This window comes from Corynebacterium macclintockiae, assembly GCF_027570165.1.
Taxonomy (GTDB): Bacteria; Actinomycetota; Actinomycetes; order Mycobacteriales; family Mycobacteriaceae; genus Corynebacterium; species Corynebacterium macclintockiae.
On record NZ_JAKMUV010000007.1, the window covers coordinates 1 to 113,911 of the forward strand.

Here is a 113,911-nt window from a genome sequence, read left to right on the forward strand (position 1 = left end):
AGGTGATCTGCCTACCCGAGTAGACCTCACCGATGAGTTTGGCCACTTTTTCGACTGTTCCGGAGCTAAATACCGGCACCTTTGAACCCATATCCACAGCTTAAAGCGTGTAGCCGGGTGCTGTAGACCCCCTCCACGAAAAGGTTGGTGGTGAACTTCGAGAACACATTAGTGCAGTTCATCGTGCAAATGGTCCGGAAACATGTTTCCAGGCAACTTGACCTCACTTTGTTTCACGGCCCCATGACCGATTCACTACCCGTGTCCGAAGTCAGGACATAGTTGACAACGTGTTCCAGGGAAAAGCGTTGTGACGGTTGTCAGATCAGCCGCGACATAGTTGACAGTTAGCCACCACAAAGCAAAAGCGGTGATGGTTGACACCTCAGCTGCGACATTGTTGACAGATGAATAGTCCCAACCGCAACCTCGCCATCGTCAAGGCAGTCCGCGAACAAGGCGAACCCGTCACCAAAGTCGCCAAACGCTTCAGAATCTCACGGCAACGTATCCACAAAATCCTGTCCCAGTTCGATGCCGGAGGCGCTGATGCCATCGCCCCGAAATCCCGCGCCCCGCATACCCACCCGCAAGCAGTACCAACATCTTTACGCAACCAGATCATCGACATGCGTAAGCAACTGGTCAGATCCGGTTTAGACGCAGGCCCTGAGACCATCGCATTCCACCTTCACCGCCAGGGGTTGCGAGTACCGTCAACGTCGACCATCCGACGGATCATCACCAACGCAGGCCTTGTCACGCCACATCCGCAGAAAAAGCCACGCAGTTCTTTCATCCGTTTCGAAGCCGCTATGCCCAACGAATGCTGGCAGGCAGATATCACCCACCTACACTTGCTCGACGGCACTCGACTCGAAGTCCTCGACTTCATCGACGATCACTCCCGTTACCTGCTATCGATCACCGCAGCAGCATCCTTCAGCGGACCGGCTGTTGCAGCTGAACTGCAACGCCTCATCGCCACCTACGGCCCGCCGGCATCCACCCTCACCGACAACGGACTCGTATTCACCGCCCGCCTAGCTGGAGCCAGAGGGGGACGCAACGCCTTCGAAAAAACCCTCAACAAATACCGCATCCAACAGAAAAATGGCCGGCCAGGACATCCCCAAACACAAGGGAAGATCGAACGGTTCCACCAAACCCTTAAAAAATGGATTGCTGCCCAATCCCCAGCGATCACCCTGGTCGAACTCCAACGGCAACTCGACACCTTTGCCGACTACTACAACACTGTCCGACCTCACCGAGCCCTCGGAAGACGGACACCACATGAGGTCTACACCACCGGCCCCAAAGCCGAACCCAACGACAAACCGGAAGAAGAATGGCGCGTCCGCAATGATGTCGTCACCCCAAACGGCAAGGTAACCGTCCGTTACGCAAGTAGGCTCTACCAACTTGGTATCGGGCGAAAATACACTGGCGAAACCATCCTTATGGTCATCACCGACAACCATGTCACCACTTCGTTAAAAGAAACTGGCGAGATCATCACCGAGCACTACATCGATACGTCCCGCAATTACCAAAAACCTTATTGGAAGAAAGGCCAACCACCCCTGACCTAAAAGCGAAACCGGCGCCTCGGAAAAAGAAAAACCGAGACGCCAGTTTGTCCATGATGTCGCGACTGAAGTGTCAACTATGTCGCGACTCATGACAATAGCGCCCCCGGCAGGACTCGAACCCGCGACACATGGGGTAGAAACCCACTGCTCTAATCCACTGAGCTACGGAGGCATACGAGTAGATGATAATGCACGCGCCCACGCGCTGAAATCACGGGGCAGCCATGCCGTCGGCGTGGCACAGCCGCGCAGGTAGGCGCCGGGGTAGCGCGCAACCACTGTGACACAACCAACATCACAAAACCGGGAAGTTCACCCTGTCCGGAGCGGAGGGTAAGGTTCCAAACATGTCCTCCCAGGCAGATCAGGAAGCTAAGCAAGCCACGCAAGCCAAGCCCGCCGGGGCGCAGCAGGCGCAAACCGCAACGAAGCCCGCGCAGGCGCAGCAGGCGGAAGCGCAAACCCCGTCCCAGCCAGCGAAGCTGGGCAACCCCGGCCTCGTGTACCTCATCGGCGCACTTGTCGCCGGGTGTTTCGGCGCGGCCATCGGCTACTCCTTCCTCGGCGAATCGCTCGCCCTTCTGGGCATTCCGGACCCCGGCCCGCTGACCACCGTCGGCCTGCCCTTCGTCCGCGGCACGGCGATCTTCATCGGCTGCCTCGGCCTCGGCGGGTTCCTGATGTCCGCCTTCGGCACACCCGCGGATAAGCAGGGCTACCTCACCCTCGACGGTTTCCGCGCCGCCCGCACCGGCACCTGGGGAATGATCGGCTTCGCACTCCTGTCGATCCTGCTGATCCCCATGTACATGTCGGACATCTCCGGCAGCCCCCTCCAAGAGGCGCTAAAGCCCAAGTACTGGGGGATTGCGCTGGATCAGGTGTCGGCGTCCAAATCCTGGCTCTGGGTAGCCATCTTCGCGGGCGTGGCCGGTGTGCTGTCGCTGCTTACACGCAAGTGGATCTGGCAGCCGATCTTCCTGGCGCTGTCGATCCTTTCGCTGATTCCGCTAGCGCTGGAGGGGCACTCCGCGGCGGGCGGTAACCACGACTACGGTGTGAACTCGCTGCTCTGGCACATCATCTGCGTATCGCTGTGGGTGGGTGGCCTGCTGGCCCTGCTGGCGCACGCAAAACGCCGCGGCCCGCACCTGGCCCTCATCGTGCAGCGCTACAGCTTCCTGGCTCTGTTCTGCATCATCGCCGTCGCACTGTCCGGCTTCATCAACGCACTGCTGCGCGTACACCTGGACGAGCTATTTACCACCCAATACGGCCTAGTCATCGTATCGAAGATGGTGATGACCCTGATCCTCGGCTGGTTCGGCTGGGTGCAGCGCTCCCACATCATCCCCAAACTCCAAGACGGCGAAGGCGAAGGCGGCAAGACCACCAGCGCCCAACGCGCACCCTTCATCCGCTTCGCCACCTTGGAAATCTTCATCATGGCCGCCACCATCGGCATCGCCGTGTCGCTGGGGCGCATTCCGCCGCCCATCGAGCAGGTAGTAAACCTCACCCAGCAGGACGTCCTGCTGGGCTACACCCTCACCGAACCGCCGACGATCTGGCGCTACTTCACCATGTTCCGCCTGGACTTGGTCTTCGGCGTGGGCGCAATCATCCTGCAGGCCGGCTACATGTGGGCTTGGCTAAGCATCAAGAAGCGCGGCATCGAATGGCCCATCCAGCGCCTCATTTGGTGGAGCGTCGGCAACCTCACCCTCTTGTTCGCCACCAGCTCTGGCCTGGGCATGTACTCCATGGCGATGTTCGGTCCGCACATGCTGCAGCATGTCATCCTCTCCATGGCCGTGCCCGTGTTCTGGGTCCTTGGCGGCCCCATGACTCTGCTGCTGCGCGCCCTGCCCGCCGCCGGCCGCAATGGCGTTGCCGGCCCGCGCGAATGGTTGGTCGTCTTCATCAACAACCCCGTCTCGCGCTTCCTGACGAACCCTATCGTCGCTGGTACGCAGTTCGTTGTCGGTTTCTATTACCTCTATTTGTCGCCGCTTTTTGACGCCATCGCGCCCGAGCACGCCGGGCACCTGTTTATGATGCTGCACTTCATCATCTCGGGATACATCTTCTATTGGGTGATTATCGGCGTGGATGCCGCACCGCGGAACCTCTCGCCGTTCATCAAGATGCTGACCCTGTTCGCGATGGTGACCTTCCACGCATGGTTCGGTATCGCGATGATGCAGATCTCCGAGCCGCTGAACGCGGAATTCTACAGCCAGCTGGACTTCCCCTTCCCAGTGGATCTGGACCACCAGCAATTCCTCGGCGGCGGCATCACGTGGGGCCTGGGCGAGATCCCGCTACTGATTGTCTCCATCGCCCACGGCTTCCAATGGCTACGCTCCGACCGGCGCGAGGCCAAGCGCTTCGACCGCAAGGAAGAGCGCACTGGCGACGAAGAGCTGGCTGCCTACAACGCCATGCTGGCTGGACTATCCAGCGGGCAGATCGATACTGGCAACCGTGCCTACTACGGCGATGACTACCACGACCAGGACGTTCAGAGCACGCTGCACTCTGCAAAGCACAAGGCTCAGCAAAAGGCCAAATACAGGCAAGAGCACAACAAGCCGGACTAACGCACACCCAGCCGCGAGCTGTCAACCCCCTTCTTTGCAGCCTGTGGATAAGTGCCTTTGATGGGCGGAGTTGTCCACAGGGCGGCGTCCCGAAGAAAAAGAAAAACCCCGAAACGCGCTAACAATAAAGCCACGCGCCGGGGAACAAGCTTCGGTGCGACAACTAGGAAGGGGACAAGTCGGATGAGCAACAATCTGGCGCAGGCATATCTGGTGGGGAACGCGGTTGATCACCCGCAGATTCGGATCAAGGGGCTAGACGGTGGGCCGACTCTCACCACGTTCCGCGTGGCGATGAACCACCGCTACCAAGGGGCGGATGGACAGTGGCAAGACGGCGACCCGTGCTACATGGAAGTGCAGTGCTGGGGCGCGCTCGGGGATAACGTCTGCGCGACGGTATGTAAGGGAATGTCCGTGATCGTCGTCGGGCGCATCGTGCAGAGCACCTGGGAGGCCAACGGAGAAGACGGCAAGTCCGTGACCCGCAGTGTGCTGCGCGTGCGGGCAACCCACGTGGGGCCGGACCTGGGAGCTCGCAATGTATTGGTGAATGTCCGCAAGGCGGTGGAACAAAACGCGGCCAAGAACGCCGAACAAGAGGTCACCAAGGAAGCCGCTAAGGAACTTATGGGAGTTGGTGCGGCCACCACCGGCATGGAGGAACGGGAAGGAGAGGAGAAAACTCCTTTCTAAGCGTTTGGCAGCGTAGCTGACCTGGGCTGCTCGGAGGAGTAGCCCAGGTCGGCCTCTGCACGCTGGCACCACGTACACTGGGTGGGCGAATACATTGGGACACTAACCACGAAAGGTCAGAAGAGTTCACCGTGGGCGAGTTCATTTACACCATGAAGAACGTGCGCAAGGCGCACGGCGAGAAGGTCATTCTGGATAACGTCACGATGGCGTTCTACCCCGGCGCCAAGATCGGCGTAGTGGGACCGAATGGTGCAGGTAAGTCCTCCATCCTGAAGATCATGGCAGGCATCGATCAGCCTTCCAACGGTGAGGCATTCCTGGACCCCGGCGCAACCGTGGGCATCCTCATGCAGGAGCCGCCGCTGAACGAGGAAAAGACCGTTCGCCAGAACGTCGAAGAGGGCATGGGTGAGATCTTCGAGATCCGCCAGCGCTATGAAGAGATCGCCGAAGAAATGGCCACCAACTACACCGATGAGTTGATGGAAGAGATGACGACTCTGCAGGAGCAGATCGACGCTGCAGATGCGTGGGAACTGGATTCCAAGATCGAGCAGGCGATGGACGCGCTGCGCTGCCCGCCGGCGGACGATCCCGTGACCAACCTGTCCGGTGGTGAGCGCCGCCGCGTGGCGCTGGCGAAGCTGCTGCTTTCCGAGCCGGACCTGCTGCTGCTGGACGAGCCTACTAACCACCTGGACGCCGAGTCTGTCCTGTGGCTGGAGCAGCACCTGAAGGACTACAAGGGTGCCGTCCTGGCCGTCACCCACGACCGCTACTTCCTGGACCACGTCGCAGGCTGGATCTGTGAGGTCGACCGCGGCAAGCTGTACCCCTACGAGGGCAACTACTCCACCTACCTGGAGACCAAGGCCAAGCGCCTGGAGGTCGCAGGCAAGAAGGACGCGAAGCTGCAGAAGCGACTGAAGGAAGAGCTGCAGTGGGTTCGCTCCGGCGCGAAGGCTCGCCAGGCGAAGAACAAGGCCCGCCTGCAGCGCTACGAGGAGATGGCTGCGGAGGCAGAGCAGTACAAGAAGCTCGACTTCGAAGAGATCCAGATCCCGACCCCGCCGCGCCTGGGTAACCAGGTTGTCGAGGTTACGAATCTGAACAAGGGATTCGACGGCCGGACCCTGATCAAGGACCTGTCGTTCACCCTGCCGCGCAACGGCATTGTGGGCGTCATCGGCCCGAACGGTGTGGGTAAGACCACCTTGTTCAAGACTATCGTCGGCCTGGAAGAGCCGGATTCGGGCGAAGTGAAGGTCGGCTCCACCGTGCAGCTGAGCTACGTGGACCAGAACCGCGAGAACATCGACCCGGAGCAGACCGTGTGGCAGGTCGTTTCCGACGGCCTGGACTACATCCACGTCGGCCAGAACGAAATGCCTTCCCGCGCGTACCTGTCCGCGTTCGGCTTCAAGGGGCCGGACCAGCAGAAGCCTTCCAAGGTGCTGTCCGGTGGTGAGCGAAACCGCCTGAACCTGGCGCTGACGCTGAAGCAGGGCGGCAACCTGATCCTGCTGGATGAGCCTACTAACGACCTGGACGTTGAGACCCTGTCCTCCCTGGAGAACGCTCTGCAGCAGTTCCCGGGCTGCGCGGTGGTCATTTCGCACGACCGCTGGTTCCTGGACCGCACCTGCACCCACATCCTGGCCTGGGAGGGCAACGTCGCCGAGGGCCAGTGGTACTGGTTCGAAGGCAACTTCGAGGACTACGAGAAGAACAAGGTCGATCGCCTTGGCCCGGAGGCTGCACGTCCGCACCGCGTGACGCACCGCAAGCTGACCCGCTAGTCGCTGAAGCGTGTTAGCGCAGCACGCGGCGCAGGCTAACTAACTGGCCTGCGCCGCGTTTCTCGCTTCAAACCGTGTACCTACGTGAACCTGTGTGAATGGTGTGGCAATATAGGTTCGTAAAACAAAAGTAACGCGCGGGGTTTAACTGCGCGGAGTTAAACGAGGTTCCACACGCAATGCCCTTCATCGAATACGAGGTCACCGGGACTCGCTGGCACACCTGCCATCGCGAGCTCCGCTGGTCCGACTTCGACCAATACCAACACGTCAACAACGCCAAGTACCTGGAGTTTGGCCAGGACGCACGGATGGTGTTCCTCAAAGACGTGCTGATGGAAATGGACATTGCTGTCCCCCCGATGTTCGCCCGCCACACCACCATCGACTACCCGTTCCCCCTGTCGCCGGGGGAATCGGAGGTAGCCGTGGCCTCCTACTTCATCGACGTGGGGCGCAAATCCTGCACCATGCGCCAGGTCATTCAAGATTCTGTTGGGCGCGTGACCTGCACCATTGATGCCGTCATGGTGGGCATCGACGTAATGACGGGGAAGTCCCGCGAGTGGAACGACCAGGACATCAACAACATCAACATGTTCCTGATCCCCGCGGACCACGATGTGGTCACCGACCGCGCCACCACGGCCGCGCGTTTCTAAGTCGCCCGGACTCTGACCTGCAAGCGCTTAGCCCGCGCGGGCTTAAACTTTGGGGAGGGCTAAGGTGGGGGAGCTATGGGCGTCACAATCGATTTACAGGGAATAGTTGATTCGCGATCCGCGGCTGCGGCAGTGAGCGCCATGCGGCGTGCGGGGGCAGTGATGAAGCGCGCGCTGGTGATGGATCCGGGTGCGCTCGTGCGCCTGAGCGCTGTGGGCGAGCGGTCGACGGATCTTTTCATATCGACGCCACTAGGCTGCGTGGCTTCCGTGCGAGTACCAGGGCAGGTAGGCGGCGCTGCGAATGGTAGCGCAAGTGCCGGTGCGGTGGCCTACGCCAGCGAAGCACTGGGAGCGATCGTCGGCTTCGAACCCGGCCAGCAGACCCTCGACCTGGGAGCGGACGTGGACCTGATGTGGGTCGGTTCGCTGCCGCCACAGCAAGGCTTCGAGCTGATCGACACAGTACCGGGCGACGTGCTGCGCGGCCTGCACGCGGACATGGCCACGGAGAACGAGGCGAACTCCGGTCCCATGGGCATCGCGCGCAGCCTGTTGGAGCAGCAGATGTTGACGGTGCAGCGCACGGAATCTAGTGACGCCACCGCCTCCGTCGCACTGGAGGGGCGAATCATCGCGGCACTCGGCGGCCTGCGGCTGGTTCCAGAGCCAGGGGAGAAGCTGCGGGATTATGATTATGTGCGCGTGAGTGCCAGCGGGTCGTGGATCCGGGTGGATGCGCTGGTCGGCAGCGTGTATGCACCGCGCCCCGGTGGGCTGGCGCGGGTGCCCGGGCCACGCTAGAGGCTTTTTGGGGGCGGGGGACGGGGCCTTCGCGCGCAGGGTGCTGTGAGTGGATTAGGCGCTGACGTACATGTCGTAGCCCAATTTGGTGCTCATGACGACAACAACGACGAGCAGCGCGATGCGGACAAAACCGGTTCCCTTGGAAAGTACCAGGCGTGCCCCTACCTGTGCTCCGGCCACATTGAAGACCGCTAGGCCGAGGCCCAGCGGCCAAAGAACGTGACCGCCGATGGCAAACACTGTCAGGGCGCCCAGGTTCGTGGCGATGTTGATGATCTTCGCCAGCGCGGCGGATTCCACGAAAGACCTGCTAAGAAGTGCCGTAAACACGATGATCAAGAAGGTGCCCGTGCCTGGCCCAAAGAAGCCGTCGTAGGTGGCGATGGCTCCCACCGCGAAGAGCGCGATGAGCCACCGGCGGCGACTCTGTGCCGGTGCGCGCTGGGGAGTGCCGAAGCTGGGTTTAAGGGCGACATAGGTGCCAACGGCTAGCAAGAGGAAGATCACCAGAGGGCGCAAAACCTCTGTGCTGAGCGCCGCTACTAGCAGCGCGCCCGAGGCTGCGCAGACGAATGCGAGCGGAACCCCATAGGCCACCAGCTTGCGGTCGATCTTTTGGCGAATATCAGAGGATCGGAGCATGCGCGCGGCAGCCGAAGAGGTTCCAAAAACCGCCGCGAGTTTGTTCGTCGCCATCGCCGAGGCTTCGGGGGTCGCGGGGGCGACGATCAAGATCAGGGGAATGAGGACCAGGCCACCGCCACCGACGATGGCATCAATCAAACCTGCGACGAAGGATCCCACTGCGAGGATCGAAAACGTCTCGGCGGAAAGCTCTGCTAACACGTTTAGTGCCGATCAGGAGCGTTGACCAGCATGTGCGCGACCCGTTCCATGTGATCCCACATGGCCGCGCGGTGCTCGTCGGGGAGTTGTTCACTATCGACAGTTGCCATGGCGTTGCCCATGAGCTCTAGCCAGCGGTCGCGGGCGGCCGTATCGATGCGGAAGGGGGCGTGGCGCATCCGCAGGCGCGGGTGGCCGCGCCGGGCGTTGAACTCCGCGGGGCCGCCCCAGTACTGCACCAGGAACCAGCGCAGGCGATCTTCGGCGCCTTCGAAGTCCTGTTCCGGGTACATCGGTGCGAGGATATCGTCGGTGCGCACCTGGCGATAAAACTCATGCACGATGGCGCGGAATGTGTCCTCGCCGACAGCATCGTAGAAGCTAGAAGTCATGCTTCAACCTTAACTGTTCCGCGATAGCGGGCGGGGCGGGATGGGCGCAGCCCCCGCCTGCCATTAGGGCGCAGCCCCGCGGCTACTTGCCCGCCGCGTCGACAGCTCGGGCGTCGAAAGCGCGGGCGGCCTTGGCTCGTGCCACGCGGTCGCGACCTTCGGAGAGCACGCGACGCAGACCGCTCGGGGTGTCCTTCGCCTTCACAAGTTCAGCGATGGCGGCATCCGTGGCGTCGCTGTGATCCCAGGTGGGGTAGATGCCCTCCAGGGTGCGCAGAGCCATCTCTGAGTTCAGGGACTTCCACCACTCCACGGCATGGGCAGCGTAATCGGCGCTGAACTGCTGCAACAGGTCGGCGTGGCCGACGTGCACCAGTCCGGCGTTGCGGTGGCGCAGGCTCAGGTTGCTCTGCTGCGGCGCCTCCACGGTCAGGGAGTGCCAGACCTGCTGCTTGGTCTGCTCATCCGGCACGGAGGAACGCGCCTGCAACGCCAGCGCCGCACCGCTGGAGGACTTGTCCTTAGCCTCCTCGGCAGCGATGCGCTCCTCGACCTGCTCGGAGGAATCTCCGGTGACGCGGGCCGCAGCCGTCAGCGCGATGATGATCGCCCAGCGCAGATCCTGGTCCACGTCGAGGCCCGGGATCGCCTCGGCGCCGTCGCCAGCCTCACCCAGCAGCGCGCGCAGCACCTCCGCCGACTCGGCAGAGTGCACGCACCCCACGAACGCGCGGACGAAAGCCAGCTGGGCCGGGCCGCTGGTCTTGCGCGCCGCAGCCAGGAAGGCCTCCCGCAGCTGCGCCCAGCCCTCGTCCGCCCACTCCGGGTCGGCGTAGTTCGCGGCCGCCGAGCGCGCCTGGGCCAGAATCTGCTCCAGCACAGCCAGCTCGGTTTCCTCGGCAGCGCCTCCGGCGACCAAGCCGATGAAGTCGCGGGCCCGCATCTGCGCGTTGCGCGTCATCTGCCAGGTCGCGGACCACACCAGGGCGCGCGCCATCGGGTCGGTGATGCGCGCGATGTTCGGCACGCCGGTTCCGGCCGTGTTGTCGTCGGCTCCTACGTCGGCTCCGTCGCTACCTGCGCCACCAATCGCCGTAGCCAGGGACCCCTCGTCCAGCGCCATTTTGCCGTAGGCCAGGTCGTCGTCGTTGACCAGCACCAGGTCGCCAGCGGGCACGCCCACCAGCTCGGGAACCTCGGTTCGCTCGCCGGAAACATCCAATTCCACGCGCTTGGTGCGCTGCAGCGCGCCGCCTTTGTCACCGGTGCCGTTACCACCGTCGAAGCTGTACACGCCCACGGCAATGCGGTGGGTGCGCGTTTCGCCCGCGCCGGGCTGCGCACCAGACTGCTCCACGGCGAAGGAACTATAGGCGCCGTCCGTCACCTCGAACACCGGGGTCAGCGTATTGATGCCCGTCGTGCGCAGCCACTGATCCGACCAGTCCGACAGGTCGCGACCCGAGGCTTTCTCCAGCGCCCCCAGCAGGTCCGCGAACGTAGCGTTGCCCCAGGCGTGTGCGGCGAAGTGTGCGCGGATGCCCGCGAAGAATTCCTCCAGCCCCACGTAGGCCGCCAGCTGCTTCAGCACGCTCGCGCCCTTGGCGTAGGTAATGCCGTCGAAGTTCGCCTCCACCGTTTCGATATCGCCCGCGTCAGAGAACACCGGGTGGGTCGAGGACAGCTGGTCCTGCGCATACGCCCATGCCTTCTCCTTGCTGTTGAACGTCACCCATGCCGTGTCGTACTTCGTCGCCCCCGCCTGGCTCATGGCTGCCGACCAGGTGGCGAAGGATTCGTTCAGCCACAGGTCGTCCCACCACTTCATCGTCACCAGGTCGCCGAACCACATGTGCGCCAGCTCGTGCAGGATCGTGTCCGCGCGGCGTTCGTACTGGTAGTGGCTGGCTGCGGAGCGGAAGATGTACTCGTCGCGAATCGTCACCGCACCCGCGTTCTCCATGGCACCCATGTTGTATTCGGGGCAGAAGATCTGGTCGTATTTGTAGAACGGGTAGCCGATGCCGAACTTATCCGCGTAGTAGTCGAAGCCCTGCTTGGTTACCTCGAACAGCTCGTCGGAATCCAGGTACTCCGCCAGCGACTGGCGGCAATACAGCGCCAGCGGCACGCGCATTTCGCCACTGGTCTGCAGGTTCTTGCCCAAAGGATTGTCGGCCAGCGCTTCCGCGGTCTCGGGGTGCTCGGTAATGGTGCCGCGCCATTCGTCGCGCACCACGTGCCACGGGCCTACGCAGAACGCAATGAGGTAGGTCGACAGCAGGTAGTCCACGGTCGCACTGTGCTTTTTCTTATTGACGCCCGCAGCCTCCGCCACGGAAACCTCATTGTTCGTCACCACGGTCCACTCGGTGGGCGTGGTGAGCTCAACGTCATAAGTCGCCTTGATGTCCGGCTGGTCGAAGCAGGCAAAGACCCGCTTGGCGTCCGCCGTCTCGAACTGGGTGTACATGTAGGCCTGGTCATCGCTGGGATCGAAGAAGCGGTGCAGACCCTGCCCCGTGGTGGAGTACGGAATCTCCGCCTCCACCAGCAGCTCGTGCTGGCCACTAGACAGGTCGTTCAGCGGAATGCCCGTAGTGGCGTCATAAGTAAAGTCCCCAAGTGCCGCGCCATCGAGCTCCACCCGCAACAGCGAGTCCGCGCGCAGATCCAAGAAAGTAGACCCGGCTCCGGACGTGAAGGTGATGCGGGTCAGCGAGCGGAAGAGCTTGTTGTCGGGCTGTTCGCCGCCGGAAAGATCCAGCTGGATGGAGTAGTGAACATCGCTAATGAGGTTGGCGCGATGCTCAGCCTCGGTACGGGTTAGGTTGATGGAAGTCATGCAGACCACCCTAGTAGGAGCGCCGGACAGGGGGAGCCGCGCGATGGTTAGAGTGGGGGACATGACTGAACCACAGAAGCAGACCGTAACCATGTTCTTCGACGCTATCTGCCCCTTCGCCTGGGTAACCAGCCGCTGGCTGATGGAGGTGCAGGAGGTGCGCGACGTAGAGGTGAAGTTCCAGCCGATGAGCCTTTCCGTGCTGAACGAGGGCCGCGACCTGGATCCCGCCTACCGCGAGAAGATGGACGCCGCGTGGGCGCCGGCGCGCGTAGCAACCGCAATCTGGCAGGAACACCCGGAGAAGCTCTCCGCCTGGTACACCGCGATGGGCACCAAGATCCACAACGAGCAGCGCGCGGATGCCACCGATCCGCACGGCTACGACGAGCTGATCGCTGAGTCCCTGGAAGAGGTCGAGCTGCCCGCCGACCTGGCGAAGGTTGGCCACCTGGCTGCAGACGACGAGGGCTCCTACGAGGCGCAGCTGCGCGAATCGCAGGACAAGGCGATCGAGCTGGTGGGTGACGAGGTCGGCACTCCGGTCGTGCAGCTGGGCGACGTAGCCTTCTTTGGGCCGGTCATTACCCGCATCCCGCGTGGGGAAGAGGCAGGCAAGATGTTCGATGCCTCCGTGACCCTGGCGGCGAACCCGCACTTCTTCGAGCTGAAGCGCTCCCGCACCGAAGCGCCGGTAGCGGAGTAAAAGGTGCCCGCGGGATAGCTCCCGCGAGCACCCGGCGACCGGCTAGACTGGCACCATGCGTATTTACCTAGGTGCAGATCATGCCGGTTTCGAGATGAAGAACGTGATCAAGGATCACTTGAGCTCCAAGGGCTTCGAGGTTGTGGACTGCGGTGCCCACACCTACGACGCGGACGATGACTACCCGGCTTTCTGCATTGCAGCAGCCAAGTCCGTCGTGGAGGACGAGGGTTCGCTGGGCATCGTGCTCGGCGGCTCCGGCAACGGCGAGCAGATCGCCGCTAACAAGGTTCCGGGCGCGCGCTGTGCGCTGGCGTGGTCCGTGGAGACCGCGAAGCTGGCCCGTGAACACAACAACGCCCAGCTGATTGGGCTGGGCGGTCGTATGCACTCCGAGGAGGAGGCGCTGGCTATTGTTGATGCTTTCGTTTCCCAGCCGTGGTCGGAGGCGGAACGCCACCAGCGCCGTATCGACATTCTGGCGGAGTACGAGCGTACGGGCGAGGCTCCGGCGCTGCCGGAAAACTAGGTTTTCTTGGTTCTTTAGTTCTTGATTCTTAGTTCGCGGTGGTGCTCGACGCGTTCGATGCGCCATCGCGCTTTTCTTGCCACTCCTTGACCACGTTGGAATCCCACAGAGTCAGCCCGTGATATTTGGTCACCGGGCGAGGTGCACGGCCGCGTCCCGCGTAGCTCGTGAAGGTGCCACGGGCGGTACCGGAGAACTCGGCGCATTGTGCTGCAGTCCAGAGTTCCGTGCCGGTTTTCTTGTCCACGATGATTGGTTCCATGACACTAGAATCTACCGCTAAAGATGGGCTCCCTCAATGCGATACGCAGATTCGCTACACCTGCATACCCCCGCAAGAACGCAGGTTAATAGTGGTTTGGTGGAAGGATTTTGCTGGACACTGGGGGTTATGGTGTAACATCACTGGACGTAGCAGAAGCTAGCTGCTTATGGGAATGTCGTATAGTGGCTAATACCTCAGCCTTCCAAGCTGAAGACGCGGGTTCGATTCCCGTCATTCCCTCCACTTTTTTCGAGGCAGCTCCTCTGGTCGCGATCGTTCGCGAAACCGGGGGAGCTGCCGTTTTGTATTTAGCGGTCTGCTGCCAGTAGAGTAACGTTCGCAGCTTCCGCGTACCTTGCGTTCGGCGCTTGGCGTTCGGCGTTTGGGTTAAATGTGCGGAGTATGCGGCTCGGGATATGGCGCAGTTTGGTAGCGCACTCGCTTTGGGAGCGAGGGGTCGCAGGTTCAAATCCTGTTATCCCGACATTTTTTATTTTGTCGCTTTTTTAGTGACGCCACCCTGCGGGGTCGCTTCCTTTGGGCGATGAAGTGGGGGTTTGCGGTCTGAACCGCCGGGGGAATACAAGGCCTGTTGGTGACGGTTGAGTTCCGAAACCTGACCCCCGCGTGATGTGCCCGGCGATGGTTCTATAAAATTGAGCACCGACCGTACAAGCGCTGCGTGACGAACGATGACCGCGGTGCATGAAGCTATCAATACACAGGAGTGTGCATTCGTGAAGAGCTCTGTAGAAAATCTGAGCACCACCCGCACCAAGCTCACGATTGAGGTCCCTTTCGAGGAGCTTAAGCCAGAGTTCGATAAGGCTTACAAGTCTCTTGCGCAGCAGGTAAACATGCCTGGCTTCCGTAAGGGCAAGGTTCCGGCGAAGATTCTGGAAGCCCGCCTGGGGCGCGGAGTTGTTCTGGATCAGGTTATTAACGAGATGCTGCCTTCTCGCTACAGCCAGGCTGTAGAGGAGAACGACATCAAGGCTCTCGGCCAGCCGGAGATCGAGATCGCGGAGCTGGAGGATGGCAAGCACATTACCTTCACCGCTGAGGTTGACGTCCGCCCGGAGATCGAGGTTCCGGACTTCTCTGACATCTCCGTTGAGGTTGCACCGCTGAAGGCTGACGATGAGGCCATCGACGCGGAGCTGAAGAACCTGCAGGCTCGCTTCGGCACCCTGAAGCCGGCTGACCGCGCAGTGAAGAAGGGCGACTTCGTCTCCATCGACCTGTCCGCCACCATCGACGACGAGGCTGTCGACGAGGCCACCACCGAGGGTCTGTCCCACGAAGTTGGCAACGATTCCCTGATCGAGGGTCTGGATGACGCTCTGATCGGCATGAAGGAAGGCGAGGAGTCCACCTTCACCTCCAAGCTGGTTGCCGGCGAGCACGCTGACGAGGAGGCTGAGGTTACCGTCAAGCTCGGTTCCGTCAAGGAGCGCGAGCTGCCTGAGCTGGACGATGACTTCGCTCAGCTGGCCAGCGAGTTTGACACCCTGGACGAGCTGAAGGAATCCCTGAAGGGCCAGGTCGAGCAGCAGCTGAAGAACACCCAGGCTGGCGAGATCCGCGACAAGGTTCTGGCCGCTGCGCTGGAGAAGACCGAGTTCGACCTCCCTGAGTCCGTTGTCAAGGAGCAGGTCGACGCTCAGATCCAGCAGATCATCCAGCAGTTCGGTGGCGACGAGAAGGTCTTCGAGTCCATGCTGGCTGCCCAGGATATGACTCGCGAGAAGTTCGAAGAGGATGCTCGCAGCTCCGCTGAGGATTCCGTACGCACCCAGCTGTTCCTGGATGCAGTTGCGGATGAGGAAAAGCCGGAGGTTTCCCAGGAAGAGCTGATGGATCACATCGCCTTCACTGCTAACCAGTACGGCATGGATCCGAACCAGTTCATCATGCAGCTGCAGCAGGCCGGTCAGCTGGGCAGCCTGTTCGCAGACGTTCGCCGCGGCAAGGCTCTGGCGCTGAACATCGCCAAGACCTCCGTGAAGGACACCGACGGTGCAGACGTGGATCCGAAGGAGTACTTCGGTGATCCGGAGGCTGATGCCGACAAGGCGGACTCCGCTAAGGAGGACAAGGCTGCAGAGAAGCCGAAGAAGGCTCCGGCTAAGAAGTCCACCAAGTCCACCGCCAAGAAGGCAGCGGCTAAGAAGTCGACCGCCAAGAAGAGCACCACTAAGAAGGCACCGGCGAAGAAGTCTGCGGCGAAGAAGTCCACCAAGTCCACGGCCAAGAAGTCGACCGCCAAGAAGAGCACCACTAAGAAGACTGCGGCTAAGAAGGCCACCAAGTCCTCCGCCAAGAAGGCTGCGGAGAAGAAGGAAGACTAGGAATTCCCTTTTAAGCTTCCACCCGCCGCCGGAACCTCTCGCTGAGGTTCCGGCGGTTTTCTTTTTGCCTGCCTTTGAGCACGGCTACCGTGCGCTGACAGCGAACAACCCCACCAGAAGGCACGCTTTGTCCGGAGCTGTGACTAGGCTGGGGCGCAGACAAAAGTGAACTTTCGTAATACTTACGGCAAGGAGCGAAGTTGAGTTCGGAAACCCCTAACCATAGAGACTCAGTGTATGAGCGCCTGCTGCGCGAACGCATCATCTTCCTGGGCAGCCAGGTGGATGATGAGATCGCCAACGAACTGTGCGCCCAGATCCTGCTGCTGTCCGCAGAGGATCCGACGCGCGACATCAGTCTCTACATCAACTCTCCCGGTGGCTCTGTCACCGCGGGCATGGCAATCTACGACACGATGAAGTACGCGCCGTGCGACATCGCTACCTACGGGATGGGACTGGCGGCGTCCATGGGGCAGTTCCTGCTTTCCGCAGGCACCAAGGGCAAGCGCTACGCTCTGCCACACGCCCGCATTATGATGCACCAGCCTTCCGCAGGCGTGGGCGGTACCGCTGCCGACATTGCCATCCAGGCAGAACAGTTCGCCTACACCAAGCGTGAGATGGCTGAGCTGATTGCGGATTTCACCGGCCAGACGGTGGAGCAGATCACCAAGGATTCCGACCGTGACCGCTGGTTCACTGCACAGCAGGCCAAGGAATACGGTTTCGTCGACCACGTCATCACCTCTGCGAAGGAGAGCTAAGACATGTCAGAGATGCAGATGCCAGAAATGCGATACATCCTGCCGTCGTTCGTGGAGCACTCCAGCTACGGCGCGAAGGAATCCAACCCGTACAACAAGCTGTTTGAAGAGCGCATCATCTTCCTGGGTACCCAGGTTGACGACGCTTCCGCCAACGACATCATGGCGCAGCTGCTGGTGCTGGAGGGGCTGGACCCGGACCGGGACATCACGATGTACATCAACTCTCCCGGTGGTTCCTTCACCAGCCTGATGGCCATCTACGACACGATGCAGTACGTCCGCCCCGACGTGCAGACCGTCTGCCTGGGCCAGGCTGCCAGTGCGGCCGCTGTCCTGCTGGCCGCCGGAACCCCCGGCAAGCGTGCCGCTCTGCCGAACGCCCGCGTGCTGATCCACCAGCCCGCCACCGGTGGTGTGCAGGGTCAGGTTTCCGACCTGGAGATCCAGGCCAAGGAAATTGAGCGCATGCGCAAGCTCATGGAAGAGACTCTGTCCCGCCACACTGGCAAGACTGCCGAGCAGGTCCGTATCGATACCGATCGTGACAAGATCCTGACGGCCCAGGAGGCCAAGGAGTACGGCATCGTCGACCAGGTCTTCGACTACCGCAAGCTGTCGGCCCAGAAGTAGAGGCCCACGACCCGCGGGGTCGTGGGCCTCCCGGGGAATCCGGCGTGGCGCGGTAGAGTTGTAAGCCTACGAGGGTGCTAGCCTAGCTGTCCCGTAACTTCCCCGATCCGAGAAAGCCTGATAACCCGCATGCCTGAAAGTGCAGAGCTCCTGAAGTGCTCTTTCTGTGGAAAGAGCCAGAAGCAGGTCCGCAAGCTGATTGCCGGCCCTGGTGTCTACATTTGCGACGAATGTATCGAGCTTTGTAACGAGATCATCGAAGAGGAACTGCTGGCCGTCGACCCTGCGGAGGGATCGGCCAAGCTGCCGAAGCCTGCCGCCATTGCCGAGTTCCTGGATAACTACGTCATCGGCCAGGACGAGGCCAAGCGCACCCTGGCCGTGGCGGTGTACAACCACTACAAGCGCATCCAGGTTGAGGAATCTAATGCCGCCGCCCGTCGCTCTGACGACGAGGTAGAGCTGGCGAAGTCCAACATTCTTATGCTCGGCCCGACGGGCTCGGGTAAGACGTATCTGGCGCAGTCGCTCGCCCGCATGCTGGACGTACCTTTCGCTATTGCGGACGCCACCAGCTTGACCGAAGCTGGCTACGTCGGTGAAGACGTAGAAAACATCTTGCTGAAGCTTTTGCAGGCAGCTGACTTCGATGTGGCGAAGGCGCAGCGCGGCATCATCTACGTCGACGAGGTGGACAAGATTTCCCGCAAGTCGGAGAACCCGTCCATCACCCGCGACGTCTCCGGCGAGGGCGTGCAGCAGGCGCTGCTGAAGATTCTGGAAGGCACCGTCGCCGCCGTCCCGCCGCAGGGTGGGCGCAAGCACCCGAACCAGGAGTTCATCCAATTCGACACGAAGAATGTGCTGTTCATCGTGGCCGGTGCGTTCGCAGGCCTGGAGAAGGTCATCTCCGAGCGCCGCGGTAAGAAGGGCCTGGGCTTCGGCGCGGAGATCAGCGCGAAGTCTGAGGAGGATCCGAACCCGTTCCAGTTCGTGGAGCCGGAGGACCTGGTGAAGTTCGGTCTGATCCCCGAGCTGATCGGCCGACTGCCGGTGCTGACCCATGTCGGCCACCTGGACGAGGACGCACTGGTGCGGGTTCTGACCGAGCCGAAGAACTCCCTGGTGCGCCAGTACCAGCGCCTATTTGAGATGGACGGCGTGCGGCTGACCTTCGAGGACGAGGCTCTGCGGGAGATTGCCCAAAAGGCCCTGGCGCGCGAAACTGGCGCCCGTGGCCTGCGCTCCATCATGGAGACCCTGCTGCTGCCGACCATGTTCGCCATCCCGGAGGACGAGGAAACTGGGGAAGTCATTATCACCGGCGCATGCGCCCGCGGTGAGGCGGAACCGACCCTGCTGACCCACGAAGAAGTAGCAAAGCGGGATAAGAAGAGCGCCTAGTCGTGATATAGATCGTCGGAGGCCGAGGGGGCGTCACTAACCTCGCTATCCCCATCCCGCGAATCGGCGTAGAGCGACGCGGCGACCGACGAACCGATCACCGACGAGTGTGAAGCGTGAGTGTATGAATTACCCTGCTTCGTTGGCATCGTCGTGGTGAGGAAAGCGATGACCGCGTCGCAGGTGAGGTTGCGCAGGCCGGCCTCGTTGGACGCCTCCCTAGAATCCATGCCATACAGCGCGTGGAACGTGGTGCCCTGGGTGACGGCGAAAGAGCACAGCGCGGTAATCAGGGCATAAGTGTCCTCCGCGGACACACCGTTGCGGAACGCGCCAATGTCGTGGCCACGCATCAGAACACGATCGATGTGCAGCACGACGGGCGAATCCTCCAGCACGCCTACGCGGTGCACCAGCTCCGGGTCGCCCAGAAGATTTTCGGCCACAATCAAGCGCACAGATTCCGGGTGCGTGGCGAAGCGGGTATAGGTAGCGCCGACGAGGTTGCGCATCTCGCGGACGGGGGAGCGGTCCATCTCCGGGTTGTCATAGCCGTTCAGCGGCACGGGCCAAATGGAAGAGTGCGCATAACGCAGAGCTTCCTCATAGAGCCGGCTGGGGGAGGCGAGCAGATCGCACGTTGCCGACACGCGGGCAACCCGGGCGATGGTGGCCAAGTGCTGGGAAGTAAAGGCAGCACCGACCCGCACGGCGATGGTCACGGCGGCGTTCATGGCCCGGATGTACTGCTGATCGCTCAGCGCATACCAGGCCGCAGAAGCGGGGAGGTGGGGCTTATTTTGCACCAAAGTAGTTTATCTACCCACCGGGTTAACCTGCAGCGATGTGCAGTAACTGAGGGTGCGATCGGGGGTGGTGGGAAAGGCGAGGAATGGCAAGCTACGCCCTAGGGTGCGGAGCCTGACCTGCCGTGCCATGCAGGTCAACGGGAGGGTCATTACAGTGGGAAGCGGTTTAAAAATAATCTGAGAAACCTGCTTTCAAAGGAGCCCAGCGTGACCACTAACAACCAGAACGCCGTCACCGTCACCGTTACGGGTGCGGGTGGCCAGATTGGCTACTCCCTGCTGTTCCGCATCGCCAAGGGTGAAGTCTTCGGCGACCGGGTGGTGAACCTCCGACTGCTGGAGACCGAGCACGGTGTGCAGGCTGCACGTGGCGTGGCACTGGAGCTGGCCGACTGCGCCTACCCACTGCTGGGCGAGGTCACCATCACCACCGACATCAACGAGGGCTTCAAGGACGCCAACGCGGTGTTCCTGGTCGGTGCGAAGCCGCGCCAGAAGGGCGAGGAGCGCGCCGACCTGCTGGCCGCCAACGGCAAGATCTTCGGCCCCCAGGGCAAAGCCATTGCCGAGCACGCTGCCGACGACGTGCGCGTTATCGTGGTCGGCAACCCGGCAAACACCAACGCCGCGATCGTCGCCGCCCACGCCGAGGGGTTGGATCCCCGCCGCATCACCGCCCTGACTCGCCTGGACCACAACCGCGGCCTGGCTCAGGTGGCGGAGAAGCTGGGCGTGGCTGTCCGCGACCTGAAGAACATGATCGTCTGGGGCAACCACTCCGCCACCCAGTTCCCGGACGTCACGGAGCTGACGCTGAATGGCGAGAAGATCGCCGACAAGCTGGACGCAGCATGGGTGAACGACGAGTTCATCCCGCGCGTAGCTAAGCGCGGCGCGGAGATCATTGAGGTGCGCGGCCGTTCCTCCGCAGCCTCCGCCGCCAACGGCGCGCTGGATCACATGCGCGACTGGGTGAACGGCACTGCCGAGGGCAACTGGGTTTCCGTCGCTCTGCCCTCCGATGGTTCCTATGGGATCCCGGAAGGCCTCGTGTTCTCCTTCCCCTGCCGCTCCGTCAACGGCGAGTGGGAGATCGTGCAGGGACTGGAGATCAGCCCGGCGCAGCAGGAGCGCATCGACGCAAACGTGAAGGAACTGCAGGAGGAAAAGGCAGCGGTCGTGGAAGCTGGCCTGCTGTAACTGAGCCGCTAATTAGCCTTAAACTAGCCGCTAGCAAACCTCTAGTTTTCAACTAGAAACTTTTTTGCCCATACCGCCACCCGGCCACCTGGTCGGGTGGTTTTATGTATGGCATGAACTCACCAACTGAAACCACAGCCCCGATCCACTCCCAGCACCGCCAGCACTCCCTGTTTAATCAGCTGTCCGCCCGCGCCGGGTGGGTATTGCCCAACATTCCCGAAATCCTGCTGCGGGTACTCGGCACTCGCACGAACTCTGACGGCGACCGGCTGGACGCCGACGTTCGCGCCTCCAGCCTGGTCACCGATTTGATGCACCCCGCGGACTATTCCCATCAGCCTGTCGCGAAAACCCGCGCAGTAGTGGAAGACGCTGCCTACATGGCCGGTGGGCGCGTCAGGCCGGTTGGTTCGGTGGTGGAGGAGCAGATCCGCGGCGTGCGGGTGCGCCACTACCGGCCAACCGGTGCTGTGACACCCGACCAGGACCTGCCGACCCTGGTGTACTTCCACGGTGGCGGCTGGGTGGTTGGCTCCCTCGACTCGCACGATTCGACCTGCCGCTGGCTGTGCGAAAGCGCCCGTGTGGCGGTGCTGGCCGTGGATTATCGCTTGGCCCCGGAGCATCCTTTCCCCGCCGCGCCGGATGACTGCTGTGCCGTTGTGGAGGCCGCGATGGCGGGTGAAGTGAGGGGCGTCGATAAGAAAAAGGTGGCCATCGGCGGCGACTCTGCGGGAGGCAACCTGGCCGCCGTGGTGTGCCTGCGCCGGAAGCGGCAAGGGCAGGAGCAGCCGCGGGCTCAGCTGCTATTTGTGCCGGTCACGAACCTCGCGCAGATGGATACGCCTAGCCACAAGGAGTTCGCCAAGGGCTACTTCCTGACCCATGCGCACATGCGGTGGTACCGCGACCAGTACCTCACCGACGAGGCGCAGCGCCAGGATCCGGACGTGTCCCCGCTGCTGGCTGATGATGTGAGTGGGGTCGCTCCGGCATATGTAGCCGTCGCCGGGTTCGATCCTCTGCGTGACGAGGGCGCGGCCTATGCGGACAAGCTGCGCCAGGCAGGGGTTCCTGTTTCTTTCCGACGCCACCCCGGCCTGATCCACCCCTTCGTGAATTCTTCGGGAGTGTGGCATGGTGCCGCGCGGGCGTTGGACGAAGCCGCCGGTGTGCTGCGGGCGGCGCTGGAGATGTAGGCGCGCGAGATGTAGGCGGGGTTGTACAGCCCGTCCGGGCCGTCTACTAGACTGGGCAAGCGTGAGTGACTCCAGTTCTAAGGCAAATGGCTCTAACCAGATTGGTGCTGACCGCTCGGCACAGCTTCCCGCGGCATGGGACCCCGCCGCGGTAGAGGAAAACCTGTACCAGGGGTGGGTGGATTCCGGCTACTTCAAGGCTGACCCGGCCAGCGATAAGCCACCTTTTAGCATTGTGCTGCCGCCGCCGAACGTGACCGGCCAGCTGCACATGGGCCACGCACTGGACCACACCCTGATGGATGCGATGGCTCGCCGCAAGCGCATGCAGGGCTTCGAGGTCCTGTGGCTGCCGGGCTCCGACCACGCGGGTATTGCCACCCAGACGAAGGTCGAGGCCAACCTGAAGGAAACCGAGGGCAAGGATCGCTTCGACTATGGCCGCGAGGCCTTCGTGGAAAAGGTCTGGGAGTGGAAGGACCAGTACGGTGGCGTGATCCAGCGCCAGATGCGCGCCATCGGTGACTCGGTGGATTGGTCGCGCGAGCGCTTCACTCTGGACGATGGCCTGTCCCGCGCGGTGCAGACCATGTTCAAGGAGCTTTTTGACGCCGGCCTGATCTACCGAGCGAATCGCATGGTGAACTGGTCTCCTGTGCTACAGACCGCAATCTCTGACATTGAGGTCGTGTATTCCGAGGATGAGGGTGAGCTGGTTAGCATCCGCTATGGCTCTCTGGACGATGCCGAACCACACGTGATTGTTGCGACGACGCGTGTGGAAACAATGCTGGGTGACGTGGCTGTAGCTGTGCACCCAGAGGATGAGCGCTATGCGGATCTGGTGGGCAAGACCTTGCCGCACCCGTTCCTGCCAGATCGCCAGATGGTTGTGGTGGCCGACGACTACGTCGACCCGGAGTTCGGTACTGGTGCCGTGAAGATCACCCCGGCGCACGACCCGAACGACTTCGCGTTGGGCCAGCGCCACGACCTGCCGATGCCGGTGATCATGGACGAGACCGGCCACATCGCGAACACCGGCACGGAGTTCGACGGGATGGAGCGCTACGAGGCGCGCGAGAAGATCCGCCTGGCGCTGGAGGAGCAGGGCCGCATCGTGGCCCGCAAGTTCCCCTACGTGCACAGCGTGGGCCACTCCGAGCGTTCCAAGGAAGCCGTGGAGCCACGTCTGTCCGAGCAGTGGTTCGTCAAGGTTGACGAGCTGGCGAAGATGTCCGGCGATGCCATCCGCTCCGGCGACTCGGTGATCCACCCGGCCTCCCAGGAACCGCGCTGGTTCGACTGGGTGGACGACATGCACGACTGGTGCATTTCCCGCCAGCTGTGGTGGGGCCACCGCATTCCGATCTGGTACGGCCCGAACGGCGAGATCGTGTGCTGCGGACCGGACGATGAAGCCCCGACGGGCGAGGGGTGGTACCAGGACGAGGACGTGCTGGATACTTGGTTCAGCTCCGCCCTGTGGCCGTTCTCTACGATGGGCTGGCCGGAGAAGACCCCGGAGCTGGAGAAGTTCTATCCCACCAGCGTGCTGGTGACCGGCTACGACATCCTGTTCTTCTGGGTTGCCCGCATGATGATGTTCGCCACCTTCGCCTCCAAGCGCACCACCGAGGTGCTGGGCACGGGCAAGGACGGACGCCCGCAGATCCCATTCAAGGACATTTTCCTGCACGGCCTGGTGCGCGACGAGCACGGCCGCAAGATGTCCAAGTCCCTAGGCAACGGCATCGACCCTATGGACTGGGTGCGCGACTATGGTGCGGATGCGCTGCGCTTCACCCTGGCGCGTGGCGCCAACCCGGGCTCCGACCTGCCGGTGGGTGAGGATGCCGCACAGTCTTCCCGCAACTTCGCCACCAAGCTGTACAACGCCACCAAGTTCGCCCTTATGAACGGTGCGCACGTCGGTGAGCTGCCGGCTCGCGATACGCTGACGGACGCCGACCGCTGGATCCTGGATCGCCTGGAGGAAGTCCGCCAGCTGGTGGATGACGCTCTGGACCGCTACGAGTTCTCCCTGGCCAACGAAAACCTGTACCGCTTCGCCTGGGGCGAGTTCTGCGACTGGTACCTGGAGATCGCGAAGGTGCAGATCCCGCGCGATTGGGACAGCGCCACTGAGGAGCAAGTCCAGCGGGGCATCAGCACCCAGATCGTGCTGGGTCGCGTGCTGGACGCAGTGCTGCGCCTGCTGCACCCCGCCATGCCTTTCGTCACCGAGACGCTCTGGAAGGCACTGACAGCTGGGGAAGAGGGTTACTCCGAATCCCTGGTCACTGCCGACTGGCCGACCGCCGACCTGACCAACGGTGGGGTGGAGACTGACGCCGACGCGGTGCGCCGCATGGCTGACGTGGACAAGCTGGTCACCGAGCTGCGTCGCTTCCGCAGCGACCAGGGCGTGAAGCCCTCCCAGAAGGTGCCCGCTGCCCTGGACTTCGCCGCCGCCGACCTGGCCGACTTCGAGGACGCCGTGCGTTCGCTGGTGCGCCTGGAAACCCCGGCCGAAGACTTCGCTGAGACCGCATCCATCGAGGTGCGCCTGTCCCAGGCCACCATCGCGGTGCAGCTGGATACCTCCGGCACCGTAGACGTGGCCGCGGAGCGCAAGCGCCTGGAGAAGGACCTCGCGGCAGCGCAGAAGGAGCTGGACAACGCAGCGAAGAAGCTGGGTAACGAGAACTTCCTAGCCAAGGCGCCGGAGAAGGTTGTCGAGGGAATCCGCGAGCGCCAGCGCGTTGCGCAGGAGGAATTCGATCGCATCACCGCCCGCCTGGAAGGTCTGCCGAAGGCATGACCGACGATAAAACCACCGACGACAAGCTCGGGGATAGCTACCCGGAAGAGGTAACCCTCGACGAGGCAGGCCTGGCTCTGCCTATCGACGGCGTGGGGTCGGATGAGGCTGAGGTGGCGTCACCAAAAGAAAGGCCCATAACCCCCGACGACCTGGCCGCCCTGGCCGAGGTTGACGCGGAACTGAACCTGCGGTGGCCAGAGACGAAGATCGACCCGACGCTCGAGCGGGTGGAGATGCTGATGGACCTGCTTGGTCACCCGGAGCGTGCATTCCCGGTGATTCACGTGGCGGGTACGAACGGCAAGACCTCCGTGGTGCGGATGATCGAATCGCTAATGCGCGCGTTCCACCGCCGCACCGGGCGGACTACCAGCCCGCACCTGCAGATCGTCACCGAACGCATCGCCATCGACGGTAAGCCGCTGCACCCGCGCGACTACGTGGACACCTGGCGCGACATTCAGCCGATGGTGGAGATGGTGGACGCGAAAAGCCAGGCCGAAGGCGGCCCGCAGATGAGCAAGTTCGAGGTGCTGGTGGCCATGGCCTATGCGGCCTTCGCCGATGCGCCGGTGGACGTCGCCGTGGTGGAGACCGGCATGGGCGGGCGCTGGGACGCGACGAATGTGGTGAACTCCGACGTTGCCGTGATCACCCCGATAGGGCTGGATCACACGGACTACCTGGGCGACACGTTGGAGCAGATCGCGGGCGAGAAGGCAGGCATCATCAAGGCTCGCTGGGACGCCGATGACCTGCTGACCCCGCCGGATAACGTGACTATCGTCGCCGAACAGGAGCCCGAAGCGATGCGCGTGATCCTGGAAGAAGCGGTCGCCAAGGATTCCGCGGTTGCCCGTGCGGGTAGCGAATTCGGTGTGGTGTCCAGCCAGATCGCAGTGGGTGGGCAGAGCCTGACCATCCGCGGCCTGGCCGGGGAATACGAGGACATCTTCCTGCCCCTATCCGGCGAGCACCAGGCGCGCAATGCGGCTGTGGCGCTGGCAGCCGTCGAAGCCTTCTTTGGCGCCGGGGCAGATCGGAAGCTGGACGTGGACATTGTGCGCCAGGGCTTTGCCTCCGTTGCCTCGCCCGGCCGACTAGAGCGCGTGCGTTCCACCCCGAGCGTGTTCATCGACGCTTCCCACAATCCGCACGGAGCCAAGGCTCTGGCTGCGGCCATCGACCGCGACTTCGAGTTCCGCAGGCTTGTCGGCGTGATCGGCGTGCTGGGGGACAAGGACGCCCGCGGTATCCTGGCCGCTCTGGAGCCCGTGATGGACGAGGTCGTGGTGACGGAAGTGAATTCCCCGCGCGCCCTGCCCGTCGATGTGTTGGCCGAGTACGCGCGCGATGCCTTCGGCGAGGAGCGCGTGCACGTGGCAGCTAACCTGCCCGGCGCCGTGGAGCTAGCCACTCAGCTGGCCGAAGATGACGAAGATGGTGTGCTGTCGGGCGCGGGCGTGCTGATTACCGGCTCCGTTGTGACGGCTGGGGAGGCCCGTACGCTGTTTGGCAAGGAACCGGCGTAGCGCACACGGGCACACTGGCACTGGCACAGGCGCCGAAAGAAGTATTCAATCCGGAAGAATTAGCAGAACTAGCAAGGAGCTGCACGATCGTGGCACAGAACCCGCACAACCGCACCGGGGCTGGCAAACGGGCCGACAAACAGGCTGGCAAGCAGGTGGGGCAGCAGGTCGAATACGGCCCGCTAGGTCCAGGCCAGGCCCCCGCGAACGATCCCCTGAAGGGACTGCGCGGAGTGATGGCAGGCACCCACATCATGGAGGCCATCGTTATCCTGCTGGTTCTCACCGTGATTACGCGAGTGGACGCCGGCGCCTCCGCCACCACCTTCAACATGGTTTACGTCATCGGACTGGGCGCTGCCATGATCGTGGCGGCTTTCCTGCAGAAGCTGAAATGGGCGGATTGGCTGAACATCGGTCTGCAGGTGCTGGCCGTTGCGGGTTTCATTGTGCACCCGGCGATGGGTGCGATGGGCGTGATCTTCGCCCTGTGCTGGTGGTACGTTTACCACCTTCGCTCGAACCTGCTGCGCCGGATGGAGCGCGGTCTGCTGCCCTCACAGCACCTCGATGAGGAAGGGAACGTGCGCCGTCCAGCTACCCCCGCTGAGTAATCTTTATGACGCCACATTCGCAACTGCTTTAACATCAGTAACAGTGACCAGGGGATACCCCGAAAGGGGGTGATGTGCCCGCTACCCCCGAATGTGTCTTAATATGCGCATCATGACGTTGACGCGCCGCGCATTCTTCCGCTCATCCACCGCCCTTGGAGCCGCCGTAGGTGGCACCCTCCTCTTCGCCAACCGCAACAATATGGGGGTCTTTTCCTCCGCTGACAACGCCGCCAGCCCAACCGACCCAGCCAACCCTGCCACCCCAGCCAACCCTGGTCAGTTAGCAGAATTTACGGCGACGGGAATCGGCGTCAACCAGAAGGGACAGCTTCCCGGAGGCACCGGGTACCTAACGATTACCTTTCCGCCCGCGGCGGCTGAGGAGACCACGGCGACGCTCCGCTTTGAGTTCGCGGGCGGGCGCACGGAAGATCGCGTGGTGCACGCCGAGGCGCACGACCGCGAGGGCGACGATTCCGCCCTGAAATCCGACCCCGTGAACCCTCCGGAAGGGGCTACCGAGGTCTGGCTGCCCGCCGACCTCAACGATCCGGCGACCCGGGTGTTCCTGCACGTCGTCGAGGCTCCAAAGGGGGAGGAAGAGAAGATCTTCGGCGCGGGCATCGCACCCTATTCCGCGCCTGGTCTTCCCACGGATCCGGCTGATCTGCAGAGCAGCCTGGAGACCGGTGCTGCGGGTGTGGTCGGCTCGCTGGCGCTGGCGGGAACCATTGCTGGAATCCTGGCGTCTAGTGGCTTGGCAATTCCGGGGCTGCCCGCCCCAGGCGGTGGCATCGGCGGTGGCGCGAACGTGATCGACGGCCTGCGCGTTGTTTCCCGTCGCGAATGGGGCGCCAACGAATCACTGATGGGGTGGACGCCCCGCTTCACCCGCGCGCAACTCATCACCGTGCACCACACCGCCATGGCCACCCCAGCCAACGGCGATTATGCCGCGAACGTCCGCAGTATCTATGCCTTCCACGCCTCCAGCGCGAATGGTGGGCGCGGCTGGGGCGATATCGGCTACCACCTGCTGATCGCCCCGGACGGCACCGTGTTCCAGGGCCGCACCACCGGCACGGATGGCCAGGCGGTGTTCCAGTCCGGCAGCCTGGGAGGTACGCCGATGTCCGTGACCGCAGGGCACGTGTACAACGCAAACGACGGCAACATTGGTGTGTGCTTGCTGGGTAACTTTATGACGCAAAGCCCGACCCCCGCTGCCATCGATTCCCTCGTGCGCGTCCTACGCCACCTGTGCCACGGTCTGGGCCTGGATCCGCGCGGCAGCGTGCGCTACGTCAACAACGCAGCTCGCCTGAACCTGACCCGCCGGACGATTACCGGCCACCGCGACTGGGGCGACGTATCCACGGCAACGGCGTGCCCGGGTGACCGCGCGTATGCCTTGATGGACCAGGTGCGCGGTCGCGTGTAGCAGTGGGGTGCTGCGGCGCTGTAGCGCCAGGGTGTTGTGGCGCTGTAGCGCCGTGACGCCACGTGTAGAATTGCTGGCATGACTGAACGCACTCTGATTCTGATCAAGCCCGATGGCGTGAAGAACGGCCACGTGGGCGAAATTATTTCTCGCATCGAAAAGAAGGGTCTGAAGCTCGTCGAGCTGGACCTGCGCACCGCTGACCGCGAGACCGCGGAGAAGCACTACGCTGAGCACGCCGACAAGCCTTTCTTCGGCGAGCTGGTGGACTTCATCACCTCCGCTCCGCTGGTTGCAGCCATCGTTGAGGGCGAGTCCGCTATCGCTGCTTGGCGTCAGCTGGCCGGCGGCACCCACCCGGTCGAGAAGGCCACCCCGGGCACCATCCGCGGCGACTTCGCACTGACCGTTGGTGAGAACGTTGTCCACGGCTCCGACTCCCCGGAGTCCGCTGAGCGCGAGATCGGCATCTGGTTCCCGAACCTGTAAAAAGCTAGACAAATAAACCGCGGGCGCATCGCGTCCGCGGTTTTTGCGTGTTGCGTGTTAAAGGGGGTGCGTGCTTGGTCGTAGCCGCGGTATTATCCGGCGCATTATCCGCCGTAGTGCTGCTGGAATTTCTGTGAACCTTCTTCCGTCAGTGTTACCCAGTTCAGCGCACCATCGGCGGAGCGCAGCTCGCGGATCTTCACCGCATTTCCCTGCTTGACCAGTTTGTTCAGAGCCTCGTCTGCCTCTTTCGCGGTCCAGCCGTAGTGCGCTAGATCCTCCTTCAGCCTGTCGCTGAGCATCTGCAGCCCGCCCGGCACGCAGCGGCGGCAGTAAAGAAATGCGTGCAGCCACTCCACGGGGGTTTCAATCTTGATGTCCCGATCAAGCTTTTCTGGGGTGGTGTAGCGGGCGGGGCGCCAGGCGTCAAAAGAAATAACCCAGTAGGCAACCCCCACGGTAATGAGTGCGGCAACACCTGCGTAGGCCCACCGACCGCTGCCAACAACCATCGACGCGACCTGGGATAGTCCGAAAACCAACCCCAGCAACAGCACGAGGCGACCTTCCTCCTTCCAGCTGAAGGGGGTGCGGGCGGCCTCGACGCCCGTCTTCATGGGGGAGTAGTCGTTCCCGCGCACGCCGCCCCGTCGCAGGTAGCGCCACCACACCACGCAAGCCACGACGGCGGTGACGAGGATCCCCAGTGCGGGCAGCGGACCGTTTAGCGGCGAACACAGGATCAGCATCATTGCTGCAAACACGATAGCCAATGCGAACTGCGCGCCTTTGTTCGGCTTCATACTGTTGGTTACGTCCGTCAGAACCGCACGATCGAAAGCTTTAGGGGGCTGCGTGGGGGTTGGCATAGCGACTAGCGTAACAGCCGGTTTCGGCGCGTTCGCTGCACTGTCGGGTGGATATGAGACAATGGGTGCAGATCGGATGCCCACAACGATGATGCGGCATTGCGATCGGGCAAACTTTGAAGACTTTAAAAGGAGATTTCGTGGCGACCATCAGCCCGGAAATTGCAGCTCAGGCTGCGAAAATTGATCGAGGAAGTGTGGGGGAGAAGGTTCGCGTCCACACCATTGCCAAGCAGTTGGGGATCCGCGCGACGGATTTCCTGGGCGTACTGGCGGACCATGGAATTGAGGGGAAGAAGACGGCTTCGTCGCTGACTCAGGCGCAGGTCTTTTCTGTTCTGGACGCCCTTAGTTCCACCGATAAACCAGCTCAGGCAGACAAGAAGGCTGCGAAGAAACAGGCAGAGAAGCCTGCGAAAAAGACTGCTAAGAAGGCAACAAAGAAGGCAGCCAAGAAGACCTCGAAGAGGCAGACAAAGAAGGCAGCAGAACAACCTGCCGAAGAGGTTTCTGACAAGGAAACTGCGAAAGCTGTCGAGCAGCCAGCAGAGCAGCTAGCGGAGCAACCAGCGGAGATGCCCGAGGACAAGGCGGGGGAGAAGCCCTCTAAGCGGACTTCCAAGCGCACCGCGAAGCGGACGACGAAGCGCGCGGTGAAGAAGACCGCCAAGAACGCGGAGCCTAAGCAGGCCAAGCAGGCTGAGCAGGAAGTGAAGCCGGAGCAGAAGCCCGAGCAGGCGGAAGCACCGGTCGCTAGGGCTGAGGCAAAAAAGGCCCAGCCAGAAAAGGCTGAGGCTGAAAGCTCCGAGAAGAAACCAGTTCGTCGGCGCAGGGTTCGCCGAGTCGTGCGCCGTGTGGGAAGCGTGCGCCAGGCGGAGGAGAGGGCGTCAGAAGAAAAGGGCGAAGAGCAAGACAGTAAACAGGAACACCAGAAGGCAATCGCGCCCGAGGACCTGCACCCTGCTGAGCGCTCCACCGACGACATGGTGGATGAGCCGGTAAAGATGAAGGGCTCCACTCGCCTTGAATCGCAGCGCCGCTGGCGTGCAAAGAACCGTGACAGGAACTACAAGGCCATCACCCGTGCCGAGTTCCTGGCACGCCGTGAGTCCGTCGAGCGCACCATGATCGTCCGCGACTCGCAGCGCACCGACGACAAGGGAATGTTGACGCAGGTCGGCGTGGTGGAGGACGGTCAGCTGGTCGAACACTTCGTCGCGGATGCAACGCACCAGTCGCTGATCGGCAACGTGTACCTCGGCCGTGTGCAGAACGTGCTGGGCAGCATGGAAGCAGCCTTTGTGGACATTGGCACTGGCCGCAACGCAGTGCTGTACGCAGGTGAGATGGATTGGCGTTCGCCGCACCTGCATTCCAAGAGCCGCAAGATCGACCAGGCACTGCGCCCCGGCGACCAGATCCTGGTGCAGGTGTTGAAGGACCCGATCGGGCACAAGGGTGCCCGCCTGACCAACCGCATCAGCTTCGCAGGCCGCTACCTGGTGTTCTTCCCGGCAGGTACGACCGCGGGCATTTCCCGCAAGCTGCCCGTCGGTGAGCGCAAGCGCCTGAAGGACATCCTCGGCGAAGTGATCACCGGTGACGGCGGCGCGATCATCCGCACCGCTGCGGAGAACGCCACGGAAGAGCAGATCACCGATGACGTCCAGCGCCTGCAGAAGCGCTGGGAGGAGATCCAGAAGCTGGAGAACAAGGAGCGCAACTCTAAGGGATCCAAGCCGGTGACGCTCTACGAAGAGCCGAACATGCTGATCCAGGTCGTGCGCGACGTCTTCAACGCGGACTTCTCCGAGTTGATCATCGACGGTGATAAGTCCTGGCAGGTCGTCCGCGACTACCTGGGACGGACCTCTCCGGAGCTGATGGATCGGGTGCACAAGTGGAACCGCGGCAAGCACGACGGTCAGGATGCCTTCGCGCCGCTGGACCTGGACCAGCAGCTGGAAAAGGCAATGGCCCGCAAGGTGTGGCTGCCCTCGGGTGGCTACCTGATCATCGACCACACCGAGGCCATGACGGTCATCGATGTGAACACCGGCTCCTTCGTCGGCAGCGGTGGCAACCTGGAAGCCACGGTTACCGAGAACAACCTGGAAGCGGCCGAGGAGATCGTGCGCCAGCTCCGTCTGCGCGACATCGGCGGCATGATCGTGGTGGACTTCATCGACATGCTGCTGCAGCAAAACCAGGACCTGGTGCTGCGCCGCCTATCGGAATTCCTGGGGCGCGACCGTACCCGCCACAAGCTGGGCGAGGTGACCTCGCTGGGCTTGGTGCAGCTGACCCGCAAGCGTTTGGGCACCGGTCTGCTGGAGACCTTCTCCACCCCGTGTGAGGCCTGCGACGGCCGCGGCTTCATCATGCACCCGGACCCTGTCGAGCAGCAGGATCCGGAGCCGCGCCGCGATCACGGCCGACGCAAGGAGCGCCAGCAGGCGAAGAACCAGGGTAAGCGCCGCGACGATAGGCGTCAGGAAGAAAGGCGCCGCGAGGATAGGCACCAAGAAGACAAGCGCCGCGAGGAAAAGCAGGACAACCGGCGTGACCAGGGCAACCAGCGGGCGCCGCAGCACGAGCAGGGAGCCAGCGAGCAGAGCACTAACGAGCAGGGCACCGGCCGTCGTCGCGTGCGGCGCCGTGTCGTGCGCCGCGGCAACCCGCACGCCAGCCAGGCCACCGAGGACATCAACAGCATCGTTGCCAGCGCCCGGAAGCGCTCCGCGCAGGAGGATCCGGACGAGCCCTCGGCAGCCGATCACGCCGAGAAGCCGGAACGCGCAGAGAAGTCCGAACGCGCTGAGACTCCGGCGAAGCGTCGCCGCCGTCGCCGTGTAGTTCGCTCGGCGTCGACTGGCGCGGATGCGGGTCGATCTTCTCGTTCTTCAGTTAAGGACGCCCACGTTTCCGACGACCAGCCTTCCAGCTACGAGGAAGCAAAACGTCAGTTCGACGAGTCTCCTCGCCGCAAGCGCCGCACGCGCGGTAACTCAAAGTCCGACTTCGCTCCGCGACGCGAGGACTTCGAGGGCAGTGGCAACGATGGCGGCAGTGATAGTGGCCGCGATGCCGGTGCGGAATCGGGCGCTCAGAAGCCTCGCTCGCGGGCTCGTCGCCGCCGCGTAGTTCGTAAGAAGAACTAGTTCGTGGCGAAAGAAAAGGGATTTGGTTTTTAGCCCCCTGACCGGGTAGTCTTAACCAGTCGCTGTTCGTTCCGCCGGTGACCAGCTTTAACGCGCGCGTCGCCGGGGACTGCGTGAATACATCTTCAACAGCAAGATGCGTTCGCGCGGGAAGCCCTGAGTTTCGGGGGAACGGACGCAGCTAAGCAAAAGTAACAGTCAGGATGCTTCCTTCCCGCAGGGGGCTGCCTGAGCCGATTAGAGAAATTAAAGGGGTAGCCCTACATGTACGCGATCGTCAAGACCGGCGGAAAGCAGTACAAGGTTGCCGAAGGTGACCTCGTCAAGGTCGAGAAGATCGAGGGTGAGCCGGGTTCGTCCGTGGCTCTCACCCCGGTTCTCGTCGTCGATGGCGCAAACGTCACCACCGGTGACAAGCTGGCATCTGTCAACGTCAACGCTGAGATCGTAGAGCACGTCCGCGGACCGAAGATCCGTGGTATGCACTACCGCAACAAGACCGGTTACAAGCGCCGCTTCGGCCACCGTCAGAGCCTCACGGTTCTGAAGGTCACCGGTATCAAGTAAACTACCGAGACACTTCAATAATCTTCCTTAAGGAGGGAGAGACAAATGGCACACAAGAAGGGTGCATCTAGCTCCAACAACGGCCGTGACTCCGAGTCCAAGCGTCTCGGTGTGAAGCGCTTCGGCGGCCAGCAGGTCAAGGCCGGCGAGATCCTGATCCGCCAGCGTGGTACCTCTTTCCACCCGGGTGAGAACGTCGGTCGCGGTGGCGACGACACTCTGTTCGCCCTGAAGGCCGGCGCCGTACAGTTCGCTACCAAGCGCCGTCGCCGCGTGGTGAACATCGTCGAGAACGAGGCTGTCGAGGCCTAAGCCTTCACCAGCATTCGGCATAGCTTTCGGCGGAGACCCGCACAGAGCTTAAAGATCCAGTGGACGCAGTCAATGCGTGCACTGGATTTTTTCGTGCCTCGATACAGCCATGAAAGCCATGATTCTGGCCATAAAAATAGCCCCGGCAGGACCGGGGCTTGTCTTGAAGTAGCAATGCTACAAGTGGCTCGGCGCTGACTCCTCGACAGGGCAGATCACTGGCGTGCCAGCATCGTCAAGCACCTTCGCCCGCAGTCCGTAGACCTCTTCCAACAGACCCGGGGTCAGCACCTCGGAAGGCTGCCCCTGCGCCATCAGGCGCCCACGGTGCAGCACAATAAGCTGATCACAGTAGCGCGCCGCCAGGTTCAGGTCGTGAATCGCAATCAGCGCGATCGAATCATTGTGGGATACCTCTCGGCGGATGAGCTGCAGAAGCTCCACCTGGTGCCGCAGATCCAGGGCAGACGTCGGCTCGTCCAGAAGTAGCACCTCGGGCTCGCGCACCAGCATTTGTCCCACGGCGACCAGCTGCCGCTGCCCGCCCGACAGTTCGTGAACATAGCGCGAAGCCAGGTGCGTAATCCCCAGCCTCTCTAGCACTGCGGCCGCTTGTTCCTGTGCGGTCGCGGTGGCTGCCCGGCGCGTCGATCGTTTCGTCGCCACGAGGATCGATTCGAAGGCCGTCAGGGAAGCGCTAGAGAGCAGGTCTTGGGGCACATAACCAATCGCATCGCGCCGGTTACTGCCGGATAGTTCCTCGCCGTTGCTGGTGATGCGGCAGGTGCCTGATGACGCCCTCTGTATCCCAGCGATCGTCTTCACCAGGGTGGACTTTCCCGCGGCATTAGGCCCCAACAGGCCGGTGATGGACCCCGGCTGAAAGCCGGAAGCCGATACTCCCTGCAGAACCGGATTCTTGCCGTAGCGGACGTGGATATCTTCGATAGTCAGCATGGGCTAGGACCCCCAGACCGTGCGTCGGCGGACGAACACCAGAATGAGGAAGAAGGGAACTCCCACCAGGGATGTGATGATGCCGATCGGCACCGCAACGCCCGGAACCACAGTGATCGATACCGCGTGTGCAGCGGCCAGCAACAGAGCTCCGGCCGCCATGGATGCAGGGGCGAAGTAGCGCTGGTCCTCGCCGACGAGCATGCGGGCGACGTGGGGGCCGACCAGGCCGATGAAGCCGATCACGCCCGCGAACGCTACCGCGCTGGCCGCCAGTAAGGAGGAGACTACGAGGGTGCTAACGCGCAAGCGCTGGACATTGATCCCCAGCGCCGCCGCGCGATCATCGCCCAGTCGTAGGGCTGTGAGTTTCCACGAGTTCAGGACGGTGAAAGGTATCGCTATTGCCAGCGCACCAACGATGATGGCGTTGGACGTCCAGTTCGCGCGCTGTAGCGAGCCCATCGTCCAGAACACGATTTGCTGCAGTGCTTCGGTCGTCGCGCGGTATTGCATCAGGGAGAGCATTGCCTGGAACAGGAACACCAGCGCAATTCCGAGCAGAATCATCGATTCTGCGCTGGCTCCACGCCACAATGAAGCGCCGGCCACGATAAACACCGCCACCAGCGAGGCCACCCAGGCCACGGCTGCGAGGTTGAACTGCGGGTTAGCCAACACCGTCCAGCCCAACACAATGGATGCGGCTCCGCCGAACGCCGCTGCTGCGGAGATACCAAGGGTGAACGGCTCTGCCAGCGGGTTATCCAGAATGGTTTGCATGTGCGCCCCGGATAGGGAAAGCGAGGCGCCGATGAGGACGGCCATCACAGACGCAGGCAGGCGTAGGTTCCACAGGACGGTGTGGGTTGTTTCATCCACCCCCTTGGGGTCGATGAGGGCCTTCCATAGTTCCATCAAACTCAGGTCAATGGGGCCGACGATCGTGGCGATGCCGAAGGCTGCGAAAGCAGCGATGGACAGCGCGAGGATGGCGAGGATCTTCCGCCTGGCCTGGCGGCGATACTGTTTGACAACCGCGCTGGCTTCGGCCGGAAGTGCAGTAGCGCGCCCGTCGGCTATCTCGCCTTCTTCCGTCGATGACTTTTCTGGGATTACAAGATGGGACATGGGGGTTACTTCTTGGGGTTAGCTCTTGGTGGAGGTGAAGAACGTTCCGGAGTACTCGAACGGCAGCCACTTCTTGTGGAAGTCCGCGAAGTCCTTCTCTACGTCGAGGTCCTGGAACAGTTCGGGGTGCAACCATTGTGCGAACTGCTCAAGGGCGAAAACGTTCAACGGGGAATCGTAGAACTGGTGGTAAACCGCGTGCAGCTTGCCCTCCTTAGGAGCCTTCAAGGCGTTAAAGCCAGGCGTGGCAAGCAGTCCCTTGAGGGTTTTCTCAGATACGTCGGGCTTGGCGGTGTAGCCGAGCTCCACGTGCGGCAGCACCTCGGGCTTTTCGGGATCCTTGGCCCATGCTCCGCCGGTGGCAATGATCTGCTCTGGCTGTTCGGCAAGGACCTTCTCTGCGGTGAGGTCCCCGGATTCCGTGTCCAGCAGTTCGTCGCCAATGTTCTTTCCACCTGCAGCGTTCACCAGATCGCCGAGGTTGGAATTCTTCACAGTTCCGCAGCAGTCCTTCATGCCCGCCGCGCGCCAGACCAGGGTCTTCGGCTTGTCTTTTGCCTTGTTTGCACGGTCGGTGACGTTCTTAACCTTGCCGTCGTAGAAGTCGTTGAACTCCTTAGCCTTGTCTTCCTTGCCTAGAAGTTGACCGTAGAGGCTCATCGTCTTGGTGGTGTTCTCCAGCGGTTTCTGGCGGAAGTCACTGAATACGTACTTCAGTCCAGCCTGGTCCATCTTGTCCAGCAGGCCGGATTCTTCGGCGGCCTTCTTGTGATCCAGGGAAAGCACGGTGACGTCCGGCTTGTGGGCAAGCAGGTTCTCGACGGTCACATCGCCCTTGGAGATGTTTCCAACGGTCGGGAGATCGCTGTACTTCTCATCCACTTTGGAGAGCTTCTCTTCGAAGGTGGGGGCGGCGGAGTGCATGTCGGAGCCGATGGCCACGACGTGCTCCGTTGGGTTCTCCTTGTTCAGGATGGAGGTGGCGAACAGCCCGCGACCCTCTGCGAGGAGGATCTTCTCTGGGCGAGAGTCGAAGGTGACCTGTCGGCCGGTCACGTCGGTGACGGTGATGGAGGAGCCGGACTTCTTCGCATCGGAAGAGTCGCCGTCGCCGGGGTTAGATGCGCCGCAGGCTGCGAGGCCGAGGGCAGCGGTTGCTGCCACGACGCCGACGCAGACTTTGCGAAGCGGAGAAAAACGCATTGTTATTCCTTATGTGAGGGGTGCGAGAGCAAGGATTTAACCCACTCTCATACTTAGCTTAGCCTTACCAGCGGCAAGGGTAGGCTAACTATAGTTCATGTATCCCTGTGGAGGAAACACCGGGTTTAGATTCGCCACCCTTTTAGGCCACCACTCCAAACACAGATAGACTCGGAGCTCGAAGAATTAATTGGGGCGAAAAGAAAGCAAGGGAAAGCTATGCCACAATTCGTTGATCGCGTCGTTCTGCATCTGCAGGCCGGTGACGGTGGCCACGGCTGTGCTTCCGTGCACCGCGAAAAGTTCGTTCCCCTCGGCGGCCCCGATGGCGGTAACGGTGGCCACGGCGGAGACATCATTCTGGAAGTCTCCCCGCAGGTTCACACCCTGCTGGACTTCCACTTTCACCCGCACATCAAAGCCCCGCGCGGCAACAACGGCGCCGGCGATCATCGCCACGGCGCTCGCGGGGAGGACCTCGTACTCCAGGTGCCAGAGGGCACCGTGGTTCTTGACTCAAAGGGCGAAGCGCTTGCCGATCTGACAGGCAAGGGCACGCGGATGATCGTTGCCGCGGGCGGACACGGCGGGTTGGGAAACGCAGCGTTGGCGTCCAAAAGCAGGAAGGCACCGGGCTTCGCGCTACTGGGTGAACCAGGCGAGGTAAAAGACATCACCCTCGAGCTCAAGTCCATGGCCGACGTCGGGTTGGTCGGCTTCCCCTCGGCGGGCAAGAGCTCGCTGATTTCCGTGGTCTCGGCCGCGAAGCCGAAGATCGCGGACTACCCGTTTACGACCCTCGCGCCGAATCTGGGCGTGGTCAATGTCGGCCACGAAGTTTTCACCATCGCCGATGTGCCGGGTCTGATTCCGGGTGCTAGCGAAGGCAAGGGGTTGGGGTTGGACTTCCTGCGCCACATCGAGCGCACCGCGGTTCTGGCCCATGTTGTGGACGCCGCCTCGCTGGAAGCCGATCGCGATCCGGTCGCCGATATCAAGGCGCTGGAAAAAGAGCTAGCGAACTACCAGGAAGAGCTGGCGAGTGACTCCGGGCTGGGCGACCTGCGTGAACGCCCGCGCGTGATCATTCTGAACAAGATGGACGTGCCGGATGCCTCCGACATGGCGGACCTGCAGGAAGAGGAGCTCAAGGAGTTTGGCTGGCCGATCTTCCGCATTTCCACCATCGCGCACCAGGGCTTGGATGAGCTGAAGTACGCGCTGATGGACATCGTGAAGGAGCACCGCAAGGCGCACCCGGTGGAGGAGAAGCCCGCGCAGGTCATTACCCCGAAGGGGCTGCGGAAGCGCTCCGGTGGGCGCTTTGCCGAGTTCGAAGTGGAAGCCGACCCATCTGCCGAGGATGCCTTCATCGTCCGCGGCGAAAAGATCGAGCGCTGGATCCGCCAGACCGACTTTGAGAACGACGAGGCCGTGGGTTACCTGGCCGACCGCCTGGCCAAAGCCGGTGTGGAGGAAGCGCTGTACAAGGCTGGCGCCGACGCGGGCAGCGAGGTGACCATCGGGGAGATCACCTTCGAGTGGGACCCGCAGACCGCCGCGGGCGTGGACGTCATGCGCAGCGGACGCGGCACCGATATGCGCCTGGAGCAGAACACCCGCGCCACCCCGGAAGAGCGCAAGCGTGCGTCCCAGGCTCGCCGTGGCCTGATCGACGAGAACGACTTCGGCGACGGGGAGATCGCAGAGCGCGAGCGCTGGCAAGGCTAGCGCTGCCGTTGCCCCCAAACCGCACCGGGGGCGAGCGGCGGCTGGCATACTGGAACGTATGTCATCCTCCGAATCCGACGTTGCAGCCGATAAAGAGTTCAGTTCAGCCCAGTCCGCGTTTAGCTACGCGGGGCCGGGGGAGATGACTCCCGAACCAGTGAAGCCAGTGCCTACCTACGGGCAAAGGCCAGTGCATGAGCCGGGTCCGGTGGTGCCCGCGACATCCATTGAGTTCCCCGAACCGGAAGCGGATGAAGACGATCCGGCGATGGGGCACGATTCCTCTGTTCGTAGCGATATCGCCCATGCCCGCCGCCTGGTGGTGAAGATCGGCTCGTCCTCCCTGACCGATGACGATGGTCGCGTGGATCCGAACCAGATCGACATGATCGCCGATGCGCTGGAGGCACGCATGGCGCGCGACACCGACCTCATCGTCGTTTCCTCCGGTGCTGTGGCCTGCGGAATGGGCCCGCTAGAGCTTGCCCAGCGCCCCACCGATCTGGCCACTAAGCAGGCCGCCGCGTCTGTTGGCCAGGTGCTGCTGGCCCAGGAGTGGGCGCGTAGCTTCGCCCGTTACGGTCGTACGATCGGCCAGGTTCTTCTTACTGCTTCGGACGCCGCAGAACGCGACCGGGCACGCAATGCTCAGCGAACGATCGACCGTCTGCGCCAGCTGAAGGCCGTGCCGATTGTCAATGAAAACGATACGGTCGCTACCTCTGAGATGCGCTTCGGCGACAACGACCGCTTGGCCGCGTTGGTGAGCCACCTGGCGTTCGCGGATGCGTGCGTGCTGCTGTCCGATGTGGACGGCCTGTACGACCGTAACCCGGCCGAGCCGGGGGCACAGTTCATTGCCGAGGTGAAGTCTTCCAAGGACTTGAAGGGCGTGGTCGCTGGAGACGGTGGGCGACTGGGTACAGGTGGCATGGCAGCCAAGGTATCCGCCGCCCGCTTGGCTTCCCGTGCGGGTGTGCCGGTGCTATTGACCTCTACGGATAACATCGGCGCAGCCCTGGATACCGCGGAGGTAGGAACCTGCTTCTGGCCGGATCAGGATCGCCTGAGCGCGTGGAAGTTCTGGGTGCTCTACGCCGCGGATTCGCATGGCCAGCTGCACCTGGATGCCGGTGCGGTACGCGCAGTGACGGAGGGGCACAAGTCCCTGTTGTCGGTGGGTATCACCAAGGTCGAGGGCGACTTTTCGCAGCGCGACGTGGTGGATCTGGTGGGGCCGGATGGAAAGATGATTGGCCGCGGCGAGGTGGCCTACGATTCCGCAATGCTCCACGACTTGATCGGCCAATCGACCTCCGACCTGCCGGAGTTCGCCCGCAGGCCGGTTGTGCACGCCGACTACATGTCCCATTACGCTAACCGAGCGCAGCTAAAGGGCTAGTAGGTAGTAGGGCTGTGGGGCCTCGGCCCGGGGGCTAAGCTGCGCTTAGCTACTTGGAGGCCACATTGAGGGAGAGGACGCCTGCGCTAAGGGCCGTCATTCCCAGGCAGTTGATCCAGAATTCTGATCCGAGGAAGTTCGCCTTAATGTGAGCGATGATTGCGGATAGGAAATAGCCCAGTACACCTACTGAGACGGTTGTCGCGACTGAAGCGTTGCCGGTAGCCGCACCGTAAACCAGGCCTGTGGCTGCGAGAGACTTGATCGCGATCAGCGTCCACCACCAATCTTCGGGGAACTTAACGCCCTCCAGGCAACGGCGTATGAACTTAGGCGGCTTGACGGAAATCAATGCGTCACCGGCGAGAACGGCGGCCAAAAGGTAGCTGCCACCTGTTGCTAGGGAACTCATTCGGATTCCTTTCTGTGAAGATCGAGGACAGAGTGATACATGAAAGTACGCCTTGTCTTCGGAGAAGTGGACTTTAAGCCACACTACTCTCAGAAAGCCAATGCTGTTTCCGGTTTCCATGCAACACGGCGCAGCTTAGGGGCTGGTTCGCTAGCATGGGTTGGTATGACAAACTCCAACGACGCTAAAGAGAACGCTCTTTCCCCGGAACGCCAGGCAGAACGCGACGAGGTTCTAGCCAAGGCTAAAAAGGCCAAGGAGGTCAGTTCCCAGCTGCTGCTGAACACCCAGCAGAAGAACGATCTGCTGGCAGACGCGGCAGATGCGCTGGAGGCTAACGCGGCGGATATTATCGTGGCGAATGAGAAGGATATTGCTGCTGGCAAGGAGCGCGGCTTCGCCGACTCCCTGCTAGACCGTCTGGCGCTGGATGAAGAGCGCATTGCCGGTATCGCTGGCGGTCTGCGTCAGGTAATCGGCCTGGCTGATCCCGTGGGCGAAATCGTGCGTGGACACACCCGCCCCAACGGCCTGCGCATGAAGCAGGTGCGCGTGCCGCTGGGTGTGATGGGCATGGTCTACGAAGCTCGCCCCAACGTCACGGTCGATGCTTTCGGCCTGGCCATCAAGTCCGGCAACGTGCCGCTGCTGCGCGGATCGAAGTCCGCCCGCCACACCAACGAGAAGCTGGTGCAGATCCTGCAGGACGTGGCTGAAAGCCACAACCTGCCGCGTGAGCTAGTCCAGCTGCTGCCGTGCGATACCCATGACTCGGTGCAGGACCTGATCACCGCCCGTGGTCTGGTGGATCTGGTTATCCCGCGCGGTGGCGCGGGGCTGATCAACGCCGTTGTGCTGGGCGCTACCGTGCCCACCATCGAGACCGGTACGGGTAACTGCCACTTCTACATCGACTCCTCTGCGGACATCGAGGAAGCCACCAAGCTGGTTATCAACGGCAAGACCCGCCGCTGCTCCGTGTGCAACGCCACCGAGGTTCTACTGCTGGATTCCGCCTTGCCGGACCCGGACAAAATCTACGTCCTGGAGGAGCTGCAGAAGGCCGGCGTGACCCTACACGGAGAGAAGGATCAGTTGGATCCACTGATCAACGACGTCGTCCCGGCGGAGGAAACCGACTGGACCGACGAGTACCTGAGCTTCGATATCGCCGTGGCCATCGTCGATGGCGTGGAGGAGGCCGTGACCCACATCAATCGTTACGGAACCAGCCACACCGAGGGTATTGCCGCCCGCGACTACAAGACCACCAGCTACTTCGAGCAGTACGTCGATGCAGCCGCTGTCTCCGTCAACACCTCCACCGCCTGGACAGACGGAGAGATGTTCGGCTTCGGCGCGGAGATTGGCATCTCCACCCAGAAGCTGCACGCCCGCGGACCTATGGGCTTGCCGGAGCTGACGAGCACCAAGTGGATCATCAACGGCGAAGGTCAGGTCCGTCCCTAAGTGTGGCGATGGCGCTCACCTTGCCGGTTGAGAAGTGGGCGTCATAAAGAAAGAACAGCTACACCACGAGGGTCAGGCTTGCGCCAAGAGCCAGAACCAGACAGAGGGGGATTTCCCACATACCGACCTTCTGGGGAGTCCACTCGCGCGGGTTAGCCTTGGCGATCGGTGGGATCAGTTTGGCGCGAAGGTCGGCCGCGGCCATCACCGCGATCATCAGCAGACCGCTGGCCGTATAGCCACCGTCGAAAGCAGCCGCGACAGAGGTGATCAGCGTAAGCAACAAAGCGATCCGGTGATAGCGCAGGGACACATTCTCGAAAGGAGCGTTGTCGCGCTCGCGGATGATCGTCTTTACATAAAAGATCGTGCCGGTGAAATACAGGCCGATGATCAGGGTCGTCACCCAGATGGCCACCGGAGCCTCGCTGAAAAACCACGGCAGAACGGAAAAGCCACTGGCCGAAACAGCGACTATGTACATTAAAGCGCTGGCCACCGTCGTGGAAATGCCGGAGATGAGGCTGCGGGGGCGGCGTCGAAAAATTTCCATCACAGCGACCGCGATCAGCGGGATAAACGCGACTGCCCACCACAGCAGACGGGGCTGCAGGAACAACACCACAGCGCAACACGCGATCGTCAGCGCAGTGTACGTGAGCAGCGGCCAAAGGTAAGCGCGGCGACGGGACGGGGCACGGGTCTTAAACCACAGGCCGAACGCGAAGAAGGCCGCGTAGCCGAAAATCCAAGCTAAAGGCATGAACGTCAGCGCCAGCCACTGCACCGGGTTGCCATAGGAAGGGGCAATGACAGCGGCGGTGATCAGGCCGGTGACTATGGGCAAAAGAAGCATTGCCCATGCGCCATGCTGGTTTGGAACCCACGGGTTGGTACTCATATCTAGCGCGGAAACTCCCTGATCTTTGACCTATAATTCTGGGCAACAAAGCACGTGAATGGCACTGGGTGCTCGGCATTGGGTGCCCTGTACTAAGTGCCCAGTACTGAGTGCCCAGTTCCCATATTCCTCCAGACTAGAATCTTCCCGACCCGATGGGAAAGCCCCGGGTGGCCGTGGAAGCCGAGAAAGCAGAAAAGTACTGTGCAAAAAACTACGACACAGCCCACCAGAGTCGGCATCATGGGCGGGACCTTCGACCCGATCCACAACGGCCACCTGGTTGCAGGCAGCGAGGTCGCGGATCTGTTCGACCTGGATGTCGTTATCTTCGTGCCCACGGGGCAACCCTGGCAGAAGAAGCACAAGCGGGTGTCCGCCGCGGAGGATCGCTACCTGATGACGGTCATCGCGACGGCCTCGAACCCCCGCTTCCTGGTCTCCCGGGTGGATATCGACCGAGGTGGCGATACCTACACGGTCGACACCTTGGCGGATATCCGCGCCCAGTACCCAGAGGCAGAGTTGTTCTTTATTACGGGCTCCGATGCGTTGCAGAAGATCGTGACATGGCGGGACTGGGAAAAAACTTTCGACCTGGCGCACTTTGTGGGTGTGACTCGCCCCGGCTACGAGCTGCCGGCGGGCGATGGCAGCGGCGACGATCCCCTGTCTAGGGAAGTCGCGGCGGGGCGCCTATCGCTGGTGGAGATTCCCGCCATGGCCATTAGCTCCACCGATGTGCGGGAGCGGGCGACGGAAGGCCGACCGGTGTGGTACCTGGTGCCCGATGGCGTGGTGCAGTACATCGCCAAGCACGGCATGTACGTTTCCAGCGAATAGCTGGTGGGTTGCTAGACTGAGTGTGTTTTTGATCAAGCAAGAAGGGCTGAATTTTTTGACTGCCACCGCAGAATCTATCGCGCTCGCCGGAGTAGCGGCGCGTGCAGCAGCCGAGAAGCTGGGGGAGGACATCCTGGTTCTCGACGTCTCTGACCGCCTGGCTATCACCGACGTGTTCGTCATCGTCAGCGGCGATAACGAGCGCATGGTCAACTCCATCGTCGACGAGGTGGAGTACGAAGTAGGCCAGGACGGCCCGAAGCCAACCCGTCGTGAAGGCCGTGGCGAGGGGCACTGGGTGCTGCTGGACTACGGCAATGTCGTCGTGCACGTCCAGCGCAAGCAGGAACGCGAGTTCTACGCGCTGGACCGCCTGTGGCGCGATGCTCCGCAGATCGAGGTCGAGGGCGTAGAACAGCTGGATCGCGGCGGAAACTGGGATGCCGATGCAGAGGTAGACATCCTGGAGGCCAGGAGCATCGACGACCTGCCGCTGGCCGGCCCCACGCCGGACGCAGACGAGCTTTAAACCCCGGTAGTTTCTGATCATGGGCGAGCGCAGGGTCTATTTGGTCCGTCACGGACAGACGGAATACAACGCCAAAGGGCGGATGCAAGGCCAGCTGGATACGGATCTGTCCCCGGTAGGAGTGCAGCAGGCCAAAGTCACGGCGCAGATGCTGGAGGATAAGCGCATCGCCCGAGTGATCTCCAGCGATTTGAAGCGCGCTTACGATACGGCACTGATCCTGGCGGAGCCCTTCGGCTGCGAGGTGACGACCGACCCGCGCTTGCGCGAGACTGATCTGGGGCAGTGGCAGGGAGCCTCACGCGAAGAGGTGGACCGTGATTTCCCTGGTCAGCGCGCATATTGGCGCCATGATCCCCTGTGGGCGCCGCCGGGTGGCGAAACGCGCCTGGAGGTAGCCGAGCGCGCCCACGCCGTGATTGAAGAGATCATGGCCACCGATGTTTTCGACGAAGGCGATGTGATGATCGTCGCCCACGGCGGAACGATCGGCGCTTTGACTGCCCGTTTATTGGATCTGCCGAGCCGTTATTACCCGGTGTTCACCGGCCTGGGCAATGCATGCTGGTCGCAGCTGCTGGCCCGCCCCCGCTTTACTGGCGAGGCAACGGGAACCACGCCGGTAGCCATTGACGGTTCGACGGTGCCGTTGGTGCCCTCTAGCCGTCCCGATTGGTGGAAGCTGCCGCAGTGGCACCTGGAGGGATGGAACCTGGGCGTGGCCACCGACGCAAGCCCGGATGAAGGTGCCCTTCCAGGTAGTAGCCCTGTTTCTTCTACTCATGACGCCACCGCCTCCGCCCCGCACGATCCCAGCCAGGGGAGGGGCTAGTGGCTGTCCAGATTGTCACTGATTCTTCCTGCTGCTTGCCAGAGGACCTTGCGAAGAAGGCAGGCATCACGGTGCTGGATCTGCACGTGGAAGGCGAGGGCGAAGAGCAGACCACCGCCAGCCTCAGCAGTTTGGAGCTGGCCGCGAGCTATGCGCGCCTGATGGAGCGCGGCGGCGATGCGGGCGTGGTGGCGCTGCACCTGTCCAAGCAACTGTCCGCGACTTTCGCCAACGCTTCCGTGGCCGCGGGAGTTTTCGAGGGCAAGGTACGGGTGCTGGATTCGAAGAACATCGGGATGGTTTTGGGCTTCGCCGCGCTGCGTGCCGCCGAGGCCGCCCGGGAGGGCGCGGATCTGGATGCGGTGGTGGCCGTGGCGGAGGAATCGCTGAAGAACTCCTCGCTGTGGCTGTATGTCCATGAGCTGGATGTGTTGCGCAAGGGTGGGCGGCTGTCGGTGGGGCAGGCGCTGTTGACCTCCACGCTGGCGATCAAGCCGATCCTGCAGTTAGCGGAGGGCAGGCTGACGTTGGCGGCCAAGACCCGTACCCAGGTGAAAGCCATGGATAGGGTGGTGAAGTTGGTGCGTCAGCTGGTCATCGACGAGGCCGTGGCGGCCAAGGGAAACCCCCGCGATGTGAAGATCGCCGTGCACCACAGCGACGCGGAAGATCAGGCGGTGGATCTTTCTGCCCGGATCGGGGAAATGGTTGAGGAACTGAACCAACTGGAGGCGCCAACCGAGCCTCCGGAGCCGCGGGCCCATGGTTTGCGCCGACAGGTACGAGTGGAAACCTGGCAGTCTTTGCCGCAGGTGGAGGTCAGCATTGTGACCATCCCGGAGGTTCTGCAGTTGCACGTCGGCCAGGGGGCATTGGGCGTGGCAGCGACGATGTGGGAGAACTCGACGTCGGACTCGCACTCGGACTGAGTTTCCACAGGCAAGGAGTTATCCACAGCCTTCTGGGGCTTTGATCTCTAGACGGCAAGGGCACGGCGCTGACCGTCCCGCCGGTGTGCTGTGATCGGGCGCATGTCCACACGACGAATGCGGTTGAGTTCCGTAGACAAGGTGCGCGCCCGGGCGGAAGCGCTGGCGCAGCCAATGCCCGAACACGAGCTAGCCAACGTCGATCTAGATACGCACGCGGACATGGGCGGCAGGGCTTCGCGGGCGCTGGTGGTGGCGGTTGTGGTGGCTGCCATCATTGGCTTTGCGTTGTTCGCCTGCCAACGGTCGGATTCGGAGGGCGGAGAGGCAGCACCAGCCAGTGGCCCGGAGTTGCTGGCTGGCACGAACGCGCCGGGTAACAATGGCGTGGCGACAAACAGCGCGGGCGGGACGACTGACAGTGCTGGCGGCGCGGGTGACGCAGGTGCTGCCGGTGGCGCCACAGAGAACTCGGAAGAAGGCGATGGCGACCAGGAGTGCGTCGTCAGCGTGCAGGGCATGGTGCGCCATCCCGGTCTGCTGCGCGTACAGGCGAATACCCGGGTGGGGGAGGCAATAGAGGCAGCGGGAGGAACTCTGCCCAAGGCCGTCGTGCTGGGCATCAATCTGGCCGAGCAGGTCAGTGATGGCATGCAGATTGTGGTGGATGATAAGGGCTCTAGCGTGGTCTACGCCGGGGCGGGGCAGACCTCTGCCGGAGGTGCGGCCGCGCCGGGTGATCCGAACAAGGCGGGCGGCTACCCTGGCGGCAACCCTGGCGCCAAATCAGGTGCCAATCCCGGCTCTAAACCGGGGGCCTCGGCGGAGGGCAAGATCAACCTCAACACCGCCGATTCTGCGCAGCTGGAAACCATCAGCGGTATTGGCCCCGCCACTGCGGAGGCCATCATCGCCTGGCGCGACTCCAACGGGCCATTCACCAGCGTGGAGCAGCTCCTGGAGGTGCGCGGCATCGGCCCGGCGAAGTTTGAATCGATGCGCGATGCGGTCACCATCTAGCGCCCTTTCCACTGATTCCACTGTTTCCGGCAGCGTCATCGAGCCCTATTCCCCGGAGGCTGTCGCGAAGGCGCGGGGTATAGATCTGCGCCTCGTCCCAGTGGCCGTGACTAGCTGGCTGATGGCCGCTGCGATCATCTTGACCCGCAGTTATTGGCCACTTCTTGTCGGGCTGGCCGCCGCGCTAGGTGGGGCCGTGTGGTGGCTTCGCCTCCGCCGTGCTTATGGTTTTCGCGTTTCCCGGGTGCTCGCGCGCAGCGTCGCTACCGTCGGGGCTATCGCCAGCACAGTCGGGGCCGACACGTGGTTGCGGATTCTTTTTATTGACGCCCACCCGCTACTGCGCAAACTCTCCACCAATGTGGCCGTGGTGCAGGAACGGGTGACGGTGGCGGGCCTGCCGAAGCAGCTCACGGAGGGGAGGGTGGTGGTTCCCGTAGAAGTCCCCGGCTTGGGGGACGTGCCACTATTCCTGCGCCCCGAGCTGGCTCGCGGAGCTGGAGCGAATGCCATTGATTTCACGTCACTTCAGCCAGGCATGAGCTTCGATATTACCGCCACTGCGCGCCCAGCCCAAGGGGCAGAGCTCATCCCGGTGACGTTGTCGGCCACCCGGGCGCCGGAGAATTTAGGCGAGCCGGAGGGGCTATGGCGCATCACCAGCTGGCTACGCGAAAGTTTCCACGCGCTGTGCGCCGACCTGCCGTGGGATGCGGGTAAGATCCTGCCCGGCATGGTGATGGGGGACGTCAGCATGCAGGATTCCACCCTTCGCAATCAGTTCACCGTCACGGGGCTCAGCCACCTGAGCGCAGTCTCTGGCTCCAACGTCGCGGTGATCACCGGAACCGCATTGCTCATAGCCACAGCGTGCCGAGCAGGCTACCGAAGCCGGCTCGTTGTAGCAGCGCTATTCTTAGCGGCATTCGTACTGCTGGTCGGCCCGGAACCCAGCGTGCTGCGCGCGGCGATCATGGGCAGCGTTGGCCTGGTGGCCGTGGCATCGGCGCGCTGGACGGACGTGTTGGCCTCCCTGAGCGCCGCCGTTTTGCTACTGATGGTGATCGCCCCGGGCATGGCCATCAGCTACGCCTTCGTATTATCCGTGGCAGCGACCGCGGGCATCCTGGTGGTACTTCCGTGGTGGTCGAAAGCCATTTTGTTGAGGCTGCAGCAAGTCCCCTGGTTGGTCAAAGACGACCGCCCCACCCAGCTGCAAGCGATGGCAGTGCGCATGGTGGTGATCGCCGTCGCTGCGGACTTGGTGACCATCCCGATCATTGTCCACATGACGGGCAAGGTCTCTCTGGTCGCGGTGGTGTGCAACCTCGCCGTGACGGCGGTCGTACCAATCATCACGGTGTTGGGGCTGCTCAGCGCGTTGCTAGCCGCGGTGTATCCACCGCTGACGTTTCTGCTGGCCCAGACAATAGTAGCCCCGGCCGTGCCGTGCGCGGCATGGGTGATGTGGGTAGCGCGCACAGGCTCCACCGCGCCGATGCTAGCTACCCCTGGTGGGTGGTTATGGGCAGCGTTGGCCACCTCACTACTGGCAGGGCTTCTTCTTAGTGTGCGTTACGCCCGGCACTGGCGACAGCTTCGGTGGTGTTGGGCCACGCTCTTGTGCGGCCTGGTGATGCTTGGGTTAGGGGAACGTGGGGGCGTCATAAAGCTAGAAAAGCCAGATAGACATACAACAGTGACAATGCAGGCCGGGGTGATAGACCTCAACGGCACAACGGTGATTCGGGTGAGCGACGACGAGGCAGCGATACGGCAACAGCAACAGATCGCAGACGCCGTGGCAGCCGCGGGCGGGGCAGGGAAGGTGGCCGTGGTGGTGACCGAGTGCGGGAAACCCCACGATAGGCCCAGCTACATGCCCAGTGGGGTGCCGGTGTACTACCCGTGCAAAGACAAGCTGAAGTTCCGTTAGAAGTCCCCGGCGTGGATCTGGCAAGATCGAACCCATGAACGCCACCGAGCACCCCGCACCCATCAACCTCATCGTCGGTGGCGATGATTTCCTCGCTGAACGGCGCCGACAGGGAATCGTGCAGCAGGCACGGGCCGCCAGCGGGGACCCGAACTTGCCGGTGGAGATGCGAAAAGCGTCGGAGCTCAGCGCCCCCGAACTGGCGGAACTACTCAGCCCCAGCTTGTTCGCCGAAGACCGCATCGTCGTGGTCACCGGGGTAGAGGATACGGGTAAGGACATCATCAGCCTGCTGGAACAAGCCATCAAAGACCCGGCGGACGGCGTGGTTCTGATCATCGTGCACACCGGCAAGGGGCGTAACAAAAAGCTGGTGGATAGCTGGCCGAAGCTCGGCGCCGTGGTGTTCCAAGCCGGGGCGCTGAAAGGGCGGGAACAGCTCGCCTTCATCGACCAAGAATTCCGCGCCCACGGCGCGCGCGTGACCCGCGAGGTCTGCGAGCTACTGCTGGACGTTGTCGGCAGCGACCTACGGCAGCTGGCCAGCGCCATCAGCCAGCTGATCGCGGATACCGACGGGAACGTAGACGCCGCCGCGGTGAAGCGCTACTACCAGGGCAAAGCGGAAGTCAGCGGTTTCGAAGTGGCGGACTATGCGATCGCCGGAAATGTCTCTGCCGCCGTGGCTCTGGCGCGCCGGGCTCTGCAGCTAGGCGTGCCACCTGTGTTGCTGGCCAGCGCTCTGAGCTCCGCGGTGGCGGACATTGCAAAGGTCGCCGGGGCGGGCAGCATTAATTCCCGCCGTGATGCCCCCAAGTTCGGCATGGCGCCATGGAAGCTGGATAAGACGATCCGTACGGCCCGGCGCTGGACCACCCCCATGATCGCCCAGGCGGTACAGATCACCGGCGCACTCGATGCCGGGGTGAAGGGCCACAGCGCGGACCCCGACTACGCAGTGGAAGATGCGGTGCGCCGGATCGCGCAGGTGGCGCTGCGGCGCTAACACCCGCTATACCGCGGGGCGGAAGCCCTTCCACACGCCGCAGTGGATCGCGTCGTTGTAGCGGGATTCAAACTGGTAGTCCCGCGTTTCCTCCCACTGGTCCACGCCACCTTCCAGGTGGGAACCCAGCAGTGCACCCGTCAACGACGCACGGGTGTTGCGGTTGCCCGGCCAATTCACCGCGACGTGCAGGAAATCGTGCGGGGCGTATTGATCACTGTGATCCAGGTACAGCTGCGCCAGCAGCAGGGCAGAAGCCGTGCACGAACCAGCATCCCAGCCCCGGCCGAAGATCTGCACGAACTTGCGGCGGCAGCGGTAAAGCTCCTCGAAGTCGCCCTGGGCGAGGAAAGGATCTAGGTGCTCGCGCACAGCGGCAACGCGGGAGATCAACTCGCTCAGCGGCGCGTCGGGCCCGGTGAGGTCTGTGATCAGTGCCGAATCCAGATCTTGGAGGATGTCGGACTTCTCCTCGTTGGTCAGCAGATTATCGTTGTCGAAGTTCTCGTCGCCGGCTAGACCCTCAGCGACATTCACCAGGTCGGTGCCCTTGCGGGCGGACACCAGGCATGCCATCACGGCGCACGCCGCACGGGCCACGCCCGAGTCGTGGGTCACCATGCCTTGCAGCACGGACCAGCCCACGCCCTGATCCGACGGAGCCAGCAGCGCACTGGCGGCTACGCGCATGACCGCGCCCGAACCCCCGGAGTGGGTAGACACATCGTCCCAGTGCTCCGCGCCGAGCTGGCTCAGGCGGTCCAGCGATTCCGTTGTGGAAGGGCCGGGCAGGCGGTCGTAGTCTGGGTCGGAGTGGTAGTTGATGAAGTGCTGGCCGATGGCCTGCATGCCCTCTTCGCGGTCGAGGTTTCCTCGGTCGATATCCTTCATCGCGGCGCAGAGCGCCAACGTCATCTGTGTAGCGTCACTGATAACGAGCGGTTCGGGAAGCGGGGTGCGCTCGGGCTGCGGAGGCATCTGGTACGGGTAGCCCCACGCATCGCCCAATGCGGTGCCGAGCAGGGCTGATCGGAAACGATCCTTCATCCCTTCTTCGAACTCCTTCGGAAAGTCATTGCGTTTGAAACCTAGCTAATCACTTTAGGGCAAAGTGAAGGCCCGCACCCGGGGAGGTTGTTGTTGTCGTTGCTTTGTGACGCAACGTCTCAACCTCTTTTAAAGGGTGCGGGCCTCTTTTACACAAGAAGCTAGCGAAAGCTTAAGCCATCTTGTTGAAGCGAGCGGCCATACCGGACTTCTTGTTCGCCGCGTTGTTGCGGTGAATGGTGCCCTTGGTGACGGCCTTGTCGTAGAAGCGGGAAGCGACGCGCAGCTGAGCCTCTGCGGCTTCCTTGTCGCCAGCCTCAACCGCAGCGTTGAACTTGCGGGTCTCGGTGCGCAGACGGGAGCGGATAGCCTGGTTGCGCTTGCGGGCGATCTCGTTGGTCAGAACGCGCTTCTTCTGCTGCTTGATGTTTGCCATGGTGGCGTGCCTCTTTTCCTAAAAGTCTTCGAAAAAAAATTTTGACGTTCATTGGAAGCACAAAGCTTCGCTGTGTCCACGTGATCTCTTACACCCCACCCAAGGTCCTGTGGAACGCGACGTGGCCTGCAGTGCTTACGTATTGCGGGGCGTACTTTTTACGAGCGCAACACGGGCACTGTGAACTCGAGAAATGTTAGCAGCACAGGTCGGGAAACGACAAAACGCGGGGAGCTTAGCTCCAGCCGTAGACCTGGCGGAGTTCGTTGGCCACCCGTTCAAAGCGACGGGCTGGCAGCGGGATGCCGCGGCGCTGAATGTGGGACTCCGGAACCTGCAGCACCTTATCCATACGCACCCAGCTATCCAGATCCGCGCCGGTACTCCACGGGCCAGTGCCGACGGGGATCCAGTTGATCTTATCGGCGTATTCTTCCCGGGAGGAGATCAGTAGCGTTAGCAGCCGGTGGTGGTTGCGACCCACCACGAGGACCGCGCGTTGCTCGGGAACCATGCCCTTCTTGGGGCGAATGTTCGCCCACACGACCTCTCCAGCATCTGCCTGCCCGTCCATATCCGGGATGTAAGTGACGGCACGGGCAAGATCCCGGCTGGGGGTCTTAATAGTTTCCTCCCGCGACTCCGTCGCAGCAGCGTGCTTCGCCCCCATGCCCAGATGTGCGTTGAGTTCCGCGATGCCGCGCTTCAGCGCTTGTTTGCGCGTGAAATGACGCAGGTAAAAATGCTGGAAGAATCCCCGAATAGCCCCAAAGAGATTGGTGGATTTGCCACGTGGGGGCGTCACTTCCACATCACTAACTTCGGAACCAGCCATAGCTGACAGATTACCTGAACGAGGCACACACAGGAATGCAGTTTCGCAGCCAAACCCCGTCTGCTACTTCCGGGCCGATACATAGTAGGGTTACGCGTAAGCGAAAGAGGAGGGCACATGGCAGCCAAGCAGAAGAATTACGCCACAGAGACGTTCACGGACCCGGAGAGGATCCGTAACTTCTGCATCATTGCCCACATTGACCACGGCAAATCCACCCTGGCGGACCGCATCCTGCAGATGTCCGGCGTAGTCGAAGACCGCGACATGCGCGACCAATACCTGGACAACATGGATATTGAGCGCGAGCGTGGCATCACCATTAAGGCGCAGAACGTGCGCCTTCCATGGGTGCCGAAGACGGGCCCACACGCGGGTGAAGAACTCGTGATGCACCTGATCGATACGCCGGGCCACGTCGACTTTACCTATGAGGTCTCCCGCGCCCTGGAGGCATGTGAGGGCTGCATCCTGCTGGTCGACGCAGCGCAGGGCATCGAGGCCCAGACGCTGGCGAACCTCTACCTGGCGATGGAAAACGACCTGGAAATCATCCCGGTGCTGAACAAGATCGACCTGCCGGCAGCAGACCCGGAGAAGTACTCGCTGGAGCTCGCCCACATTATTGGTTGCGAGCCAGAGGACGTGCTGCGCGTATCCGGCAAGACGGGCGAGGGTGTGCCCGAGCTGCTGGATAAGGTCTGCGAACTTGTGCCCGCTCCCGTGGGGGACGCTGATGCCCCGGCTCGCGCCATGATCTTCGACAGCGTCTATGACATCTACCGCGGCGTGGTGACCTACGTGCGCATGATGGACGGCAAGCTGGAATCCCGCCAGAAGATCCAGATGATGAGTACCGGCGCGACCCACGAAACCCTGGAAATCGGCGTGGTCTCCCCAGAACCGACGAAGACCAAGGGCCTGGGTGTGGGCGAGGTTGGCTACATCATCACCGGTGTGAAGGACGTTCGCCAGTCCAAGGTGGGCGATACGATCACCTGGGCGACCAACGGAGCCGAGGTGCCTTTGAAGGGCTACCAGGAGCCGACCCCGATGGTGTACTCCGGCCTGTTCCCAATCAGCGCCGACCAGTACCCCGACCTGCGCGAAGCAATCGAGAAGCTGCAGCTTAACGATGCTTCCCTGACTTTCGAACCGGAGACTTCGGTGGCCCTGGGCTTCGGCTTCCGCTGTGGGTTCCTGGGGCTGCTGCACATGGAGATCACCCGCACCCGCCTGGAGCGCGAGTTCGGCCTGGACCTGATCTCCACCGCGCCTTCCGTGGTCTACCGTGTGGTCAAGGAGGACGGCAAGGAAGTCTACGTCCGCAACCCCTCGGACTGGCCGGGCGGCAAGATGCGTGAGGTCTACGAGCCGATCGTGAAGATGACCGTGATCGTGCCGGCGGAGTTCCTGGGTTCGACTATGGAGCTGTGCCAGTCCAAGCGTGGCCAGATGGGCGGCATGGACTACCTGTCCGAGGACCGCGTGGAGCTGCGCTACACCATGCCGCTGGGCGAGATCATCTTCGACTTCTTCGACCAGTTAAAGTCTCGCACCAAGGGCTATGCTTCGCTGAACTACGAGGAAGCTGGTGAGCAGCTGGCCGACCTGGTGAAGGTCGACATCCTGCTGCAGGGCGACCCGGTGGATGCGTTCAGCGCGATCGTGCACCGCGAAAACGCCCACTGGTACGGCAACAAGATGACGGTGAAGCTCAAGGAGCTTATCCCGCGCCAGCAGTTCGAGGTGCCGGTGCAGGCGGCGATCGGTTCCAAGATCATTGCCCGCGAGAACATCCGCGCCCTGCGCAAGGACGTTCTTTCCAAGTGCTACGGCGGCGACGTCTCGCGTAAGCGCAAGCTGCTCGAAAAGCAGAAGGAAGGCAAGAAGCGCATGAAGGCCATCGGTTCGGTTTCTGTTCCGCAGGAAGCCTTTGTCGCTGCCCTGTCTACTGACGCCGACTAGGTTTATTGACGCCGACTAGTTTCCACCGAGCGCCCGTACCGACGCGGCCAGGCGGTTGATTTCGCTTAAGGAGAGCTCCTCGTCCGCGTGGGCGTTGCAGTAATCCAGCAGGGTATACCCGGTGAGCTGCAGCTGGTTGTGCTTGGCCCACACGCGGCGCGCGTACGAAGAGTTGTTGTTGATCATCTTCATCATGTGCTTGCGCTCGCTGAGCAGCTCAAACTGCAGGTCGCGGCGCGCGTAGAGGGCATCGTCGGGGTGGGTAGTCAGCAATGCGCCCAGCAGGGAGCCCATGGCGGCTTTACAGTGGCCGACCAGGCGGCGGTGATAGTGGGCGTCCGACGTAGTGCGCCAGAACCACAAGAAAATAAACGCGCAGATCATCGCAATACACACCTCGGACAGGCGATCGATGGTGACATCGCTGAGCGGGCGAGCGAGCGAGTTACCCATCATCAGCGCCATGGGGGTGGTGAAGATGACGGTGAACGCATAGTTCTTGACGATGAAGAACTCGGCGGCGAATTGGCAGGCAGCAAGTAAGAACAGCAGGGGGAGGCCGCTGATCTGGAAAGCATGGGCGATGGCGAACAAGCCGATGCCCAGCACGGAGCCCAAGAGTCGGTGGACGCCGCGGATGGTGCCGGGCATTTTCTCTGGCCCCCACTGCAGGATCAACAGAGCGGTAATCACACCCCAGTCGGGACGATCCAGACCCAGCCAGATGGTGAGGGCGCAGGAGGTCAGGCTGGCGAGCACTACTTTTTCCATGCTGAGTTCCGCATGGCTGTGGATGTTCAGAGAGCGGCCGAAACGGTACTTGACCGACGGCTTGTGGTGTGGGATGGCAGTACGGGTGGGGTCGACCATGCCGTTGGAGTCGGAGAAATCCTCGTCCGTGTCGACGTAACCGGCCTCGGCGCTGAGCGCCATGAGCCGCTTGCGGGCCTGCTGCACCTGCGCAACCAGGTCGCGCTGAGCTTCGCGGACAACCTTGCCACCAGAGACGATCCCTGCTCCCATGAGAGCGGACCAGGCCTCAAACAAAGAGGTGCGGGCGAGGTAGTAGTGGCCGGGCGAAGGATCGGCCTCGAAGTCCGCAACCGCGTTGTTGAGGGTGCGGATCGCCTGCTGCTCTGGGCCCCGCGGGTTGAGCAGGGCGGGGAACATGCCGACGATGACGGCGACGAACGCGCCGAACAGAGCCCAGCCACCGATGGCTAGCGGGTTGAGGCCGTTGCGGGCGATCATCGTGGCGCCGCCGGAGACCATGACGATGAAGAAGCCGCCCGGTGGCGGCAGACGCAGAGCGTTCTGGGCATAGGTGAATACGCCCGACAGGAAGGTGCAATAGGCACCGGCGATCAGCAGCCACCAGTGCGAACCCCCGGAATCCATGTGCGCCCACATCATCTTTCCCAGCCATGCTGCGATGGTGGGGCAGATGGCCAGAAGTGCGGCGGAGAAGACCATGACCTTCAGACGGGTTCGGTATGGAAGGTTGCCGCCGTAAATAACAGCGAACGCGCCTCCGGCGACTAGCAGCATTGCATCGGTGTGGCCTAAAGACCACGCGATTGTGCCCGGGATCAGCAAAGACAGTGCGGCCCGCACGCCAGCTGCCCAGCCTTTGGCCTTGGAGTTGAAGGTAGTGAAGAGTTCCCAGGCGCTAGGGCGCTGGGGGATGGGGAACTCGGCGGGGCGCTTTACGGGACTGGGCTGGCTCACTGCGGCTGTAGGCCTCCTCGAAGGATCGCTCAATGGAACTAAAAGGATCGGGTTGGACAGTCATAGTCTAACCGCAGAGAATCGAACGTCCCGCTGTGGGTTGTCCGGGCCCTACCTACACTAAGAGTCATGAACTACAAAGAGCCGCAGGGTTATGGCGAGCAGGGCAAGAAGGATTACTTGGCTGGCTGGATGCCGGACGAGGATCCCACCGACGGGCACGTCGTGCGTTCCACAGATGAGCAAGAAGTGGAAACCCGCCGCATCCGGTTGGCCAGGTACCGCCCGAATACCGCTAAAAAGCTCGCGGCGTGGCTTGCACTGATCTTGGGTGGCATGATGCTTGTCGGGATTCCTTCGGGGGCTGTGGAAGGTACCTCGGGAGGTCTAAAAATCCTCCTCGCAGTCCTGTATTTCCTCGTCTTCGCAGGCCCAGCGTTGTATTGGATATATGCGAACAAACGCGATACGAAGTCGGTTCGGCAATGGGCCGCCACGGAAGCTGATTACCGGGAGGTGTGGGAATCCTTCGACCCGGCAACAAAGTCCGTGTTCGCTCGACCTGCTCCGTCCGAAGAGCTGCCGTTGCTGCCGAAGCGCCCCTGGCTGTGGATCTGGATCGCGGAGTTTGCGTTGATCGCTACCGCCGGCGCGCTGACCCCGGCCTAGCGTTCGCCTGAAACGTGCATCGCCGGTGTCTGGGTGAGGGCCGACTAGCCGTTGTATAGAGCCAGTACCTGCGGCATCGCGCGCTGGAGATAACCGGCGTTGGGGAATCCGACGCTTACACCTACAGAGCGGTCGCTTTGATCGATGCAGTCCATGTCGGTGTTAGCGGAGCCGATGGTGCACTTCAGGTCGTAAGATTCGTTGTTTGCCGGACTGGTGACGCTAATAGAGGCGCGAGGTATTGGCGTTGCATCCGGACTCAAGGCAAAAGGTTCGAACTTAGCCTTCAATGCAGTCTGGTAGATCGCTTGTGCGAACTCGCACGATGTGGCTTCGTATGCCCTGAGCTTGGCGCCTTCAGCAGTGTTTCCGCAAGGACCTCCGACTTTGCTGGGGGTTTTCCCTGCGCTCCTGCGGGGCTCGGAACTCGAGTCATCGCCCGGTGAGGGCTCGGCGGCCTGGTCGCTCGCTCCCGGGACTGTGGGGTTGGGGCCGGACTTCTTCGAGTCGTCCTTCTTAGAGCCTTCACCCTTGGCTGCGGAATCTTGCCGCGCAGAGCTGTTGGCGGAGCTTTCGGAGTCGGCGGCATCGTTGGAATCTTCAGAACCGCAGGCACTTAAGCCCAGCGCGGCGATGGTGAGCAGGGCAAGGGCAGACGTGCGCTTCATGAAAACGTCCTTAAGTAAAGAAAAGAGTTGTATAAAGAAGAAGCCTAGCGCTTCCGCTAATCGTTCACAGTGAGAACGACCTTTCCCAGTGCGTGCCCCGACTCCACCTCATCGTAGCCTTCGGCGGCTGCGCTGAAGGATAGCTCCCTGCCGATGACCGGGCGCATCGCGCCCTCCTCGACCAGCCGGGCGAGTTCTGCGAAGCGCTCCTGGGTGCGGACTCGAGTAATGCCGCTGCCGCCCAGGCGGGTGGCCAGCTGTTTGTCTGCGGCGCTGCGGATGGCGCCCTCTGGTGCAAGATGCGCCAGCCCCTCCAAGACCTCGCCGCCGACCAGATCCAGAATGCCGTCTACCGGTGGGACGGTGACATGGGAACCGGTCTTGCCCAGTTCCGCGGTATCCATAAAGCGCGCCCCCAGGCGCTCCACGAGCATCTTCTTGCGGGCGCTGGCGATGCCGATGACCTCAATGTTGTAATGCCGCGCCAACTGCAGAGCATGCGTGCCCACTCCGCCGCCCGCGCCGATCACCAGCAGGCGGGCGCCCTCATCCGGCCAGGTTTCCAGGTCGTGCAGTTCCGCCAAAGCGTCGTAGGCGGTCCCGGCGGCCGCGGGCAGGCAGGCCGCATCCGTGGCCTCCACACCGCTGGGGATAGTTGCGGTCGAGGTGGCGTCCAAAAGCACGAAAGAATCGCTGGCAGCACCAGTGCCAGAGAAAGCCGACCCGAAGACATGATCGCCTGGCGAAAACCCGGTGGAAGGATCGGCTTCGACGACGATCCCGGCGGCCTCGCGACCCATGGCCATGGGGAACTCGACGGGGAAAGCGCCCTGGCGCTGGCCGTTGCGCACCTTGATGTCGCCGGGGTTCAGGCTGATCGCGGTGGGGCGGATCAGCACGCTGCCGGGCTGCCACTGGAGGTCGGGGACATCAAGGAAGCGGGTGACCTCGGGACCGCCAAAAGATTCAAAGCCGAAGATACGCATGAGCCCCATGGTAGGGGCTCGGGGCGCTAGTTTTTGGCGAAGCGGCGCGCGAGGAAGGCGAACAGTGCGCCGGAGATGTTGTGCCAGACGGCGGCGACCGCGCCGGGGATGGCGGCCTCCGGGGCCCAGTACTTGCCCGACATTCCAGATGCCAGGCCGGCGGACTGCGTGGCGACCTCGATGGCGGTGGTGCGGCACACTGCAGGGGACTCGCCGGTCGCACGGGCGGCGAAGTAACCCAGGACGTAGCCGATGGTGTTGTGGATGATCACAGCAATCAGCACCGTGACGCCGATGTTCATCAGAGTCTCCGACGACTTAGCCACGGCGGGGAAGACCACGCCACCGATGGCGACGATCGACAGCCACGGCAGGATCGGAAGCAGGGCCTGGACGATGCGGTCGAAGATCACGCGGATGACCAAGCCGCCGATGACGGGCAGCAGCACGGTCTGCACCAGGATCCACGCCATGGACTTGCCATCCACGGGGGTTTCCTCGCCCGCCAGCAACAGCATGATCACCGGGGTGACCTGCGGGGAGAGGATGGTGGACACGGAGGTCATGGTCACAGACAGGGCAACAACGCCGCGGGCTAGGTAAGAAACCACGTTGGAGGTCGTGCCACCCGGCACCGAACCGAGCATCAGCAGGCCGATAGCCAGCATGGGGTTCAGCCCCAGCAGCTTGGCCACGGCCACAGCACCCAGCGGCATGATGACGAACTGCGCCAGCACGCCGATGAAGATCGGCAGGGGGCGCTTGATGACCAGTGCGAAGTCGGGCAGCGTCAGCCCCATGCACAGCATGATGATCGCAATCATCGTGGAGATGTGTGCCGCCAACGGTGTGAACGTTTCGGTAGTGACTAGCGCCAGGCCGGCGCCGATCAGGATAAATGCGGGGGAGGGGAAGCGTTAGAGTAGGGCTGGTACCCGCACACAAGGAGTGAAAATGAGCCATCCCCGCACCTGGTTCACCAGCGACCTTCATCTAGGCCACCCCTTCGTTGCTGAGCTGCGCGGATACGATCGCGGGGATACCGATGTCGAACGCCACGATGCGGCCATCCTTGGCAACCTCACCGCGGCTCTCAGCCCCGGCGATACCTTGTGGGTGCTGGGGGATATTTCTTCCGGTTGGGGTCCGCAGGAGGAAAGGGCGCTATCACTGCTGCACGATACGTTGTTGGATCTAGACGTGACGGCGCATTTGATTGCCGGAAATCACGACACCTGTCATCCGCTGCACGCCAATAGCGCGACTCGCCAGCGCAGGTTCCTGGAGGTCTTCGATTCCGTTCAGCCGTACCAGTGCATTGTCCCGTGGGATCCGGACGGCGATGGGGTGGCGGACAATGAGGATCTAGCGAAGAAGGCCGATAGTGAAGTTACCTGGCTGTGCCACTTTCCGCGCCCCGGGCAAGACCATGAGGGCATGGAGTCGCGCTATGACAACCTGCGCTTGGACGTGCCCTTTGTGATTCACGGCCACCTGCACTCCGCGGAACCCGTCACGGGTCCCGGCCAGGTTGATGTGGGCGTGGATGCCTGGGGTATGCACCCGGCGCCCTACGAAGAGGTCATGGAGTTGCTCTACCGCTAGGCCGCGCTACGCGCGTTGGGCGAGAACACACGTTGCTATTTATGTATATTTATTCTGTGTTTTCTTAACTAGATCTTTTTCTAGTTGACGCCCACTTGTCAGCTCACGACAGAGTCAACCAACGGGACTAGAGGTTATGACGTTCAACTTTTCCCAGTACACCTACCGGCCGCGGCATGCGGCCAGGGATTCTCGCCACTCCATAGCCAAGGGTTTCGCTACGGCCGCAATGACTGCTGCAGTGGGCGTTGCCGGCCTGGCTGTTCCGGCCAACGCAGCCCCGGCTGCTCCAGGCCCCGCCGGATCGGTGCCTCCGCTGCCGCAGGTTCAGCTTCCGCAGCTCCCGCCGCCACCGAAGTTGCCGCCCGTGCCGCAGGCCGTGGAGGATGCTCTGAACAAACTGGGCATGTCCGCCAACCAGATCCCAGGATCCTCTGCGCCGAACCGCCCTGTGCCGAATCGACCGGCACCGAATCGCCCCGCACCGAACCCTGGCTACAAGGTGCGCACGATCCACAACGTGCCCGCCCGCACTTCCCTGGCCGTGGTGACCAACAACGGCATCGCCAAGACCCCGAACGCGGATGAGGCGCGCCCAGGGTTGTCCATTGTGAAGCTGTACATGGCCGATTACGTGCTGCGCTACGGCGACCGAAGCAACTCTGACCGCTACCTGGCCGAGCGCATGATTCGCTTCTCGGACGATGGCGCTGCTTCGAAGATCAACCGGAAGTACCCGCGGGCAATCAGCACTATTGCCCGCGAATACGGACTGCGAAATACTCGTGCGGCTGCCCACTGGGGCAACTCCTGCACCTCGGCCACGGATACTGCGCGCTTCCTGCACCAGCTGCGCATCCGGCACCCGCGCTCTGCAGTTCTGCACTGGATGCGCACTGCAGCTCCCGTGGCAGCCGATGGAACCCGCCAGGACTGGGGTACCGTCCACCTTCCGGGTGTCAACGGCACCAAGTGGGGCTGGTCGGACTCCGGTCCGCAGACTTTAGCCTCGGCTTCTTTCGGTAACGGCTACACAGTCGCATCGTTTTCTTGGGGCGGTCGCGGGGTTCAGAACGCAGATACTCGCGCAGCAGCAGGTTACCTGCGTTAGCATGTTCCTCGGAGTCTAGAGGTGCGTGCAGGTTGGCCTGGGCGTGTTACCCTCAGGCCAACCGATATTGGCTCTTGTTATGGAAAGTTTTAGATAGATGGCACCACAGGACAACAATCCCTTTGGCGGAGGAGGAAACGGCAGCTCTGACCCGTTCTCCTCCTCGAATGGTGGCAGCAACGGCACCGGCGCTGGATCTGCGGACAATACCCCGGAGCCGCCACAGTACCGTCGTCAGGACGACCAAAGTACCCAAGTATTCGGTTCCTCTGGAACCAATAATGCAGCAGGCGCTCAGAGTGCTGGCCAATATGGTTCGCCCTATGGAGCCCCGCAAGGTGCCGCTAACGCTGCGCCGGGTGGCGCACCTTACCCCGGTAACCAGGGGTTTAACCCCTCCCAGGGTGGATATGGCCAGCAGGGGTACGGCCAGCAGGGGTACGGCCAGCAGGGGTACGGTCAACCCGGCCAGCCCGGCCAGCCGTTTGGTCAGCCTTATGGCCAGGGCGGCCCCAACGCTCAGGACGGAAATGGCAATGTAGCCAAGATCGTCATTGGTTTGCTGGTTCTGGTTGCCCTCATTGTTGGCGGGGTACTGATCTACAACTCCATGTCCGATGACGATGAGGGTGGAGACAAGAAGCCCAGCTCCTCCGAAAGCCAGCCGACGAACACGACGGGCCAGGGAGGTAGCGACAGTTTGGGTGGATCCGGCGGTTCTGGTGACTCTGGCGGATCCGGCGGAGGTAACACGTCTCCTAGCCTGCCGTTCCCAACCGACAACTTCCCGACGATGGGAACTGACCTGTCGGACATGGAGGACTTGCTCGACGATAGCCTGAGTGACCTCAACGACCTCATGAGCAGCTTGTCTAATAGTCCCAGGGAGCCGCAGGGCACCCCGAGCTAAAGCTCAACGTCACCGGCCAATGCCACATACAAGTAGCCCCCAGGCGGACTTAAAACCTGGGGGCTTCTTGCTGACGTTTCAAGAGGAGAAATGACCGTTCGTATGTGATTCCTTTCTGTTGACCACTGGTGCCCAATGTAAATAGTCTTTCTGGGAACAAGCTGTGTACGATCTGCAAGGTCTCTACACATTGTTTGCTGGTTTGCCGGACAGCCGAAAGACCTTCTGGGGCACTGGTTGAGGAGGCTGCGTCGGAACTTGTCTGGCCGAGGCACTAGGGTAGGGCGGTAAGTCGGATCTCCCGGCTACACACGAACTAGCAAGAATTTAGGGTGTGATCCCGCCATGGAAGGCGAATCATCTACTGCCAAGGCCACGGCCAAGGCGTCAAAAGACAAAACCACCGCGGATAGCGCCGCGGACACCACCTCGGGCAAGGCTACTGCGGAAAAGGTGAAAGTTGACCCGCTCATTTTCTGGGTCTCCTTCGGCTTTATCGTTGCTTTCGTCTCTGCTGCGATCATCTTGAAGGACAAGGCCGCAAGTAGCCTGTCCACAGGTGCTAACTGGCTGCTGGAGAACTTCAACTGGCTCTACATCGGCAGCATCTCTCTGGCCTTCCTGTTCCTGATGGTGCTGTTCGTCTCGCGCTTTGGCCGGATGCGTCTGGGCGTAGAGGGCGAGGAGCCAGCTTTTAGAACCACGTCCTGGTTCGCCATGCTCTTCGCCGGTGGTTTGGGTTCAGTGCTGATGTTCTACGGTGTGGCCGAGCCGATCAACCACGTCGTCAACGTTCCGATGCAGGACGCAGAGCCGATGAGTACCGAGGCCATTGGGGAAGCCATGGGCTTCACCCTGTACCACTTCGGCCTGCACATGTGGGTCATTTTCGCACTGCCTGGCCTGGCCTTGGGTTACTTCATCTACAAGCGCCACTTGCCGCCGCGTGTGTCCAGCATCTTTGCGCCGATCCTTGGGGCGAGCATTTACTCGTGGCCCGGGAAGCTTATTGACGCCCTCGCTATCATCGGCACCGTTTTCGGCATCGCGGTGTCTGTCGGACTCGGTACGCTGCAGATCAACTCTGGCCTGGCCACGGTGTTCGGTGCACAGAACGTTGCGTGGGTGCAGATCATTATCCTGGTTGTGATCGTCACCGCGTCGTCCATTTCGGTCGCCACGGGGCTATCCAAGGGTATTAAGTGGCTATCCAACATCAACATCCTGGCGGCCACCGCCCTGATGGTTTTCATTCTTCTGACCGGCCCGACGCTGCTGCTCCTGCGCGGCACGATGGATGCAACAAGCCTGTACGCGGAATACCTGCCGAAGATCATGTTCTGGTCCGACTCCCAGCAGGTCAACCCCGGCTGGCAGGGCAAGTGGACGGTGTTTTACTGGGCATGGACAATCTGTTGGTCGCCCTTCGTTGGCATGTTCGTCGCCCGCATTTCCCGTGGCCGCACTGTCCGTGAGTTCATTGGTGGCGTTCTGCTGCTGCCGACGGCATTCACGATCCTCTGGTTCTCCGTTTTCGGTTACGCCGGACTGGACATCGAGAAGAAGGAACCGGGTGTGCTGACCAAGCCGATCGTTGAGCAGGGCGACCCGGCTACCGCGCTGTTTGCGTTCCTGGAGCACTTCCCATGGACGCTGGCTATCAGCATCCTGGCGCTGTTCGTTATTGCCATCTTCTTCGTCACCTCGATCGACTCTGCCGCATTGATCAACGACATGTTCGCCGCCGGTGTAGAGGGCAAGACCCCGCTGATGTACCGCCTGTTGTGGTGCATCATGATCGGCGCTGTCGCGGGCGCGATTCTCATCATGGCTCCGGATTCCGGAATTGATGCGCTGCAGCAAACGGTGATCATCATCGGTTTCCCATTCGTGCTGTTTAACTTCGTGATGATGTACTCGCTTATTAAGGGCATGAATGACGACTCGGCGGCTCGCCCCGAGCCGCCGAGCCGCCAGTGGGGCAAGACCGACTCCGCTGAGAAGCTGGCCGAGCACGAATCCCGCCCGGCGCCGGGCTATGACAATGAGGGCAACGAGCACGCACGCTTCGAATACGACGCGGAAGGAAACCTCGTTATCCCCGGTAACGTGCGCATTGAGGGAGACCTGGGAATCGTTGGCGACGTGGATAATGACGCAGAAATCTCGCCCACACGCCCGATGTACGACCAGGAAGGCGAGCTGATTACGGACGACCCTGCTGAGGACGAAAAGGCGGCGGAAGAAGAGGGCGTCGATAAGAAATAGGTCGGGAATAGGCCAGGAATAGCGTTAGCCACATCAGGGTCGGCAACATCGGTAGTCTGGATCAAGTACGAATAAACCTATAAAAAAGGAGTGACCATGGTTCAGCGTGTAGGTGTCATCGGTGCAGGCCTGATGGGAGCCGGTATCGCAGAGGTCGCAGCCAAGGCCGGCAGCGACGTGCTGGTATGGGAGGCCAAGCAGGAGTTCGCCGATGCGGGTAAGGCTCGCATCGAGAAGTCGCTGGAGAAGGCCGTGAGCCGCGGCAAGCTGTCCGAGGAAGACCGCGACGCAGCGCTCGGCCGACTGACCTTCACCACCAAGCTGGAAGACTTCGCTGACCGCGAGCTGGTGATGGAAGCCATCATCGAGAACGAGGACATCAAGAAGGATGTCTTCGCCAAGCTGGACGAGATCGTTGAGGATAAGAAGGCGCCACTGTGCTCCAACACGTCCTCCCTGCCGATCCAGACCATCGCCAGCGCCACCAAGAACCCGGGCCGTGTGCTGGGCCTGCACTTCTTCAACCCCGTTCCGGTTCTGCCGCTGGTGGAGGTCATCCCGGCGCTGACCTCCGACGAGGACGTCGTTGAGGTTGCACAGACCTACGCCACCGAGACCCTGGGCAAGCAGGCCATCCGTGCGAAGGACCGTTCCGGCTTTATCGTGAACTTCCTGCTGGTGCCGTACATGCTTTCCGCCATTCGCATGGTGGAAAACGGCGTGGCAACCCCGGAGGACATCGATACGGGTATGAAGTTGGGCGCCAACCACCCGATGGGCCCGCTGACTCTGGCCGACATGGTTGGCCTGGATACCTGCGCTTTCATCGCGGACGTCATGTACAAGGAGTTCGGCGACCCGAGCTACGCATGCCCGCCGCTGCTGCGCCGCATGGTCACCGCAGGCCACACCGGACGCAAGTCCGGCAAGGGCTTTTACGAGTACAATTAAAGCCACCATGCCCGCTGGGTGATTCGAGGGTCGTGACCGCGGCCCGGCCCGGTGGGCAGACCCCAACGAAAGGAAAGGTCACTACATGTCCATCGACGATCTGAAGAACAAGGCAGAGGGTGTCGCAGGTCAGGCCAAGGAGGCCGCCGGCGAGGCTACCAACAACGACGATCTGGCCAACGAGGGTCGCGCAGACCAGACCAAGTCCGACATCAAGGAAAAGGCCAACGAGCTGAAGGACAAGGCCACCGACGCTGTGAACAAGGTTCTGGGCGACGCTCAGAAGTAAAACTTTAGACAGAAAAATCCCGGCTGGAAGATTCAGCCGGGATTTTTGCTATTGCTGGGCTTGTGCTGGGGCCGGCAGCGCCGTGGCTTGGAAAGCCTTACAGTGCCTGGTCAACGACCGAAGCAGCGCGGTCGACGATCTCCAGAGCCCAGTTCAGCTGCTCCTCGGTGGTGATCAGCGGCGGGGCGAAGTGCAGGCGGTTGCCGGAAACCATCGGCCAGATGCCGGCCTTCTTCAGCTCCGCGCCGAACGCGCCCATGGCCTCGCCGCCCATTGGGGTCTTGGCCTCCTGGTCGCTGACGAACTCGACAGCCCAGAAGAAGCCCTTGCCGCGGACGTTGCCAACGCTCGGGTGGTTCTCCGCGATTTTCTGCAGCGCCGGGGCAATCACGCGCTCGCCTAGGTCGGCTACCTTCTCGAAGATCTTCTCCTCGCGGTATACCTTCTGTGCAGCCAGACCCGGGGCCGCAGCCAGCGGGTGGCCAGAGTAGGTCAGGCCGCCCGGGTAGGGCTTGTCCGCGAAGCGCTGGTACACAGCCTCGTTCATCATCACGCCGCCCAGCGGCGCCATGCCGGAGTTCACGCCCTTAGCGAAGGTCACCAGGTCCGGCTGCAGGTCCGCGCCACCGTGCTCGTAGGCGAACATCTTGCCGGTGCGGCCGAAGCCGACCATGACCTCGTCGGCGATGTAGAGCGCGCCGTGGCGGTCACAGATGTCGCGTACGCCCTGGAGGAAGCCCTCTGGCGGGACAATAATGCCGCTGGATCCCACGACGGACTCGATCAGCACTGCTGCCACGTTGTCCTCGTACACCAGAGTTTCCTCCAGCGACTGCAGTGCGCGGGCGCACTCTTCCTCCGGGGTGGTGGAGTAGAAGGCGCTGCGGTACAGGAACGGCCCCCAGAAGTGTTTCACGTCGCCGTCGGTGGTGGGGTTGCCGTGGCGGCGTGCCTCGCCGGTGGCCATAATTGCGGAGCCAGTAGCGCCGTGGTAGCTGCGGTAAGCCGTCAGGATTTTGGACTTGCCGGTGGTCAGGCGAGCCATGCGGATGGCGTGCTCGATGGCGTCTGCGCCGCCGTTGGTAAAGAAGATGTGGGAGAAGTCGCCCTGCGCCTGCTCCACGATCTCCTTGGCCAGCTCGCTACGAACATCGTTGGAGAACGCGGGGTTCTGGTTGGTGATGCGTGCGGCCTGCTGCTGAATTGCCTCCACCAGCTTCGGGTGCGCGTGGCCCAGGTTGGCGCTCACCAGCTGGCTGCCCAGATCCAGGTAGCCGTTGCCCTGGTAGTCGTAGATCCACGGGCCTTCGGCGTAGCTCAGCGGCTGCGGGTTGATCTTTTCCTGCGCCGACCAGCTGTGGAATACGTAGTTGCTGTCGTTGTCGCGTACCTGCTGCTCTGCGGTCTTTGCTTCTTCGGTGCCGACGCCAACTTTTGCGCCGTCGAAGGTAGTGAACTCGGTGATGCTAGGGGGTAACTCAGTCATTCTTCCAGGCTACTCTTGCACGTTGGCGTTAGCAGCGGAGATGCTGCCTAGGACTGCTCCTGGGTGGGTTGCTCCGCAAAGCTCTCGTCGAAGTTGTCGTACTCGTCGTAGTCTTCGTCGTCCTCGGCGACCGGTTCGCTGAATCCGAAGCGCTTCAGCCGCGCCCGGTCGGCGGCGGAGGAAGAGCTGGTCAGTTGCAAAAGCTCGTTGTAGATACCGCCGCTGGTTGCCAACTCGGCCGGGGAGCCGACCTCGCAGACGTGCCCTTTGTCCAGGGTGACGATCTTGTCGACGTCGGCGATGGTGGACAGGCGGTGGGCGATGACGATGGTGGTGCGGCCCACCATCAGTTCGTTCAGACCGGCCTGAACCACGCGCTCAGCCTTGGTATCCAGTGCGGAGGTGGCCTCGTCCAAAATCAGCACCGGCGCGTCCTTCAGCATGGCGCGGGCCACTGCGATGCGCTGCTTCTGCCCACCGGATAGGCGCAGGCCGCGCTCGCCGATGAGGGTGTCGTAGCCATCCTTGAAGTGCATGATGAAGTCGTGGGCGAAGGCGCGCTTGGCCACCGCTTCGATCTCCTCATCCGTCGCGTCGGGCTTCGCGTAGGCGATGTTTTCCCGCACGGTGCCGGAGAACAACGCGGGTTCCTGGAACACCACGCCGACTGAGCTGCGCAGCTCCGCGGCCGTCATGTCCGCCACGTCCTTTCCGCACATCTTCAGCTGCCCCTCGGTGGGGCGGTACAGGCCTAGCAGCAGGTTCACCAGGGTGGATTTGCCGCCACCGGATTCACCGACCAGTGCTATCTGGTCGCCCTTGGCCGCCTGGAAGGTGACCTGGTGGATGACGGGTTCGCCCTTGGTGTATTCGAAGCTGACGTGATCGAAGTCGATCACCGGCCCGTTCTCCGGGGCGGAAAGCTGCGGCTGCACAGCCTGATCCACGTCCTCCTGGGAGACCAGCATCGGCCCGCCCGGGCGGGCAGCCTCCAGCAGGGGAGCGGTGGCCGATGGTTCCTCCAGCTCCTCCATAGTCTTGAAGTATTCGCGGGAGCCCGCGGCGGCACGCTGGGCGGTATCCACCATCCAGCTCATCATGCCGGCCGGTTGGCGAGCCATCACCACGTACTGCAGCAGCAGCACCATGTCGCCCAGCGTGAAGTCGCCGTGCAGGGTGCGCCAGAACAACATCAGGTAGATGCCGAAGAAGATCAGGTTCATCCCGCCCATGCGCAGGACGTCCATGAAGTGCCACCAGCGGGATTGTTCGCGCGTCAGTTGGATCGTGTCGGCGAAGTGCTTCTGGAACAGACGCAGCTCACGCAGCTCGGATACGAAGGACTTCACTACCTTCACCTGGCCGATGACCTCCGCGAAACGACCCTGGGCTACGTCGATGTGCTCGTTCTTTTCCTTCTCCCACACCATCCACTTCTTGGAGGTCAGCATGGTCAGGTACAGGTACATCGGGAAGATGATCGCCAGTAGCAGCGCCAGTGGCCAGTAGTAGATGGCCGTGATCACCAAGATCATGGTGACGGTGATCAGCATGGAGAAGAAGTTGTTGGCGAAGGACTTGATGAAGTCCGTCAGCCCCAGGATGGAGCGGTCTAGCCGGGAGATGATTGTGCCCGTGACCTGCTTGTCGTAGTATCCCTGCGGCAGCGACAAAAGCTTGGCGTAGTAGCGGTTGGACAGGATCTGGCGCATTCGCATGGCCATCACGTCGCCGAACCAGCCGCCGATGTTGTGGATGAGGGTGTTGGCCAGCTCCACGGCCAGCAGGCCGACGGCGAGCCAGATGACGGTCTTTGTGGCGCCCTCGATGGCGGCGTCAGAAGCACCCCCGCCCCCGACGGTCTCCACGATCGTGTCGGTGGCCAGCTTCACCAGGTAGGGAGTGGCTAGGGCTAGTCCCGCCGTGACGATGCTGGTGATCATCACGATGATGTAGAAGGGCCACAGTTCCTTAGTGGAGCGCAGAATTCGGCTGAAGGCTTTGATCACACTGTGCCAAGTTAACCGTTCAGGTTCGTCTTAGCGAATTCCGCGATGCGATCCAGGGTCGCGTTGAGGATCTCCCGCGACGTTCCGAAGTTGATACGCACATGTCCCGCACCCTGCGTGCCGAACATGGTTCCTTCGTTGAAGGCCACGCGTGCGCCTTCCAGCAGCTTCTTACCCGGGTTTTCTTCCAGCCCCGGTACCGCGCTGAGGTCGACCCACAGCAGGAAGCTGGCCTCGGGGCGGGTGAACTTCGCGCCGGGCAGCACCTCCGGTAGTCGGCGTTCCAGCAGATCCAGGTTGCCCTGCAGGTACTCCAGTTCGTTATCTAGCCATGCTTCGCCGTTTGTGTAGGCGGCCTCGGCGGCGACCTGCCCCAGGGTGGAGGAAGACCCCGTGCGCAGCGGACTGACCTTAGCCATCACTGCGCGATCGTCCGGGTTTGTGAAGATCATCTGCGCGCAGTGCAGGCCCGCGGTATTCCAGCCCTTCGAGGTCGCCAGCACCGTCACGGTCACCCGCGCGGCTGCCTCACTGAGCGTCGCCAGGGGAGCGTGCTTGTGCGGGGCGTAGACCACTGGCGCGTGGATCTCGTCGGAGATCAGGCGGACGTTGTACTTGTCGGCCAGTTCCACCAGCTTGGCCAACTCTTCCGGGCGCCACGCGCGCCCCAAAGGGTTGTAGGGGTTGCACACGATCATCGCGCCCACACCCGCCGGGTTTTCGCTGCTAGCGAAGGCCTTTTCTAGGGCCTCGTAGTCGAAGGCCCACTCCTCTGTGTCCTCGGCGCCCTGCGGGCTCTTGTTGCCCCTCTTGGTCATTTCCACCTCGACCTTCGGGCGGTTCACTGCACTCGGCACGTCGAAGAACGGGTGGTAGCTCGGCACTGGGACGATCACGTCGGAGCCCTGCGGCGTCAATTCATCAATAGCTGCAGCAACGCCCTTAACCACATCCGGGACCAGCCGCACCCACGTCGGGTCGATCTGCCAGTCGAAGCGGCGGGATAGGAAGCCTGCCAGGGCCTTCTCCACGGAACCGTTGCGGCGCTCGTAGCCGAAGTATTCGCGATCCACGCCCGACTGGATGGCCTGCTTGACGGCGGGGCAGGTGTCGAAGTCGGTCTCGGCGACCCACAGCGGCAGCACGCCCTCGTCGTAGACGGTCCACTTCATCGTCCCGCGGGCGCGCAGGGTGTCGAGGTCGGGGACGGTCACGGTATCGTTCGGGCGGCCGGCGTTCGGGTGGCTAGCGTTCGGGAAGCTGTTGTTCTGGGGTGTGGCGTTCATAGCTTCCCACCCTAGCATTCTAGACCGAGCTGTCTAGTATGGGTGCTGCATTGCCGCTTAGTAGCGTGGGTAGAGCTCCGGGTAATCCTCGCGAATCTGCTGATAAGCATCCTCGGCCACCTCGCGGGTCACCTCGCCGCGCGCCGCCCCATCCGTGTCGAAGCGCCGCACCAAACGTCGCGAACCATAGCGCGGCCACTCCGGATCCTCCCCGCGGGCGAAGCGCGCGACGATCCCGTGAAACTCCGTCGCCAGTGGCTGTAAGCGCTCGGCCGCGGACTCGCCGCAGAAATACTTCACTGTTTTGGGCGCGACCTTAAGGGCGTCAAAAACCAAAGGCAGATCCGCGCAGTGCCAAGCTGATTGGCTTCCGTGAAACTCGTAGGCCCAGGTTGTATCGCGTTTTTCCTCCATGATCGCCACGGCCCAGCGTTTAATGGCCGAATCACCGATGGCCATTCCCACCGGGTTTTCTGACGCCCACCGCACCCGCGCCTGCAGCGCCCGTTCCGCGTACCGTGCCAAGACCTTAGCCGGTTGCCGAACCAGCGGGTTCTTGGAGCTTAAGTGCTTGTCGAGGGCGCGAGCGAAGGGCATCTGCACTAACTCCTCGCGCAGAGTGCCGACCAGCAGAGGTACGTCCCGCATCTGATTCGGCCGGAAAGGATAGGGGCCCACCGCGCAGTCCGTGCGATAGATCCGGGCAAAGCGGCGGTAGGCACGTTGTAGCTGATCCGGCGTGAGGCGGGACAGGTGCTTGGTTGTCAGAGGACCGCCGAGGAGGGCACGGGCAACATGCTCGCGGCTCGGCCAGCCTTCGCGCGGGAAACCAGGGCTGAGGATCACGGCGCGGTGTACCAAGCCCTCGGTGCGGGGATTGCATAGAGTCCATGCCGTCAGAGCACCGCCGGCGGACTGGCCCATCAGTGTGACTTGTTCTGGATCACCGCCAAAAGCGGCGATGTTGTCGCGCACCCATTGCAGTGCCACGACGATATCTTCGGCGCCGCGGTAATACTCCGGCTCTGTGTTTGGGTCTATTGAAGGATCAATGTCGGCCGGGCGCTGCTCGTCGACGAGGGGAAGGAAGCCCTCAAAGCGATACCGGTAGTTCAGCGAAACGTATACGAAACCCTCCTCGGCGAAGCGGACACCCTGGTACCAGAGCTCGTCGGCGAAGCCTTCCTCGTAGCGACCACCGTGGATGAACACGATCACTGGTGCCCCGGGACTGGTGCCGTCGGTGGGGGTAGATCCAGTTCCAGCGTTGGCTCTGGGATGGAAGTCAGACTCGATGATGGAAGGGGGTGCGTCGACCGGGCAAGTGACGGATAGGGATTGGCGGTGGGTGGTGGTGGAGGGGTCGCCGAAGAAGAATTGAAAAGGGACAGCAGGGGAAGGAGGGGCGAAGCGTTCGCCCGAGGCGTAGGGGATGGACTCGAAGCGGAGGACGGAACCGCGGAGGAAGCCACGTGTGCGCCCCTGTTTGATGGCCACATCAACGTAGTCCTTGGGCTCAGGGATAGAGTGGGGGATCATGGATTACCTCCAAAACGCTTCCGAACTGCCTTATGAACTGCCAGACTTCGCGGCAATCGACCTAGCCGAGCTGGTGCCCGCCTTCCGCACTGCACTGGTGGATCACGCCGCGCAGATCGCGGCGATCGCGAACAACCCCGAGGCTCCCACCTGGGAAAACACCGCCGAGGCGTGGGAAGAATCGGGTCAGATGCTGCAGCGCGTGCTGGCCATTGTTTTTAATTATACGGGCGCACATGCCACTGATCAGGTGCGCGAGATCGAGGCGACGATCAGCCCGGAGTTGGCCCGGCACTTCAGCGAAATCTGGCTGAACCGCACGCTGTGGCAGCGCATCTGCGCCCTGCCCGAGCAGGCGGAGGGCAGCGAGGAAGAGGCACTACTGCGCGAACTGAAGAAGAGCTTCATCCGCGGTGGTGCAGAGCTAGACGACGACCAGCGGGAGCGCCTGCGCGACATCGACGCGCAGCTGGCCGAACTGACCACCGCCTTCGGCGCGCAGTTGCAGACCGCCACCGAAGATGCGGCGGTGCTGCTGACCGACGAAGCCGAGGTAGCGGGCCTCAGCGAATCTGACAAGGAATACTTCGCCAAGGCCGCCACCGAGCGCGGGGAGGAAGGCTGGCTGATCCGCCTGGGCCTGCCCAGCATCCAGCCAGTGCTGGAATCGTTGGATAACCCGGCGGCGCGTGCGAAGGTGCACCAGGCATCGTTGAACCGCGCGGCCGATAGCAACGCGGCCACGCTGCTGCAGATCGTCCACCTGCGCGCCCAGCGCGCCGAGCTATTGGGTTTTGCCAACCACGCCGAGTTCGTCGCTGCTGCCGAGACCGCGGGAAGCCTCGCGGCCGTCGAGGAGTTGCTTAATCAGGTGACGCCCGCCGCCGTGGCGAATGCGCAGGGCGAGTTCAAACGGGCTCTGGACAAGATGGCCGTCAGTGGAGCCGAAAGCGCAGCGGACACAGCCACCGCGGAAGACGGGGAGGGGGAAAGCGCCCTCACCGGCGCAGATTGGCCGTACTGGGATGCCAAACTGCGCGCCGAGGAGCTCGACGTCGACGAGGCAGAACTCAAGAAGTACTTCCCGCTGGAACAGGTGATGGTCGACGGGGCATTCTTCGCCGCCAAGCGCCTGTACGGCATCGACGTGCGCGAACGCACCGACCTGGCCGGTTACGCGCCAGGTGTGCGGGTGTGGGAGGTCACCGAGGGCGCTGACGCTTCCGAGGGCGCCGGCGCCCCCGTCGGCATCGGCCTGCTGCTCACCGACATGTACGCCCGCCCCACCAAGCGCGGTGGCGCGTGGATGAACTCCTTCGTCGAACAGTCCAACCTGCTGGGCCAAGCTCCCGTGGTGGTCAACGTGATGAACATCGCCGAGCCCGCCGAAGGCGAACAGGCCTTGCTGAGCCTCGACGAAGTGCAGACCGTCTTTCACGAGTTCGGCCACGCCCTGCACGGCCTGCTCTCCGACGTGCGCTACCCAACGCTGTCCGGCACCAACGTTCCCCGCGACTTTGTGGAATTCCCCAGCCAGATCAACGAAAACTGGGCGCTGGAACCCGCCGTGCTGCACAACTACGCCCGCCACGTGGAGACCGGGGAGGTCATCAGTGGCGAGTTCGTCGACGCGATCCGCGCCCAAGCCAAGTGGGGCCAGGGCATGGCCACCACCGAGTTCCTGGCGGCCTGCTGGTTGGACCTGGCCTGGCACAAGCTGTCTGCCGCGGAGGCGGAGAAGCTCCTCGAGGCTGCCACCGAGGACGCTGTCGCACAGGTCGAAGCCTTCGAAGCCGAAGCTCTGGAGCGCGCCGGGGTGGACGTCAACGGTGCCCTCGCCCCGCGCTACCGCTCCACCTACTTCAACCACATCTTCGCCGGTGGCTACTCCGCCGACTACTGGAGCTACCTTTGGGCCGAGGTCCTGGATGCCGACGGTTTCCAAGCCTTCGTCGATACCGGCGCTGCGGTGGGGGAGTCCGGTACGGAATCTAATGACGCCACCCCGGTTCTCGACGACGATGATGTCCGCTTCGCGGGCGAGCGTTTCCGCCGCATTATTCTTTCGCGCGGCGCTAGCATCGACTTCGAAGACGCATTCTGGATGTTCCGCGGCCAGCAGCGCAGCGTGCAGCCGCTACTTCACCGTCGCGGGTTGAGCCAGGGGTAGGCGTCAAGAAAGAAAGGGCAAGATCAAAACAATGATGGAATGGCTGATCAACGCGCCGGTGTGGATCCAAACGCCGCTGGTGTTCCTTGCCCTATTCGTTGTTTGCACCGTGCTGGCCTTAGTATGGCAGGTAATTGCGCTGCGGATTTTCCCCGCAAGTGCGGAGGAAAAGCGCGTGCACGGCGCGCTCACGCTGCGGGAGCTATGGGCTAGCCGGAGCACAAACCCAGCAAGCGACAAGCAGGAGGACTAACAGGCGATGAAACACCACTCTAAGGTGCGCCAGGCTTTGGCTTTACTGCTGGTTCTGCTGCTGGTGGCCTGGCTGGCCACCACATTCTTCTAACCCTCGATCTCTAGCCTTCGCCGCGGGTGGCGGACAGCACCTCGCGGGCCAGCTGGATGTTCGGCAGATCCTCCACTAGCACCGGGTTGCCCTGCCCATCGCACAGCGGCACCCGCCAGTTCGGATACAGATCCTGCGTAGTGCCCGGCTGGTTCTGTGCGCGCAGGTCACCCACTAGATCCACCAGGGCGGCACAGCGCAGCAGCGACGGGGTCTGCGCGATGTAGCGGTGCATGGCGCGCAGGATGTACGAGACGTCCGGGCGGCGCTCGCGCCCGTGCCGCGGGTCGTCCAGCTCCTGGCGCAGGTCGTTGAGGAAGTAGCTTTCGCAGTCCATGCCCTGGAAGGCACCGTGGCGGGCAATAGTCCCCAGCACGTCGACCTGCCAGTTGGCATCCTCGGCGAATTCCTCATCCGAGCTGCGGGTCAGCACTCCCAGCTCTTCGCGCAGGTCGATGTGCCCGCCGCGCAGGTAGCTGGCGGTCGGCGGCAGGTCGTGCGTGGTCACGGAGGTCAGGCAGGTGCGGCGGTATGCCTCCGGAGCCTTGGCCCCATTTGCGTCGCCCTCAAACCAGACGATTGAGGTGCCCATCACGCCACGGCTGGCCAAGTAGTCCTGCACCCACGGCTCGAAGGTGCCCAGATCCTCGCCGACCACGACAGCGCCGGCGCGGTGAGCTTCCAGCACCAGCGCGCCGACCAGAGCCTCGTGGTCGTAGGTAACGTACGTGCCGAGCGTCGGCGATTCCATCCGCGGGATCCACCACAGGCGGAAAAGCCCCAGCACGTGGTCGATGCGGATGCCACCGGCGGTGCGCAGGATCGTGCGCAGCATGTCGCGCCACGGACGGTAGCCCTCTTCGGCCAGCTTCCACGGGTGCCACGGGGGTTGGGACCAGTCCTGACCCTGTTGGTTGTAGCCGTCAGGTGGGGCGCCAACGCTGGCTCCGGGGGCTAACACGTCGGCCAGGGTCTGGGCGTCCGCGCCGCCGGGGTGTACGCCGACGGCCAGATCCGCCATGAGGCCGATGCTCATGTGCTCGGTCAGCGTTTGCTGTGCGTGTAGCTCCTGTTCCTGGCACAGCATCTGCATCCAGGCGAAGAAATCGTTGGTCAGTGATGGATCGTTAGCCGCGCGCTCGCACCATTCGGTGAAGCCCACCAAGCCTTCGCCCTCGCGCTCGCGGAAGTCGCGCAGCTGCGCGGTGCGCTCGTCGCCGATCCCTGCGGTGTACAGCAGGTGCAGTGCCTTAATTTTGGACGCCACCACCGGGTCCCGCTCCAACAATTCAGCGGTGTGGTTGCGCTTTTTCAGTGGCTCGGCCAGCTGCTGGATTTCCGCGTGGAGCTCGGGGTGTGCGGCGTACTCGGGCGTGTTTTCCACCCGGATGTAGATGGGGTTGGTGTAGCGGCGGGTGGTCGGCAGGTAGGGGGAATCCTCTACTGGGGGAGCTGCTTCCGCAGCGTGCATGGGGTTGACTAGCACGAAGTCCGCCCCGCCGAGCTTCTGCAGTGAGTTGCTCAAAACCTCCAGCGTTCCGTAGTCGCCAACTCCCCAGGCGTCCTTATCGCGCAGGGAATACAGCTGCGCCATCACTCCGGTGCGTGGGGCTTCCGGCAGTTCCAGCGACTGCGGGGAGACCAGCAGAGTGGAGGTCGCTTCGGTGGATTCCGCCTGCGCCTCGATCTGGTGCCAGCCGGCCGGCAGGGCGGGCAGTTGGAAGGTGGCGGTGCCGAAGGTGGTCGCGGTGGCTTCCGCGCCGACAGTGATGGGATCCACCCACTCGTTGAGCTGTTCCAGCTCGATCGTGTCGCCGTCCTCGGTGCGGACCCGCACCTGCAAAGATTCGCCATCGATGCAGTGGACGTGCAGGGTGCGCGGGCGGTCGGCGATGGCGGTGATGGTAGGGGCGATCATGCGGCTGTAGCGGGTGCGCAGCAGATCCTCGATGGCAGTCTGCACAACCTCTTCGGTCAGTGCAGATGGATCCTCCGGCAGATTCAGTCCCAACTCGCGGAGCGCGAAAAGTACGGTGCTGCTTTTCACATCCACCCGCTGGCCGTTTTGGCCGGTGTACCAGGTGGCCACACCGCATTCGGCAGCCAGTTCGTTGAGGATTGCGTTGACATCGGGGGCGATCTGTCCGCCGGGTTCCACAGAGCTAGTCACAACTGCCATTGTGCAGGTTGAGCAGAGCTTCTTCCACTCTTTTGACCAGAGTTCATGGGGGAGCGGAGGGTAGCGGGAGGAAGCCGGGGTTAGCGTGGGCGGGATCTCGCGGTACATTTTTAGTGAAGGTTCGGCGTGACCCACACCACTCATATATGGTTGTAGAAGTATTAATCACGTTGAAGCGACGGGCGATCAAACCCAAGATACGCCCGTTTTTCACGTAAAGGACCAGGTCAGGCAACTGTCAGGACATAAGCAAAGGGAGCAGCATGACGGAGTACACCTCTGAAGCCCTATATACGATCGACGAGCACGAGACCTGCCTATCGGCAGTTCGCGATCTTGGCGCCGAATCCCCGGATGGGGTGCTGTTTAAGCGCCCGAAGAACTTCGACTGGGTGGACGTCACCGTCGCCGAGTTCCTGGACGACGTGTACGCGGTAGCCAAGGGCCTGGTCGCCAACGGTATCGAGCCTGGCGATCGCGTGGTTATCATGTCCGACACCCGCTATGAGTGGACCGTTCTGGACTACGCCATCTGGGCCGCCGGTGCGATCACCGTGCCGATCTACCCGTCCTCTTCCACCTCCCAGTGCGAGTGGATTGTGGGCAACTCCGGCGCGAAGCTGGCTATCTCTGAGAAGTCTGGCCACACCACCCGCCTGTCTACCTTCGTCAAGGAAGGCGACCGCCCGGAGGTCGACGACTCCGCGCACCTCAACCGCGTGCTGGAGCTCAACAGTGGCGCGATCGACATCCTGATTAACGACGGCAAGGAAGCCGGTATTCAGCAGGAGGTTCTGGAGGAGCGTATCGCCAACACCCGGCACACCGACGTCGCTTCCATCGTTTACACCTCCGGCACCACGGGCCGCCCCAAGGGCTGCAAGCTGACCCACCACAACTGGCTGGCAGAGGCCCGCGCCATCCTGACCCACCCGGTCGGCCGCGCCGCGTCCTTCGGCTACCGCAAGCTGACCTTCCTGCCCCTGGCGCACGTGTTCTCCCGCGCAATGGCGCACGCCGCCACCGTCGGTGGCGCTACCCAGACCCACTGGAGCGACATGAGCACGCTGGTCGCCGAGTTCCAGCGCACCAAGCCGAACCTGATCTGCTCCGTGCCCCGCATCTTCGAAAAGGTCCACGCGGGCGTGAAGTCCAAGGCCACTGAGGGTGGCGGCGTCAAGGCAAAGATTTTTAACTTCGCAGAGCGCGCTGCTGTCGACTACTCGCACGCACTCGACACTGACGAAGGCCCCACCCTGAAGCAGAAGATCAACCGTGCGATCGGCGACAAGCTGGTCTACTCCAAGGTTCGTGAGGCCATGGGTGGCGAGCTGGACTACGCGATCTCCGGCGGCTCCGCACTGAACCCGGAGCTCATGCACTTCTTCCGCGGTGTGGGCGTGACCCTATACGAGGGCTACGGCCTGACCGAGTGCACCGCCGCAGCCTGCACTAACTTCGCTCCGGACAACATCATCGGCACGGTCGGCCGCCCGCTGGGTGGCATCACCGTCAAGATCGACGACGACGGTGAGATCCTGCTGAAGGGCGACATGGTCTTCGCGGGCTACTGGGAGAACGAGGAAGCCACCGCGGAATCCTTCACCGAGGACGGCTTCTACCGCACCGGCGACCTGGGCAAGCTGCTGCCCACCGGCCACCTGAAGATCACCGGCCGCAAGAAGGAAATCATCGTGACCGCCGGCGGCAAGAATGTCTCGCCTGGTCCGATGGAGGACATCCTGCGCTCCGCCCCGCTGATCTCCCAGGCCATGGTCGTGGGCGATGACCAGAAGTTCGTCGGCGCCTTGATCTCCCTGGACGAGGAAGCAGCCAAGAAGTGGAAGGAAAACAATGGCATCGCGGACAATGTTTCCATCCGCGAGCTGGCGAAGAACCCGGTTCTGCGCTCCGAGATCCAGGACGCGATCAACGAGGCCAACGCTACTGTCTCCCACGCCGAGGGCATCAAGAAGTTCCGCATCGTCCACCGCGACTTCACTGAGGAGAACGACGAGGTCACCCCGTCGCTGAAGCTGAAGCGCTTCGTTGTAGCGAAGAACTTCGCCGACGATATCGCCTGGATCTACAACTCAAAATAAGTTAAGAATTCCACCCCACCACACCGGCCAAGCCTCCGCGCAGGGTCGGTGTTCGTGTTTTAAAGTTAGTCGCGATATCAACCACCAGATGTTGGGCTACTGACGGGCTCGGGGAGAGGAGAACGCGTGCACTACGACGCTGCCCTGCGCGTTCGCGAGCTCACCCAAAACATCTACGACATTGGCGACGAGATCGCCGATTACATCAACCACGTCTCCCAGGCCATCGCCGATTGGGATGCCGACCTGGTGGAAGACTGCCTGCTTGAGTTGGAGGAGATCGTCGCGGAGGGGCGCGCGGAGGTCCGCCCCGGCCTGTCCGAGCTCAACGGCCTGCGCCAAGCCTTCGTTTCCGGCGTGCGCGCGGGCAGCATGTCGGGCGTGACCCCCTCCCGCACCCCACGCGCCCTCGGTGCCACCACCAGCGGCGATTACCCGCACCCCGGCCGCACCTTGAGCTTCATGCATAAAAAGCCCGGCGCCTCCCGCCAGGTGGGTGCGCGTCTTCGTGGTTCTTTTGGTGACGCCACCGCCTCCACCGCCACCAACCCCAGCAACGCTGACCGTTCCCCTGCCGGGGCGCAGAATTCCGCCCCAGCGACGATGGCCTCCACGGCCTCCTGGCGCATGTGGCTGCGCGAACAAGCCGAGCACATCCGCGCGGATCTGCGCGAGGTGGAGGATTGGGTAGTCAACCAGACCCAGTGCGCGCTGGAATCCCAGTCCGTTCTGCTGCCGCAGGTCTATGTGAAGGCCGAACAGCGCACGATGGAGCTGGTTGCCCAGTGGCGCGAGGTGATTGACCGCCAGCCGGAGCTGGCCGCGGGTATGCGCGGCGAGGCACCACCGGAGTTCCTGGTCGAGCGCGCCCGGGTGGAGGAGATCGTCGGCCGACTGCAGCGCCGGAAGCGCGGCACGGCAGTCTAGTAGTATGCACGGCCTTTATATCCACGTTCCCTTTTGCTCTACCCGCTGCGGCTATTGCGACTTCAACACGTACACTCCGCAGGAGCTCAGCGCGGCCGAAGGCAGCGCTATAGAAGGCAGGGCTGTGGATGGCAACACCATCCCCGGCTACCTGGATGCGCTGGAACGCGAGCTGGAGGTCGCCGCCGAGGTGTGGGATTACCCCGGCGAGGTGCAGACCGTCTTCTTCGGCGGCGGAACGCCCTCCATGCTGGGGTACGAGGGGCTGGCCCGGGCGCTGAACGCTGCGCGTCGCGCCGTGGGGCTCGCAGCCGATGCAGAGATCACCACCGAGGCGAACCCGGAATCCACCAGCCCGGAGTTCTTTGAGCACTTGCGCGAGGCCGGCTTCAACCGCATTTCCTTAGGCATGCAGTCCGCCATGGGGCATGTGCTGAAGGTTCTGGAGCGCCAGCACACCCCAGGCCGCCCCATCGAGGCGACCCGCGAGGCCAAGCGGGCGGGCTTCGAGCACATCAATCTGGACGTTATCTACGGCACCCCCACCGAGACGGACGAGGACCTGCAGCGCACCCTCGACGCGGTGCTGGAGGCGGACGTCGACCACGTCTCCGCCTACTCCCTGATCGTGGAGGACGGCACGGCCATGGCGCGGAAGGTGCGGCGCGGCGAGCTGCCCGCCCCGGACGAGGACACCCTCGCTGATCGTTATGACGCCATCGACGCCCGCCTGCGCCAGGCGGGATTTAACTGGTACGAGGTCTCTAACTGGGCCAAACCCGGCGGCGAATGCCAGCACAACCTGATTTATTGGCGCTCCGGGCAGTGGTGGGGCGCCGGCCCCGGCGCCCACGGATGCGTGTGGCTGCGCGGGGAGCGGCACAGCGAGTCTGGCCTGGTGAGGCTGGTGAATGCGAAGCGTCCAGCGACCTATTGGGATGGTCTGCTGGGCGAGGGCGAAGGGGCGTCCACAAGAAAGGACGGCCTACCCGTGCCAGGGTCGGTGGTGACGACCGAGCGCTTAAGCAACGACGACCTGCGCACCGAACAAGTGATGCTGCAGCTGCGACTGGCCGAAGGGCTGCAGCTAGCCGGTAGCGATGAGAATGCCGAGCTCCAGCAGGTGATTGAGCGATACACCGGCCTGGGGCTGCTGGACAATCGCGGCGAGCGCCTAAGATTGACGGATAAAGGGCGCTACCTAGCCGACGGAATAGTCACCGATATTGTGCTGGCGCTCGGGCTATAGCCGGACTCACGTAAGGGGTGAAGATACTGTCCAGCGGAACTGAACACAGACGGAACCAGGTGCTGCGGGCGATCGTCAGCGACTTCATCGCCCTGCACGAACCGGTGGGCTCGAAAATGCTGGTGGACAGGCACCAACTGGGTGTTTCCTCGGCGACGATTCGCAACGACATGGCGGTGCTGGAAGCCGAGGGGTACATCACGCAACAGCATGCGTCCTCCGGGCGCATTCCCACGGTGAAGGGCTACCGGCGCTTCGTCGACGGCATCCACGACATCAAGCCACTCAGCACGCCCGAGCGGCGCGCGATCCTGGACTTCTTGGAAAACGGCGTGGATCTGGAAGACGTGCTGCGCCGCAGCGTGCAGCTGCTGTCGCAGCTCACCCGCCAGGTGGCGGTGGTGCAGATGCCGGACTTGCGGCGTGGCCGGGTGAAGCACTGCGAACTGGTGAAGCTGGGAAGCCACCGCATTCTGCTGGTGCTGATCACCGATACTGGGCGCGTGGACCAGCGCAACGTGGATCTGGGCCAGCCGATCAGCGACGACGACCTGCCGCGGCTGCGCGACCTGGTGAACTCCGCGATGGTGGGGCGCACCCTCGACGACGCGTGCACGAACATCGCCGCGCTGGCCAACGAGGCCAAGGGCAACAGTATGCCGGAGGAACTGCGGGACGTTGCGCTTGTGGTGACGACTGTGCTGGTGGAGACCCTGCTGGAGCGGCCCAACGACCGGCTGATCCTGGCGGGCACCCCGAACCTGATGCGCACCTCGGAGCTGACACCCGTGGTGGAGGCGCTGGAGGAACAAGTGGTGGTGCTGAAACTGCTGAATAGCGTGCGCGACCTGCATGTACAGGTGAGCATCGGTGAGGAGAATGAGGACGAGGAGCTGCGCGGGGCTTCCGTCGTATCTACCGGCTATGGCAACGCCAACGCGGTGCTCGGCGGCATGGGTGTGGTGGGCCCGACGCACCTGGACTACTCCGGCACGATTTCCTCGGTGACGGCCGTGGCGCACTACGTCTCGCGGATTTTGAGCGAAGAGTAGGAATAGTAGACTAATGCAGTTGGTTTAGGAATAAGACCGCAGATAAGCAACTGCAAGTAACTGCAAGCAACCGCAAGCAACTCAAGATAGACGTGAAAAGGACCCGCTGAACGTGGCTCGAGACTATTACGGAATCCTCGGTGTGGATCGCGACGCTACGGACGCCGAAATCAAGAAGGCGTACCGCCGCCTGGCTCGCAAGTACCACCCCGACGTCAACCCTTCTGAAGAGGCCGCGGAGAAGTTCCGCGAAATCTCCCTTGCCCAGGAGGTGCTGACCGACCCGCAGAAGCGCCAGATCGTGGACGCCGGTGGGGATCCGGAAGAGCAGGGCTTCGGCCAGCCGGGAGCGGGCGGCTTCGGCGGCTTCGGTGGCGGTGGCCTGGGGGACATCTTCGATGCGTTCTTCGGCGGCGGTGGTGGTGGCCAGCGTGGGCCGCGCCAATCCCGCGTGCGCCGCGGCAACGATGCCCTGGTGAAGATCGAGGCTTCACTGGAGGAAATCTACGCCGGTGTGGATCGCGAGATCACCGTGGAAACCGCCGTGCTGTGCGACGTGTGCGACGGCACCGGTTCTGCCTCTAAGGCAGCCCCGGTGACCTGCCCTACCTGCCAGGGCGTGGGTGAGGTCATGGAGCTGCAGAACTCCATGCTGGGGCGCGTGCAGGTTCGCCGCGCCTGCCACCGCTGCGCGGGCACCGGCGAGGTCATCCAGGATCCGTGCGAAAACTGCGCGGGCGACGGGCGCGTGCGCGATCGTCAGACCCTCAAGGTCTCTATCCCCGCTGGTATCTCCGACGGCATGCGTCTGCGCATGAGCGGTAAGGGCGAGGTCGGTCCCGGCGGTGGCCCGGCCGGTGACCTGTACGTGGAAGTACACACCACCGAGCACCCCTACTTCATCCGCGAGTCCGATGATCTGCACGTGAACCTGCAGGTCCCGGCGGTAGAGGCGACCTTGGGCACCTCCGTAGAAGTGAAGCTGCTGGACGATTCCGTCGCCACCGTGGACATCGCCCCCGGTACTCAGCCGGATGCCACCATCCGCCTGTCGGATAAGGGCATGCCTCACCTGCGCCGCGAAGGCCACGGTTCGCTGATCGCCCACGTGGAGGTCATGATCCCCACCGACCTGAGCCACAAGCAGCGCGACCTGTTGGAGCAGCTGCGCGAGGCCAGCTCCCAGAACGCCGGTGTGGCCACCAAGGACGAGTCGCACGATGGCTTCTTCTCCCGCCTCCGCTCGAAGTTTGGCCGTTAGCCCATGACCGATCCGGTGTTCATCCACCCCATCCCCGAGCCCATCGCGGCCGGGGATCGCTTCCGGCTGACCGGCGCGGAGGCCAAGCACGCCACCGTCAAGCGTCTCGAGGTCGGGGAGGGGTTGGTTGTCACCGACGGCACCACTCGCGCGGTGCAGTGTTCTTTTCTTGGTGACGCCACCGTGGAGGTCGCCGACATTCTGCAGCTTCCCGTCCCGCACCCGCGGGTGACGGTGGTGCAGGCGATTCCAAAGTCTGACCGGGCGGAACTGGCTGTGGACCTGATGGTGCAGGCGGGCGTGGATCGGATTGTCCCGTGGGCGGCCCGCAGGGCGATCGCGAAGTGGGATGGCAAGGAGGCCAAGGCGCACGCGAAGTGGGAGAACGCTGCCCGCGCGGCGGCGAAGCAGTCCCGCCGCCTGCAGATCCCGGAGGTCACCCAGCTGGTGCGTAGTCCGCGGGAACTCGCCCGGGTGCTAGAGCTCGGAGAGGCCGGCGCAGTCGGCAACAGTGGCGCCGCCGATAACAGTGGCGCTGCCGGGAACACCGGCGCAGCCGACACCACCCGCGTGCTGGTACTGCACGAGGAAGCTACCGAGCCGCTTCCCGCGGCCGTGACCGCCGCGGTGTCCGCGGGTGCCACCGAGCTGGCCCTGGTCGTCGGACCAGAAGGAGGCATCGGCCGCGAGGAGCTGGAAGAGTTGGCACAGTTGGGCGCCACCCCGGTCCGGCTGGGGCCGGAGGTGCTGCGCACCGCCACCGCCGCGGCGGTGGCCCTGGGCGCCATCGGCGCTGTGACGGAGCGTTGGCGGTAGGATCTATTCACATGACGTCTTCCAACTCCGCCAGGTCACCGCGCCCCCGCGTAGCCAGCTCTACTGTGGAGTTCGACCCGGATTCCATCGTGGCTGTCGCCGGCCCGGCAGATGAAAACCTACGGGTGCTGGAGCTCGCCTTCGATACGGACATCCTGACCCGCGGCAATCGCGTGACGATCCGTGGCGAGGCCTCCGAGGTCTCCCAGGCACGCCGGGTGTTGCAGGAGATGATCAATCTGGTGGATCGCGGCCACGCGGTGGATCCCGCGGCCACGCGGCGAGCCATTTCCCTGGTGGAGAAGCAGGCCACGGAGTTGATTTCCAGTGGCGACCTCGCGCCCATCGTCTCCTATCGCGGCAAGACCGTGCGCGCCAAGACTCCTGGCCAGCGCGAGTATGTGGAGGCCATCGACGAGGATGCCATTGTGTTCGGCATCGGCCCTGCAGGAACCGGCAAGACCTATCTGGCGATGGCGAAGGCGGTTCAGGCCTTGCAGTCCAAGCAGGTCAACCGCATTATCCTGACCCGCCCAGCCGTGGAGGCGGGGGAGAAGCTGGGCTTCCTGCCCGGCACTCTCAGTGACAAGATTGACCCCTACCTGCGCCCGCTGCACGATGCGCTGCGGGAAATGGTGGATCCGGAGACGATCCCGCGGTTGATGGATACCGGCGTGATCGAGGTCGCGCCCCTGGCCTACATGCGCGGCCGCACCCTCAACGATTCCTTCGTGGTTTTGGACGAGGCGCAGAACACCACCCCGGCGCAGATGAAGATGTTCCTCACCCGCCTGGGCTTCGGCTCCAAGATGGTGGTCACCGGCGACCTGAGCCAGGTGGACCTGCCGGATCGGCAGGAATCGGGGCTGAAGGTCGCCCGCCAGGTCCTGCTGGGCGTGGATGGCGTTTCGATCATCAATCTGGATTCGGACGACGTGGTGCGCCACCGTTTGGTCTCCAAGATCGTGGAGGCCTACGGCACCTATGAGATGGAAAACGAAATCTAGCAGCGACCAGAATTGAAGCACTTACGAAGAGGCAACTAGCACCCATGAGCATCGAAGTTTTTAACGAATCCGGCCGCGGCGAGGTCAACGAGGAAGAGCTGATCGACGTCGCCCGCTACGCCCTGTGGACCCTCGACGTGCACCCGGCCGCCGAGCTTTCCATCCACATCGTGGACCTGGAGACCATGGAGGACCTGCATGTTCGCTGGATGGATCTGCCCGGTCCTACCGATGTGATGAGCTTTCCTATGGACGAATTGACGCCCGGTTGGGGCCGCAAGGACGCGGCGGAGCCCTCGCCGGCGATGCTGGGCGACATTATGCTGTGCCCCGACTTCGCCGAGGGGCAGGCGGCGCGCGCGGGCCATTCCCTGGCACACGAGTTGGATCTGCTGACCGTCCACGGCGTGCTGCACCTGCTGGGGTTCGACCACGTCACCCCGGAAGAAGAACAGAAGATGTTCGCCCTGCAGAACGAGATCCTGGCCAATTGGTACGACTCGCAGGAAGAGCGTGGGGTCAGCTTCGCCCCCAAGCCCACGGGCGCCGGGGCGTTCCCCAGCGCTGCAGACCGCGACGATACCCACGGCGACATCCCCGGCGATACTGAACCTAATTCATGACAATCGACATCCCCTTAGCCATTCCCTTTGCAGTCCTCGCCCTTGTTCTCGGCGGCGTGCTTTCGCTGGTGGAGGCCGCAGTGTCCTCCCTCTCCGCCGCTCGGGTGGAAAACCTGGTCAAGGAGGACCGCCCGGGCGCGGTCCGGTTGGAACGGGTGCTAGAGGGGCGCGCCGGGCACATCAACCTGTTGGTGCTGCTCCGCACCATCTGCGAGGTCTCCGGCGCGGTGTTGGCTTCCTCCGCCTGCGTGCAGCTGATGGGCTCGCGCGGCTGGGCCTATGCCACGGCCATCCTGATCGTCACGCTGCTGACATTCATCCTGATCGGCGTGCTGTCGCGCACGCTTGGTAGGCAAAATCCGTACACAATTAGCCTGGCCACCGCCCCGATCCTGCTGGGTCTATCCAAGCTCCTAAGTCCCATCGCCAAGCTGCTGGTGCGCGCCGGTAATGTGTTGACGCCCGGCCGGGGTTTCCGCAACGGCCCCTTCGCCTCCGAAATTGAGCTACGTGAGATGGTGGACATTGCCTCCGAACGTGGCGTGGTGGAGCACGACGAGCGGAAGATGATCCAATCCGTGTTTGACCTCGCTAGCACGTCGGCGCGCTCCGTGATGGTGCCACGGCCGGAAATGGTGTGGATCGAGGCCGATAAAACCGCAGGCCAGGCAACCAGTCTATGCGTACGCACCGGTCTTTCCCGCCTGCCTGTGGTGGGCGATGATGTGGACGACATTGTGGGCGTCATCTACCTCAAAGACCTCATCGCAGAGACCTATCACATGCGCGACGGCGGCAGCTCCACCTTGGTGCGGGACTGCATGCGTCCGCCGGTGTTCGTGCCCGATTCTCGGAAGCTGGATGACCTGTTGGAGGACATGCAGCGCGACCAGGTGCACATCGCGATGCTCATCGACGAATACGGTGCAGTGGCCGGGTTGATCTCCATTGAGGACATTCTGGAGGAAATCGTCGGCGAGATCGCGGACGAATACGATGCTTCCGAACAAGCGCCGATCGAGCCGCTGGACGACGGCAGCTACCGGGTGCAGGCGCGACTGTCCCTGGACGAGCTGGAGGAACTCTACGGCGACGTGGAGTTCAGCGAAGAACAGCACGAGGAAGTGGATACGGTTTACGGACTCGGTGCCTTCGAGTTGGGCAGGGTGCCGATTCCCGGGGCGAAGATTACGACCGCTGGCCTACACTTCCGCTACGAGGGTGGTCGCGATCGGCGTGGGCGCGTGAAGATTCGTTCCGCCGTGGTTAGCCGCGAACAGCAGGCTGATGGCACTGGCGATGCCGGCCACGATGGTGGGGCGGCAGGCGGTATGGCCGTGGCGGCGTCCACAAGAAACAGCGGCCAAGCTAACAGCGCTAGCGATAAAGAACAGCAATAAGGGATACTTGATGACCATGAACGATCCTTACATCCCCGAAGATCCCTTCGACCCGGGCGCGGGCATGCCCGACGGTGCGGACGGGGCGGCCGTTGCCCCCGAAGAGCTGCAGGTGCCGGAAGAATACCGCGCGCCCGAGGGCTTCCGCTCCGGGTTCGTCAGCTTCGTCGGCCGCCCCAACACAGGTAAATCCACCCTGACGAACGCGCTGGTGGGGGAGAAGATCGCCATCACCGCCGACCAACCGGAAACGACCCGCCACCCGATCCGCGGCATTGTGCACCGCGAGGACGCGCAGATCATCCTGGTGGACACACCCGGTCTGCACCGCCCACGCACGCTGCTGGGCGAGAGGCTGAATGAGGTGGTGAAGGAGACGTACTCGGATGTGGACGTCATCGCCATGTGCGTGCCCGCGGACGAGAAGATCGGCCCCGGTGATCGATGGATCGTGGAGGCCGTCCGCAACGTCGCGCCGAAAACCCCGCTGATCGGCGTGGTGACGAAGCTGGACAAGGTTTCCAAGGACCAGGTCGGCGCACAGCTGCTGGCGCTGCACGAGCTGCTGGACGGGGCGGACGTGGTACCGGTTTCCTCCACCAAGCAGGTGCAGCTGGATGTGCTGCTGGACGTGCTGCGTGAGCACCTGTCGGAGGGGCCGAAGTTCTACCCGGACGATCACGTGACCGATGATGATCGCGATACCCGCATGGCGGAGCTGATCCGCGAAGCGGCGCTGGACGGTCTGCATGACGAGCTGCCGCACTCCGTGGCCGTGCAGATCGAAGAGGTTCTGCCGAACCCGCAGCGCGAAGGCGTGCTGGATGTCCATGCGGTCATCTATGTGGAACGCGAAGGGCAGAAGGCGATTCTGCGGGGCAAGGACGGGCGGCGCTTGTCGCGCATCGTCCACCGCTCGAGGCTGGAAATCGTGAAGATGCTGGACCAGAACATCTACCTGGACGTGCACATCAAGGTGGCGAAGAACTGGCAGTCGGATCCGAAGCAGCTGGGGCGGATGGGGTTCTAGCTCGGGGGTAACGGTCCCGGCCTGGGGATATGCTGTTCGCCCGGTGCAACGTTGCGAAATGCGATACGTTGAATTGACCTATTAACCGATAGCGAACAAGCGAACGTATGCCACCCGTGGTGGCGCTAGGAAGGGCTTTAGTGACAACTCCACAGAACCCGTTTGGCTCTGATGATTCCCAGGGCGGTGCACAGGGTAACCCGCAGGATCAGACCCAGGACTTTACCCGCGACTTTACCCAGGGCTACCCGCAGGATTCTTTCCAGCAGGATCCACAGAACCTTTACGGCCAGCCGGGCCAGTACAACTCCGCTCCATATGGCGAGCCTGCAGGTGCTCCTTACGGCATGGCTGCCTACCCGAACGCCCAGCAGGCAAACATGACGACGGGCGCGGACAAGGACGGCTTCTTTGCCGCCCTGTTCGACTTCAGCTTCACCCGCTACGTCACGCCGTCCGTGGTGAAGGTGCTGTACACTCTGCTGATGGTCGTTATTGGCCTGTTCGTGCTGCTCGCGGTTATTGGACTGATCGTTGCAATGAGTCAGGATGGATCTTCCGCTGTCGCAGCCATCATCTTTCTGCCACTGGTGATCTTGGGCGCAATTGCCTGGTTGGCCTTTTATCGCGTTGGTCTGGAAGTTGCAGTCTCCATCATTCGCACTGCACAGTCGGTGCAGTCCATCGACGAGCGGCAGGCGCGTAACTCCAGCTTTGGGGGGTAGCCCATGGGAAACGAATCTTTCTTTTCTTCCCTCTTCAACCTGGATTTTTCGAAGTACGCAACCAGGCCTTTCCTGCGTGTGCTGTACATTATCGCCTTCGTCATCGTTGCCCTGAATCTGGTGTTTTTCTTGTTAGCAACGTGGACTGATGCGTTTCAATTCAACATCACGGTGAACAGTGATGGCTTCGATCAAAGCGCCGCTGAGAGCGCCGATGAGACGGAATCTGTTTCCTCTATTGGAGACAACACGGCTGCCAAGGTGGTCTTGACCCTGATCATTGTTCTGCAGTCGCTGATCAACCTGGTGATTGTCCGGGTCATCATGGAGATCGCTGTTGCGCTGGTAAGCACCGCAGCCGCCTGGGGTCGCATCAAGCAGCGGGGTCTGGCTGCCTAGCGCTATACTTGCTCCTCATGAGTAGAAGGTCTCGTCCCAGCTTCCGGGACGAGGCCTTTGTGCTTCGCACCCACAAGTTGGGCGAGGCCGACCTGATCCTCGTTCTACTAACGAAGGATCATGGTCTGATCCGCGCCGTCGCCAAGGGAATCCGCAAGACCCGGTCCCGCTTCGGCGCTCGTCTGGATCGCTTTTCCCGCGTCGATGTGCAGATTTACCCCGGCCGTTCGCTGGCAAATGTCACGGACGCCGCCACCGTCGCCACCTACGCTTCGCGTATCGTCGCGGATGTCGATCGCTTCTACGCGGCCGCGGCGATGTTGGAGATGGCCCAGGTTTTCGCCGCCGAACCTTCGTCGTCGAACTCGATCTTCTTTCTTCTGGACGCCGCACTCCAGCAACTCATCACCTCAGACCTACCGCCCGTGTGCGTGGCCGACGAGTTCGTGCTGCATGGCCTGGAGGTCGCCGGTTGGGCACCCAGCCTGGTCGACTGTGCGCAGTGCGGGAAACCCGGCCCTCACCGGGCCTTCCACCCGGCAGCCGGGGGTGCGGTGTGCGTGACGTGTAGACCTCCGGGCGCATTCACGCCTCCGTCCGCGGCGGTGCACGTGTTGTGGTTGCTGAAAAGGGGGCGTCATGACCAAGCAGCCCAAGAAATCCGCAACCATCAGGGGCAGGACATCGCGGCGACGGCGCACCGCCTTGTGCTGGCGCACGTACGGCAGCAGCTAGAGGTCGGGTGTCCGGCGTACGCGGCGCTATAGGGGCGGTCGCGGGCGTGTGGCAAGATAGTACGGGTGAGTAGCATCGAATATCCGCACGTGGATCGTTCCGAAATCCCGCAAGAGCTCCGACCGAAGCACATCGCTCTAGTGATGGACGGCAATGGTCGCTGGGCGGAGGAACGCGGCATGGTTCGCACCGAGGGGCACCGCCGGGGCGAGGCAGTGCTGATATCGCTGGTGGAAGAATGCATCGAGCTAGGGGTGGACTACCTGTCGGCCTACGCGTTTTCCACTGAGAACTGGCGCCGATCGGCCGACGAGGTGCGCTTTTTGATGGGCTTTAACCGCGACGTGCTGCGCCGCCAGCGCGACTACCTGAACAGCCTGGGAGTGCGGATCCGCTGGGTGGGGCGCCGCCCGCGCCTGTGGCGGACGGTGATCTCGGAGCTGGAAGCAGCCGAGGAACTGACGAAGAACAACACGACCATGACCTTGGGCATGTGCGTGAACTACGGCGGTCGCGCGGAAATTGCGGATGCTGCGCGCCTGATCGCCGAGGACGTGAAGGCTGGTCGGTTGAAGCCCCGGCAGGTGAACGAGAAGACGTTCGCCCGCTACCTGGACGAGCCCGACATGCCGGATGTGGATCTGTTCTTGCGCCCGTCGGGGGAGATGCGGACCTCGAACTTCCTGCCTTGGCAGTCCACGTATGCGGAGATGGTCTACCAGGATGTTCTGTTCCCGGACTACACGCCGAACCACTTGCGGGCGGCGGTGCTGGAGTTCGCGAAGCGCGACCGGCGCTTCGGGGGTGTGAAGTGAGCGACGCAGCAGAACAGCCGCAGCCGACCGGGCAGGCGGGGCAGGCGGAGCAGACGGAGCAGACGGCAGGGCAGACCGAACCGCAGCCGACGAAGCGACAGATCGCGCGCTGGCAGCAGTACCTCGCCAATGAGCGCGCCGAGGGAGCCGTGTACCGCGAACTGGCGCGCAAACGCACCGGTGAGGAGCGCGAGATTCTGCTGGGGCTGGCCGAGGCTGAAGCACGCCACGAGGCATATTGGAAGAACCGGCTGGGCGAATACGTCGGCCTGCCGCGGAAGGCCAGCCTGGATACCCGTATGAAGGCCTGGATGGCCCGGCGCTTCGGGTCGGTGTTCGTGCTGGCGCTGATGCAGTCGTCGGAGCAGCGCAACGAGTATGTGTCCGACAAGGATGCCTCGAACCGGTTGGCTGCCGACGAAGCTATTCACGCCGAGGTTGTACGTGGGCTGGCGGCTCGCGGGCGCGCCCGCATGTCTGGTGATTTCCGGGCAGCGATCTTCGGCGCCAATGACGGGCTGGTGTCCAACCTGGCGCTGGTGCTGGGCATGGTCGGTACAGGTGGGTCGGCCCACTTGGTGCTTGTGACGGGCATTGCCGGTTTGCTGGCCGGTGCGCTGTCGATGGCCGCGGGCGAATACGTTTCTGTGACCTCGCAGAAGGAGCTGCTGGGTGCAAACGCCCCGGATCCGAATGCCAGCCGTTCGCTGCCGAACCTGGACGTGAATCAGAACGAGCTGGCGCTGGTGTACCGCGCCCGCGGTATGAGCGCGGAGGAGGCAGCCCTGCGCGCCCGCCAGGTTTTCGACTCGATCATCGAGACCAACCCGCCAGTGGGGGAGCAGCCTTTCGATCCCGCCAAGGCCACAGCTGTTGGTGCAGACGATGGTGCTGAGGACGCCGGATCAGGCCTGTCCGCCGCTGTCTCCAGCTTCCTGTGCTTCGCAGTCGGAGCATTAATCCCGGTACTGCCATACATCTTCGGCATGTCCGGATCCGCCGCAGCGATCGTCGCCTGTGTGGTGGTGGGGCTGGCCCTGATGTTCACCGGCTCTGTGGTGGGACTGTTGTCTGGAGTCGAGCCGGGTCGACGCGCCTTGCGTCAATTACTTATCGGTTACGGCGCTGCCGGGGCGACGTACCTGCTGGGCTCGATCTTCAACGTGTAGCGCCGGCTACTTCTTCTGGCAGTCGCCGCACAAGCCGAAAATCTCAGCAGTGTGGCCGGACTTTTCGTAGCCGAACTTGTTGGCGGTCTGAGCAGCCCACTCTTCGACCGGGCCGCCATCGATCTCCACGGTACGGCGGCACGAGGTGCACACCAGGTGATGGTGATGATCATCGGTGGCGCAGGCGCGGTATAGCGTTTCGCCGGATTCGTCGTGCAACGTATCGATAGCGCCGACCTCTGCCATCTGCTGCAGGGTGCGGTAGACGGTGGTTAGGCCGACCTTGTGCTCCTTGGCAACCAGCTTTTGGTGGATGTCCTGTGCGCTGCAGAACGTGGTGAGGCCGTCGAGTACCTCCGCCACAGCGCGTCGCTGGCGGGTGCTGCGTTGGCCGATCTTCGGAAGTTTGCTGTTAACTGGCGTGCTCACGGTGAGTTCGCTCCTTGGGATATGTCCTCGGTGCCAGTCCTTGGGGGGAGAGTCCTTGGGGGTTGGCTCCGGTACAACTTCAACGCTTGAATGGGGGAGCGGTGGAGTTGTGGGGGTTGTCGTGGGGTTTGTAGCAGGCAGATCTATGTGGATGCGATCGTGCGCAACGCTACTTTGCGATACCTACCAACACTAGGTCTCTAGCCGACAGTTTTCAATAAGCTTTCGATAAGTCTTGTCGGCACTCCCCAGAGAGGGGTAGAAATGCCTGGTGAAACGCCCAGTTTAGGGTGCTTGGCGGGGCGTGCAAAGTAATGTTTCACCAATGTTCCGTAGACGCTTGACTTTGTAGAAAGCAACGGGCTAGATTTGAGGCAGTTCCCTTGGGAGCGTGCGTAATCCCCCCCCCTCGCAGCTCCCGCTTACAAGGGAACAGGCCCCATTCTCCTTGTGAGGACAGAGTGGCCGGAACCCGCGGTTTTACCCCCCCCTAACCGCGGGTTCTTTCTATTTTTCAAGCATTCTGCGGTTGATGCTCATTGCCTTGAGCGGAGCGTTTTCTACGTCCTGCGCGGAGCGTTTTATAGGCACTGCGCAGGGCGTGCTTCCCACACTGCGTAAACACTGTGGGGAACCCACCCCGACCGTCGGCTATTGCCTGGAACAGGCTAAGATGTGGGGCACGACAGCTTAAAACGGCTGAGCTGAAAGTTCTGAGCCGGAAAGCTGAGCCTGCACCGAAGCAAAATTCCGACCAAGGAGATACGCCCACCATGGCAAGCACCATTGATTCCGTCGTTAATCTAGCCAAGCGTAGGGGTTTGGTGTATCCCTGCGGTGAGATTTACGGCGGAACCCGCTCCGCCTGGGACTACGGCCCACTGGGTGTGGAACTGAAGGAGAACATCAAGCGCCAGTGGTGGCGCCACATGGTAACCTCCCGCCGCGACGTTGTCGGCCTGGATTCTTCCGTGATCCTGCCGAAGCGCGTGTGGGAAGTGTCCGGCCACGTAGAGGTCTTCACTGACCCGCTGGTCGAGTCTCTGCACACCCACAAGCGTTACCGCGCCGACCACCTGCTGGAAGCCTACGAGGAAAAGCACGGCCACCCGCCGGCAAACGGCCTGGCCGACATCAACGATCCGGAGACCGGCCAGCCCGGCGCCTGGACCGAGCCGAAGGCTTTCTCTGGATTGCTGAAGACCTTCCTGGGTCCCGTCGATGACAAGGAAGGCCTGCACTACCTGCGTCCGGAGACCGCTCAGGGTATCTTCACGAACTTCAAGAACGTGATGACCACCTCCCGCCAGAAGCCGCCGTTCGGCATCGCGCAGGTCGGTAAGTCCTTCCGTAACGAGATCACCCCGGGCAACTTCATCTTCCGCACCCGCGAGTTCGAACAGATGGAGATGGAATTCTTCGTCAAGCCGGGCGAGGACGAAGAGTGGCACCAGTACTGGATCGATGACCGCCACCAGTGGTACATCGACCTGGGCATTAAGCCCGAGAACCTGCGCCTCTACGAGCACCCGCAGGAGAAGCTGTCCCACTACTCCAAGCGCACCGTCGACGTGGAGTACGCCTTCCACTTCAACGGCTCCAAGTGGGGCGAGCTCGAGGGTGTGGCTAACCGCACTGATTACGACCTGCGCGTCCACTCCGAAGGTTCCGGCGAGGACCTGAGCTTCTACGACCAGACCACGGAGGAGCGTTGGATTCCGTACACCATCGAGCCCGCCGCCGGCCTTGGCCGTGCGATGATGGCCTTCCTTGTTGACGCCTACACGGAAGAAGAAGTACCGAATGCGAAGGGCGGAACCGACACCCGCACGGTGCTGAAGCTGGACCGTCGACTGGCTCCCGTTAAGGTCGCCGTTCTGCCTTTGTCTAAGAAGGAGACGCTGACGCCGACCGCGGAGAAGATCGCCGACCAGCTGCGTGGCTTCTGGAATGTGGACTACGACACCTCCGGCGCGATTGGCCGCCGCTACCGCCGACAGGATGAAATCGGAACCCCGTTCTGTGTCACGGTCGACTTCGACACGCTGGAAGACAACGCTGTGACGGTGCGCGAGCGCGACACGATGGAGCAGGAACGCATCAAGATCGAGGATCTGCACAGCTACTTCGCCGAGCGACTGGCGGGCTGCTAGGAATGTCCAGCGATATCCGCTGGGGGCTGCCCAGTGATGGGCACACGTTCCCCATCTATGAAGGTCCCAGCAACGATCTGGTGAAGGTGGCGGAGTTCGCCGACGAGCGCGGCGTCACGAACATCCGCTTCGGCGGCGACACGTGGCAGTTGCACGGCCCCGACGAAAGTAACGTCAGCGACAGCGCTGCGGCTGCCGACAGTGCTGCAGACGGTGAGTCCCGCGGCGGTGGCGTCACAAAGAATGGCTGCACTGCCTCGGCGACGACCCAGACGGGCACCTGGACGGTGACCGGCGACGGCAAGAGCTTCGGCAAATCGGAGCGCTACGAGGTTCAGGCCGACCGGCACCGCGTGACCATCATCGCGGAGACGAAGAAGAACTTCGTGCTGGACATTGACGGCGAGAAGGCCGGGCAGTTCACCAGCGAGAACCGCGGTCTGCGGAATCTCCACGTGGAGTTCGAAGGGCCGGGGGAGAAGCTGCCCATCGATGTACGTGTGTTCATTTCGTGGGCGGCGCGGCTGTGCATGGAGACGCGGATGATCAGCTCGTCGTGGGCGGTCACCATTGCGCTGCTGCTGTGCATCCCGATTGTGGTGCTCTACTGGATTGGGTTTGTATAAACCTCTGTGATGGCGCCGGGGTGGGGCGCCTGAGGGAGGGTTCATGACGGCGCCGGGGTGCTTTGCTTAGGTGCCGGAGTGAGGTAAGCGCTGATCAGGAAGGTGCTGAGATTTCACTAGAAATAATGCGAGATTTCCGCGCCCGTTAACTTGTAGTTAACCTTTTGCACTCATTTCTTTTACTTGCATGGGCCAAGGTATTCCTCGTCTGAAATCTTGACTTTTGGAGGAATCTTGTCGGCGACAACCGATACGGCCGCGCCTGCGTCGGCCCAGGGTATAACCCCCACCCCTGAGGACGGAAATAATACTTGGTGGCACCTGTTCTTCGGTGGACTTCTGGCCGTGACCCTGGTGACTTTTAGTCTCTGGGCACACGACTACGTTGGCGAAAACGCCAGCGTAGTCGTGCTGTTGACTACCATCATTTTTGCCGTGTTTATGGCGTTCAATATCGGTGGTAACGACGTTGCGAACTCCTTCGGTACCTCCGTTGGTGCCGGCACGCTGAGCATGAAGCAGGCCCTGGTGGTCGCCGCGATCTTCGAAGTCTCCGGTGCTGTCCTGGCTGGTGGCGAGGTTACGGACACTGTCCGTTCCGGCATTGTCGACCTGGATGCCATCGATGGCCTAGAGCCGATGAACTTCGCATACATCATGATGGCCTCCCTGCTGGGCGCAGCCGTCTGGCTGCTTGTCGCCACCCGCATGGGTTGGCCGGTGTCCACTACGCACTCCATCGTCGGCGGTATCGTCGGTGCGGCGCTGACCGTTGGTTTCGTTACCGGTACCGGCGGCTGGTCCATGGTTCAGTGGGGCGCGGTTGGCAAGATCGCGATCTCCTGGGTTCTGTCCCCGGCGCTGGGCGGTGTGGTTGCATACTTGCTATACGGCGCAATTAAGCGCGGAATTCTGGTCTATAACGAGCTGGCTGAAGAGCGCCTTGAGGCGATTAAGAAGGAAAAGAAGGAGCTGAATATTCAGCACAAGATCGCCTTCGGACAGCTCAGCGAGGAAGAGCAGCTGGCCATGACCGACTCGATGATCCGCGACTCGACCACGATGCGCGAGGACAGCTTCTCTGAGGAAGACCTGGAATCCGATTACTACAAGAAGCTGCACCGCATTAACAAGTCCGTTGAGGATGTTGAGGCTCACCACGCTCTGGATACCTGGGTGCCGCTGCTGGCTGCTGGTGGTTCCATCATTATCTCCGCGATGCTGCTGTTCAAGGGTCTGAAGAACATGAACCTGGAGCTGTCCAGCCTGGGCAACTTCTTGATCATGGGCATGGTTGCAGCTGTTGTCTGGATGGCTGTCTACATCTTCTCCCGCACTCTGAAGAAGCATGCCCTGAGTCGCTCCACCTTCCTGCTGTTCAGCTGGATGCAGGTGTTCACCGCATCTGCCTTTGCATTCAGCCACGGATCCAACGACATCGCTAACGCGCTTGGACCGTTCGTGGCAGTGCTGGACGTGCTGAAGACTAACAGCATTTCTGAGGAATCCAGCGTGGCGCTTCCCGTCATGGTCGCTATGGGTGTTGCCCTGATCTCCGGCCTGTGGTTCATTGGTCGCTTCGTGATCCGCACCGTGGGCTCCGGCCTGACGAAGATGCACCCGGCCTCTGGCTTTGCTGCCGAGCTGTCCGCAGCGGCTGTGGTTATGGGCGCATCCGTGCTGGGTCTGCCGGTTTCTTCTACTCACATTCTGATTGGTGCTGTGCTGGGAGTTGGCCTTATTAACAAGGACGCCAACTGGGGCCTGATGAAGCCCATCGCCCTGGCTTGGGTTATCACCCTGCCGGCCGCTGCAATTATCGCCGGCGGTACAGTCTCTGTCCTGCGCGTAGTTTTCTAAGGCTGGCTTACGCATGGTTTAGGTCGGTCAAAGCTGGTTGGCTGGCTACTGCTGAAGCGCCTACCCTTCGGGGCGGGCGCTTTTTACTGTTGGGGCTGCGTGATTTCCGTGATTGTGGGGCACTAAATGTCGGAAAAGTTGTAGTTGTCGTAAATTTTGCACAAGGCTTCATATTAGCTAACGCTTTGACCTGCGCGTTTATGTAGTTGGAAAGTATCGTCACTAACGTTTTGCAACTTTTCCGACATTTGCGGGTTTGGTGGGCACCTTGAAGTGTCCTGGGTTTAGTTCCGATCATTTTGGAGCCTTCAGTGGGGGCGTGGAGGGGGGCGCAGTTGGGGGCGTGGAGGGGGCATGGAGGGGACGGAAAGTGGTCGAATGTCGCTAGAACGGGAATCTGTAGGAGCGGAACTTGGCTCGGGAAAATTCGCAGACCGCTGACCTGCGGTTATGTGTAGATGAAAAATGCTTGCAATAACATATTCCCGTTCTAGCGACATTTAGCTGCCGCGGCTTGGCGGCGTGCATGATGGAATGTTGCTGAAGGGGCTGGTGGGGTGCAAATAGTCTTATAGGGAAGCTGGAAACTGGGGCAGGCAACCGGAGGCAGGGGGCGCAGCCAGCTAGAGGCAGCGGCCAGCGGCCAACTGGCAGTCGGAAGCAGGGTCGCAGCCAGCTAGAAGCTGGAAGAGCCGCTACCGCCGAAGTCGCCGCCACCAAAGCCACCGCCGCCGAAGCCGCCACCAAAACCGCCGCCCCCGAAGCCGCCGAAGCCGCCGAAGCCGCCGTTGCCGCTCAGCAGCGAGCCCAGCACCACGCCAGAGACAAAGCTGCCACTGCCGCCACCGCGGTAACCTCCGAAGTTGCTGCCGGTGAAGCCACCACCACGGTTGTTGAAGTCGTTAATGTCCTTGCGAGCCTCCGCCGTGGCTTGCTTCGCCAACTGGTTAGCGCGCTGTGCCGACCGCAGCGCCTGCTTCGGATCCTCCGCGCGCAGCTGTTCCGCCTCGTCCAGTGCAGAACGCGCCGCCTGCGCAGAAGTACGCGCATCCACACCGATGATCTTCCGGCGGTTCCGGATCAGCCCCTCCACGGCCTCCAACCGCTGGGTCGCATCCTCCATGATGCGGTCCACCATGTTCACCGTCCGGGCGTAATCGTTGGCGATGCCACGCGCCTCGTCCAGCTCCACATCCAGCGCGCCATCGGCCTCCAGCAGCTCGGAGTAACAGCCCAGCGGATCCGTTGAACCCTCAGCCCGCGCCCTGTCCAGTGCCTTCTGCGCCTGGTCCACAGCTGCCTGCAAGTCGTCTCGGTCCAGGTCCGCGCCGGTCTTTGACAGTTCCGCAGCCTCGGAGATCTCGCCTTCAACCTCAGCAATCAGCGCTGGCAGGTTGTTCTGCGCTGCACGCAGGTGTTCTTCCGCACGCTCCACGGCCAACAGCTGGGAATCTGCCTGCTGCAGCGCCAGCTTCGCGGCGCCCAGGGAATCGATAAGTCCGCCCTGCTGCCCGGCCGGCTTGTCCAGCAGCCCACGCGCGGTATCCAGTGCCTTCTCAGCCTCCGTCAGGGCATCCTCGGCCACGTCCGGATTGTCGCGCACGGAATCCAGCAGCGCAGGATCAACGCGGGTCTCCGCATCGCTCAGAATTTCCCGCGCGTTCGGAATTCGGTTGTGCAGGCTGATGCTGGTTTGCCGTAGCTTTTCCACCAGCTCGGGTGCGTTCATCAGTTTCTGGCGCAGCTCGGCAAACTTGGCGGCCTGCCCGTCCAGGTTGTCATCGGCTTGTCCGCAGGTAGACACGATCTCGATCAGCAGGTCGCGCTGCTCCGGTTCCGCCGTGACCAGTCCAGAGTTCAGCCGCTCGTGCATGCTGTACGCCTTGTTCAGCGTGCTGCGGCTGTGCTGCAGTGCTTTGGCCAGGTCGCGGGTGCGTTCTTCGCCGAACTCTCCGCGCGCAACGGAAAGCTCTTCGTCGCCCTTGCGGATCGATTCGTCGGTACTGGTCAGCTCCTCGGCCGCCAGCTCGCGCAGCACGTCGGTGGGCTGCTGGTACAGGTCGCCGACGTTCCCCGGCTCAATCGAGCGCGCAGTTTCCAGCTGCTGCGCGTGCGTCTTCCTCCGGTTCCGGCGAGTCCACACTGCCGCGCCCACCCCGGCGCCGATCACTCCGGCAGCTCCCGCGCCGATCCATACCTTTGTTGCCGTGGAGGTCTTGCCCGCCAGCTTGTCCGCTGCCGCCTGCGCACCCCCGGCCCAGTCGTCGTCGGCGAAGTGTTCTCGCGCCGCGTTCTGCAGCTTCTCCGCCTCGCTGGTTTCCACCTTCGCCCCCGCGGCATATCCGATCTGCCGCGTTTCGGTTGCCACGGCCAGCACGATCACGTTCTCGGTGCCGTCTTGTTCGCGCAGCTGCTCGGCCAGCACTTTAATGTCGCCTGGTGTGGTCGGGACGAAGACGATGTAGAGCTTCTTGCCGGATTCCTTCGTTGCTTCTTTTAATGACGCCGTAATGTCCGCTTTTTCCTGCTCAGACAACACCCCGGACTCGTCAACCAGCTGGGATGTAAGTTTCACCTCGCTGGTGGCGGTGGCTGCTGAGGCCGAGGGGGCGTCAATAAGAAAAGAGCCGAATCCGAGAACGGCGCCGGCAGCCAGGATCGCCAGGAAGCGGGTAGGGGAAAAAGTCGGTTTCATACAGCCCACCTTAACGAAAAAAGTGGGGGAGACCGCGTATGGTTTTGCGCATGGCAGTTGCACGGCATCCGGTGAAGCGCGCGGTGAAGTATGTCTTCGTTGCGCTGTTAACCCTCGTCTTGGTGGCGGTGGGTGTGTTCGGTGTGACCGCGTTCCAGATCTGGCATTTCGCTCGGGCGGACGATAGGCGCGCGGCGGATACGATCTTTGTACTCGGCGCGGCGCAGTATGCAGGCAACCCGTCGAATTGGTTCGCCTCAAGGCTGAACCACGCGGCGGAGCTGTACAAACAGGGGGTGGCGCCGACGATCGTCACTGTCGGCGGGAAGGCTGCGGGCGACGAATACACCGAGGCTGCGTCGGGGAAGAACTACCTGGTGGAGAACTTCGACATCCCGGATTCCGCGGTCGTCTCAGTGGAGGAAGGAACGGATACGCTGGATTCCGCGAAAGCTTTTGCCCAGGTGGCGCAGGACCATGGCTGGCAGACCTCCGTGGTGGTGACGGATCCGGCGCATTCGCTGCGGGCCACGCGGATGGTGCGCGACCAGGGGATGCAGGCGTGGGCGAGCCCCACGCGCCAGGGGCCGTCGGTGTTTACCCGAAAGTCGCAGGCCAACTCGATCCTGCACGAGACGTTGGGCATGCTGTACTACCAGGCAGTAGAGAAGTAAGAAAGAAGACATGCGTTACCCGTATAGCGAACACGACCAGCAGCGGAGGTTGCCGGACCGGCCGAAAACCCTGGGTCTGCCTGGGGCGGTAGTTGACGGCCGGGATAGTTTCGACCGCGACCGGGCGCGCGTGCTGCACTCCGCGGCGCTGCGGCGGCTGGCGGATAAGACGCAGGTCGTGGGGCCGGGGTCGGGGGATACGCCGCGCACTCGGCTGACGCACTCGCTGGAGGTCGCGCAAATTGCCCGCGGGATCGGCAAGACGTTGGGTGCGGACCCGGACCTGACGGAGCTGGCGGGGCTGAGCCACGACATTGGCCACCCACCGTATGGTCACAATGGCGAGCGCGCCCTGGACGAGGCTGCCGCCGACTGTGGGGGCTTCGAGGGCAACGCGCAGACGCTGCGCATTCTTGCGCGTTTGGAGCCGAAGGTGCTGGCGGACGCTGACGGCACCGATGGCACTTCCGGCGCTGCCGGCACAGCCGGCACAGCGCCGGTCTCCTACGGCCTGAACCTCACGCGCGCCAGCCTGGACGCGGCCTGCAAGTACCCGTGGGGGCCCGTCGACGAACAGGGCAACAAGCGCGCCAAGTACTCCGCTTATGCCGAGGACGTGGAGACCCTCGAGTGGATCCGCGAAGGCGCACCGGAGGGGCGGAAGTGCCTGGAGGCGCAGATCATGGACTGGTCCGACGACGTCGCGTACTCGGTGCACGACGTGGAGGACGGCATCCTTTCCGGCCGCATCGACTTCGGCGTGCTGTGGGACCTGGTGGAGCTGGCCGCGTTGGCCGAGAAGGGCGCCCGCGTGTTCGGCGGCACCCCGGAGGAACTCTTGGAGGCAGCCGACCGCCTGCGAGGCATGGCGCTGGTTTCCCGCGCGGCGGATTTCGGAGGTTCCATGCAGGACCTCGCGGCGCTGAAGGCCATGACGTCCGAGTTGGTTTCCCGCTTCGTCACCGCCGCTGTCACCGGCACCCGCCAGCAGTTCGGCGAGGAGGCACTAGGCCGCTACGCCGCCGACCTGGTTATCCCCGAACTCGTCCAGGCGGAGGTCACGCTGTTGAAGTCCGTCGCCGTCCTCTACGTGATGGACGAGTCCCGCCACCTGGCCAATCAGCAGCGCCAGCGCGAGCGCATCTTTCGCGTCACGGACTACCTGTGGCGCGGCGGCTCGGGCGCACTGGACCCCATGTTTTCTTCGTGGTTTGACGCCGCAGCCTCCGACCGCGAAGCACGCCGGGTAGTTATCGACCAGGTGGCCTCGCTAACGGAATCCAGGTTGGAGCGGCTGGACAAGCGCGCCAGCGGGATCAGCGCCGCCTGGGCCTAGCTGCGCGCTGCCGCTCACGCTGCGCGCTGCCGCTCACGCTGCCATCAACGTTGCACACAATGCGGTGCGAGTCAGCGCAAACCCGCTAGTCTTCAGCGTCCGGGATGGAGCAGAAGCTCTCGAAGTGGTCGGAGGTGTAGTACCACACCTCCGGATCTGTCTTTGTGCCACCGCCGACGACGATGCGGCGCGCACCCCGGTGGTTAACTCCCGGGGTCTTCACGGTGTATTCGCGGTAGTAGCTGCCCTTTTCCTTCGGCAGCAGGCCCTCGTAGTTGCCGAAGTGCTTGCCGTCGGCTTCCCCGTCGTCCGGCGGAGCGTCCTGCAAAATGTCGTCGATCTGCTTCTTGGCTTCCGGCGGGAGGGTGTCAACGGCGCAGGTGTCGGCGTCATTACTAGAAACACCGGAAGCACCACCCTCGTTTCCGTCGTCATGCAGGCCGAACCAACCGGCCGCGACGACCGCCGCGCCGATAATCGGCGTGGCATATTTGGCCCACTTCTTGGGCACGAGGCTATTCGAAAGGCCCTGCGAACTTCCCTGAGACATAGGGAAGAGTTTAGAGCACGCGCAGTGGCAGGCGGAGGGCGGCCGGTGCGTCGTCCGGAACCATCGGGTTGTTCGGCTGTACAGGGTCGATGCGACGGTAGCCTTCGGACTGCGGCGGGCGCGGGTCGGCCTCGCCCTTGTTCGGCCACATGGCGGCGGCGCGCTCGGCATTGGCGGTGATGGACAGCGACGGGTTCACTCCCGGGTTCGCGGTGATGGCGGAACCGTCGGTGATGAACAGGCTGGGGTAGCCCCACGCGCGGTGGTAGGGATCCACCACGCCGTGCTCGGGGGAGGAGCCAATCACGCAGCCGCCCAGGAAGTGCGCGGTCAGCGGGATGTTGAAGACCTCCGACCACACGCCACCCGCGATGCCCTTCGGCAGCATCTTCGCCAGGATGCGGGTGGCGGCGTTGCCCTCGGGGATCCAGGTGGGGTTCGGCTCGCCGGTGCCCTGCTCGGAGCTCAGCATGTTGAACGGGCCGACCTTGCGCAGGAAGGTGCGCAGCGAGTTGTCCCTGGTCTGCATCACCAGGTTGATGACGGTGCGCTGCGACCACTTGCTCAGGTTGAGCAGGCGGGGGATGGCCTTGTACTGCAAAACCACCTGCTTGAGGAATTCCAGGAAGCGGGGCTGCAGCTTATCGCCGTCGGTCATCAGGGTCTGCAGCAGGCCCATCGCGTTGGAGCCCTTGCCGTAGCGCACCGGCTCGATGTGCGTATCCGGGGCTGGGAAGTAGGAGGAGGTGATGGCCACGCCCTCGGAGAAATCCATGTCGGGGGAGTACTTGGAGAGGTTGGCTCCCAGCAGGGCTTCGGAGTTCGTTCGCGTCAGGTGCCCCAGCTTGTCCGAGAGCTTCGGCAGGTTGCCGTTGGCCTTCTGTCGGTGCAGCAGATTCTGGGTGCCCCAGGTGCCTGCGGCGACGACCAGGTTATCGGCGGTGAAGGTGCTGGTCTTGGGGTTGCGCTTGGTGATCGGCCCGGTCTGCTTCGCCTGCACCGTCCAGGTGGTGCCATCGAAGGTGATGTCGGTGACGGTGGTGCGGTCGTGGACCTTCGCCCCGCCCTTCTCGGCCAGGTACAGGTAGTTCTTCAGCAGGGTGTTCTTCGCACCGTGGCGGCAGCCGGTCATGCATTCGCCGCACTCGTGGCAGGCGGTTCGGTCGGGACCGACGCCACCGAAGTATGGATCCGGAACAGTCTCACACGGCTTACCTTCGAGCCCGACCTTTTCTCCAAAGAAAACACCGACGGGTGCCATGCGGAATGTGTCGCCCACGCCCATTTCCTCGGCAACCTTCTTGGAGTAGACGTCGGCGGGGGTCATGGTGGGGTTCTCCACCACGCCGAGCATCTTCTGCGCCTGTTTGTAGTAGGGGGTGAGCTCGTCTTCCCAGTCGGTGATCGTGTTCCACTGCTTGTCGTTGAAGTAGGCCTCGCCCGGCTGGTAGAGCGTGTTCGCGTAGTTCAGCGAGCCGCCGCCCACGCCCGCGCCGGCGAGGATCATCACGTCTTTGAGCAGGTGGATGCGCTGGATTCCGTACAGGCCCAGGTGCGGCATCCACAGGAAGTCCTTCAGGTGCCAGGAGTTCTTGGCGAATTCTTCGTCCTTGAAGCGGCGGCCGGCTTCGAGGATGCCGACGTTGTAGCCCTTCTCCACCAGGCGCAGGGCGGTGGTGGAGCCGCCGAAACCAGAGCCGATAATCAGCACGTCATAGTGGTTGTTGGTCTGTGAGGCGTTCTGTGAGTCAGTCTGCGAGCTAGACATGGTAGTCAACCATCCCTCTTCCATTGGTGTGACGTAGATCCTATTTTGAACACGTTAGCGCCACGAATAGCCGTGATGTGTTGTTTAAGAAAATAGCTTTCCGGCGCCGGAATGCTGCCCGATCCAGGCTGTCCGGGGGTTGTACTAGCATGTGGCTATGGCTAAGGGCAGGATTCCGGAGCGGGACATCGAAGCAATTCGAGAGCAGACCCCAATCGAAGAAGTAGTGGGGGAGTATGTGCAGCTCAAACCGGGTGGCGTCGATTCCATGAAGGGACTTAGCCCGTTCAAGGACGAAAAGACCCCCTCGTTCCACGTGCGACCGAACCATGGCTACTTCCACTGCTTCTCCACGGACCAGGGCGGCGACGTTTTCAAGTTCCTCATGCTGATGGAACACATGTCCTTCCCCGAGGCCGTGGAGGCCTGCGCCGAGCGCATCGGCTACCGCATCAACTACGAGGGCGGTCGACCCGGCAACCGGGAGGAGCCCGGCACGCGGCGCAGGTTGGTCGCCGCGAACAAGGCGGCCTTTGAGTTCTACCGTAAGGAATTTCTTGGTGACGCCGAAGGCGCGGACGTCGCCCGCAACTTCCTTATCGAACGCGGCTTCACCATGGAACACGCCGAGCAGTTCGGCTGCGGGTATGCACCGGCCGGATGGGATCGGCTGACGAAGCACTTGCAGCAGAAGGGCTTTACGTTCAAGGAGATCGAGGCAGCGGGCCTGGGCCGCATGGGTAAGCGCGGCCCGATCGATCGGTTCCACCGCCGCCTTTTGTGGCCGATCCGTTCGGTCAGTGGGGACGTGATCGGCTTTGGCGCCCGTAAGCTTTTCGACGATGACAAGCTGGGCAAATACCTGAATACGCCGGAGACGATGCTGTACAAGAAGTCGAAGGTGCTTTTCGGCATTGATCAGGCGAAGCGGAACATTGTCTCTAAGCACCAGGCCGTGGTGGTGGAGGGGTACACCGACGTGATGGCCATGCACGCTGCCGGGGTGGATACGGCGGTGGCTGCCTGTGGCACGGCCTTCGGCGGGGAGCACCTGGCGGCACTGCGGCGGTTCATGCTGGACGACCAGTTCTTCCGGGGCGAGATCATCTACACCTTCGACGGCGACGAGGCCGGGCAGAAGGCGGCCATGCGTGCCTTTGAGGGCGACCAGCAGTTCGCCGGGCGGAGCTATGTGACGGTCGCGCCGGGCGGGCAGGACCCGTGTGACGTGCGCATCAAGCGCGGCGATGCGGCCGTGCGCGAGTTGGTGGCCTCCCGCATTCCGATGTTCGAGTTCGTGATCCGCACTCTCATCGCCGACTACGATACGGCCAGCATTGACGGGCGCGTGCACGCCCTGCGGCGCATCGTGCCGGTGCTGGCGGGGATCAAGGACGAGGCGCTGCGGGACGAATACGCCCGCCAGGCCGCGGGCTGGGTGGGCTGGGATAACCCCAACGACGTGCTGGATCAGGTGCGCAAGGAGGCGCGGAAGTCCGGCGCGCAGCGGCCGAGGTTGGAGCTGAAGACCGGTGGCGCAGGGGGTGCTGGCGGCGGTGCTAGCGCGGGTGCTGGCGGCGGTGCTAGCGCGGGCGCTGGCGGTGGTGCTAGCGCGGGCGCTGGCGGTGGTGCTAGCGCGGGCGCTGGCGGTGGTGCTGGTGCTGGTGGCACTGGTTCTGGCGGCGCCGGCGCGCCGGGGCTGCACGTGGTCAAGGGCATGGAGCGCCCCAACCCGAATGACGACTTCCTGGAAGGCCCCCGCGAGGTCATGAAGCTGGCCTTGCAGGAACCGCAGCTGGCCTCCACCATTTTCGACCTCATGCCCCCGGAGAGCTTCGTGCATCCGACATACGTGGCGATGGCTGAGGCTGTGGCGTCCTTAGGAGGGGCGGCGAACAGCAACGGCGGGCCCGGATGGATCGAGAAGATCGCGACGCAGATGAAGGATCCGATGGGGGCCGCGGTGGTCTCCGAGCTGGCGGTGGAAGACCTGCACTGCCCGCAGGAGCGGCTGCCATACTACGCGGATGCGATCATGGCGCGGATGCAGGAACGCTGGGTGGGTAACGAGATTGCGGATATGAAGTCCCGTATGCAGCGCATGCGCCCCGACCTGCAAAAGGAGGAGTATAACGCGCTATTTGCGGATGTGATTGCGCTGGAGAAATACCGGCGCTCGCTGCAGGAGCGCGCGGCGGACTTCGGCGACTTTACGCGTTAGCGCTTCTTCTTAAAAGGATTCTTCGGCTGGTCGATCTGGTCGACCTTGTCGTTCGGGTGCAGGTCATCGGCCTCGACGATGGTCTGGCCCTCGCCCAGTGAATTACGGGTGGAGCGGTTCAGGTCGCGCACCTCGTGCATGCGCGGCTCCGGATCCAGGCGGTTGGCCAGTGCCTTGCGGCCGGAACGTACAACGGCCTTCGTGATGTCCGAGTTCACTGCGGACTGGTAGCCGCGGCGGATCTGTTCGTAGCGACGGCGGCCGGCCTTCGTGCCCATCAGGTAACCCGCGGCGGCTCCGACGACGAGCTGAATCATGGTGGCTCCTTGGTTTCTGGCTTTAGTTGCTGCATTAATGCCGTTAGTGCCCCAATCCTACGCGAAGCCCCCGACGGCGCAGAACAGAGCACGGAACAGGCGGGTGATTCGGCGCCGGCTGCCGCCTGTCCGAGTCGCTCCTACAATGGGTGACATGACTACAACTGTGAAAGCCGTAATTTCCCGCGCGAAGAACGAACCCGTCGAGCTGACCGACATCGTCATCCCTGATCCGGGTGACAACGACGTGATCGTCCGCATCCAGGCCTGCGGTGTGTGCCACACCGACCTGGCCTACCGCGACGGCGGCATCACGGACGATTACCCGTTTTTGCTGGGACACGAGGCCGCCGGTGTGGTCGAGCAGATCGGCGACCGCGTGACCCACGTGGAGGTCGGCGACTATGTGGTGCTGAACTGGCGCGCTGTGTGTGGACAGTGCCGCGCCTGCAAGAAGGGCGAGCCGAAGTACTGCTTCGATACGCACAATGCGTCGAAGAAGATGACCCTCACCGACGGCACGGAGCTGGAAGCCGCCCTGGGCATCGGCGCTTTCGCGGAAAAGACCCTGGTCCACGAAGGACAGTGCACCAAGGTGAACCCGGATGCCGACCCTGCGGTCGCGGGTCTGCTGGGATGTGGCGTCATGGCCGGTCTCGGCGCCGCCGTGAACACCGGTGAGGTCAAGCGCGGCGAGTCCATCGCCGTCATCGGCGTAGGTGGCGTGGGCATGGCCGCCATCGCGGGCGCGGCCGTTGCCGGTGCGACGAAGATCATTGCTATCGATGTTTCGGACGCCAAGCTCTCCCGCGCCAAGGAGGAGTTCGGCGCAACCCACACGATCAACAGCTCCGAGCTTTCGGATGACGAGCTGGTGGCGAGGGTTCAGGAGATCAACGGTGGATTCGGCGTGGATGTAGTTGTGGACGCCGTGGGCCTGCCCCAGACCTTCAAGCAGGCATTTTACCTGCGTGACCTGGCGGGCCGCGTGGTGCTGGTGGGCGTGCCGACCCCGGAGATGACCCTGGAGATGCCGCTGCTGGACGTGTTCAGCCACGGCGGCGCGCTGAAGTCCTCCTGGTACGGCGATTGCCTGCCGGAGCGCGACTTCCCGATGTACGTGGACCTGTACCAGGAGGGCCGCTTCCCGCTGGATCGCTTCGTGGATGAGCGCATCGGCATCGACGCGGTGGAAGCCGCTTTCGAGAAGATGAAGCAGGGCGAGGTTCTGCGCTCCGTGGTGGAGTTTAAGTAAGCAGGCGAGGGCGTAGACCCGGAAGTTAAAGAGGCAGGTAGAGAGGAAGCATGAGCGAGCACAAGTTTGACAACCCGCAGATCGAGCAGTTTGAGACCTCCGGCAAGTTCCGGCTGGATGGCGGTGAGTGGGACGTGGATAACAACGTCTACCTGCTGGCCGAAGGGGATCGCTGCATCGTGGTGGACCCGGCGCACGATGCGCAGAAGGTTATCGACCACGTGGGGGATCGCACCGTGGAGGCGATCTTGCTGACCCACGCGCACAACGATCACTGTGAGCTGGCTCCGGAGCTGGCACAGAAGTGGGGAGTGGAGGTCTACCTGCACCCGGACGATCGGATGCTGTGGGAGGAATCCAACGGCGATGCACCGTTCACCCCGATTGACGTGGAGGATCCTCGGTGGGCCTACTGGGATGTGAAGCTGTACCACACGCCGGGCCACTCGCCGGGTTGCATCGTGGTGGAGGTGCCAACGCAGAACGCGCTGCTGTCTGGCGACACGCTATTCAATGGCGGTCCGGGTGCGACAGGGCGGAAGTACTCTAGCTTCCCCACGATCATCGAGTCGCTGCAGTCGAAGGTGTTTAAGCTGCCCCACGACATGGAGGTATACCCCGGCCACGGCGATTCCACGACGGTAGGTGCCGAGGCAGCGCGCATCGAGGAGTACATCGAGCGCGGCTACTAATACCCCCTAGGGGTATGCTGGGGGCATGGCTGTAATAGATCTCGACATCACAGGAATGACCTGCGCTTCCTGTGCGAACCGTATCGAAAAGAAACTGAACAAGCAGGAGGGTGTGACCGCCACCGTCAACTACGCCACCGAGAAGGCGCACATCGAAACGAGGGAGGGGGCGGCCACCGACGCGGACGCGTACATCGCGATCGTGGAGAAGCTCGGCTACGGCGGCAGCGTGCCAAAGCCGGAGAAGCCCGCCGGCGACGACCCCGCCGCCAAGGAGCTGCGCGGCCTGAAGCGCCGCCTCGTGGTCGCCATCGCGTTGGCCACCCCGGTGATCTTACTGGCGATGATCCCGCCGCTGCAGTTCGACTACTGGCAGTGGATCAGCTTCGCCCTGGCAACCCCGGTGATTCTGTGGGCGGGTTGGCCTTTCCACAAGGCCACGTGGGTGAACCTGAAGCACGGCGCGGCGACGATGGATACCCTCATCACCGTCGGCACCTCAGCGGCTTATCTGTGGTCGTTGTACGCCCTGTTCTTTGGCCACGCGGGCGAGCCCGGCATGCGCCACGGCTGGTCCATCCTGAACCACGCAGGCGACCCGATGGGGGACATCTACTTCGAGGTTGCCGCGGGAGTGGTGACGTTCGTGCTGGCGGGCCGGTACTTCGAGAAGCGCGCGAAGCAGCGCGCCGGGGATGCCATCCGCGCGCTGACTGACCTGGGCGCCAAGCAGGTCACGGTGCTGCGAGATGGCGGGGAAACGTTGCTACCCATCGAGCAGCTGCAGATCGGCGACCACTTCCTGGCTCGCCCTGGCGAAAAGATCGCCACGGACGGCCGCATCGTGGATGGCCTGTCCGCGGTTGACCAGTCGATGCTCACCGGCGAGTCCGTGCCCGTCGACGTCGGTCCCGGCGACGAGGTCACGGGTGCGACCATCAACACCTCCGGGCGCCTGGTCGTGGAGGCCACCCGCGTTGGCGAGCAGACGAAGCTCGCGCAGATGGCCAAGCTGATCGACGAGGCTCAGTCGGGCAAGGCCGACGTCCAGCGCCTGGCCGACAAGGTCTCCGGCATTTTCGTTCCGGTCGTCATCGCGATCGCGCTGGTCACGCTGCTGTTCGCGGGCTTTAGCAATGCGGTCGCGGTGCTGATCATCGCGTGCCCCTGCGCCCTTGGTTTAGCGACGCCCACAGCCCTGCTTGTCGGCACAGGTCGCGGGGCCGAGCAGGGCATTCTGATCCGCGGACCCGAGGTCTTGGAGGGCGCGCACGCCATCACCACCGTGGTGATGGATAAGACCGGCACGGTGACGACGGGCACCATGCGGGTAGTCGACGTGGCCCCGACAGGAGGCGCCCGCGCTGAGGTGCTGCGCGCCGCGGCGGCGGTCGAGGCGTACTCGGAGCACCCCATCGGCCGAGCCATTGCAGAAGCCGGGCGGGCGGAGTTCGGCGACCTGCCGAAAGTTACCGGCTTTAGGAATCTGCCTGGACACGGCGTGGAGGGAACCGTCGGCGGCCAGGTGATTCGGGTTGGTCGGGGGGACGAGGGGGCGTCCAGAAATAAGGCAACCACAGTCAGCATTAGCGCCGATGGGCAGGCGATCGGCACCATCAGCGTGGCCGATACAGTGCGGCCCACCAGTGCCGAAGCGGTGCGGAAGATGCACGAGATGGGCCTGAAGACCGTGCTGCTGACCGGTGATAATCAGCAGGTGGCGGACGCCGTGGCGCGCGAGGTGGGAATTGACGAGGTGATCGCCGGGGTGATGCCGGAGGATAAGGTAGCGCACGTTCGCTCGCTGGAGAATGTGGCGATGGTTGGTGACGGCGTGAACGACGCGGCGGCGCTGGCGAGCGCGGATCTGGGCATTGCGATGGGCTCGGGGACGGATGCCGCAATCGAGGCGGCGGACATTACCGTCATGCGCGACGACTTGCTGGCAGTGGCGGATGCGCTGCGGCTGGCGCGCAAGACGCTGCGGACGATCAAGGCGAACTTGTTCTGGGCGTTTGCCTACAACGTGGCGGCGATCCCGCTGGCCGCATTCGGTCTGCTGAACCCGATGCTGGCCGGGGCGGCGATGGCGTTATCTAGTGTGTTTGTGGTGAGCAACAGCCTGCGGTTGAAAGGATTCAAATAATGCACGGGTACTTGAGTGACAAGGAGCGCTACCTGGCGCGGCTGAAGCGGATCGAGGGGCAGGTGCGCGGGCTGCAGCGGATGGTGGATGAGGAGCAATATTGCATCGACATCCTCACGCAGGTCAGCGCGCTGCAGTCTGCGCTGAAGGGCGTGGCGCTGGGGTTGTTGGACGACCACATGAACCACTGCGTGCGGCACGCCGCGGAGGCCGGGGGAGAGGAAGCCGAGGAAAAACTGGCGGAGGTATCCCAGGCCGTGAAGAGGCTGGTTCGTTAAGGAGGCAGGGGCAGGGGTGCAGGGGCAGGGGACTACATGTTGTCCACGCCGTACTGGGCCTGCTCTGGGGTAAAGCCCTCGTAGATTAGCTGGTCGTAGAGTCCGTCGTTAGACATTGCTAGGCCGGACTGGTCGTATTGCTGAGCCATTTTGACAGCCTGAGCGTTCCAATCGACCGTGATGTTCTGCATGGCGTATTCGATGGCATCGGCCGGGAAACCTTCATAGTCGAGTTGCTTACGGAGCCCCGGGTCTGAGAATGCCATCAGATTGAGGTAGTTGTTGGCAGAGCGCAGCGCGTTGCGCTGCTCGCGAGTTGCATTGCCGTCCGCAGCGTTGGAATCACCGGCTGGTTCTTCTACTCCCTCGGAGTCAGAGTTCTGTACCTCAGCAACCTGGCCGGTGCTTTCTGTGGCATCTTCTTCCGGAAAGGTTGGGTTGGGACTATCGCTGGTTTCAGACGGTGCGGTTTCGGTCACGGTGACAACGCTGCTGGAGGAAGAGGATGCATTGTCACTCGAGTCCTCCTCACCCCAAATGGTTCCGATGATGCCCAGCGCTACAAGCGTGCCGACGACGCCCAAGATGAAGATGAGCACAACCTTGCCCTTGCCCATTCCTTTGTTGTCCGACTGTTGAGGTGCCGGACCACTGGAGGGGTAACCGTAGGAATCGCCGTAGGGAGCGGGTTGGGGAGCGGTCATTGGCCTAGTCCTTGTCGTCTGTCAAAAGTGGAGGGCAGAGCAGGCTTGCTCTGTGCACACTCCGTAAAGACTAAATAACCGTCGGCGAATCTACCTACACGATAAGAAAAGCCACCCCTTTCCTGGGTTAATCCTCAGGTTAGGGGTGGGGTGTGGGCTACATGTTGTCCAGGGCGTACTGGGCCTGCTCGTCGGTGAAGCCAAGGTTCCTAGTGAGCATGTCCTTGAGCTGATTCTTGGGCATCGGTGAGTCGCCCTTGGAGAGTTGGCGGGCCATGTCCACGGCCTGCTTATTCCAATCGGGGTTTAGCTTTTCGATGGCTTTGTTGATCTGGTCCTCGGAGTAGCCCTGGATCTTCAGATTGTCGTGGATGCCTTTTTCGGACAGTTTGAAAACGTTGTAGGCGGTTGCGGCTGCCTTGTTTGCACCATCTTGGGTCTTGGGCTTTGAAGGGTCGGAAAGGTCGGGCAGTGCAGGCGCGCCAGATGCGTTGGGGGTGCTGGTCGGGGAGTCCGCTGAGGAGTCCGATGGGGAGTCCGCTGGGTTGCCATTCGGGGCGTTAGTCCCGCCGTTGTTGTCACCTCTGACGTCCATGGCGGTCATGTCGGTTTTGGAGTTGGATTCTTCGGCGGAGCCCTTGTCTTCGGAGGTAGCGGCGGGCTGCTGGTCGTTGCCAGACTCATCGTCACCGCTAGTGAAATACCAGACGGAGCCACCGATGATGCCGATCAGAGCGACCACGCCGATTACGATCAGGGCTAGCTTCTTGCCGCCGGGTTTGGCCTGCTTTGCATCCTCTTGGGCTGCGCCAGGTGGCCTGTTGGACGGATCTTCGAACGGATTAGGTTTCTGAGGTGAGGGGTTCGAGGTTGGGGTTTCCATTGGAGTTCCTTTGAGTCTGGACTTTTGAGAGTGGTGGAGGGGAGTGGGGTGAGGGGTGGGTGGGGTGGGCTGGTAGGGGTGGGCGGTAGTGGGCGCGGGCTACATGTTGCTGATGCCGTACTCGGCTTGTTCGTGGGTGAAGCCAACGCCCTCAGTCATGGTGTTGTATATCGTATCCCGATCATCGGTTCCAAGGGGTTCGGCGAGGTGACGGGCATACTTAATTGCCTGCTTGTTCCAGTCCGGCTTGATCTTTTCCAGGGACTTGTTGATTTGCTCTTCGGAGCCTGCATAGAGGTTGGCTCTGGGGTTGGCTCTGGGGTTGGTGCTGGGGAAGGGCGGTCTTGAGGATTCTTGTTGGGCGAGTTCATCTGTCTACATTTTTCTGTGGCTGGGTAAAAGCGTTGCACCGTAGGCAAAATGCACGGCTGTAGGTAAAGATGCGGAAGAATCGTGTTTTGTTTCCGTGGACTAGCTTTGTATTTGCAAGTAGTACTCGGTTGCTGGTCGACCGGTAGCGGGTTCCCAACAAATTGGTTCGCCCGTGGCTTTCGCCCTTGTGATCGCCCTTGGGTTGACGTGCACGAGGGAAGTGGTCAGGAGTTCTCTATTCGCCGACCGTTGGCAAATACACTTGCTAAGGCCACCAGATCGAATCCTGCAATGATGCTTGCACTAATCACATATCCCAAAAAGGCCAGGTAACCACATAGAAGTAGAACTGCGAGCACTGCGGTGAGGCCAAATATCTGCCCCCTTCTCGCGGCCTTGGCAGGCTCTATGTAAGGCGCTGTTCGCGTTAGCTCGTCGGCCCGGGTTTGTGAGCGCAATGCCTCCACATACGCCGAGTAAAGCTCGGGGTTTCACTTCGCAATTCACTCATCTTGTCGATGTCCGGCATAAGAAGCGGGACATGCAGATGGTTCTCTTCCAGGTAGGCGGTTATTTGGGCGAGGAGAACGGGGTCGTTTCGGAGCTGCTCAGAGCTGATGCCCGTACCAATGCTACGTTGAGGGAAGTCCTCGGCGCTGGGGGGTGGCATTAGGCTTTGCATGCGGCGGTACGTCGCGGCGCCCTGTAGATCGAGGATGCTGCCCACTCCCGTCAGGAACGCCCGGCGCTTGCTGGGGTTCGTGGTCGTCATGGTTCATTACCTTACCCTTCTGCGTTCGCTTAGGTGAACAGCTGTGGTGGTTGAGAATGGAGGTAAGTGTACAAAGGGGAATGGACAAGCCACCCAGTAATCGAACAAATATTCTATATCTCTGCCTAGGATTACTAAGATTGTCCAGAAGTA

General features: G+C 62.5%; 99 protein-coding genes and 3 tRNA genes. 69 read left to right on the forward strand and 33 right to left on the reverse strand.

Going from position 1 to position 113,911, the window contains the following annotated elements:
- The first annotated feature begins 407 nt into the window (after positions 1-407).
- Positions 408-1,595, forward strand: a complete 1,188-nt coding sequence (locus L8U58_RS06695) for an IS481-like element IS3514 family transposase (protein WP_269954982.1) — start codon at positions 408-410, stop codon at positions 1,593-1,595.
- Positions 1,596-1,693: 98 nt separating this feature from the next.
- Here L8U58_RS06695 and L8U58_RS06700 read toward each other — a convergent pair.
- Positions 1,694-1,767: transfer RNA gene (locus L8U58_RS06700), tRNA-Arg, on the reverse strand.
- Positions 1,768-1,942: 175 nt separating this feature from the next.
- Here L8U58_RS06700 and L8U58_RS06705 point away from each other — a divergent pair.
- The 5 genes from L8U58_RS06705 to L8U58_RS06725 all read left to right on the forward strand — a co-directional run bounded on the left by L8U58_RS06705 (position 1,943) and on the right by L8U58_RS06725 (position 8,162).
- Positions 1,943-4,198, forward strand: a complete 2,256-nt coding sequence (locus tag L8U58_RS06705; RefSeq protein ID WP_269954983.1) for a bifunctional copper resistance protein CopD/cytochrome c oxidase assembly protein — start codon at positions 1,943-1,945, stop codon at positions 4,196-4,198.
- 183 nt (positions 4,199-4,381) lie between these two features.
- Entirely contained in the window at positions 4,382-4,894 is a 513-nt protein-coding gene (locus tag L8U58_RS06710; protein ID WP_034966890.1) for a single-stranded DNA-binding protein, read from the forward strand.
- 131 nt (positions 4,895-5,025) lie between these two features.
- A complete protein-coding gene (gene ettA / locus L8U58_RS06715; protein WP_269954984.1) occupies positions 5,026-6,696 on the forward strand; it encodes an energy-dependent translational throttle protein EttA in 1,671 nt (556 codons plus the stop codon).
- Positions 6,697-6,875: 179 nt separating this feature from the next.
- Positions 6,876-7,358, forward strand: a complete 483-nt coding sequence (locus L8U58_RS06720; RefSeq protein ID WP_269954985.1) for an acyl-CoA thioesterase — start codon at positions 6,876-6,878, stop codon at positions 7,356-7,358.
- 75 nt (positions 7,359-7,433) lie between these two features.
- Positions 7,434-8,162, forward strand: coding sequence for a DUF8185 domain-containing protein (locus L8U58_RS06725; RefSeq protein ID WP_034966907.1), 729 nt, complete (start codon positions 7,434-7,436; stop codon positions 8,160-8,162).
- Positions 8,163-8,216: 54 nt separating this feature from the next.
- Here L8U58_RS06725 and L8U58_RS06730 read toward each other — a convergent pair whose 3' ends face one another.
- From L8U58_RS06730 to pepN, 3 genes are all read right to left on the reverse strand, one after another.
- Positions 8,217-9,011: a TSUP family transporter gene (locus L8U58_RS06730; RefSeq protein WP_034973340.1), complete on the reverse strand. Its 795-nt coding sequence runs from the start codon at positions 9,009-9,011 to the stop codon at positions 8,217-8,219.
- A gap of 2 nt (positions 9,012-9,013) precedes the next feature.
- On the reverse strand, positions 9,014-9,403 hold the full coding sequence (locus tag L8U58_RS06735) for a globin (RefSeq protein ID WP_080716845.1): 390 nt from the start codon (positions 9,401-9,403) through the stop codon (positions 9,014-9,016).
- 82 nt (positions 9,404-9,485) lie between these two features.
- A complete protein-coding gene (gene pepN, locus L8U58_RS06740; protein WP_269954986.1) occupies positions 9,486-12,248 on the reverse strand; it encodes an aminopeptidase N in 2,763 nt (920 codons plus the stop codon).
- Positions 12,249-12,309: 61 nt separating this feature from the next.
- Between pepN and L8U58_RS06745 the strand changes: the two genes are divergently transcribed.
- Both L8U58_RS06745 and L8U58_RS06750 read left to right on the forward strand, forming a co-directional pair.
- Positions 12,310-12,954: a mycothiol-dependent nitroreductase Rv2466c family protein gene (locus L8U58_RS06745; RefSeq protein WP_034966916.1), complete on the forward strand. Its 645-nt coding sequence runs from the start codon at positions 12,310-12,312 to the stop codon at positions 12,952-12,954.
- A gap of 55 nt (positions 12,955-13,009) precedes the next feature.
- Positions 13,010-13,483 carry a ribose-5-phosphate isomerase gene (locus L8U58_RS06750; protein WP_034966920.1) on the forward strand — a complete coding sequence of 158 codons (474 nt, stop codon included), beginning with the start codon at positions 13,010-13,012 and terminating at the stop codon, positions 13,481-13,483.
- Between the two features lie 28 nt (positions 13,484-13,511).
- Here the strand turns inward: L8U58_RS06750 and L8U58_RS06755 are convergent, their stop codons facing one another.
- The gene (locus tag L8U58_RS06755; RefSeq protein ID WP_070550497.1) at positions 13,512-13,745 is read right to left on the reverse strand and encodes a hypothetical protein; all 234 of its coding nucleotides are present in this window, start codon (positions 13,743-13,745) and stop codon (positions 13,512-13,514) included.
- A 171-nt stretch (positions 13,746-13,916) separates the two neighbouring features.
- On the opposite strand from L8U58_RS06755, the gene L8U58_RS06760 reads away from it, so the two are divergent.
- From L8U58_RS06760 to clpX, 6 genes are all read left to right on the forward strand, one after another.
- Positions 13,917-13,991: transfer RNA gene (locus L8U58_RS06760), tRNA-Gly, on the forward strand.
- 167 nt (positions 13,992-14,158) lie between these two features.
- Positions 14,159-14,232 (forward strand) — tRNA-Pro (locus L8U58_RS06765).
- 253 nt (positions 14,233-14,485) lie between these two features.
- On the forward strand, positions 14,486-16,099 hold the full coding sequence (tig, locus tag L8U58_RS06770) for a trigger factor (protein ID WP_035001612.1): 1,614 nt from the start codon (positions 14,486-14,488) through the stop codon (positions 16,097-16,099).
- 200 nt (positions 16,100-16,299) lie between these two features.
- The gene (locus tag L8U58_RS06775; protein WP_034976369.1) at positions 16,300-16,866 is read left to right on the forward strand and encodes an ATP-dependent Clp protease proteolytic subunit; all 567 of its coding nucleotides are present in this window, start codon (positions 16,300-16,302) and stop codon (positions 16,864-16,866) included.
- A 3-nt stretch (positions 16,867-16,869) separates the two neighbouring features.
- Positions 16,870-17,499: an ATP-dependent Clp protease proteolytic subunit gene (locus tag L8U58_RS06780; protein ID WP_192816015.1), complete on the forward strand. Its 630-nt coding sequence runs from the start codon at positions 16,870-16,872 to the stop codon at positions 17,497-17,499.
- A gap of 129 nt (positions 17,500-17,628) precedes the next feature.
- A complete protein-coding gene (gene clpX, locus L8U58_RS06785) occupies positions 17,629-18,903 on the forward strand; it encodes an ATP-dependent Clp protease ATP-binding subunit ClpX (RefSeq protein ID WP_034966930.1) in 1,275 nt (424 codons plus the stop codon).
- On the opposite strand, the gene L8U58_RS06790 is transcribed toward clpX, so the two are convergent.
- On the reverse strand, positions 18,900-19,709 hold the full coding sequence (locus L8U58_RS06790; RefSeq protein WP_230580269.1) for a hypothetical protein: 810 nt from the start codon (positions 19,707-19,709) through the stop codon (positions 18,900-18,902). The genes clpX and L8U58_RS06790 overlap by 4 nt on opposite strands.
- A gap of 210 nt (positions 19,710-19,919) precedes the next feature.
- On the opposite strand from L8U58_RS06790, the gene L8U58_RS06795 reads away from it, so the two are divergent.
- The 7 genes from L8U58_RS06795 to ndk all read left to right on the forward strand — a co-directional run bounded on the left by L8U58_RS06795 (position 19,920) and on the right by ndk (position 29,020).
- Positions 19,920-20,912 carry a malate dehydrogenase gene (locus tag L8U58_RS06795; protein ID WP_034966939.1) on the forward strand — a complete coding sequence of 331 codons (993 nt, stop codon included), beginning with the start codon at positions 19,920-19,922 and terminating at the stop codon, positions 20,910-20,912.
- A gap of 113 nt (positions 20,913-21,025) precedes the next feature.
- Entirely contained in the window at positions 21,026-22,114 is a 1,089-nt protein-coding gene (locus tag L8U58_RS06800; RefSeq protein ID WP_269954987.1) for an alpha/beta hydrolase, read from the forward strand.
- Positions 22,115-22,175: 61 nt separating this feature from the next.
- Positions 22,176-24,938: a valine--tRNA ligase gene (locus L8U58_RS06805; protein WP_269954988.1), complete on the forward strand. Its 2,763-nt coding sequence runs from the start codon at positions 22,176-22,178 to the stop codon at positions 24,936-24,938.
- Positions 24,935-26,473, forward strand: coding sequence for a bifunctional tetrahydrofolate synthase/dihydrofolate synthase (gene folC / locus L8U58_RS06810; RefSeq protein WP_269954989.1), 1,539 nt, complete (start codon positions 24,935-24,937; stop codon positions 26,471-26,473). The genes L8U58_RS06805 and folC overlap by 4 nt, the downstream gene beginning before the upstream one ends.
- A 155-nt stretch (positions 26,474-26,628) precedes the next feature.
- Entirely contained in the window at positions 26,629-27,087 is a 459-nt protein-coding gene (locus L8U58_RS06815) for a DUF4233 domain-containing protein (protein WP_237744206.1), read from the forward strand.
- Between the two features lie 112 nt (positions 27,088-27,199).
- Entirely contained in the window at positions 27,200-28,531 is a 1,332-nt protein-coding gene (locus tag L8U58_RS06820) for a peptidoglycan recognition protein family protein (protein WP_269954990.1), read from the forward strand.
- 78 nt (positions 28,532-28,609) lie between these two features.
- Positions 28,610-29,020 (forward strand): nucleoside-diphosphate kinase, encoded by a 411-nt coding sequence (gene ndk / locus L8U58_RS06825; RefSeq protein ID WP_269954991.1) that lies wholly within the window; start codon positions 28,610-28,612, stop codon positions 29,018-29,020.
- A gap of 104 nt (positions 29,021-29,124) precedes the next feature.
- Here the strand turns inward: ndk and L8U58_RS06830 are convergent, their stop codons facing one another.
- The gene (locus L8U58_RS06830; protein WP_269954992.1) at positions 29,125-29,889 is read right to left on the reverse strand and encodes a hypothetical protein; all 765 of its coding nucleotides are present in this window, start codon (positions 29,887-29,889) and stop codon (positions 29,125-29,127) included.
- A 140-nt stretch (positions 29,890-30,029) separates the two neighbouring features.
- On the opposite strand from L8U58_RS06830, the gene L8U58_RS06835 reads away from it, so the two are divergent.
- The 3 genes from L8U58_RS06835 to rpmA all read left to right on the forward strand — a co-directional run bounded on the left by L8U58_RS06835 (position 30,030) and on the right by rpmA (position 33,929).
- Entirely contained in the window at positions 30,030-33,050 is a 3,021-nt protein-coding gene (locus tag L8U58_RS06835; RefSeq protein WP_269954993.1) for an Rne/Rng family ribonuclease, read from the forward strand.
- Positions 33,051-33,314: 264 nt separating this feature from the next.
- Complete coding sequence (gene rplU / locus L8U58_RS06840) at positions 33,315-33,617, forward strand: 50S ribosomal protein L21 (protein ID WP_005296481.1); 303 nt, start codon at positions 33,315-33,317, stop codon at positions 33,615-33,617.
- 45 nt (positions 33,618-33,662) lie between these two features.
- Positions 33,663-33,929 carry a 50S ribosomal protein L27 gene (gene rpmA, locus L8U58_RS06845; RefSeq protein WP_005296479.1) on the forward strand — a complete coding sequence of 89 codons (267 nt, stop codon included), beginning with the start codon at positions 33,663-33,665 and terminating at the stop codon, positions 33,927-33,929.
- A 177-nt stretch (positions 33,930-34,106) separates the two neighbouring features.
- On the opposite strand, the gene L8U58_RS06850 is transcribed toward rpmA, so the two are convergent.
- Genes L8U58_RS06850 through L8U58_RS06860 form a run of 3 tightly spaced genes read right to left on the reverse strand, consistent with a single transcriptional unit; the run spans position 34,107 to position 37,220 of the window.
- Entirely contained in the window at positions 34,107-34,886 is a 780-nt protein-coding gene (locus L8U58_RS06850; RefSeq protein ID WP_034993498.1) for an ABC transporter ATP-binding protein, read from the reverse strand.
- A 3-nt stretch (positions 34,887-34,889) separates the two neighbouring features.
- Positions 34,890-36,017 (reverse strand): FecCD family ABC transporter permease, encoded by a 1,128-nt coding sequence (locus L8U58_RS06855; RefSeq protein WP_269954994.1) that lies wholly within the window; start codon positions 36,015-36,017, stop codon positions 34,890-34,892.
- An 18-nt stretch (positions 36,018-36,035) separates the two neighbouring features.
- Entirely contained in the window at positions 36,036-37,220 is a 1,185-nt protein-coding gene (locus L8U58_RS06860) for an ABC transporter substrate-binding protein (protein ID WP_269954995.1), read from the reverse strand.
- Positions 37,221-37,439: 219 nt separating this feature from the next.
- On the opposite strand from L8U58_RS06860, the gene obgE reads away from it, so the two are divergent.
- Positions 37,440-38,951, forward strand: a complete 1,512-nt coding sequence (gene obgE, locus L8U58_RS06865; protein ID WP_034966982.1) for a GTPase ObgE — start codon at positions 37,440-37,442, stop codon at positions 38,949-38,951.
- Between the two features lie 142 nt (positions 38,952-39,093).
- Entirely contained in the window at positions 39,094-40,353 is a 1,260-nt protein-coding gene (proB, locus tag L8U58_RS06870; protein ID WP_370546763.1) for a glutamate 5-kinase, read from the forward strand.
- Positions 40,354-40,402: 49 nt separating this feature from the next.
- Here the strand turns inward: proB and L8U58_RS06875 are convergent, their stop codons facing one another.
- Positions 40,403-40,765 (reverse strand): DoxX family protein, encoded by a 363-nt coding sequence (locus tag L8U58_RS06875; protein ID WP_034993517.1) that lies wholly within the window; start codon positions 40,763-40,765, stop codon positions 40,403-40,405.
- Between the two features lie 165 nt (positions 40,766-40,930).
- Between L8U58_RS06875 and L8U58_RS06880 the strand changes: the two genes are divergently transcribed.
- Positions 40,931-42,235 (forward strand): glutamate-5-semialdehyde dehydrogenase, encoded by a 1,305-nt coding sequence (locus L8U58_RS06880; RefSeq protein ID WP_269954996.1) that lies wholly within the window; start codon positions 40,931-40,933, stop codon positions 42,233-42,235.
- Positions 42,236-42,293: 58 nt separating this feature from the next.
- Here the strand turns inward: L8U58_RS06880 and L8U58_RS06885 are convergent, their stop codons facing one another.
- Positions 42,294-43,136, reverse strand: coding sequence for a YwiC-like family protein (locus L8U58_RS06885; RefSeq protein ID WP_269954997.1), 843 nt, complete (start codon positions 43,134-43,136; stop codon positions 42,294-42,296).
- 204 nt (positions 43,137-43,340) lie between these two features.
- On the opposite strand from L8U58_RS06885, the gene nadD reads away from it, so the two are divergent.
- The 7 genes from nadD to holA all read left to right on the forward strand — a co-directional run bounded on the left by nadD (position 43,341) and on the right by holA (position 50,231).
- Positions 43,341-43,979: a nicotinate-nucleotide adenylyltransferase gene (nadD, locus tag L8U58_RS06890; protein WP_080716112.1), complete on the forward strand. Its 639-nt coding sequence runs from the start codon at positions 43,341-43,343 to the stop codon at positions 43,977-43,979.
- 55 nt (positions 43,980-44,034) lie between these two features.
- Entirely contained in the window at positions 44,035-44,508 is a 474-nt protein-coding gene (gene rsfS / locus L8U58_RS06895; RefSeq protein ID WP_034967007.1) for a ribosome silencing factor, read from the forward strand.
- Positions 44,509-44,527: 19 nt separating this feature from the next.
- On the forward strand, positions 44,528-45,340 hold the full coding sequence (locus L8U58_RS06900; protein ID WP_034973297.1) for a histidine phosphatase family protein: 813 nt from the start codon (positions 44,528-44,530) through the stop codon (positions 45,338-45,340).
- Positions 45,340-46,269: a DegV family protein gene (locus tag L8U58_RS06905; protein ID WP_034973295.1), complete on the forward strand. Its 930-nt coding sequence runs from the start codon at positions 45,340-45,342 to the stop codon at positions 46,267-46,269. Before L8U58_RS06900 ends, L8U58_RS06905 begins: the two co-directional genes overlap by 1 nt.
- Before the next feature lie 102 nt (positions 46,270-46,371).
- Positions 46,372-47,289, forward strand: a complete 918-nt coding sequence (locus L8U58_RS06910) for a ComEA family DNA-binding protein (RefSeq protein ID WP_269954998.1) — start codon at positions 46,372-46,374, stop codon at positions 47,287-47,289.
- A complete protein-coding gene (locus L8U58_RS06915; RefSeq protein WP_269954999.1) occupies positions 47,273-49,225 on the forward strand; it encodes a ComEC/Rec2 family competence protein in 1,953 nt (650 codons plus the stop codon). The genes L8U58_RS06910 and L8U58_RS06915 overlap by 17 nt, the downstream gene beginning before the upstream one ends.
- 34 nt (positions 49,226-49,259) lie before the next feature.
- Positions 49,260-50,231, forward strand: coding sequence for a DNA polymerase III subunit delta (gene holA, locus L8U58_RS06920; protein ID WP_269955000.1), 972 nt, complete (start codon positions 49,260-49,262; stop codon positions 50,229-50,231).
- A gap of 6 nt (positions 50,232-50,237) precedes the next feature.
- On the opposite strand, the gene L8U58_RS06925 is transcribed toward holA, so the two are convergent.
- The 3 genes from L8U58_RS06925 to L8U58_RS06935 form a co-directional block, all read right to left on the reverse strand.
- Entirely contained in the window at positions 50,238-51,278 is a 1,041-nt protein-coding gene (locus L8U58_RS06925; RefSeq protein ID WP_034973291.1) for an ADP-ribosylglycohydrolase family protein, read from the reverse strand.
- A gap of 172 nt (positions 51,279-51,450) precedes the next feature.
- Entirely contained in the window at positions 51,451-51,714 is a 264-nt protein-coding gene (rpsT, locus tag L8U58_RS06930) for a 30S ribosomal protein S20 (protein WP_005296442.1), read from the reverse strand.
- Positions 51,715-51,949: 235 nt separating this feature from the next.
- Positions 51,950-52,549 (reverse strand): type II toxin-antitoxin system PemK/MazF family toxin, encoded by a 600-nt coding sequence (locus tag L8U58_RS06935; protein WP_034967027.1) that lies wholly within the window; start codon positions 52,547-52,549, stop codon positions 51,950-51,952.
- A gap of 117 nt (positions 52,550-52,666) precedes the next feature.
- On the opposite strand from L8U58_RS06935, the gene lepA reads away from it, so the two are divergent.
- Complete coding sequence (lepA, locus tag L8U58_RS06940; protein ID WP_034967032.1) at positions 52,667-54,517, forward strand: translation elongation factor 4; 1,851 nt, start codon at positions 52,667-52,669, stop codon at positions 54,515-54,517.
- 15 nt (positions 54,518-54,532) lie between these two features.
- On the opposite strand, the gene L8U58_RS06945 is transcribed toward lepA, so the two are convergent.
- Positions 54,533-56,245 carry an FUSC family protein gene (locus L8U58_RS06945; RefSeq protein ID WP_269955001.1) on the reverse strand — a complete coding sequence of 571 codons (1,713 nt, stop codon included), beginning with the start codon at positions 56,243-56,245 and terminating at the stop codon, positions 54,533-54,535.
- 129 nt (positions 56,246-56,374) lie between these two features.
- On the opposite strand from L8U58_RS06945, the gene L8U58_RS06950 reads away from it, so the two are divergent.
- Positions 56,375-56,914, forward strand: a complete 540-nt coding sequence (locus L8U58_RS06950; RefSeq protein WP_035001505.1) for a hypothetical protein — start codon at positions 56,375-56,377, stop codon at positions 56,912-56,914.
- Between the two features lie 44 nt (positions 56,915-56,958).
- Here L8U58_RS06950 and L8U58_RS06955 read toward each other — a convergent pair whose 3' ends face one another.
- From L8U58_RS06955 to L8U58_RS06965, 3 genes are read right to left on the reverse strand one after another with little or no spacing between them, the layout of a single operon-like run.
- The gene (locus L8U58_RS06955; RefSeq protein ID WP_051891446.1) at positions 56,959-57,582 is read right to left on the reverse strand and encodes a hypothetical protein; all 624 of its coding nucleotides are present in this window, start codon (positions 57,580-57,582) and stop codon (positions 56,959-56,961) included.
- A 56-nt stretch (positions 57,583-57,638) separates the two neighbouring features.
- Positions 57,639-58,568: an NADP-dependent oxidoreductase gene (locus L8U58_RS06960; RefSeq protein WP_269955002.1), complete on the reverse strand. Its 930-nt coding sequence runs from the start codon at positions 58,566-58,568 to the stop codon at positions 57,639-57,641.
- A gap of 26 nt (positions 58,569-58,594) precedes the next feature.
- Positions 58,595-59,464 carry a bile acid:sodium symporter family protein gene (locus tag L8U58_RS06965; protein ID WP_420839860.1) on the reverse strand — a complete coding sequence of 290 codons (870 nt, stop codon included), beginning with the start codon at positions 59,462-59,464 and terminating at the stop codon, positions 58,595-58,597.
- Between the two features lie 58 nt (positions 59,465-59,522).
- Here L8U58_RS06965 and L8U58_RS06970 point away from each other — a divergent pair, with 58 nt between their 5' ends.
- From L8U58_RS06970 to L8U58_RS06995, 6 genes are all read left to right on the forward strand, one after another.
- Complete coding sequence (locus L8U58_RS06970) at positions 59,523-60,173, forward strand: metallophosphoesterase (protein WP_269955003.1); 651 nt, start codon at positions 59,523-59,525, stop codon at positions 60,171-60,173.
- A gap of 136 nt (positions 60,174-60,309) precedes the next feature.
- Entirely contained in the window at positions 60,310-61,284 is a 975-nt protein-coding gene (locus tag L8U58_RS06975) for a hypothetical protein (RefSeq protein WP_269955004.1), read from the forward strand.
- A gap of 97 nt (positions 61,285-61,381) precedes the next feature.
- Positions 61,382-62,194 carry a hypothetical protein gene (locus L8U58_RS06980; RefSeq protein WP_269955005.1) on the forward strand — a complete coding sequence of 271 codons (813 nt, stop codon included), beginning with the start codon at positions 61,382-61,384 and terminating at the stop codon, positions 62,192-62,194.
- A 345-nt stretch (positions 62,195-62,539) separates the two neighbouring features.
- Positions 62,540-64,462 (forward strand): BCCT family transporter, encoded by a 1,923-nt coding sequence (locus tag L8U58_RS06985; RefSeq protein WP_246817915.1) that lies wholly within the window; start codon positions 62,540-62,542, stop codon positions 64,460-64,462.
- Positions 64,463-64,558: 96 nt separating this feature from the next.
- A complete protein-coding gene (locus L8U58_RS06990; RefSeq protein ID WP_034967058.1) occupies positions 64,559-65,413 on the forward strand; it encodes a 3-hydroxybutyryl-CoA dehydrogenase in 855 nt (284 codons plus the stop codon).
- Positions 65,414-65,504: 91 nt separating this feature from the next.
- A complete protein-coding gene (locus L8U58_RS06995) occupies positions 65,505-65,702 on the forward strand; it encodes a CsbD family protein (RefSeq protein WP_187401719.1) in 198 nt (65 codons plus the stop codon).
- A 97-nt stretch (positions 65,703-65,799) separates the two neighbouring features.
- Here L8U58_RS06995 and L8U58_RS07000 read toward each other — a convergent pair whose 3' ends face one another.
- From L8U58_RS07000 to L8U58_RS07015, 4 genes are all read right to left on the reverse strand, one after another.
- On the reverse strand, positions 65,800-67,167 hold the full coding sequence (locus L8U58_RS07000) for an aspartate aminotransferase family protein (protein WP_420839861.1): 1,368 nt from the start codon (positions 67,165-67,167) through the stop codon (positions 65,800-65,802).
- Positions 67,168-67,235: 68 nt separating this feature from the next.
- Entirely contained in the window at positions 67,236-69,197 is a 1,962-nt protein-coding gene (locus L8U58_RS07005; RefSeq protein ID WP_269955007.1) for an ABC transporter ATP-binding protein, read from the reverse strand.
- 11 nt (positions 69,198-69,208) lie between these two features.
- A complete protein-coding gene (locus L8U58_RS07010) occupies positions 69,209-70,483 on the reverse strand; it encodes a MalY/PatB family protein (RefSeq protein ID WP_269955008.1) in 1,275 nt (424 codons plus the stop codon).
- A gap of 57 nt (positions 70,484-70,540) precedes the next feature.
- Positions 70,541-72,022: an alpha/beta fold hydrolase gene (locus L8U58_RS07015; RefSeq protein WP_269955009.1), complete on the reverse strand. Its 1,482-nt coding sequence runs from the start codon at positions 72,020-72,022 to the stop codon at positions 70,541-70,543.
- Here L8U58_RS07015 and L8U58_RS07020 point away from each other — a divergent pair.
- Together L8U58_RS07020 and L8U58_RS07025 are read left to right on the forward strand one after the other, a co-directional pair.
- Complete coding sequence (locus tag L8U58_RS07020) at positions 72,021-74,192, forward strand: M3 family metallopeptidase (RefSeq protein WP_269955010.1); 2,172 nt, start codon at positions 72,021-72,023, stop codon at positions 74,190-74,192. The two genes, L8U58_RS07015 and L8U58_RS07020, sit on opposite strands and share 2 nt — an antisense overlap.
- A 31-nt stretch (positions 74,193-74,223) precedes the next feature.
- Positions 74,224-74,445, forward strand: a complete 222-nt coding sequence (locus L8U58_RS07025; protein WP_051891465.1) for a hypothetical protein — start codon at positions 74,224-74,226, stop codon at positions 74,443-74,445.
- 103 nt (positions 74,446-74,548) lie between these two features.
- Here L8U58_RS07025 and L8U58_RS07030 read toward each other — a convergent pair whose 3' ends face one another.
- On the reverse strand, positions 74,549-76,717 hold the full coding sequence (locus L8U58_RS07030; protein WP_269955011.1) for a 4-alpha-glucanotransferase: 2,169 nt from the start codon (positions 76,715-76,717) through the stop codon (positions 74,549-74,551).
- A 263-nt stretch (positions 76,718-76,980) separates the two neighbouring features.
- Between L8U58_RS07030 and L8U58_RS07035 the strand changes: the two genes are divergently transcribed.
- The 15 genes from L8U58_RS07035 (at position 76,981) to L8U58_RS07105 (ending at position 92,027) form a co-directional block, all read left to right on the forward strand.
- The gene (locus L8U58_RS07035) at positions 76,981-78,819 is read left to right on the forward strand and encodes an AMP-dependent synthetase/ligase (RefSeq protein ID WP_269955012.1); all 1,839 of its coding nucleotides are present in this window, start codon (positions 76,981-76,983) and stop codon (positions 78,817-78,819) included.
- A gap of 126 nt (positions 78,820-78,945) precedes the next feature.
- Positions 78,946-79,746 (forward strand): hypothetical protein, encoded by an 801-nt coding sequence (locus tag L8U58_RS07040; RefSeq protein ID WP_070550735.1) that lies wholly within the window; start codon positions 78,946-78,948, stop codon positions 79,744-79,746.
- 4 nt (positions 79,747-79,750) lie between these two features.
- Positions 79,751-80,995 (forward strand): radical SAM family heme chaperone HemW, encoded by a 1,245-nt coding sequence (gene hemW / locus L8U58_RS07045; RefSeq protein ID WP_269955013.1) that lies wholly within the window; start codon positions 79,751-79,753, stop codon positions 80,993-80,995.
- A gap of 26 nt (positions 80,996-81,021) precedes the next feature.
- Positions 81,022-82,047, forward strand: coding sequence for a heat-inducible transcriptional repressor HrcA (hrcA, locus tag L8U58_RS07050; RefSeq protein ID WP_034992272.1), 1,026 nt, complete (start codon positions 81,022-81,024; stop codon positions 82,045-82,047).
- A 112-nt stretch (positions 82,048-82,159) separates the two neighbouring features.
- Positions 82,160-83,308, forward strand: coding sequence for a molecular chaperone DnaJ (gene dnaJ / locus L8U58_RS07055; RefSeq protein WP_035001709.1), 1,149 nt, complete (start codon positions 82,160-82,162; stop codon positions 83,306-83,308).
- Between the two features lie 3 nt (positions 83,309-83,311).
- Complete coding sequence (locus L8U58_RS07060) at positions 83,312-84,124, forward strand: RsmE family RNA methyltransferase (RefSeq protein ID WP_269955014.1); 813 nt, start codon at positions 83,312-83,314, stop codon at positions 84,122-84,124.
- An 11-nt stretch (positions 84,125-84,135) separates the two neighbouring features.
- Positions 84,136-85,131 (forward strand): PhoH family protein, encoded by a 996-nt coding sequence (locus L8U58_RS07065; RefSeq protein ID WP_034974701.1) that lies wholly within the window; start codon positions 84,136-84,138, stop codon positions 85,129-85,131.
- Positions 85,132-85,175: 44 nt separating this feature from the next.
- Positions 85,176-85,754, forward strand: a complete 579-nt coding sequence (gene ybeY, locus L8U58_RS07070; RefSeq protein ID WP_034973253.1) for an rRNA maturation RNase YbeY — start codon at positions 85,176-85,178, stop codon at positions 85,752-85,754.
- The gene (locus L8U58_RS07075; protein WP_034992257.1) at positions 85,751-87,154 is read left to right on the forward strand and encodes a hemolysin family protein; all 1,404 of its coding nucleotides are present in this window, start codon (positions 85,751-85,753) and stop codon (positions 87,152-87,154) included. Before ybeY ends, L8U58_RS07075 begins: the two co-directional genes overlap by 4 nt.
- A 10-nt stretch (positions 87,155-87,164) precedes the next feature.
- Positions 87,165-88,184, forward strand: coding sequence for a GTPase Era (gene era, locus L8U58_RS07080; protein ID WP_034992254.1), 1,020 nt, complete (start codon positions 87,165-87,167; stop codon positions 88,182-88,184).
- Positions 88,185-88,324: 140 nt separating this feature from the next.
- Positions 88,325-88,909 (forward strand): DUF4282 domain-containing protein, encoded by a 585-nt coding sequence (locus L8U58_RS10240; RefSeq protein WP_035001711.1) that lies wholly within the window; start codon positions 88,325-88,327, stop codon positions 88,907-88,909.
- Between the two features lie 3 nt (positions 88,910-88,912).
- Complete coding sequence (locus tag L8U58_RS07090) at positions 88,913-89,308, forward strand: DUF4282 domain-containing protein (protein WP_035001712.1); 396 nt, start codon at positions 88,913-88,915, stop codon at positions 89,306-89,308.
- Positions 89,309-89,325: 17 nt separating this feature from the next.
- Positions 89,326-90,075 (forward strand): DNA repair protein RecO, encoded by a 750-nt coding sequence (gene recO, locus L8U58_RS07095; protein WP_035001715.1) that lies wholly within the window; start codon positions 89,326-89,328, stop codon positions 90,073-90,075.
- A 57-nt stretch (positions 90,076-90,132) separates the two neighbouring features.
- The gene (locus tag L8U58_RS07100; RefSeq protein WP_070550745.1) at positions 90,133-90,858 is read left to right on the forward strand and encodes an isoprenyl transferase; all 726 of its coding nucleotides are present in this window, start codon (positions 90,133-90,135) and stop codon (positions 90,856-90,858) included.
- The gene (locus tag L8U58_RS07105; protein WP_080716646.1) at positions 90,855-92,027 is read left to right on the forward strand and encodes a VIT1/CCC1 transporter family protein; all 1,173 of its coding nucleotides are present in this window, start codon (positions 90,855-90,857) and stop codon (positions 92,025-92,027) included. Before L8U58_RS07100 ends, L8U58_RS07105 begins: the two co-directional genes overlap by 4 nt.
- A 6-nt stretch (positions 92,028-92,033) precedes the next feature.
- Here the strand turns inward: L8U58_RS07105 and L8U58_RS07110 are convergent, their stop codons facing one another.
- On the reverse strand, positions 92,034-92,456 hold the full coding sequence (locus L8U58_RS07110; protein ID WP_034967108.1) for a Fur family transcriptional regulator: 423 nt from the start codon (positions 92,454-92,456) through the stop codon (positions 92,034-92,036).
- 773 nt (positions 92,457-93,229) lie between these two features.
- Here L8U58_RS07110 and L8U58_RS07115 point away from each other — a divergent pair.
- From L8U58_RS07115 to L8U58_RS07125, 3 genes are all read left to right on the forward strand, one after another.
- The gene (locus L8U58_RS07115; protein WP_034967110.1) at positions 93,230-94,609 is read left to right on the forward strand and encodes a glycine--tRNA ligase; all 1,380 of its coding nucleotides are present in this window, start codon (positions 93,230-93,232) and stop codon (positions 94,607-94,609) included.
- Between the two features lie 2 nt (positions 94,610-94,611).
- On the forward strand, positions 94,612-95,235 hold the full coding sequence (locus L8U58_RS07120; RefSeq protein WP_034977129.1) for a hypothetical protein: 624 nt from the start codon (positions 94,612-94,614) through the stop codon (positions 95,233-95,235).
- A 234-nt stretch (positions 95,236-95,469) separates the two neighbouring features.
- Positions 95,470-97,095 (forward strand): inorganic phosphate transporter, encoded by a 1,626-nt coding sequence (locus L8U58_RS07125; RefSeq protein WP_043014903.1) that lies wholly within the window; start codon positions 95,470-95,472, stop codon positions 97,093-97,095.
- Positions 97,096-97,771: 676 nt separating this feature from the next.
- On the opposite strand, the gene L8U58_RS07130 is transcribed toward L8U58_RS07125, so the two are convergent.
- Positions 97,772-99,790, reverse strand: coding sequence for a TPM domain-containing protein (locus tag L8U58_RS07130; RefSeq protein WP_269955015.1), 2,019 nt, complete (start codon positions 99,788-99,790; stop codon positions 97,772-97,774).
- A gap of 50 nt (positions 99,791-99,840) precedes the next feature.
- Here L8U58_RS07130 and L8U58_RS07135 point away from each other — a divergent pair, with 50 nt between their 5' ends.
- Positions 99,841-100,464, forward strand: coding sequence for a YdcF family protein (locus L8U58_RS07135; protein ID WP_230580371.1), 624 nt, complete (start codon positions 99,841-99,843; stop codon positions 100,462-100,464).
- Between the two features lie 10 nt (positions 100,465-100,474).
- The gene (locus L8U58_RS07140; RefSeq protein WP_269955016.1) at positions 100,475-101,800 is read left to right on the forward strand and encodes a deoxyguanosinetriphosphate triphosphohydrolase; all 1,326 of its coding nucleotides are present in this window, start codon (positions 100,475-100,477) and stop codon (positions 101,798-101,800) included.
- A gap of 85 nt (positions 101,801-101,885) precedes the next feature.
- Here L8U58_RS07140 and L8U58_RS07145 read toward each other — a convergent pair whose 3' ends face one another.
- Both L8U58_RS07145 and L8U58_RS07150 read right to left on the reverse strand, forming a co-directional pair.
- Complete coding sequence (locus tag L8U58_RS07145; RefSeq protein WP_034993098.1) at positions 101,886-102,350, reverse strand: guanyl-specific ribonuclease; 465 nt, start codon at positions 102,348-102,350, stop codon at positions 101,886-101,888.
- 10 nt (positions 102,351-102,360) lie between these two features.
- The gene (locus L8U58_RS07150) at positions 102,361-104,118 is read right to left on the reverse strand and encodes a GMC oxidoreductase (RefSeq protein WP_051879550.1); all 1,758 of its coding nucleotides are present in this window, start codon (positions 104,116-104,118) and stop codon (positions 102,361-102,363) included.
- A 157-nt stretch (positions 104,119-104,275) separates the two neighbouring features.
- Between L8U58_RS07150 and dnaG the strand changes: the two genes are divergently transcribed.
- The gene (gene dnaG / locus L8U58_RS07155) at positions 104,276-106,339 is read left to right on the forward strand and encodes a DNA primase (protein ID WP_269955017.1); all 2,064 of its coding nucleotides are present in this window, start codon (positions 104,276-104,278) and stop codon (positions 106,337-106,339) included.
- Here the strand turns inward: dnaG and L8U58_RS07160 are convergent.
- On the reverse strand, positions 106,336-106,656 hold the full coding sequence (locus L8U58_RS07160) for a hypothetical protein (RefSeq protein WP_034993102.1): 321 nt from the start codon (positions 106,654-106,656) through the stop codon (positions 106,336-106,338). The two genes, dnaG and L8U58_RS07160, sit on opposite strands and share 4 nt — an antisense overlap.
- 154 nt (positions 106,657-106,810) lie before the next feature.
- On the opposite strand from L8U58_RS07160, the gene L8U58_RS07165 reads away from it, so the two are divergent.
- The 4 genes from L8U58_RS07165 to L8U58_RS07180 are packed head-to-tail and all read left to right on the forward strand — an operon-like array spanning position 106,811 to position 111,027.
- On the forward strand, positions 106,811-107,911 hold the full coding sequence (locus L8U58_RS07165) for an S-(hydroxymethyl)mycothiol dehydrogenase (RefSeq protein WP_034973226.1): 1,101 nt from the start codon (positions 106,811-106,813) through the stop codon (positions 107,909-107,911).
- Between the two features lie 50 nt (positions 107,912-107,961).
- The gene (locus tag L8U58_RS07170) at positions 107,962-108,603 is read left to right on the forward strand and encodes an MBL fold metallo-hydrolase (RefSeq protein WP_034993106.1); all 642 of its coding nucleotides are present in this window, start codon (positions 107,962-107,964) and stop codon (positions 108,601-108,603) included.
- Between the two features lie 25 nt (positions 108,604-108,628).
- On the forward strand, positions 108,629-110,749 hold the full coding sequence (locus L8U58_RS07175; RefSeq protein ID WP_269955018.1) for a heavy metal translocating P-type ATPase: 2,121 nt from the start codon (positions 108,629-108,631) through the stop codon (positions 110,747-110,749).
- Positions 110,749-111,027, forward strand: coding sequence for a metal-sensitive transcriptional regulator (locus L8U58_RS07180; protein WP_034967151.1), 279 nt, complete (start codon positions 110,749-110,751; stop codon positions 111,025-111,027). Before L8U58_RS07175 ends, L8U58_RS07180 begins: the two co-directional genes overlap by 1 nt.
- Before the next feature lie 32 nt (positions 111,028-111,059).
- Here the strand turns inward: L8U58_RS07180 and L8U58_RS07185 are convergent, their stop codons facing one another.
- The 4 genes from L8U58_RS07185 to L8U58_RS07195 form a co-directional block, all read right to left on the reverse strand.
- The gene (locus L8U58_RS07185; protein WP_080719806.1) at positions 111,060-111,731 is read right to left on the reverse strand and encodes an Ltp family lipoprotein; all 672 of its coding nucleotides are present in this window, start codon (positions 111,729-111,731) and stop codon (positions 111,060-111,062) included.
- A gap of 157 nt (positions 111,732-111,888) precedes the next feature.
- The gene (locus L8U58_RS07190) at positions 111,889-112,614 is read right to left on the reverse strand and encodes an Ltp family lipoprotein (RefSeq protein ID WP_269955019.1); all 726 of its coding nucleotides are present in this window, start codon (positions 112,612-112,614) and stop codon (positions 111,889-111,891) included.
- A 99-nt stretch (positions 112,615-112,713) separates the two neighbouring features.
- A complete protein-coding gene (locus tag L8U58_RS10275; protein WP_155270820.1) occupies positions 112,714-112,887 on the reverse strand; it encodes an Ltp family lipoprotein in 174 nt (57 codons plus the stop codon).
- A gap of 526 nt (positions 112,888-113,413) precedes the next feature.
- The gene (locus tag L8U58_RS07195) at positions 113,414-113,758 is read right to left on the reverse strand and encodes a hypothetical protein (RefSeq protein WP_269955020.1); all 345 of its coding nucleotides are present in this window, start codon (positions 113,756-113,758) and stop codon (positions 113,414-113,416) included.
- Positions 113,759-113,911 lie beyond the last annotated feature (153 nt).

Coding starts and splice junctions, on each gene's coding strand:
- L8U58_RS06915 (WP_269954999.1), top strand. CDS start 47,273: ATGCGGTCACCATCTAGCGCCCTTTCCACTGATTCCACTGTTTCCGGC.
- L8U58_RS07195 (WP_269955020.1), bottom strand. CDS start 113,758: ATGACGACCACGAACCCCAGCAAGCGCCGGGCGTTCCTGACGGGAGTG.
- ybeY (WP_034973253.1), top strand. CDS start 85,176: ATGAGCATCGAAGTTTTTAACGAATCCGGCCGCGGCGAGGTCAACGAG.
- L8U58_RS06800 (WP_269954987.1), top strand. CDS start 21,026: ATGAACTCACCAACTGAAACCACAGCCCCGATCCACTCCCAGCACCGC.
- obgE (WP_034966982.1), top strand. CDS start 37,440: ATGCCACAATTCGTTGATCGCGTCGTTCTGCATCTGCAGGCCGGTGAC.
- L8U58_RS06970 (WP_269955003.1), top strand. CDS start 59,523: ATGAGCCATCCCCGCACCTGGTTCACCAGCGACCTTCATCTAGGCCAC.
- L8U58_RS07140 (WP_269955016.1), top strand. CDS start 100,475: ATGCGTTACCCGTATAGCGAACACGACCAGCAGCGGAGGTTGCCGGAC.
- L8U58_RS06925 (WP_034973291.1), bottom strand. CDS start 51,278: ATGAAGGATCGTTTCCGATCAGCCCTGCTCGGCACCGCATTGGGCGAT.
- L8U58_RS06935 (WP_034967027.1), bottom strand. CDS start 52,549: ATGGCTGGTTCCGAAGTTAGTGATGTGGAAGTGACGCCCCCACGTGGC.
- L8U58_RS06780 (WP_192816015.1), top strand. CDS start 16,870: ATGTCAGAGATGCAGATGCCAGAAATGCGATACATCCTGCCGTCGTTC.
- ndk (WP_269954991.1), top strand. CDS start 28,610: ATGACTGAACGCACTCTGATTCTGATCAAGCCCGATGGCGTGAAGAAC.
- L8U58_RS07165 (WP_034973226.1), top strand. CDS start 106,811: ATGACTACAACTGTGAAAGCCGTAATTTCCCGCGCGAAGAACGAACCC.
- L8U58_RS07170 (WP_034993106.1), top strand. CDS start 107,962: ATGAGCGAGCACAAGTTTGACAACCCGCAGATCGAGCAGTTTGAGACC.
- L8U58_RS06975 (WP_269955004.1), top strand. CDS start 60,310: ATGACGTTCAACTTTTCCCAGTACACCTACCGGCCGCGGCATGCGGCC.
- L8U58_RS07025 (WP_051891465.1), top strand. CDS start 74,224: ATGATGGAATGGCTGATCAACGCGCCGGTGTGGATCCAAACGCCGCTG.
- L8U58_RS07145 (WP_034993098.1), bottom strand. CDS start 102,350: ATGTCTCAGGGAAGTTCGCAGGGCCTTTCGAATAGCCTCGTGCCCAAG.
- lepA (WP_034967032.1), top strand. CDS start 52,667: ATGGCAGCCAAGCAGAAGAATTACGCCACAGAGACGTTCACGGACCCG.
- L8U58_RS07115 (WP_034967110.1), top strand. CDS start 93,230: ATGGCAAGCACCATTGATTCCGTCGTTAATCTAGCCAAGCGTAGGGGT.
- dnaG (WP_269955017.1), top strand. CDS start 104,276: ATGGCTAAGGGCAGGATTCCGGAGCGGGACATCGAAGCAATTCGAGAG.
- L8U58_RS07020 (WP_269955010.1), top strand. CDS start 72,021: ATGGATTACCTCCAAAACGCTTCCGAACTGCCTTATGAACTGCCAGAC.
- clpX (WP_034966930.1), top strand. CDS start 17,629: ATGCCTGAAAGTGCAGAGCTCCTGAAGTGCTCTTTCTGTGGAAAGAGC.
- L8U58_RS07010 (WP_269955008.1), bottom strand. CDS start 70,483: ATGAACGCCACACCCCAGAACAACAGCTTCCCGAACGCTAGCCACCCG.
- L8U58_RS06980 (WP_269955005.1), top strand. CDS start 61,382: ATGGCACCACAGGACAACAATCCCTTTGGCGGAGGAGGAAACGGCAGC.
- L8U58_RS07090 (WP_035001712.1), top strand. CDS start 88,913: ATGGGAAACGAATCTTTCTTTTCTTCCCTCTTCAACCTGGATTTTTCG.
- L8U58_RS06830 (WP_269954992.1), bottom strand. CDS start 29,889: ATGCCAACCCCCACGCAGCCCCCTAAAGCTTTCGATCGTGCGGTTCTG.
- L8U58_RS06705 (WP_269954983.1), top strand. CDS start 1,943: ATGTCCTCCCAGGCAGATCAGGAAGCTAAGCAAGCCACGCAAGCCAAG.
- proB (WP_370546763.1), top strand. CDS start 39,094: ATGACTCCCGAACCAGTGAAGCCAGTGCCTACCTACGGGCAAAGGCCA.
- L8U58_RS07180 (WP_034967151.1), top strand. CDS start 110,749: ATGCACGGGTACTTGAGTGACAAGGAGCGCTACCTGGCGCGGCTGAAG.
- L8U58_RS07150 (WP_051879550.1), bottom strand. CDS start 104,118: ATGTCTAGCTCGCAGACTGACTCACAGAACGCCTCACAGACCAACAAC.
- L8U58_RS06950 (WP_035001505.1), top strand. CDS start 56,375: ATGAACTACAAAGAGCCGCAGGGTTATGGCGAGCAGGGCAAGAAGGAT.
- L8U58_RS06750 (WP_034966920.1), top strand. CDS start 13,010: ATGCGTATTTACCTAGGTGCAGATCATGCCGGTTTCGAGATGAAGAAC.
- L8U58_RS07075 (WP_034992257.1), top strand. CDS start 85,751: ATGACAATCGACATCCCCTTAGCCATTCCCTTTGCAGTCCTCGCCCTT.
- L8U58_RS06725 (WP_034966907.1), top strand. CDS start 7,434: ATGGGCGTCACAATCGATTTACAGGGAATAGTTGATTCGCGATCCGCG.
- L8U58_RS07175 (WP_269955018.1), top strand. CDS start 108,629: ATGGCTGTAATAGATCTCGACATCACAGGAATGACCTGCGCTTCCTGT.
- L8U58_RS06985 (WP_246817915.1), top strand. CDS start 62,540: ATGGAAGGCGAATCATCTACTGCCAAGGCCACGGCCAAGGCGTCAAAA.
- L8U58_RS06710 (WP_034966890.1), top strand. CDS start 4,382: ATGAGCAACAATCTGGCGCAGGCATATCTGGTGGGGAACGCGGTTGAT.
- L8U58_RS06960 (WP_269955002.1), bottom strand. CDS start 58,568: ATGCGTATCTTCGGCTTTGAATCTTTTGGCGGTCCCGAGGTCACCCGC.
- rplU (WP_005296481.1), top strand. CDS start 33,315: ATGTACGCGATCGTCAAGACCGGCGGAAAGCAGTACAAGGTTGCCGAA.
- L8U58_RS06820 (WP_269954990.1), top strand. CDS start 27,200: ATGACGTTGACGCGCCGCGCATTCTTCCGCTCATCCACCGCCCTTGGA.
- L8U58_RS06735 (WP_080716845.1), bottom strand. CDS start 9,403: ATGACTTCTAGCTTCTACGATGCTGTCGGCGAGGACACATTCCGCGCC.
- recO (WP_035001715.1), top strand. CDS start 89,326: ATGAGTAGAAGGTCTCGTCCCAGCTTCCGGGACGAGGCCTTTGTGCTT.
- L8U58_RS06885 (WP_269954997.1), bottom strand. CDS start 43,136: ATGAGTACCAACCCGTGGGTTCCAAACCAGCATGGCGCATGGGCAATG.
- L8U58_RS07120 (WP_034977129.1), top strand. CDS start 94,612: ATGTCCAGCGATATCCGCTGGGGGCTGCCCAGTGATGGGCACACGTTC.
- L8U58_RS06695 (WP_269954982.1), top strand. CDS start 408: ATGAATAGTCCCAACCGCAACCTCGCCATCGTCAAGGCAGTCCGCGAA.
- L8U58_RS06850 (WP_034993498.1), bottom strand. CDS start 34,886: ATGCTGACTATCGAAGATATCCACGTCCGCTACGGCAAGAATCCGGTT.
- L8U58_RS06880 (WP_269954996.1), top strand. CDS start 40,931: ATGACAAACTCCAACGACGCTAAAGAGAACGCTCTTTCCCCGGAACGC.
- L8U58_RS06860 (WP_269954995.1), bottom strand. CDS start 37,220: ATGCGTTTTTCTCCGCTTCGCAAAGTCTGCGTCGGCGTCGTGGCAGCA.
- L8U58_RS07035 (WP_269955012.1), top strand. CDS start 76,981: ATGACGGAGTACACCTCTGAAGCCCTATATACGATCGACGAGCACGAG.
- L8U58_RS07065 (WP_034974701.1), top strand. CDS start 84,136: ATGACGTCTTCCAACTCCGCCAGGTCACCGCGCCCCCGCGTAGCCAGC.
- era (WP_034992254.1), top strand. CDS start 87,165: ATGACCATGAACGATCCTTACATCCCCGAAGATCCCTTCGACCCGGGC.
- L8U58_RS07030 (WP_269955011.1), bottom strand. CDS start 76,717: ATGGCAGTTGTGACTAGCTCTGTGGAACCCGGCGGACAGATCGCCCCC.
- L8U58_RS06910 (WP_269954998.1), top strand. CDS start 46,372: ATGTCCACACGACGAATGCGGTTGAGTTCCGTAGACAAGGTGCGCGCC.
- folC (WP_269954989.1), top strand. CDS start 24,935: ATGACCGACGATAAAACCACCGACGACAAGCTCGGGGATAGCTACCCG.
- L8U58_RS07130 (WP_269955015.1), bottom strand. CDS start 99,790: ATGAAACCGACTTTTTCCCCTACCCGCTTCCTGGCGATCCTGGCTGCC.
- L8U58_RS07060 (WP_269955014.1), top strand. CDS start 83,312: ATGACCGATCCGGTGTTCATCCACCCCATCCCCGAGCCCATCGCGGCC.
- L8U58_RS06990 (WP_034967058.1), top strand. CDS start 64,559: ATGGTTCAGCGTGTAGGTGTCATCGGTGCAGGCCTGATGGGAGCCGGT.
- L8U58_RS06755 (WP_070550497.1), bottom strand. CDS start 13,745: ATGGAACCAATCATCGTGGACAAGAAAACCGGCACGGAACTCTGGACT.
- L8U58_RS07190 (WP_269955019.1), bottom strand. CDS start 112,614: ATGGAAACCCCAACCTCGAACCCCTCACCTCAGAAACCTAATCCGTTC.
- L8U58_RS07135 (WP_230580371.1), top strand. CDS start 99,841: ATGGCAGTTGCACGGCATCCGGTGAAGCGCGCGGTGAAGTATGTCTTC.
- pepN (WP_269954986.1), bottom strand. CDS start 12,248: ATGACTTCCATCAACCTAACCCGTACCGAGGCTGAGCATCGCGCCAAC.
- L8U58_RS06900 (WP_034973297.1), top strand. CDS start 44,528: ATGGGCGAGCGCAGGGTCTATTTGGTCCGTCACGGACAGACGGAATAC.
- L8U58_RS06720 (WP_269954985.1), top strand. CDS start 6,876: ATGCCCTTCATCGAATACGAGGTCACCGGGACTCGCTGGCACACCTGC.
- rpmA (WP_005296479.1), top strand. CDS start 33,663: ATGGCACACAAGAAGGGTGCATCTAGCTCCAACAACGGCCGTGACTCC.
- hemW (WP_269955013.1), top strand. CDS start 79,751: ATGCACGGCCTTTATATCCACGTTCCCTTTTGCTCTACCCGCTGCGGC.
- L8U58_RS07185 (WP_080719806.1), bottom strand. CDS start 111,731: ATGACCGCTCCCCAACCCGCTCCCTACGGCGATTCCTACGGTTACCCC.
- L8U58_RS06855 (WP_269954994.1), bottom strand. CDS start 36,017: ATGTCCCATCTTGTAATCCCAGAAAAGTCATCGACGGAAGAAGGCGAG.
- L8U58_RS06875 (WP_034993517.1), bottom strand. CDS start 40,765: ATGAGTTCCCTAGCAACAGGTGGCAGCTACCTTTTGGCCGCCGTTCTC.
- rpsT (WP_005296442.1), bottom strand. CDS start 51,714: ATGGCAAACATCAAGCAGCAGAAGAAGCGCGTTCTGACCAACGAGATC.
- L8U58_RS06955 (WP_051891446.1), bottom strand. CDS start 57,582: ATGAAGCGCACGTCTGCCCTTGCCCTGCTCACCATCGCCGCGCTGGGC.
- L8U58_RS06745 (WP_034966916.1), top strand. CDS start 12,310: ATGACTGAACCACAGAAGCAGACCGTAACCATGTTCTTCGACGCTATC.
- holA (WP_269955000.1), top strand. CDS start 49,260: ATGAACGCCACCGAGCACCCCGCACCCATCAACCTCATCGTCGGTGGC.
- L8U58_RS07015 (WP_269955009.1), bottom strand. CDS start 72,022: ATGATCCCCCACTCTATCCCTGAGCCCAAGGACTACGTTGATGTGGCC.
- L8U58_RS07160 (WP_034993102.1), bottom strand. CDS start 106,656: ATGATTCAGCTCGTCGTCGGAGCCGCCGCGGGTTACCTGATGGGCACG.